This is a genomic window from Stenotrophomonas sp. NA06056, assembly GCF_013364355.1.
Lineage (GTDB): Bacteria > Pseudomonadota > Gammaproteobacteria > Xanthomonadales > Xanthomonadaceae > Stenotrophomonas.
Window position 1 is genome coordinate 340349 of sequence record NZ_CP054931.1, and the last position, 112646, is coordinate 452994.

Genomic DNA, 112646 nt, shown 5'->3' on the forward strand with positions numbered 1-112646 from the left:
TCGGCGGCGGGATCGCCGCGTACAAGGCCCTGGAACTGGTCAGGCGCCTGCGCGATGCCGGTGCGCTGGTGCAGGTGGCGATGACGGCCGGTGCCCAGCAGTTCGTCACGCCGCTCAGCTTCCAGGCCCTTTCCGGCCAGCCGACCCGCACCACGTTGTGGGACAGCGCCGCCGAACAGGCCATGGGCCACATTGAACTGGCCCGCTGGGCCGATCGCATCGTGATCGCGCCGGGCACCGCCGATCTGCTGGCACGCCTGGCCCAGGGCCACGCCGATGACCTGGTCAGCACCCTGTGCCTGGCCAGCACCGCACCGCTGACCGTGTGCCCGGCGATGAACCATCGGATGTGGCTGCATCCGGCCACCCAGGCCAATATCGCCCTGCTGCGCCAGCGTGGCGCCCAGGTGATCGGTCCGGTCGATGGGCCGTTGGCCGAAGGCGAGTCCGGCCCTGGCCGTCTGGCCGAGCCGGGTGACATCGTTGCTGCCCTGGCTGCCAACGGCACTGCCGGCACCGTCGCTACGGCGCCGGAAACGCGCGCGCTGCAGGGTCTGCGCCTGCTGATCAGCGCTGGCCCGACGTATGAAGACATCGATCCGGTGCGCTATGTGGGCAACCGCAGCAGCGGCAAGATGGGGTACGCGCTGGCCGCCGCCGCGGCCGCGCTGGGGGCCCAGGTGGTGCTGGTCAGTGGCCCGGTGCAGCTGCCGACGCCGCCCGGCGTGCAGCGCATTGATGTGCGCTCTGCCGCGCAGATGCGCGACGCGGTACTGAATGCGTTGCCGGCCGACATCTATATCGGTGCTGCCGCCGTTTCCGACTACACCCCGCGCCAGGTCGCCGCGCAGAAGCTGAAGAAGACCGCCGACAGCCAGTCACTGGTGATCGAGCTGGTACGCACCCCGGACATCCTGGCCGAGGTTGCCGCGCAGACGCAGTCGTTGAAGCTGGTGGTCGGCTTTGCCGCCGAGACCCACGATGTGGAGAAATATGCGCGCGGCAAGCTGGTCGACAAGCGCCTGGATCTGGTGATCGCCAACCAGGTGGGCATCAGCGGCGGTGGTTTCGAAAGCGACAACAATGCCGCCACCGCCTTCTGGCAGGATGGCGAACAGGTATTCCCGGCTACTTCCAAGCGTGAGCTGGCCGAACAACTGCTGGCACTGATCGCACGGAGACTTCAGGCATGACCGAGGCAGGCAACACCCACGGATTTTCCCCGCAACCGTTGCAGGTCAAGCTGCTCGACCCGCGCTTCGGCGACAGCTGGCCGCTGCCGGCCTATGCCACCGAAGCCAGCGCCGGCATGGATCTGCGCGCAGCGCTGGAAACCGCGCTGACCCTGCAGCCGGGCGATACCGCACTGGTCCCCAGCGGCCTGGCCATTCATATCGCCGATCCGCACCTGTGTGCGGTGATCCTGCCGCGCTCGGGCCTGGGCCATCGGCATGGCATCGTACTGGGCAACGGCACCGGCCTGATCGACGCCGACTACCAGGGGCCGCTGCTGATCAGTGTCTGGAACCGTGGCCGCGAGGCCTTCACCATCGAGCCGGGCGATCGCATTGCCCAGCTGGTGGTGGTACCGATTGCCCGCGTCAGCCTGCAGGTGGTGGATACTTTCACCGACAGCGTGCGGGGAACGGGTGGATTCGGCCATACCGGGGTGCGTTGACAGGGGACATCGATGAGCGGCATCGGGGAAGCACAGCGGGGAAAGTCGTTGGGACGGAGCGCGCCATTGCTGGGCGTGCTGCTGGTACTGCTGGCCGGCTGGTTCGGCTGGAGCGCGGTGCAGCAGTGGCGACAGGCGGCCAGCGGGGAAGCGCTGGAACAGGCGCGCGACCAGGCCGTGCAAGGGCTGCAGCAGGCTGCCGCCGGCCAACTGCAGCAGCTGCAGCAGCACTTGAAGGGCGACCGCGTCCAGCAGGCGCTGCAGGCCGGTGATGCGGCCGGTGCCGCGCTGGCACTGCGGGAAAGCTGGACCGGCGTCGAGCAGGTGGACGTGCTGAGCGCTGACCTCGCCGCAGGCTATGCCGATGCGGCCACGTTTGGATATGCACGCCTGGCCCTGCTGGAATCGGCGCTGGCAGATGGCAAGCCAACCCTGCGGGTGATCCGCGATGGCGGAGGCAACCGCCTGGGTCTGGCCGCGCCGGTAGAGTTGGCCGGCGTCGGACCGGCGGTGGTCTATGTCCGCCAGCCGCTGCTGCGCTTGACCGCGCCGCTGGATCAGGTGCAGGCCCCCGGCAATGGCTTCCTGGCGCTGCGCCAGGGAGCGCACAACATCGTGGCGCAGGGGGACAGCGGCCTGTCCGAGAGCGCCGAGGCAATGGCGCGCCCGGTGGCCGGAACCCCGCTGCGACTGACCGCCGCGGTGCCCAACGTGGAACCCGGCCCGTTGGGGCTGGGAGCCCTCGCCAGCGCGATTGTCGCCCTGTTGCTGGCCTTCATCGCGGTACTGCTGGTGGTAGGCCGTGGCCGACTGCCGAAGTCACTGCCATTGCCCATCCGGCGCAGCGCAGTGGCCGACGCCGATCACGGCCCGACCCTGCGTGAAAGCCTGCAGATGGTTCCGCCGACGGTGCCCAACGAGGCGCTGTCCGACGTTGCGCCGCCTCCTCCGCCACCACCGGTTCCCGCCGAGGCGCTGGCTGCAGGCATCTTCCGCGCGTACGACATCCGCGGCGTGGTCGGCAGCGAGCTGACCGCGCGCACCGCCGCGCTGATCGGGCAGGCAATCGGCACCGTCGCCCTCGAGCAGGGCCTGCGCGAGGTGGTGATCGGCCGCGATGGCCGCCTGTCGGGTCCTGAGTTGTCGGCCGGTCTGGCCGAAGGCCTGCGGCGTGCCGGCTGTGCGGTGATCGATATCGGCCTGGCGCCGACTCCGGTGGTGTATTTCGCCGCCTTCCATCTGCGCACCGGCACCTGCGTCGCGGTCACCGGCAGCCACAATCCGCCGGACTACAACGGTTTCAAGATCGTCATCGGCGGTGAGACCCTGTCTGGTGATGCGATCACCGACCTGTACCAGCGCATTGTCGAAGGCCGTCTGGTCCAGGCTGCGGAGCCGGGCGACTACCAGCAGCGCGAGGTCAGCGCCGACTACATCCAGCGTATTGCCGATGATGTGCAGCTGGACCGCCCGTTGAAGGTGGTTGCCGATGCAGGCAACGGCGTGGCGGGTGCCTTCGCGCCGCAGCTGCTGGAAGCGATCGGCGCCGAAGTGATTCCGTTGTACTGCGATGTCGACGGCACTTTCCCCAACCATCACCCCGATCCCAGCGAACCGGCCAACCTGGAAGACCTGGTGCAGACGGTCAAGCGCTTTGGCGCCGACCTCGGCGTGGCGTTCGATGGTGATGGCGATCGCCTCGGCGTGGTGACCGGCGAAGGCAAGATCATCTACGCCGACCGCCTGCTGATGCTGTTCGCCGCCGACGTACTGATGCGCAACCCGGGCGCGATGGTGATCTACGACGTGAAGTGCACCGGCACGTTGTCCGATCATGTGCTGCGCAATGGGGGCAGTCCGTTGATGTGGAAGACCGGGCATTCGCTGATGAAGGCGAAGATGCGCGAGACCGACGCCGAACTGGCGGGCGAGATGAGCGGCCACTTCTTCTTCAAGGAGCGCTGGTTCGGCTTCGACGATGGCCTGTATGCCGCTGCGCGCCTGCTGGAAATCCTGGCCCAGCGCGAAGAAGCGCCGGACGACGTGCTGGCCGAACTGCCGGAAATGGTGGCGACGCCGGAGTTGAAGGTGCCGGTGGCCGAAGGAACCCCGCATGCGCTGGTGGCGATGCTGGCGGCCGCTGCGCAGTCGCCGGACAACCCGTATGTCGGCGGTCGCCTGTCGACCATCGACGGCCTGCGGGTGGACTTCGCCGACGGCTGGGGCCTGGTGCGCGCCTCCAACACCACGCCGGTGCTGGTGCTGCGTTTCGAAGGCAACGACGAGGCCGCACTGGAGCGCATCCAGGCACTCTTCCGCAGCCAGCTGCAACCGGTGCTGGGCGACACCCCGCTGGGGTTCTGAGGTGGCGCCGGGCTGCGCCCGGCACCCGCCGAATCCACGTCAACGTCAAATTCAACCGCTGGCTTCCTGCGGGATGGCGGGGTGGGTCCGGTTGCGGGGGACGCTGCAAGTACGTCCATGTAAGCTCGGTCGCCGCATCCATGCGGCTCACGCCCCCGCAACCGGACCCACCCCGCCTTCGAGAGATCTCCGCGGTCTGTCGGAATGGCATGGCCTGCTCTTGGGGGTGTCGACCTTGGTCGACACGTAGATCCACGCCATGCGTGGATGTTTTTCGATCAATTGTCGAAATATTCGATTCCGATGGAGATTCATCCACGCATGGCGTGGATCTACTGGCCACCGGGAAACCGTCGAAGGCGGGGCACTGTGGGTGTGCGGGGTGTGAGCCGCATGGATGCGGCGACCAAGCCCCCATGGACGGGTTCACGGCGGCCCCGCACACCCACAGTGCCTCGCCATCCCGCAGGAAGCCGCTTTGGCTGTTGCCGTTGCTCCGGCTGTTGCTTGAAAGCCTCTGCGGGTGCAGGGCGCAGCCCTGCCGACCTTACTTCGCCCAGCCTTCGATCTCGCCGTGCGCGAACGGTCCGAGCTTGGCCTTCACCATCCGTCCCTGTGCATCGAACAGCACGCTGTAGGGCAGCAGGCCCTGTGCGTTGCCCAACTGCACGCTGGCGTCGCGTGGGCCTGGGGTATCGAGCACGATCGGGTAGTTCACCGGCACCCGCTGCAGGAAATCGCCCACACGGTCAGGCGTATCCAGCGCCAGGCCCAACACCTGTATGCCGCGCGCGCCCTGGCCCTCGGCAAAGCGGGCCAACTCGGGCATTTCCTCCACGCACGGGCCGCACCAGCTGGCCCACACATTGACCAGCAATGGTCGGTCCTTGAAGCGTTCGCGGAGATCCAGCGCGTTGCCTTCAGCATCGGGCAGGACCAACGCGGGCAGCGGATCACCGCGGCGCAGGATCGGCAGCGCCTGCGGCGATACCGCAACAGGCGCTGCGGTATCCGCCGCCGGTGACGGTGCCAGTCGATTGCCGGCCCACAGGCCTAGTCCGGCAGCCAGCACCGCTGTCCACAGCAGTGCTGGCCGTTGCCACTTCATCGGGCGGTGCGCAGCAATGCTTCTTCCACCAGCGCCTGGGTCAGCAGGGTGGGCAGCACTGTCGGCGGTGCGCCCGGCCCATAGACCACGTACAGCGGCACGCCCACGGCCTTGTGCTCATCCAGGAACGCGGTGATCTGCGGGTCCACATTGGTGTAGTCGCCACGCATGTACACCGCGTTGGTGCGCTTGAGCAGTTCCTTGAACTCCGGGCGGGACAGCACCGCGCGCTCGTTGGCCTTGCAGCTCACGCACCAGTCGGCGGTCATGTTGACGAATACCACGCGGTTGTCGGCGCGCAGGCGGTCCAGCATCTGCGGTGAATACTCCACCACGTTCTCGCTGCTCGCCTGTGCGGCACGTGCCGGCGGTGCCAGCTGGGTCACGGCCCACACCGGCACCAGCGCCGCGATCACCAGCAGCACGCCCAGCAGCCCGGCCGCGCGCTGGCTGCGCCAGCGGCTGCGCTCGAACAACCATAGGCCACCGGTGAGCAGCAGCAGGCCGCCCAGCGCCAGCGCCATGCCATCCACGCCACGCTGCTTGCCCAGCACCCACAGCAGCCACAACGCGGCGGCGTACATCGGGAAGGCCAGCACGTGCTTCAGCGTTTCCATCCACGGTCCGGGCTTGGGCAGGCGACGGGCCAGTGCCGGCACGAAACCGATCAGCAGGAACGGCAGGGCCAGGCCCAGGCCGAGGAACAGGAACACCAGCATCGCCGCCACCGGCGGTGCCACGAAGGCATAGGCCACGGCCGGGCCGAAGAACGGCCCCACGCAGGCGCTGCCGACCACGCAGGCCAGCACGCCGGTGAAGAAGTCGCCGGCCGGGCCGCTGCGCCGCGCCAGCGACTGGCCGAAGTTGCCGATGCCGCCGCCCATGGTGAACACGCCGGACAGGCTCAGGCCCACTGCGAACATGATGTAGGCCAGCGCCGCGACCACGCCGGGATGCTGCAGCTGGAAACCGATGCCGACCGCGTTGCCGAGCACGCGCAGGCCGACCATCAGTGCGCCGATCACGGCGAAGGCGACCAGCACGCCCAGCGTGTACCACATGGCATGGCTGCGGGCGCGCTCGGGGCTTTCACCGCTCTGCGCCAGGCTCAGCACCTTCAACGACAGGATCGGCAGCACGCAGGGCATCAGGTTCAACACCAGGCCGCCGGCCAGCGCCAGCAGCAGTACCCACAACAGCGAGCTGTCGGTTTTCGGCACGCGGCTGGGGGCCTTGGTACGCAGTGCATTGTCCTGCTGCGCGTCGGCGGCGAAGGCATCGGCACCCACTGCCGCTTCGGCGGTGGGTGCCGGCGTATTGTTGGGCACGGTCGGCAGCAGGCGCAGCGGCGCGCCGTTGGCACCTTCGCGGGTGCTGGCGGAAGTGCTGGCTGGTGTTACCGGTGCATCGGTGGTGGCGGTCTGGCCGGCGGCGGTCAGCGTGCCGGCCGGAATCGACAGCTTCACCCGGCGGGTCATCGGCGGGTAGCAGATGCCATCGGTCTGGCAGCCCTGGAAGGTCACCACCAGCGTGCTGTCGACCGCCTCGGTGCGGGTACGGCGCAGCGGCAGAGGTACTTCCACCTGGTTGAAGTACACCGACACATCGCCGAAGTGTTCATCGCGGTGCGACTGCGCAGCGGGCCAGCGCGGCTTGTCGGCCAGTACGCCGGCACTGCCTTCCAGCTTCAGCGACGTACGGTCGCGGTAGAGGTAGTAGCCCGGGGCGGGGCTGAAGCGCAGCAGCAGGGTATTGCCGTCGCTGGCGATGGCATCAAAGCCGAAGGCCTGTTCCGACGGCAGCGGCAGGGCCTGGCTGTTGCTGGTGCCCGGCAGGCGCAGACCACCGCCACTGCCGGCACCGGCCAGCGGGTTGTTGAACGCGCTGGTGCCGGTGACGCGTGCGGTCGGCAGCGCGGCAGGCGCACCGCCCGCGCCAGGCAGGGTCACCTGCACCACGCGCTTCTGCGGCGGGTAGCACACGCCGGCATCGGCGCAGCCCTGGTAACGCACTTCCAGGCTGATGGTGCCGGCGGCATCGGTGGGCGCACCGGGCAGAGTAGCCTGCAGGCGCTCGCGGTAGGTCTCCACCTCGCCGAAGAAATCGTCGTGGTGCTTCTTGCCTGCGGGCATCTGCAGCGCCGCGGCATTGAAAGCAGGATCGGCCTTCACCGTGGTGCGGTGGCGATACAGGTAATAGCCCGGGGCGATCTTGAACTGCAGCTGGATCTGCCCACGCTCGGGCGCACTGGCAGTCAGCGCGAACGCCTGGTCCACCGGCAGCAGATCTTTCTCATCCAGCGCGAAGGCCGGCAATGAAAGCCACAACAGGGCGCACAAGGCGGCGCCACGCGCAAACAGAGTCTTCAATCAGTGTCCTCCCGGGTCTGTGCCCGGATCCAGTCCAGATACGCCGGCAGGCCGGCCCGGGTTTCGACCGCGATGCACTCCGGGAGTTCATACGGATGCAGTTCGACGATCCGGGCGATGGCTTCATCGACACGGCTTGCGGTGGTTTTCACCAGCAGCTGCAGTTCGGCGTCGGTGGTCACCTCGCCCTGCCAGCGGTACGTCGACTGTGCGCCGTCCAGGCGGGTCACGCATGCAGCCAGATGCTCAGCGACCAGCGCGTGCGCGATGCGCTCGGCACTGGCCCGGTCCGGGCAGGTGGTCAACAGCAGCAGGACGGGATCGACGGTCGACATGACCGTCGAGTATAGGGCCCCTGTCCGACCGGGTCAGGATCGGACAGGGGAAATACAACTTTCTTCAAACGGTGTCAGTTGGCCAGCTGGCAGGTGGCCGGCTTGGCCGAGGTGAACAGGCCCGGGGTGGCCCACTCGGGGTGGTCGATGAACGGGTTGCGGTTGCCCTGGAAGCTGTAGATCACGTCATTGCGGGCACGTTCTGCAGCGCTCGGCGGATCAGCAAGGTGCCAGTCGATCAGGGTCGACAGCAGGCCCATGTAGGCCGGCGAACTGCTGGTCTTGACGATCTTGCTGCGGTCGTCGGTCAGTTCCAGGTCCGGTTCGGACTGGCCGGTGGCCGCATCCTTGCCCCCTTCATAGCGGATGGCCATGTACATCACCGCGCGTGCCATGTCGCCCTTGCGTGCACCCCACACTTCGAAGGTGCCGGCGTTGCCATCCGGCGTGCGCACCCAGTTCGAATTGCCCGGATAGCCACCGCTGCCACCGCCCTGGCCGTTGTTGGCCTCGGTGGCACGCTCGCCGCAGTTGGCGTCGCATTTGCCGAACGGCTTGTTGCCGCGGTCGGCATTCCACTGTGCGTCGGTCAGGTACAGCATGTGGGTATCGGTGTAGGGCGCATACGGCAGGCCCTTGTCGCCGGTGGTGCTGGCAAAGCCCAGCGAATTGGGCCAGGTGTGCTCGCGGTTGTACTTCAGGCCGCTGCCACTGCCGGCACGGTCGGTCACCTTGGTGTAGCTGCGGTTGCGATAGGCATCGAGGATCTTGCCGGCGTTGTTCGGGTCTTCGTCGGCGATCTCCAGGATGGTCCAGGTGCTGGTGCCCGAACCGCTGTACGGGTACGCGGTGTGGCCCTTGATGGTGGCGTGCAACGAGCAGCGCAGCTGGCTGGGGCTGCTGGTGTTGACCTTCGAGTAATAGCCTGCGGGGCCGCCGGGATTGCCCGGGTCCGGATTGCCGGTGGTGGTGGCCACGGTGAAGGCGATGCGGCTGTCGGTCGCCGGGCGGGCACCCTGCGCATCGGTGATGCGTGCGGCACGGATGTCGAAGCGGCAGGCCTCACCGGCGACCAGTGCGGTGTTGGTCGACAGCTTCACGCTCTTGCCGCTGGCCGGCCAGGTCAGGGGAACGCTGCCGGAGGTGCCGCAGGTCAGTGCGAAGGCGCCGCTGGCGAGGTTGACCGTCTCGCTGAACACCACTTCCAGATCGGCTGCGGCCGGGAAGGTGCTGCTGCCCTGTGCCGGCGTGGTGGTGGACACCGACGGTGGCGTGTTCGGGCCCGGGGTGCCGCCGCCGCTGAAGGTCTGGTTGTTGTTGCAGCTGCCGAACGTCTGCTTGGCCGATTCGGCCCAGGTGAAGTGCGCGTACTGGCTGCCGCTGCCGGTCAGCTGCAGCGAAGTGCCTGCGGCAGTGCTGTTGGTTTCGGCAACTGGAATGTTCTGGCTGGTCATGCCGGCGGCGGGGCCACCGGAGGCGGTGATCGCGCCCTCGTAGCTGAGGAACTGCACCACCTTGCCGCTGGCGTCGACCAGGGCGATGCCGTCGTTGGGGCCGTTCTGCAGGCCGTTGGTGGGGTAGGTGACCACGGCCAGGGTGGCGCTGCCGCAGCTGGCCGCGGTTCCAGCCGGTACCGCGTTGTTGGCGTAGACCGTGGCGGCCGACGGATTGCTGCCGTTGTAGAGGTACAGGCGGTAGCCGGACAGATCCTCGCCGGCAGTGGCGACCACTTCGATGGCTTCGCCGACGTCACCGGCAGCGGTGCTGTCGTCGTAGTGCAGTTCGTTGATGAAGACTTCGGCTTGGGCCGGCGCGGCAGCCAGTGCCAGCAGGCAGGCGGCGGCGAGCGGGGACAGCAATCGCATCGACTACTCCTTGTGATTGGGAATGCCGGGCCACCCTAAAGCCGATCTGGTGACACTTTGTCGTAAATGAACGCCAGATATCTGACAGTGAGACGCCCATCACCAAAATACCGGATCCACGGACATGGAGCTGTCGCGGCGCGTCGATAAAAATTTGCTGGCCGGGCCTTGAAAGGTCTCCGGAGGTCTCCATCTCTGTCGTGCTCCCGACCTGTCGGGCTTTTTCACGCGCGTTGCTGGCAGTCACCTGGTGTGAGTGCTAACATCGCCGGACTTTTTCAGACCAATCAATAACTTAAGAGGTCCCACATGAGCATCAAGCCGCTGCACGACCGCGTTGTGGTCAAGCCGATCGAAGCCGACGAAGTTTCCGCCGGTGGCATCCTGATCCCGGACTCCGCCAAGGAAAAGTCCACCAAGGGTGAAGTCGTGGCCGTGGGCCCGGGCAAGCCGCTGGACAACGGCAGCGTGCGCGCGCCGTCGCTGAAGGTCGGTGACAAGGTCATCTACGGCCAGTACGCCGGCAGCTCGTACAAGAGCGAAGGCGTCGAATACAAGGTCCTGCGCGAAGACGACGTGCTCGCCGTCATCGGCTGAGCGTCGGCGCGACCTGCTTCATCCCCTGATTCCAAACACCCAGCTGCCGGGCATGGCCCGGCGCTATCAATGAGGTAACTGCAATGGCTGCCAAGGATATTCGTTTCGGTGAAGACGCCCGTTCGCGCATGGTGCGCGGCGTCAACGTTCTCGCCAATGCCGTCAAGGCCACCCTGGGCCCGAAGGGCCGCAACGTCGTGCTCGAGAAGAGCTTCGGCGCCCCGACCATCACCAAGGACGGCGTGTCCGTCGCCAAGGAAATCGAACTGGCTGACAAGTTCGAGAACATGGGCGCACAGATGGTGAAGGAAGTCGCGTCGCGTACCAACGACGACGCTGGCGACGGCACCACCACCGCCACCGTGCTGGCCCAGGCCCTGATCCGCGAAGGCGCCAAGGCTGTTGCCGCCGGCATGAACCCGATGGACCTCAAGCGCGGTATCGACAAGGCCGTCGTGGCCGCCGTCGCCGAGCTGAAGAACATCTCCAAGCCGACCGCTGACGACAAGGCCATTGCCCAGGTCGGCACGATCTCGGCCAACTCGGACGAGTCGATCGGCCAGATCATTGCCAACGCGATGAAGGAAGTCGGCAAGGAAGGCGTGATCACCGTTGAAGAAGGCTCGGGCCTGGACAACGAGCTGGACGTGGTCAAGGGCATGCAGTTCGACCGCGGCTACCTGTCCCCGTACTTCATCAACAACCAGCAGTCGCAGACCGCTGACCTGGATGACCCGTACATCCTGCTGCACGACAAGAAGATCTCCAACGTGCGTGACCTGCTGCCGGTGCTGGAAGGCGTCGCCAAGGCCGGCAAGCCGCTGCTGATCGTGGCCGAGGAAGTCGAAGGCGAAGCGCTGGCGACCCTGGTGGTCAACACCATCCGCGGCATCGTCAAGGTCGTGGCCGTCAAGGCCCCGGGCTTCGGCGACCGTCGCAAGGCGATGCTGGAAGACATGGCCGTGCTGACCGGCGGCACCGTGATCTCCGAGGAAGTCGGCCTGTCGCTGGAAAAGGCCACCATCAAGGACCTGGGCCGCGCCAAGAAGGTGCAGGTTTCCAAGGAAAACACCACCATCATCGATGGCGTGGGTGACAAGGCTGCGGTCGATTCGCGCGTTGCACAGATCAAGACCCAGATCGAAGACACCTCCTCGGATTACGATCGCGAGAAGCTGCAGGAGCGCGTGGCCAAGCTGGCCGGTGGCGTTGCAGTGATCAAGGTCGGTGCTTCGACCGAAATCGAAATGAAGGAAAAGAAGGATCGCGTCGACGACGCCCTGCACGCGACCCGTGCGGCCGTTGAAGAAGGCGTGGTTCCGGGCGGCGGCGTTGCCCTGGTCCGTGCGGTCTCCGCGCTGGCTGGCCTGAAGGGTGCCAACGAAGACCAGAACCACGGCATCCAGATCGCCCTGCGTGCGATGGAAGCTCCGCTGCGCGAAATCGTCGCCAACGCCGGCGAAGAGCCGTCGGTCATCGTCAACAAGGTCAAGGAAGGCACCGGCAGCTTCGGCTACAACGCCGCCACCGGCGAGTTCGGCGACATGCTGCAGTTCGGCATCCTGGACCCGACCAAGGTGACCCGTTCGGCGCTGCAGAACGCAGCCTCGATCGCTGGCCTGATGATCACCACCGAAGCCATGGTTGCCGAAGCTCCGAAGAAGGACGAGCCGGCCATGGGCGGCGCCGGTGGCATGGGCGGCATGGGTGGCATGGGCGGCATGGACTTCTAAGGTCCGCTGCACCGGTAGCGGCCGACCCTGGTCGGCACGCTTCCCTGCTGCAATGAAAAACCCCGCCGGAAGGCGGGGTTTTTTTGTGGGCTGCATCCACGTATGGCGTGGATCCATGCGGGCAACGCGGGATTGCCCGCCGCTACGCTGCCCGTGCTGTCGGCAGGGCGTCCTGCAGCCACGCCAGGAACGCCGCCACCACCGGTCTGTCGCGGCCCTCGCTGCCTGACCGGGTCACCGCGTAGTAGGCGAAGGACTGCGGCCATGGCTGCTGCAGGACCACCTGCAGGCGACCGCTGGCCACTTCTTCGGCCACGTGGATGTCACGCACCAGCGCGATGCCCTGGCCGGCTGCCGCTGCACGTATCAACAACAGATCGTCATCGAAGGCGGGGCCGCGCTGCAGGCGCGCATCCTGCTGCAGTCCCAAGGCCTGGAACCACAACCGCCAGTCACTGCGTTCGCTGTCCTGCAACAGCGGCAACTGCAGGCAGTGCTCCACGCGTGTGATCGGTGGCACGGTTGCCAGCAGCGCCGGGCTTGCGACCGGCAGCAACGCCGGCGCCAACAGGTGCTCCGCATGCAGCCCCGGATACTGGCCCAGGCCGTGCCGGATCGCGATGTCCACACCATCACGGCGCAGGTCCACCAGCGTAGGGCTGGCGTCCAACTGCACGTCGATTCCTGGATGCCGCGCGCTGAAATCGGCCAGTCGCGGCGCCAGCCAGTGGACGGCGAAACTGGGCGCGGCGCTGATCCGCAACGATGATCTGCCTTGCCAGGCTTCCAGTGCATGCAGGCTGCTGGCGATCTGATCGAAGGCTTCGCGCAGTTGCGGATAGACGCGGTTTCCGGCCGCGCTGAGCACCACGCCATGGCGGGTTCGATCGAACAGGCTGACGCCGAGGCGTTCCTGCAACTGCTTCAGTTGCTGGCTCACGGCACCGGGTGTCACGCCCATCACCTCGGCGGCCGCTGTCAGGCTGCCGTGGCGGCTGGTTTCAACGAAGGCCCGCAGGGCCAGCAAGGGCAGTACCGCACCCATTTCCATTCTCCCGTGACGATGCTGGCGAGCCGTCGGCATGCCCATCGGCCAGCGCAGGGCACAGCATATCGGCCGGGTCGATGGCTGTCGCGCCGGCACGCGCAATGTTGAGCTGCGCTCAACTGCAACCGCAGCAGACATCGTTTCCCACCGGCGTGCCCGGTTCCTAGACTGGCTGCACGGTCGCTGCAGCGCCTTTCCCCACATTGCTCCGCCCTGCCCATGCTGTGGGCGGGCAGCGCGTGTGCATCTGATTTCTGCTTCCAGGATGCCTTCGTGACCGAACCTTCGCTGCACCTGCATACCGACAGCTCACCCAACGGCTACAAGGCCACCATTGCGTTGGAAGAGCTGGGACTGCCGTACCGCCTGCACCACGTGCGCATCGAGCAGGGTGAACATCGCCATCCTGATTTCCTGCGGCTCAATCCACACGGTCGCATTCCGGTCCTCGAAGACCGCGCCAAAGGCATCGTGCTGTTCGAATCGGCGGCGATCCTGCTGTACCTGGCCGAGCAGGGCAACGCATTGCTGCCACAGGCACCCGCCGCGCGCTGGGACGCCGTCACCTGGCTGATGTTCCATGCGTCCAGCGTCGGTCCCATCTTCGGCCAGCGTGTGCATTTCGAACACTTCGCGCAGGAGCGTTACCTGCCGGCGATTGAGCGCTACCGGCATCTCTCCGAAGACATCTTCGCGATCCTCGATGCACGTTTGGCCGCGCGTCCCTGGCTGGCCGGCGATGACTACTCGATCGCCGACATCGCCCACTTCGGTTGGCTGCATGTGCTCCGCGTGATCGACATCGACTTTTCGCGCCATCGCTATCTTTCCGCATGGTACGAGCGCGTGGCCGGAAGGCCCGCTGTCCAGCGCGGTGTGCTGCTGCCTGAGCCGGCGACCGGACCCTGAGGAGATCGATGCAATGACAGCTTCCGTTCCGATCCACGGCGCTTCTGCAGCAGCGTTCGCCGGCCATGCCGGTTATCAGCGCATGTTCCGCGCCGATGCACTGACCCTGGGCATCTTCCTGCCGCTGCGTTTCTACCAGGGCGACATGGCGGTTCTGCAGGGGCAGACCGCACTGGTGCAAGCTATCGATCGCCATGACTTTGCTGCGGTCTGGGTGCGTGATGTTCCGCTGTTCGATCCCCAGTTCGGTGATGCCGGACAGGTGTTCGATCCGTTCACGTATCTCGCATGGCTGGCCGCGCGCACCCATCGCGTCGCGCTGGCGACAGGCAGCGTGGTGATGCCTCTGCGGCATCCCATCGACCTGGCCAAGGCTGCCGCGTCGATCGATCAGTTGTCCGCAGGGCGGCTGGTGATGGGCATTGCCTCGGGCGACCGTCCGCTTGAGTTTCCCGCCTATGGCCTCGACCACGCCCAACGCGGTGAGCGGTTCGCAGATGCCGTGGTGGCCTTCCGGCAATGGTTGCAGCCGGCCGACGGAACGCTGGCCAGCCATCCCTGGGCCGCACAGGGCGTGCAGTTGTTGCCGCCGCCGGTCAGCGGTCGTGTTCCGCTGATCGTCACGGGTAGCGCCCGCCAGCCGCTGGAATGGATTGGCCAGTACGCTGACGGCTGGTTGACTTATCCCGATTCGACCCATGACTCGCCGGGGCCACAGCGGCTGGCGGCGAAGATCCGCGCATGGCGCGCGCAGATTCCCGACGGCGGTTTCCGTCCGCACATGACCAATGAATGGCTGGATCTGGTGGATGATCCGGACCATCCACGCGTGCCGCTGCAGGGAGGCTATGCGCTGCGAACCGGGCGCAAGGGGCTGATCGCGCTGCTGGAAGCCTGGCAGCGCGCCGGGGTCAACCACGCTGCGCTCGGCATCCAGTTCTCGCAGCGCCCAACTGCAGATGTACTTCAGGAACTGGCCGAAGAGGTACTGCCGTTGTTTCCGTCGCATCCTGGCCCGCCTTCGCGGGTGATGGAATGGTAGCGATGAAGATCCGCAGCCACTGAGCCGCGGGCTCTGGGAGTGGTCGCGACAGGCTTGCAGTCTTTGCCTCATCCAGCCATGATTAGGTGCCTAATCATGGCTGGATGAGTGATGCTTGAGTTGAAACACCAAGCCCTCGTAGAGGAGGCGCAGCGCCGTGGCCACGCCGATGTCGCGCCGCTGCGCCTGTGCTTCCAGTTGCTCGCCTTGTCCAGCGCGATCGACCGTGACTGTGCTGCACGGTTGGCGCCGCATGGCCTCAGCGAAGGCCGCTTCGTCGTGCTGTTCCTGCTGCACGGTGCCGGCGGCGTGTTGCCGCCACACGAGCTGGCCGAGCGCGCTGGCGTCACCCGCGCCACCATCAGCGGGTTGCTTGATGGCCTGCAGCGCGACGGCCTGTTGCAGCGACGCAGCGATGCCGAGGATGGCCGCCGTCTGCAGATCGTGCTGACGGCGCGCGGCAAGCGCCTGGCCGGTGACCTGTTCGACCAGCACACACAATGGATCGGCGGACTGTTCAATGGCCTTGATTCCAGCGAACAGGCGCAGCTGTCGCTGCTGCTCGAGAAAGTCTGGCGATACACCGACGCAGGCGAGGAAACAGGCGCGTGAGCACTACCATCGCCACGGCACGTATGCAGGCACTCAATGCTGGCGACGTAGCCAGCACGCATCTGGCCGAGTGCCTTGCGGTGGACTTCGCTACGTTGCTGCGGGCGGTGGCACCTGCATTGCCAGCGGCTTCGATACAGCGCATGCACGAAGCCGCAGGCAAGGGCATCACCCAACGCATGGCCTTGACCGCAGCGCTGCTGCGCAAGGCAGGGCAGGGCGACGTGCAGCACTGGCGGGCGTATCCCTCCGACACCGTGCGGGGATGGGCGTGCTATCTGATCGGCAGTGACACGCACGCGACATTGGCTGACAAGCTGCAGGCGATGCGTCCACTGGCCGATGATCCGCACTTCGGTGTGCGCGAATGGGCGTGGTTGGCGCTGCGCAGTGATATCGTCGCCGCGCCGCTGGAAGCGCTCGCGCTGCTGCATCCCTGGACGCAGCAGCGTTCGCCGTATCTGCGCCGCTTCGCCTGTGAGGCGCTGCGTCCCCGCGGTGTCTGGGCCACGCACATCGCGCTGTTCAAACAGCACCCCGAACACGTGCTGCCCTTGCTGGAAGTGCTCGCCGATGATCCCGAGCGCTACGTGCAGGACTCGCTGGGCAATTGGCTGAACGACGCTGGCAAGAGCCAGCCCGATTGGGTGCGAGCCGTATGCACACGCTGGCGGTCAACCCATGACAGCGTCGCCAACACGTACATCCGCAAGCGTGCGCTGCGCTCGCTGTAATGCCGCACCGTTCACCCGTTCCCCGCCGATGCCGGCCGATCGCCGGCAACTCCATCACCCTCAAGGAAGACCCCATGTCCCACCTCCTCATCGAGCTGTACACAGCGACGCCGGCCTGGAAAGCACTCTCTGCCGAACAGCGGAATGCCTTCTTCATCCGCATCGGCGCCGGCATGCAGCAACTCGACCCTGCATGCGTCGCACCGTTGGCGATGGGCCGCGTGGCCAGCGAGGTGCCACATGCCAGCGCCGAGCAGTACTACGCGGTCTGGCAGTGCGCCAGCGGTGCAGATGCCGATGCTTTGGTGGCGGCTATCAGTGCCACCGGCTGGCATGACTACTTCGCCACCACCAATGCGGTGGGCGCCGTGGATGCGATGGCCCAGCACCTGGCGGACCTCGCAGCGCTGTAATGCGGCCAGCGGTGGCACATGCGCGTGTCATCCATTCCGGGTAAAGATGGCGCTCGGCCGAATCCATCCGCAGGGAAGTCGAGCATGCAGAGCAAGATCCAGGTGACGCTGTACGGAGCGCTGGGCAGCAGTCCTGCGCTGCAGGTACCCGGTCTGGAAGGGCCCGTGGTCGCCATCCAGGAAGCCACTCTGCGGCAGCTGGTGTCCGATCTGTATACGGCCCGGTCCATGCTCAACCCCGAACAGCTGGTTGAGGCCAGGCAGGAACTGGACCGGGTCGTGGAGCGCTGGGTCGACATCCACGAGACGTTGCTGCTGGACGTGGAAGTGCATGGCGGCCGATAGTCCGCTGAACCGCGCCCGCAGTTGCGGATGAAACAGTTGGCACCTGCCAAAACCCTGTGTTATCAATACATCCCATGAACGCAGCCCACGCCAGCTTTTATTGGTATTACTTTCCGAAGCCCCCGGCGGAGGAAGGATTGCGCTCACCCTGAAGAAAGCTTCAGACGCATTCCCGAAAGCCGCCAGCGAACCTGGCGGCTTTTTTCATGTCGCCACGCTGCGGACCCCCAACGTTCCGTAGAGACCCCCCACCATGCCCCCGCACACCGACGACCTGCGTATCCGCACCATCGAACCGCTGACACCGCCTGCCCAGCTGCTGGCGATGCTGCCCTGCGATGACGAAGCCTCCGACACCGTCAGCGCCTCGCGCGCGGCCCTGCACCAGATCCTGCACGGCCGCGACGACCGTCTGGCGGTGGTGGTTGGCCCGTGCTCGATCCACGACCCGAAAGCCGCCATCGAGTACGCGCAGCGCCTGAAGCCGTTGCGCGATGCGCTGGCCGGCGAGCTGGAAATCGTCATGCGCGTGTACTTCGAGAAGCCGCGCACCACGGTGGGCTGGAAGGGCCTGATCAACGATCCGGACCTGGATGGCAGCTTCAGGATCGACAAGGGCCTGCGCATCGCCCGTGGCCTGCTGCGCGACATCAACAAGCTGGGCCTGCCGGCCGGTGTCGAGTTCCTCGATGTGATCTCGCCGCAGTACATCGCTGATCTGGTCGCCTGGGGCGCGATCGGCGCACGTACCACCGAAAGCCAGGTGCATCGCGAGCTGGCCTCGGGGCTGTCGTGCCCCGTCGGCTTCAAGAACGGCACCGACGGCAACGTCAAGATCGCCGCCGATGCGGTGGGCGCAGCCTCGAACCCGCATCACTTCCTGTCGGTCACCAAGCAGGGCGGCACCGCCATTGTCTCCACTACCGGTAATCCGGACTGTCATGTGATCCTGCGTGGTGGCAAGCAGCCGAACTACGATGCGGCCAGCGTGGCCGAGGCCTGCCAGGCGCTGGCCAAGGCCAAGCTGCCGACGCGCCTGATGATCGATGCCAGCCACGCCAACAGCCTGAAGAACCACGAAAACCAGCCCAAGGTGATCGAAGACATCGCCACCCAGCTGGAAGACGGCGAGCAGCGCATCGTCGGTGTGATGGTCGAAAGCCATCTGGTCGGTGGCCGCCAGGAACTGGTGGAAGGCCAGCCGCTGGTCTACGGCCAGAGCATCACCGATGGCTGCATTGACTGGGACACCACCGTGACGGTGCTGGAGCGGCTGGCGGCTGCCGTGCGCGCCCGCCGCGAAGTGAAGGTGTCCGAGGCCGCCTGAGCGCGGCACGTGTGTGGATGGCGGCCAGCGCCTGCGGGGGTGCGGCCGCGATCAGGGCCGGTCGGAGTTGGAGACCGGCCCGTCTGCACCGGCGATGCGCCTGGCGCTGCGTATGTACGACAGCGCCAGGTACATCGCCGGGGTGGTGTGAACAGTAGATCCACGCCACGCGTGGATGATCTGCCCGACTCCGTTCACTGCTTCGCCCGCAGCCTCGCCAACGCCAGATACATCGCGGGTGTCGTGTACAACGTCAACCACTGGCTGACCAGCAACCCGCCGACAATCGCGATACCCAACGGCTGCCGCATTTCCCAACCTTCGCCGTTGGCCAGCATCAGCGGCAACGTGCCCAGCAGTGCCGCCAGCGAGGTCATCAGGATCGGGCGCAGGCGCAGTCGTGCCGCTTCCATCACCGCATCCTGCGCACTCAGCCCGCGGCGTTCACCGGCGAGAGCGAAGTCGACCAGCAGGATGGTGTTCTTCATCACCACGCCCACCAGCAGGAACAGGCCCAACAACGCGATCAGGTTCAGTTCGTTGCCGAACAGCCACAGCGCCAGCAGCGCGCCGATACCGGCCGACGGCAGCGTGGACAGGATCACCAGCGGCTGCAGGAAGCTCTCGTAGAGGATGCCCAGCACCAAGTACACCGCCAGCGTCGCACCCAGCACCAGCCACAACTGGCGCGACCGCAGCTGCTCCAGGCCGCCGGCCTCGCCGGACAGCTTGGCCTGCACCGAACGCGGCAGCATCAGCTTGGCCATCGCCGCATCAATGGCCTGCGTGGCCTGCTCCAGCCCCACACCCGGTGCCAGCGCGAACTCGATCCAGATCGAGGCGAACTGCTCGCTGTGGTACACGCGGTCCGGCGCCATGCCGTAGCGCCAGCTGGCGATGCTCGACAGTGGAATGCGCTGGCCGCTGCCGTCGATCACCTGCAGCCGTGCCAAGGTGCCTGGGTCCTGGGTGTGCTTCGGGTCCAGCTCCATCACCACCCGGTACTGGTTGAGGCTGTCGTACAGGGTGGCGACCTGGCGCTGGCTGAAAGAGTTGTTGAGCATATTGGCCACGGTGCGCAGGTCCACACCGTGGCGCGCAGCGGCCTCGCGGTCGATGTCCAGCATCACCTGGCGCATGCCGGCTTCACCCTGCGCTTCCACGTCCACCAGTTCCGGCAGGCCGCGCAGTGCAGCAGCGACCTTCGGTGCCCATTGGCGCAATGGGGCGCTGTCGCCCGACAGCAACTGGAACTCGTACTTGCCGCTGCTGCCGGCGCCTTCCAGGCGGATATCCTGGTCCACCCACAGATAGAGGTTGCCACCAGGCAACTTGGGCAGTCGTGCGCGCAGGCGGTCGATCACCTGCTGGCTGGAGACGCCACGCTCGGCCAGCGGCTTCATCTTGATCATGATGAAGGCGTTGTTGACCCCGTTGCTGCCTCCGATATACCCGATGATGTCCTCGATGGCCGGGTCGGACAGCAGCAGTCTGCGGTAGGCATCGATCTTCGGCTGCATCGCCTGGAAAGACAGGCCGTCATCGCCACGCGCGAAGCCGCGCAGCTGTGCGGTGTCCTGCTGCGGCACGATGCCCTTGGGCACCTGCTGGAACAGCCAGGCATTGAGTGCGATCACTGCCACGAAGGCCAGCAAGGGCCAGCGCAGGTGCCGCAGGCTGGCCTGCAGGGTGCGCAGATAGGCGCCACGCACGCGCTCGAACAGCGCGTTGCTGCCACGCTGCCAGCGCGACGGTTGTTGCGCGTCATCGACGAACAGGCGCGCACACAGCATCGGCACCAGGCTGAGTGCCACCAGCACCGACACCGTCATCGCCGCCACCAGAGTCAGCGAGAATTCGCGGAACAGGCGCTCGACGAAATCGTCGAGGAACAGGATCGAGATGAACACCACCGCCAGCGCCAGGTTCATCGACAGCAGGGTGGCACCCACTTCCGAGGCGCCGCGTACTGCCGCTTGCCAACGGTCTGCACCCAGCTCGCGATGGCGCGCGATGTTTTCCAGCACCACGATGGCGTCGTCCACCACCAGCACCGCCGCCACGATCAGGGCCATCAGAGAGAGTGTATTGAGCGAAAAGTCCATCAGTGCGATCAGCGCCAGCGTGCCGAACAGCACCACCGGAATCGCCACGCTGGGTACCAGTGCGGCACGCCAGTGCCCGAGGAAACCGAGCACCACCAGCACTACCAGCGCGATCGCCAGCAGCAGGGTCACTTCTGCTTCGTGCAGGGTGGCGCGGATCACCGGCGAGCGGTCCATCACCAGCTGCATGTCCACCGTGCTCGGCAGCAGGGCGTGCAGTTGCGGCAGCTGCGCCTGGATCGCATCGACGGTGGCGATGATGTTGGCACCGGGCTGGCGGCTGACGATCAGCAGCACGGCCGGGCGTTCGTTGTGGAAGCCACTGGCATAGCGGTCTTCCACGCCATCGGCGACGGCGGCGACATCGCCCAGCCGCAGCAGGCGGCCATCACTGGCCTTCAGCGCCAGCTGGCGATACTGCGCGGCCTGGCGCAGCTGCAGTGGCGCTTCCAGTTGCCAGTGCTGCTGCGCGCCGGCAACGGCACCCAGCGGTCGCACCGCGTTGGCGCGACTGATCGCTTGCGCCACGTCTTCCAGTGCCAGGCCCGCATGATTGAGGGCATTGGGGTCCAGCGACACGCGGACTGCCGGCAGCGCGCTGCCGCCTACCTGCACTTCGCCCACGCCCGGCACCTGCGACAGCTTCTGCGCCAGCACGGTCGAACCGAGGTCGTACAGCTGGCCTGGCGAGAGCGTATCGGAGGTCAATGCCAGTGCCAGGATCGGCGCCTGCGACGGGTTGACCTTGCGGTACTGCGGCATGCCGGGCATGCCGCTGGGCAGCTGGCCACGGGCGAGGTTGATCGCCGCCTGCACTTCTCGCGCGGCCTCGTCGATATCGCGGCCGAGCACGAACTTCAGTTCGATCTGGGTTTGCCCCTGGGTGCTGGCCGAATCAATGCGCGAGATGCCGGGCAGGCTGCCCAGTGCACGCTCCAGCGGCGTGGCGACGGTGGCCGCCATCGATTCGGGCGAGGCGCCGGGCAGGCTGGCACTGACTTCAATGGCGGGGTAATCGACCTGCGGCAACGGCGCCACCGGCAACAATCGCAATGCCAGCAGGCCAGCCAACACCAGTGCCACGGCCAGCAGGATCGTGGCCACCGGGCGCTGCACGCAGGCCTGTGCCAGGCGCGCGACAGGGGTCATGCGCTGGCCTCGTCAGCCGTTGCAGGTGCCGCCGCGCGGCCACGCTGCAGACGGTCGAAGGCCAGGTAGATCACCGGCGTGGTGAACAGGGTCAATACCTGGCTGACCAGCAGGCCACCCACCATCACCCAGCCCAGCGGCTGCCGCAGTTCGGCGCCCGAGCCACTGGCCAGCATCAGCGGTACCGCGCCGAACAACGCAGCCAGGGTGGTCATCAGGATCGGCCGGAAGCGCAGCAGCGCCGCCTGGTGGATCGCCTCACGCGGGCGCATGCCGCGCGTGCGCTGCGCGTCCAGCGCGAAGTCGATCATCATGATTGCGTTCTTCTTCACCAGGCCGATGAGCAGCACGATGCCGATCACCGCGATCAGGTCCAGGCTGCGTCCGCTCACCCACAGCGCGGCCAAGGCACCTACGGTCGCCGAGGGCAGGGTGGACAGGATGGTGATGGGATGGATGAAGCTCTCGTAGAGCACGCCCAGCACGATGTACATCACCACCACCGCGGCCAGGATCAGCCACAGCGTGCTCGACAGCGAGCTGCTGAAGGCCGCCGCCGCACCCTGCAGGCGCAATTCGATGCTCTGCGGCAATGCCACCTGTACCTGTGCGGCATGCACCGCATCCACCGCTTCGCCCAGCGACGCGCCGGGCGCAAGGTTGAACGACAGCGTGGCCGCCGGGAACTGGCCGACATGGTTGCGCAACAGCGCCGTCGGTCCCTGCTCGACGCGCGCCACCGCGCCCAGCGGCACGGTCTGGCCGTTGCTGCTGCGCACGCGCAGGCCGGTGATCGCCTCCGGCCCCGGTTGCCGCGCCGGATCGGCCTCCAGCACCACCCGGTACTGGCTGGCCTGGGTGAAGATGGTGGAGATCTGCCGTTGCCCGTAGGCGTCGTACAGTGCGTCGGCCACCGCTTCCACACTCACTCCCAGGCGTGCGGCCGCATCGCGGTCGATGCTCACCTTGGCCTGTCGGCCCTGCATCTGCAGGTCGCTGGCCACATCGCGCAGCGCTGGCGACTGGCGAAGCACGTGCAGCAGCTTCGGTGTCCAGGTCTCCAGCGTCTGCAGGTCGGGCGTGGTCAGGGTGAACTGGTACTGGTTGCGGCTGATGCGGTCTTCGATGCCCAGCTCCTGCACGGGTTGCAGGTACAGGGTGATGCCGGGAATCCTGGCCACGCGCTGCTGCAGCCGCGCCATCACTACATCGGCGCTCTCCCGCTCGCCGTGGGGCTTCAGTTCGATCAGCAGGCGGCCTGTGTTGAGGGCGGCATTGTTGCCGTCCACACCGATGTAGGAGGACAGGCTGGCCACGGCCGGGTCCTGTTCGATGGCTGTGGCCAGGGCAAGCTGGCGCTCGCGCATGGCCTGGAACGAAATCGCCTGCGGGGCTTCGCTGATGCCCTGCACCAGGCCGGCATCCTGCACCGGGAAGAAGCCCTTGGGCACGGCGAAATACAGCGCTACGGTCAGTGCGAGGGTGGCGACCGTCGCCAGCAGCATCAGCGGCTGGCGCTGCAGCACCCAGCGCAGCTGGCGGTCGTAGACGGCAATGATGCGGTCGAAGACGTCCGGTGAAGCGGCCTGCTTCGCATGCGGCTTCAGGAAGCGCGCGCACAACATCGGCGTCAAGGTCAGCGACACCAGCAGCGAAATGCCGATGGCCACCGCCAGCGTCACCGCGAACTCATGGAACAGCGCACCCACCAGGTCGGCCATGAACAGCAACGGGATCAGCACCGCGATCAACGAGACCGTCAGCGAGACCAGGGTGAAGCCAATCTCGCTGGCACCCTTCAGCGCCGCCTCGCGCGGGCTTTCACCGTCTTCCAGGTGGCGGGCGATGTTTTCCAGCATCACGATCGCATCGTCCACCACGAAGCCGGTGGCAATGGTCAGCGCCATCAGCGTGAGGTTGTTGAGCGAATAGCCGGCCAGCAGCATCACCGCGAAGGTGCCGACCAGCGACAGCGGCACCGCGATGCTGGGAATCAACGTGGCCGGCAGGTTGCGCAGGAACACCCAGGTCACCAGCACCACCAGCGCGATGGCCAGCACCAGCTCCTTCTGTACGCCGCGCACGGACGCACGGATCGATTCGGTGCGGTCGCTGAGCACGCTCATCTGCACGCCGGCCGGCAGCGTGGCCTGCAGCTGCGGCAGCAACGCACGCACCTGTTCGACCACGGCGATGACGTTCGCACCGGGTTGGCGCTGGATGTTCACCAGCACTGCCGGGGTGGTGCCGCTCCATGCGGCCAACTGGCGGTTCTCGGCACCATCGGTGATGGTGGCCACATCGCCCAGCCGCAGCGGTGCACCGTCGCGCCAGGCCAGCACCAGTGCGCGGTACTCGGCCACGCTGCGCATCTGGTCGTTGGCATCGAGCATCACCGCGCGGATCGGGCCATCGAAGCTGCCCTTGGGCAGGTTGACGTTGGCCGCAGCGATCGCGGTGCGGATATGGTCCATGCCCAGGTTGTTGGCGGCCAGTGCGCCCGGATTGACCTGGATGCGCACGGCAGGGCGCTGGCCACCGGCCAGGCTGACCAGACCGACACCCGGAAGCTGTGCCAGCCGCTGGGCGATGCGGGTGTCGACCAGATCATGCACCTGTGGCAGCGACAGACCCTGCGAGGTCACCGCCAGGGTCAGGATCGGCGTGTCGGCCGGATTGACCTTGCGGTACACCGGCGGCACCGGCAGGTCGCCGGGCAGGAAGCTGCCGGCTGCGTTGATCGCCGCCTGCACGTCCTGTTCGGCAACGCCCAGCGACACCTCCAGGCCGAACTGCAGGGTGATCACCGAGGCGCCACCGGAACTGGTGGACGACAGCTGTTTCAGGCCGGGAATCTGCCCGAGCTGGCGTTCCAGCGGCGCAGTGATGGTGCGCGTAGTCAGCTCCGGGCTGGCGCCGGGGTACAGCGTGGTGATCTGGATGATCGGGTAGTCGACCTGCGGCAGCGCCGCCACCGGCAGCAGGCGATAGGCCAGTATCCCGGACAGCAGCAGCGCCACCATCAGCAGCGTGGTGGCGACCGGGCGCAGGATGAAGGCACGCGAGAGGTTCATGCGCCGGCCTTGGTCGATGCCTCCTCGGTGATGATCTCCACCGCGGTGCCGTCTTCCAGCCCGTCGATGCCTTCGATCACCACCTTGTCACCGGCCACCAGGCCGGAGCGCACCGCAACGCGACCGTCATCCGCCGGGCCGAGCACCACCGTGCGCCGTTGTGCCTTGTTGTCCTTGTCGATGATGTGCACGTAGTTGCCCTGGCTGCCGAACTGCACGGCGGCATCGGGAACCAGCAGTGCGGGATGCTCACCCAGCTGCAGGCGCACATTGACGAACTGGTTGGGGAACAGCGCCTGATCGGCGTTGTCGAACTGCGCGCGCAGCTTCAGCGTGCCGGTGGCGGTATCGATGCGGTTGTCGACGCTGGACAGGATGCCGCTGGCAAGCTGCCGGCGTTCTTCGCGGTCCCAGCTTTCCACCGCCAGCGCCGGCTGCGCCTGCACCGCGTCGAGCAGGGCGGGAAGCTCCGGTTCGGGGACGGTGAACAGCACGCTGATCGGCGCCGTCTGCGCCAGCGTGACCAGGCCCTCGGTATCGCTAGCGTGCACCAGGTTGCCGACGTCCAGCCGACGCAGGCCGACACGGCCGCTGACCGGGGCGACGATGCGCGTGTACTGCAGCTGCAGCCGCGCTTCGTCCACCGACGCCTGGTCGCTGAGGCGACGTCCCTGCAGCTGGCGCACCTTGCTCTGCTGGTCGCTCAGTTCCTGGGCCGACACGAAGTGCTGGCGCTGCAGTTCACCGAAGCGCTGCAACTGGCGCTCGGCATTCTCCAGCTCGGCCAGGTTCTGCTGTTGCGTACCCAGTGTCTGCGCAAGCTTCACCTGGTAGGGGCGGGGATCGATCTGTGCCAGCAGGTCACCTGCCTTGACCTGCTGGCCCTCCTGGAAATGCAGGCGCATCAGTTCGCCGTCCACGCGGCTGCGCACCACCACGCTGTGCAGCGGGGTGACCGTGCCGACCGCCTTGATCCGCAGCACCAGCGGTTCTGCGCTGGCGCGGGCGATGCGTACCGGCACGGCCTTGCCGGCGCCGGCCTGTTCGCCATCGCCCGTTTCGGCATGCGGCCACAGCCACCACGCCAGGCCAGCGACAAGGGCAAGACCGGCCACGACCAGCAGCGGACGGGCACGGCGGAAGCGGGAGTTTTCGGCGACAGACATGGGGCATCCTGCGCCCTGCGTGCACGCAGGGTCATGCGGGCCCGTCGACACCACGAAGGGTCACGGGCAGCGGGGGAGGGGGTTGTCTGGCGGGGCCGCAGGCGCGGCGTGGCTGGATGCCGTCGCGCGTGCGACGGGGCGCCAATGGTAGCGGTTTACGCGGGCCGTCGCCGCGTGACCTTGGTCATGCAACGCAGCCGGAAATGCCGGCTGAAGGCCGGCATCACCGTCAAACGATCAATGCACTTCGTCGTGGTACACGAATTTCGGCATTTCCCAGCGGTAATGGATCGCCAGCAGGCGCACGGCGAACCCACCACCCAGGCAGCACAGGATCGCCGTGGCATCGGCTACGCCCCAGTGCAACAACAGCAGATACACCGCACCGGTCAGCAGCGAGATGATCGCGTACAGCTCCTTCTGGAAGATCAGTGGCACCTCGTTGCAGAGGATATCGCGCAGCACGCCGCCGAAGGCGCCGGTGAGCATGCCGGCGATCAGCACGATCGGCAGTGCATGGCCGGCTTCGCGCGCGATCGAGCAGCCGATCAGGGTGAAGGCAATCAGGCCCAGCCCGTCCAGCACCAGGAAGGTGCGGCGGAAATGGTGCATCCAACGCGCCACCCAGGTGGCAATCAGTGCCGCGCACACGGTGAAGCCCAGGTATTCGGGATGCTTCACCCAGCCCAGCGGGTAGTGGCCGAGCAGGATGTCGCGCAGCGAGCCGCCACCGAGGGCGGTGACGCAGGCGATCATGACCACGCCGAACAGGTCCATGCGGCGGCGGCCTGCAGACAGGGCGCCGGTCATGGCTTCGGCGGAAATGGCGATCAGGTAGATGATGGACAGCAGCATGGGCAGGCTCCGGGCGCGGTGGGGCCGGCCATGCGCGACCACCGCCACTGCCTGCGCAATGACGGGATGACGATGACCGGTGCCGCTCCCGCTGTCCTTTTGCCTGAGAGTTCAGCGGCGTGAGCCGCGTGCCCCTTCGGCGGATCGTCCCGGGCATGCCCGGTGACCTCTCTCCAGCTCGGCGAGTCGAATGCATGGTTGGTGGGATTCCAGCCCACCGGCCTGAGCGATCATGGGAGCCTGCGCCTTCGGCGGGCGCCAGCGTGGCGCCTCTCTCCTGCATTCGGCCGCCAGTATATCCGCTGCAGTGCAGCACGGCATAATCCGACCATGGTTTCGCCTTCCCGCCCCTGGTTCCTGTACCTGCTCGAATGCCGCGACGGCAGCTATTACGCCGGCATCAGCACCGACGTGCAGGCCCGTTTTGCCGCCCACCAGGCCGGCAAAGGCGCGCGCTACACCCGATCGCGGCCGCCCCTGCGGGTCCTGGCGGTACGCGAGTACCCGGACAGGGCAGCGGCCTCACGCGCCGAATGGGAGCTCAAGCAGCAGCCGCGCGAACGCAAGCTGGACTGGCTGCAGGCGCCGGATTCCGGCCTTCTGTAGAGCCGAGCCCACGCTCGGCTGCTGTTCCTGCTGCCCGATGGTGAAACCGAGCATGGGCTCGGCGCCACAGTAGATCCACGCCATGCGTGGATGGGGTGCACCCGGCCATGCCATGATCGCCCAGCCCTCAGCGCTGGAGACCCGGATGTCCACCGTTGCCCTGTTGTTCGCGCTTTCTGCAGCAGCCAGCCCCACTGCCGACGCCACCACGATCGCAGCCATCGAAGCCACCTGCCACGACTACGTCGACGGACAGCTGGAGGCCGACCCGCAGCGCGTCGCCCGTTCCCTGCACCCGGACCTGGCCAAGCGCGCGGTACTCGGCGATACACCCGACGAACGACTGGGATTGCGCCGCATGTCGAAGGAGGAGCTGGTCTCGCTGACAAAGCAGGGCGCACTGAAGACCCCAAAGGATCAATGGGACCGTCGCTGCACGGTGCTGGACGTGACCGGCAACGCCGCCTCGGTGCGGTTGGAAACGCCGTGGTTCGTGGACTATTTCCACATGGGGCGCTTCGAGCAGCGCTGGGTCATCGTCAACGCGCTGTGGTATCCGAAGCCGAAGGCGAAATGAGCAATGCGCGCCGCCGGTAAAGCGTGGCTTTCGGTCGTCGTGCTGGTAGCCGGTATCGCGCTGCTGCCTGGCCTTCTGTACCTGCTCGGACTGGCGCTGGTGGAAGGCTGGCCGAAGCCGGCTGATCGCGCGCCCAGTGGTGTGGCTGCGTGCAGCAGTGAACCGCGAACAGGATTTCAGCCGATGAATCCCTGGAGTTTCGCCGCGCAGTTCTTCGATCCTGGAGCGCTGAAGAAGGCGACTGATATCGAGCGCGAAGCGTTCTGGGTTGCACGCCGCCACCTGATGCGGCAGCCACGGCACGACATGCTGCGCTGGCACCTGAGCAGCACCTCGTTGACGATCTGGATCACCCGGCACTGGAGTGCGGCGCAGATTGGCGATACCGCAAGGAAGGAAGATTTCTGCCGCGCATGGTCGAAACGGCGTGTGCCCGGCGGCCCGATGAACCGGTAGATCCACGCCATGCGTGGATGATGTTGACGGAGTCAGAGCCCTTTCCTGCGGAAAGGGATCCGACCCCGTTGCATGCAGCCCTAGCGCTTCGGCCGCCGGTCTTCGCGGTCATCGCCAAAAATGATCCGCGCGCTGCGCTGGTAGCTCCAGTACGCCACCGCCCAGTTCAACAGCACCACGAGGCGGTTGCGGAAACCGATCAGGAAGAACACGTGCGCGGCCAGCCAGAACCACCAGGCCAGCACACCGGACAGCTGCAGCTTGCCCAGGTGCACGATCGCGGCCATGCGGCCGATGGTGGCCAGGTTGCCGAAGTCGGCGTACTTGAAAGGCCCCGGCGCGGGCTTGTCGTGCAGGCGTGCGCGGAGGGTTTCGGCCACATACTTGCCCATCTGCTTGGCGGCCGGTGCCACGCCCGGAACCGGCTTGCCGTTGGCCTGGCTCAGTGCGGCCAGGTCGCCTGCCACGAACAGTTCGGGATGGCCGGGCAGGGTAAGGTCGGGCTGCACCTGCACGCGTCCTGCGCGGTCCAGTGTCACGTGCAATGTGCGCGCCAGCGGTGAAGCGGCCACGCCGGCGGCCCAGACCACGGTGCGCGCGGGCACGAACTGGTCGCCCAGTTTGAAGCCCTGTCCATCGATGTGGCTGACCGGTGTGCCGGTCATCACTTCCACGCCCAGCTTCTCCAGCTGCCGGCGTGCTTTCAGCGAAAGCACTTCGGGGAAGGTCGACAACACGCGCGGACCGGCCTCGACCAACCGTACCTTGGCGCTGGCCGGATCGATGTGGCGGAATTCATTGCGCAGCGTATGCCGCGCGATTTCGGCCAGGGTGCCAGCCAGCTCGACGCCGGTCGGGCCACCACCCACCACGGCGAAGCTCAGCCATGCCGCCTTTTTTGCCGGGTCCGGCTCGGCCTCGGCGCGTTCGAACGCCAGCAGCAGCTTCCGGCGCAGGGCGATGGCATCGTCCAGGGTCTTCAGGCCAGGCGCATCGTCGGCCCATTCGTCGTGGCCGAAGTAGGCGTGGGTGGCGCCTGTGGCCAGCAGCAGGCTGTCGTAGTCCAGCGTGCTGCCATCGGCCATGCGCACCTGCCGGGCTTCCTTGTCGATGGCCACCACTTCGCCCAAGCGCACCTCTACATTGCGCTGGTGGCCGAGAATGTGGCGCAGCGGTGCGGCGATATCCGGCGCGGACAGGCCCGCAGTGGCCACCTGGTACAGCAGCGGCTGGAACAGGTGGTGGTTGCGGCGGTCGACCAGGGTGATGCGTATGCGTTCGCGGGCCAGCGCACGGGTGGCCCAAAGACCGGCAAAACCGCCGCCGACAACGACCAGGTGGGGGACGCGATCACGACTCATCGACTCACTCCAGGAGGGGCATGGGGGAAGTGCCTGGCATCTTCGCATGGCCGGTCCTTGTCACGTCAGCGTGCATCGGGATCGGCGATACTCGGGTTCAGGCAACTGCCCGTGAGGAGTCCATGAGCGAACCGGAAAAGCGCATCGCCCTGTTGATCGACGCCGACAACGCGCCGGCCTCGAAGATCGACGAGGTCCTGGCCGAAGTCGCCCGTTATGGTGTGGCCAACGTGCGCCGTGCCTACGGCAACTGGAAGAGCCCACGGCTGAAAGGCTGGGAGGCGGTGTTGCACGAATACGCGATCCGGCCGATCCAGCAGTTCGCCTACAGCAAGGGCAAGAACGCGTCGGACATGGCGATGGTGATCGACGCAATGGATCTGCTGTACGCGCGCAACCTCGATGGTTTTGCGATCGTGTCCAGCGATGCCGATTTCACCCCGATGGTGATGCGCCTGCTGACCGATGGCGTGAAGGTCTATGGCTTCGGCGAAAAGAAAACGCCGGAACCCTTCGTCAACGCGTGCTCGAAGTTCACCTATCTCGAAGCGTTGGGGCAGACCCACGCCAGCGTGCAGGATGTCGAGCAGGCATCGAGCGAACCCTCATCGAACGAACAGACGCCCAGCGAACAGGCGAGCAGCGACGATGCGCGCCCGCGCAAGAGCGGCGCGGAGATGCGCAGCGACACGCGCCTGGTGAAGATGCTGCGCCGTGCGGTGTCTTCGGCTGAAGGCGAGGATGGCTGGTCGCACCTGGGCCCGGTCGGCAGCCAGATCGGCAACCAGGCCTCGTTCGATCCGCGCAACTATGGTTACGGAAAACTCAGCGATCTGCTGGCCGCGATCGGTCTGTTCGAGCTGAAAAAGGATGGAAAGTCGTCCTACGTGCGCGCGCTGCCGAAGAAGAACCGGTGATGCGCGGCCATGCCCGGCCGATGCCCAATGCGGTCACTTCGCACGCACACACCCGCACCAATCAGGCGTATCGTTGCCGCTCGCATTGCCAGCAAGGAAAACACGCATGTTGAAGATCTGGGGCCGCCGTAATTCCAGCAACGTCCGCAAGGTGCTGTGGTGTGCCGAGGAAATCGGCCTGCCATACGAGTCAATCGAAGTGGGTGGCAGCCACGGCGGCACGCAGTCGCCGGAGTACGTGGCGATGAACCCGAACGGGCTGGTGCCGGTGATCGAGGACCACGGCCTGCCGCTGTGGGAGTCGAACACCATCGTGCGCTACCTCAGTGCGCGCTATTCGCTGGGCACGCTGTACGCGGAAGACGCGATGGAGCGTGCGCAGGCCGAGAAGTGGATGGACTGGAGCACCTCGCGGATGGCGCCGCTGTACTCCGAACTGATCTGGGGCATCATGCGCACCGCGCCGGCCGACCGCGATGAGGCACGCATCAATGCGGCGATCGTGCGTGCCGGTGATTTCCTGGCGCTGCCCAACGCGACCCTGGCCACGCAACCGTGGTTGTCAGGCGAGAAATTCGCCATGGGTGACATCGCACTGGGCTCATTGATCTACGCGTGGTTCGAGCTGCCGATCCAGCGCCCGGACCTGCCGCACCTGGCCGAGTGGTATGCACGACTGCGCGAACGCCCGGCGTACCAGCGCGGCGTGATGTCCCCGATGACGTAACGGTGGATCGAATGTTGAACCTGTAGTGCCGAGCCATGCTCGGCAGCGTTCTGCCAGATCAATACAGGTCGGTCGGATCCACATCCAGCGACCAGCGCACCTTGCGTGCTTCCGGCAGCGCGTACAACTGCGGTACCAGCTGTGCCAGCACCCCGTGCAGCGGTGGCCGCTGCGCCGCCGACAACAGCAGCTGCGTGCGCTGGTAGCCGGCACGCCTCGGCATCGGTGCCGGCATCGGCCCATAGGCCTCCACCATGTTCTGTTCGCCCAGCAGTTTCCGCGCTGCCAGCAGGAATGCATTGGCATGCTCGACCTGCTGCGCTTCGGCGCGCATCAGCGCCAGGTGCGCGAACGGTGGAAAGCCCGCCGCCTCGCGCTGGTTCAATTCGGCCTGCGCGAACGGGTGGTAACCACCGTTCACCAACGTCTCCAGCAGCGGATGACCCGGATGATGGGTCTGCAACCACACCTCGCCCGGATCGCGCGCGCGACCGGCGCGCCCTGCTACCTGGATCAACTGCTGCGCCAGTTTTTCGCTGGCGCGGAAATCGGCCGAAAACAGGCCTTCGTCGATGCCCACCACCACTACCAGGGTCAGCTTGGGCAGGTCGTGGCCCTTGGCCAGGATCTGCGTGCCGACCAGGATGCCGGGCTCGTTGCCCAGCTTGGCCAGCTGCTGCTCCAGCGCATCGCGGCGAGCGGTGGTACCGCGGTCGATGCGCACCACCGGGAAATCGGCAAAGGCACTGACCAGGTGTTCTTCCAGGCGCTCGGTGCCAATGCCCTGTGGCTGCAGCGCCAGGCTGCCGCAGGCGGGGCAGGCCAGCGGTGCCGGCTGCCGTGCACCACAGTGATGGCATTGCAGGCGACGGCCACCGCCATGCACGGTCATCGGTGCATCGCAGCGGTTGCAGGGCGCGGTCCAGCCGCAGTCGTGGCACAGCAGCACCGGCGCATAGCCGCGCCGGTTCTTGAACACCAGCACCTGCTGGCCACGCTGCAGGTGTTCGCCGATGCCGGCCAGCACGTCGGCGGAAAGGCCATCGCGCAGCGGACGCTTGCGAACGTCGAGGATGCGCACGCGCGGCGGCCGGGCATCACCGGCGCGCTGCTTCAGGCGCAGGTGCACATAGCGGCCGCCATAGGCGTTGTGCAGGGTTTCCAATGAGGGCGTGGCGCTGCCCAGCAGCACCGGAATGCCCTGCGCCTTGGCCCGCACCAAGGCGAAATCGCGCGCGTGGTAGCGGATGCCATCCTGCTGCTTGTAGCTGCCGTCATGCTCTTCGTCGACGATCAGCAGGCCGGGCTGCGGCAGCGGGATGAACACCGCCGAACGCGTACCGACGATCACCCGTGCTTCGCCGCGCGAGGCCGCAGCCCAGACCCGCGCGCGTTCGTTGTCGGTCAGCCCTGAGTGCAACGCGTATACGGCAATGCCGAGCCGGCCGCGGAAGCGCGCCAGCGTCTGCGGGGTCAGGCCGATCTCGGGCACCAGCACCAGCGCCTGCTTGCCCTGTGCCAGGCAATGGATGATCGCCTGCAGGTAGACCTCGGTTTTGCCGCTGCCGGTCACCCCGTCCAGCAGGAATGCCTGGAAGCTTTTGGCAGCGGTGATCGCGGCCACGGCATCGGCCTGCTCCGCATTGAGCGTGGGACCGGGCAGGGGCTGAGCGTGCTGCGGCGCCACGCTCAAGGCGATGCGCTCGGCCAGGTCGCGCTTGCCCAGGCTGCGTGCGGCCACCCGCCAGTCCTGCATGCGCGCGGACAGGACATCTTCGTCCACCACTGCGTCGGCCAGCAGCTCGGCCAGCTGCCGTGGACGGCTGCCGGCGCGCAGCGTATCGCGCTGGGCATGGCCCTCGGGTGTCAGCTGCCAGCCCCAGTGATGGGTGTCGGGCAGCGGTTCGCCATGCCGCAGCGGGCCCGGCAGGGCGGTGCTCAGTACCTCGCCCAGGGGCGCATGGGTATAGCGCGACAGCCATTGCAGGCTCTGCCACAGCTCGCCCTGCAGCAGGGGGGCCGTATCACACCAGGCCAGCGCCTGGCGCAGGCCCTGGCTGTCCTCGGCCTGCCCGTGGCCGGCCACCACGCCGATCAGTTCGCGGTTGCCGAACGGCACCTTCAGCCGGCAGCCGACGGCTACCGTCGGGCTCGTGCCCTGCGGTGGCAGGTAATCGAACAGGCGCGGCAGGGGGACGGGCAGGGCGACCTGCAGGGTCGGGACAGGGCCGGAATCGGGGGCGAGCATCGGGTCAGTGTAACGGCCCCTGCGAGGGCGTATGGCAGAGGCAGATGCGACTGGCATGCCCTTCGGCGAATCATAAATGTCACCTAAATATCGGTGTCTATTGGAGATTCAGTCTTATCCACATCTTCTGTGGATAAGTCTGTGCGTTAGCGGCTCGTGGCGCCGCATGAGGCCGATGGCGACGGCCTCACGCTTCGGTTGGTCAAAAAATAGCCACACTTTAAATTCAATGCAAATCAATAACTTAAGTGTGAAACATTGCTGAAACAGGGTGAATTCAGCCATTCACCAAGGAATCGCCCGGTTCCGGCGTGATGCTGTGCACAACCTGCAGCACGAAGTGCCGGGGACCGCAAGTCCTGCCGGGCAGTGATGGGCTGCCGCTATCATGCCGATAGACCTTTGGAGTGACCGATGACGGCTGTGCCCGCCCCTGTTTCCTCGACCGCGGCCGGCGCGCTGTCGGCATTTCTGCGTGGCGTCGAACGCCGCGCCTTGGTCGTGGCCGAACTGCAGTGCGGCGACCCCGCCCGCGCCGAACAGACGCTGGTGGCGGTGATGCGCGCCTTCGCCGCGGTCGCCAGCGACCTGCCGATGGCACAGTGGCCCGGCCGCTTCTGGACCCTGCTGGGCCAGCGCCAGGCGCTGCGTGAGACGACCGCCGGCCAGTGGCCGGCATCGCTGGCCGCGCTGGGCGGGATGGCACCCATGCCGCGACTGGCGCTGCTGCTACGGGTGGGGGGCAGTCTGGACGAGGGCATCGCCACCCGCGTTCTGGATGTCGACGAGGAGGGTTATCAACGCCTGTTGGCCGCGGCCTGCCCGCGCGATGCCGATGACCAGCCCGATGCGGCCGCATGGCGGACGCTGGCCGAGCAGGTGCAGCTGCGTATCCGCGACCTGCCGGCCAAGCGTCTGCAGCAGCTGCAGCAACCGTCGGCGCCAGCGGCCAACAACCAGGCGCCGGCGTCCAGCTGGCGTGCGCCGCCGCGTGACGAACGCGCGCCTGCCACCGGCAAGCGTCGCCGTCCCAATGCCAAGCCGCGCTGGCGTGGTCCGGTGATCCTGTTGATCACCGTGGCGGTGCTGCTGCTCGCTGCGCTCGGCTGGCGTCATTGGCAAGGCCGTGCGCTGACTGCCGATGGCCCGCTGCCCGAAGGCGTGGTGGGCGAGGCTGGACCGGTCACCGTCGAGCCGCTGCCAGCCAGCGATGTCCGCCCCACGGCGGGCAGCGATGCGCAGGCCAGCGACGATGCCGCGATGTTGGCCGACCGCGACTACCCGTTGCTGGCCGAGGCCGATATGCATGCCTGGAGTGCGGCCGGTGGCCCGTTGCCCGTGGACGAATCCCAACCCAAGCCGACTCGCCCGGAACCGGTCGGCGCAGCGCTGGAAACCTCTGCCGCCGATGAATAATCTCCTCTTCGCCGGCCTGCTGCTGGTCTTGCCGCTGTCGCTGGCCGCTGCGCCGCAAGCGTTGAACGTGCCGCTGCCCGCACCGTCGGCAACACCATCGGCGGCCGCGCCCACCGCAGCGGCGGCGTTCGCGCAGCTCGACCCTGCCCAGCAACGCCAGCGTCGCAGCGACTATGCCGCCTGGCGGGCCCTGCCAGAGGGGGAGCGCGAGCGCATCCGTCAGGCCGCCAGCCGCTTCGCCGCGTTGCCGCTCGACCAGCAGCAACGCCTGCGCACGCAGTTCCAGGCGCAGGACCAGGCCTTCCGCGAAGGCTGGCGGCTGGGCCCGCAACTGGGCGCCGAGTTCCCCAAGCTGCACGGCCTGTTCGGCTTCGTGCCGCCGCAACAGCGCGACGCGGTCCTTGCCGTGCTGCGCCAGCTGAGCCCTGCGCAGTTGGCACAGTTGGCCCTGGTCGCGCAGCGCACGCCGCCGCAGGAACGCGACAGCGTACGCAGTGCATTCCTCGCAGTCCCTACAGCCGAACGCGACACCTGGCTCAAGCGCCAGGCTGGCCAATAGACGAAAAGGGGACGGAGGGGATTAAGTCGTTTCTGGCCCGACTGTGCCGGATACGACTTAATCCCCTCCGTCCCCTTCATGGGGCAGTCATGGGAATGACCGCCCGGCGCGCGTAAGATGGCCGGCCGCAACCCGGTGCCTGTGCCCTTCGCGCGCAACCGTAGTTCGCGTCAAGCACCTTATGTCTACTGCAACCTCCACGCCGCGCTTCAGCAAAGAAGTGGGCGCCACCGGTCTGCTTGCCCTGCCGCTTGTGCTCGGGCACGTCTCCACCGGTCTGATCTCCTTCGTCGACAACGTGATTGCCGGCCACCATGCGACTTCCACCCTGGCCGCAGTGACCATCGGCACCGCACTGTTGTGGTTGCCGATGCTGATCCCGATCGGCACGCTGATCTCACTCACCGCTTCGGTGTCGCAGCTGCATGGCGCGGGACGCGAGCGCGAGATCGGCCCGCTGTTCCGGCAGGCGCTGTGGCTGGCGCTGGGCCTGGGCCTGATCATGTTCACCTTCCTCACCGTGGTGCCGCCGCTGCTGCCAGCCTTCGGCATCGCCCCGGATATCGTGCCCGGCGCAACGGCGTTCCTGCATGCGGTGCGCTGGGGTGGCCCTGCGCTGACCCTGTACTTCTGCATGCGCTACCTGAGCGAGGGCATGCACTGGACGCTGCCGACCATGCTGCTCGGTTTTGGCGGTCTGCTGGTGCTGGCGCCGATGGGCTACGTGCTGGCCAACGGCAAGCTCGGTTTCCCGGAAATGGGCGCCGAAGGCCTCGGCATCGCTTCGGCGGTGATGATGTGGCTGCAGGCGATCGCCTTCGCCACCTACCTGTGGTTCACCAAGCGCTTCGCACACCTGCAGTTGTTCTCGCACTTCGAGGGGCCGCGCTTTTCAGCGATCTGGGACCTGCTGCGCACCGGCTTGCCGATCGGCATCACCGTGCTGATGGAAGGCGGCCTGTTCATCGTCACCGCGTTGCTGATCGGTCGCCTGGGTGCCAATGAAGCGGCCGCGCACCAGATCGCGATCAACGTGGCGCAGTTGTGCTTCATGATCCCGATGGGCGTGGCCGAGGCGACCACCGTGCGGGTCGGCCATGCGGTCGGCCGTGGCGATGGCTTCGGCGTGCGCCGTGCGGCGTGGGCTGGTTACGCGATCATCATGGGTACGCAGACGTTGTCGGCGGCGGTGCTGCTGTTCGGTCACGATGCCATCGTCGGCGTCTACACCAACGACCTGGCCGTGGCCGGCCTGGCCTCGACCCTGCTGCTGTACGCGGCCACCTTCCAGTTCCCCGATGGCATCCAGGTGTTGTCGGCTGGCGCGTTGCGCGGACTGAAGGACACCCGCGTGCCGATGTTCATCGCCATGTTCGCCTATTGGGGCCTGGGCATGCCGCTGGGCGCCGGGCTCGGCCTGGGCCTGGGCATGGGCCCGCAGGGCATGTGGATCGGCCTGATCGTCGGCCTGACCGCCGCAGCCATCCTGATGGGCTGGCGCCTGAACCGCAGCAGCAAACGCCTGGGCCAGTCCACGCTGGCCTGACGTCCGCCCGGTCATGGGCAACCGTGACTGGCGATCCCCTGACTTGTGTCCGATGCCGCCTCACGCGGCACCGGCTATGCTGTTACCACGGCAAGAAGCCATCCGGAGTGCTCCATGAACCAACCCGTGCCGCCGCTGCCCCCGGCGAACCGCAATCCTGTCGCCAGCTTCTTCATCGGGCTGTGGGACGTGATGAATTTCACCCGCCGGTTGATCCTCAACCTGGTGTTCTTCGGTCTGTTGCTGTTGCTGCTGGTGATGTTCATCGTCGCTGCGGGCATGGGTGCAGGTGCCAGCAAGGCGCTGCAGGACCGCACCACCCTGGTGATCGCGCCGGAAGGCCGCCTGGTCGAGCAGTACAGCGCCGATCCGGTCAGCCGCGCGCTGGCCAAGGCCGTCGGTGACAACGGTGCCGAGGAAGTGCAGCTGCGCGATCTGATCCGGGTGATCGAGAGTGCGCGCGATGACAAGAAGATCGAGCGGGTAGTGCTGGAGCTGGACAAGCTGCAGCCGTCCGGTTTCGCCTCGCTGCGTGAAGTGTCCGCTGCGTTGCAGGACCTGCGCGCTTCGGGCAAGCAGCTGGTCGCCTTCAGCGAGAGCATGGGGCAGTCGCAGTACCTGCTGGCTGCACAGGCCGACGAGGTCTACCTGGACCCGATGGGGTCGGTGGTGCTGGAGGGCCTGGGTCGCTACCGCCAGTACTTCCGTACCGGCCTGCAGGACAAGCTGGGCGTGGACGTGCACCTGTTCAAGGTGGGCGAGTACAAATCGGCCGCCGAGCCGTATGTGCTTGACGCAGCGTCGCCGGCGTCCAAGGAAGCCGATCTGTTCTGGATGAACGATGTCTGGCAGCGCTACCTCGGCGATATCGCCAAGGCCCGCCGCCTGGATCCGGCACAGCTGGCGGCCGGCATCGACACCCTGCCTGAAGGCGTCGCCGCCGCTGGCGGTGACCTGGCCAAGTTCGCCCTGCAGCAGAAGCTGGTGACCGCGCTGAAGACCCGCGAGGAATTCGAGGATCTGATGATCGAGCGCGGTGTGGCCGACGAAGACGCCGACGGTGGCTTCCGCAATATCGATTTCGGCACCTACATGGCCCAGCTCGACGCGCGTCGCAACCCGGTTGATTCGCGTCCGCAGGTCGCGGTGGTGGTGGCCTCCGGTGAAATCAGCGGCGGCGATCTGCCGGCCGGCCGTATCGGTGGCGAATCGACCTCGGCGCTGCTGCGTGCAGCGCGCGACGATGACGACGTCAAGGCCGTGGTGCTGCGCGTGGATTCGCCTGGTGGCGAGGTCTACGCATCCGAGCAGATCCGTCGCGAAGTGGTGGCCCTGCAGGCCGCTGGCAAGCCGGTGGTGGTGTCCATGGGTGACCTGGCCGCGTCCGGTGGTTACTGGATCAGCATGAATGCCGATCGCATCTATGCCGACCCGTCGACCATCACTGGTTCGATCGGCATCTTCGGCATGATTCCGAACTTCAGCCGTGCGCTGGACAAGTTCGGCGTGCACACCGATGGCGTCGGCACCACCCGTTTCGCTGGCGCCTTCGATGTCACCCGGCCGATGGACCCGGCGGTGGGCCAGGTCATCCAGTCGGTGATCAACAAGGGTTATGCCGATTTCACCGGTCGCGTCGCCGAAGCCCGCAAGAAGCCGGTCGAGGCGATCGACGAAGTGGCCCGCGGGCGTGTCTGGAGCGGTGCGCAGGCGAAGGAGCGCGGTCTGGTCGATGCCTTCGGTGGCCTGAAGGATGCTGTGGCTGACGCCGCGGGTCGCGCCAAGCTGGGTGCGACCGAAAAGTACCGCGTGCGTTACATCGAGAAGGCGGCGACGCCGTTCGCGCAGTTCGTCAGCGGCTTCGCTGGCAGCCGAGCCGGCGCCTGGATGCTGGCCGATTCCGGCGTGGGCCGGATGATGCTGGCGCGCACGATGCCGGAGATCGATACGCAGTTGCGCTTTGTCGAGAACGCGGCCCGCGAGAAGGGCAACGGTGCACCGGTGAAGTCGCTGGCGTATTGCTTCTGCGGGTTCTGACGTCCATCCACGCATGGCGTGGATCTACCAGGAGTGCCCACGCGTGGCGTGGGCCTACCGGGGATGCCCACGCATGATGTGGATCTACTGAACGTACAACGCCCGGCCTTGGCCGGGCGTTGTTGCATGTGGGGATCTACTGCGCGTCGGCTTCTGCCTTGCGCTCGCGTTCGGTCGCGTCGTCCATCGTCTTCTGCACGCTCTTGGCGCGGTCCAGTGGTTGATTGATCGCCTTGGCCATGGCCTGTGGCTCTGGTGGTCGTTCGGGATTCGGCGGTGCGGGGCGCTGGCACCCGGCCAGCAGCGCGGCCGACATCACAATGGGAATCAGGAGGCGCATGGCAGCTTTCCACTAGGGGCGTGCGGCCAGTGTCGCATCCCGGGCAGCGGGCGGTCGTGAGCGCGTATCCTTGCCGCATCGAAACGCAGTGGGCGCGGCCCCGGAGGACATATGACCCAGCAACGGTGGCGCCTGGATGGGCAGACGGCCCTGATCACCGGTGCCAGCGCCGGTATCGGCCTGGCGGTCGCGCATGAACTGGCCGGTCTCGGCGCCGATCTGATGATCGTCGGCCGCGACCTGGACATGCTGGAGAGTGCCCGCGACGAACTGCTGGATGTGTATCCGCAGCACCAGGTGCACGCATTGGCTGCCGATGTGTCCGACGACGAGGACCGTCGGCAGATCCTGGACTGGGTCGAGGACCATGCCGATGGCCTGCACATCCTGGTCAACAATGCCGGCGGCAACATCACCAAGCCCGCTACCGAGTACTCCGAAGACGAGTGGCGTGGCATTTTCGAGACCAATCTGTTCTCGGCGTTCGAACTGTCGCGTTACGCGCATCCGTTGCTGGCGCGCCACGCGTCCTCGGCGATCGTCAACGTCGGCAGCGTGTCAGGCCTGACCCATGTGCGCAGTGGCGTGGTCTACGGCATGACCAAGGCGGCGATGCACCAGATGACCCGCAACCTCGCGGTGGAGTGGGCTGAAGATGGCATCCGGGTCAATGCGGTGGCGCCGTGGTATATCCGCACCCGCCGCACTTCCGGCCCGCTGTCCGATACGGATTACTACGAGGAAGTGATCGGACGCACGCCGATGCGGCGGATCGGTGAGCCGGAAGAGGTGGCCTCGGCCGTGGGTTTCCTGTGCCTGCCGGCCTCGAGCTATGTCACCGGCGAATGCATCGCGGTGGATGGCGGCTTCCTGCGCTACGGATTCTGATCGCAGCCGATCACCGCGGGCGAGGGATCCATGCCATGCGTGGATGCCTCACTCGGGCACCGGGCAATTGCTGGCTTCCAGCACGGCCTGCAGGCGCTCGCGTTCGCCGCGGGCCGCCTGCTGATTCTCCGATGCGGCGAACCGCTCGCGACCCCGAGCATCGCGGAAGCGCTGCTGCCAGCTGCCGCAGCGCTGTGCCTGCTCCACTTCAGTGCAGCGGTCGCGGACTACCTCGCAGCTGGCGGCGTTGACCGGCGTTGCCCCGCCCAGCCCCTGTACGTTCAGCAGTTCGCAGCGACCGGGTGCGGCCTCGTACTCGTGCAGGTAAGTACCGCCCTGCGTGTCAACGCATTGGAAGATCGCGGGCAACGGAGGTTTTGGAGGCGCGTCCTTGTCCGCTGCGCTGCCAACACCGTGAGGGTGCAGCATCGCACTGTCGAGGATGGTGTCTCCCTCCGCGTTGTCGGCCATCCGGGCTTCCATGATCGGACGTTCTTCACCGGCACGCGGACTCGCCGACGTGACAGTGGTCATGCTGGGCGTTGCGGTGGGGGATGACGTGGGCAGGGCGCTGGGACCGGGCGGAGGAGCCTCCGGCGCGGCAGCGACGGGCGCCGTCCGTGCCGGATCAGCCACCCGTTGCACGCGCTGCGTGCTGCCCTCTGGGCAGGGCATGCGCTGGATGGTCTGCACGTCGCTGGCCGAGGTGCAGCGGTAGATCACCATGTCATCGGCCCACGTGTTGCCGGGCAACAGGCCGATGGCCAGCCAGATCAGTCTTCTCATGCGAGCAGCCTACAGCGGAGGCCCACACCCCGGTAGGTGCCAACCTCGGTTGGCACGGCTGTCTGCCAGCGCCCACCAAGGTGGGCGTCTACCAGAGCGAGGGGCACAGCCCCAGTGCAGGGCTCAGCCGCCGCAGTCCTGTGCCAGCCGTGCATCGATGCCGCGCTGCTCGTTGCTGATCGCGGTGCGCTCGCTCTGCAGCGCGCTGTTGTAACGCCGGTCCAGTTCCCAGCGACGATCACGTAGGCGTGCGCACACTTCCTGTGGGGGCAGGGCGTGACAGGTATCGCGGACCAGGACGTTGCCGGCCGGCACGTTGATACCGACGCCCACCGACGGTGGACGATAGACCGGCGGTCCCCCGCCGATGGGGGAGCCGATGGTGCTGCCGCTACCGGCCGAGCGCGGTCCTGGATGCGGTCCGGGTCGCCCGCCGCCCAGATGGCCATGCGGATACCAGACTGTGGTCCATAGCGGCACCCACCGCGGATTCCCTTCGTTGTTGTCGCTGGTGTATCGGTCGCCGTTTTCACTCACGCATTCGTACATCGGCTGCGGCGGCTGGATGTAGACATGGCGCACCTCGCGTTCGCGCATCGGCGGCGTTTGCGCCGGTACAGGCGGCGCGGTGTCGGTGCTGACCACCCGCGGCGGCGGGTCGCGCGGCCGTTGCAGGTCGCGCACCTCCTGGCGGCCGGCCGTGCAGGGCTTGTCCTGCAAGGCGACGGCGCCATTGCTGCCGATGCAGCGGTAGACCCGCACGTCATCAGCGGCAGGTGCCGGCAAGGGCAGCAGCAGGGCCAGGCACAGGACAGGGCGCAGCAGGGTCATGGGCGCAGCGTGCGCGATCAGCAACGCCGACGCAATCGACCTGTCAGGAGCGCAGTACGTTGCCACTGAGCCCGTCGCGTATCGGCGTGGGTTGGGCCAGCCCACCGGTCTGCCCATCAAGGATGCCGTCGAGCAGGCGCAGCAGGCGCGGGTCCAGCTCTTCGCGGCTGCGCGCGGGGGGCTCGCCGGCAAGGTTGGCGCTGGTGGAGACCAGAGGGCCCCCCCAGGCCTGGCACAGCGCTGCAACCAGGGGGTGGGCGCTGATGCGCACTGCGATGCCGCTGTGTTCGCCGGTGATCCAGCCAGGGGCGCGGGTGCCGGCGGGCAGGATCCAGGTGTTGGCGCCAGGCCAACTGGCAAGCACCGCGCGCTGGCGTGCGTCGGGCAGCGCCTGCAGGCGCACCCAACCCTGCAGCTGCGACAGCTCGGCAGCGACCAGGATCATGCCTTTCTCGATCGGGCGCTGCTTCAGCCGCAGCAGCATGTGCACCGCAGCCTCATGCGAAGGGTCGCAGCCCAGGCCCCAGACCGCTTCGGTCGGGTAGGCGATCACCCCGCCACTGCGGAGCGTGGCGACTGCGGTGTCCAGTGTGAGTTCTTTCATGGCGGCGACCGGGCCCGGCGTGGGCCTTCATTATCCCCCCGCTGCGTGCAGATGGGGTGGAACCTGCCATCCGGTGGGTGCGGACCGTTGGTCCGCACATCCAACCACATCATCCATGCATGGCGTGGATCTACTTGGCAGCCTTCTTGACGGCCTTCTTTGCCGGTGCCTTCTTGGCCACGGCCTTCTTCGCAGCCGCCTTCTTTGCCGGTGCTTTCTTGGCAGCAGCCTTCTTGGCCACGGCCTTCTTCGGCGCGGCTTCCTTCTTCACTGCCGCCTTCTTCGCGGGGACCTTCTTTGCGGCAGCCTTCTTGGCGCCGAAGCCCTTGCGTACCGGCTTGCCGGTTTCTTCCATCAACTGCTGCACTTCGGCCAGGGTCAACGATGCCGGCTCACGATCCTTGGGGATCTTGCCGTTCATCTTGCCGTCGCTGATGTACGGGCCGAAACGACCGTTCAGCACCTGGATGTCGCTGCCCTCGAACTCCTTGATGATCCGGTTGCGCGCGATTTCTTCCTTCTCTTCGATCAGGAACACGGCGCGGGCCAGGTCGATGGTGTACGGGTCGTCTTCCTTCTTCAGCGAGGCGTAGGTGCTGCCGCGCTTGGCGAACGGACCGAAGCGGCCGATGCCGACGCTGACGTCCTCGCCCTTGTCCTCGCCCAGCGCGCGCGGCATCAGGAACAGCTCCAGCGCGTCTTCCAGGGAAATGGTGTGCATCGACTGGCCCGGCCGCAGCGAAGCGAACTTGGGCTTGTCTTCGGCATCTTCAGCCGTGCTGCCGATGGCCGCGTAAGGCCCGAACCGGCCCAGGCGCACGCTGACCGGCTTGCCGGTCTTCGGGTCGGTGCCGAGCTCGCGTGCGCCACTGGCCTCGGCGCGGTCGACCGATTCCTTCTTGTCTTCGACCAGTTCCTTGAACGGTCCCCAGAAGCGCGACATCAGCGGAATCCACTCTTCCTCGCCGCGCGAGACGGCATCGAGCTCGTCCTCCAGCTTGGCGGTGAAGTCGTAGTCGACGTATTGGGTGAAGTGGCTGGACAGGAACTTGGATACCGCGCGGCCGACATCGGACGGACGGAAGCTGCGGCCTTCCATTTCCACGTACTTGCGGAACAGCAGGGTCTGGATGATCGAGGCGTAGGTCGAAGGACGGCCGATGCCATATTCTTCCAGCGCCTTGACCAGCGCCGCTTCGGTGAAGCGCGGCGGCGGCTGGGTGAAGTGCTGATCGGCCACGATGCGTTCCAGCGGCACGCGGTCGCCCGGCTTCATCGCCGGCAGCTTGCGGCCTTCGTCGTCATCCTCGGCGCTCTTGCTGTCCTTGCCTTCCTCGTACACGGCCAGGAAGCCGGGCACGACCACGGTGGTGCCGCTGGCGCGGAACACGTGTTCGCTGCCGGCCGACAGATCCACGCTGACCGTGTTGAGCGTGGCCGGAATCATCTGGCAGGCCACTGCACGCTTCCAGATCAGCTCGTACAGCTTGCGCTCGTCGTCGGTCAGGAACCGCGCGACCTGGGCCGGGGTACGCAGTGCCGAGGTCGGGCGCACCGCTTCGTGCGCTTCCTGGGCGTTCTTTGACTTGGTCTGGTAGGTGTTGGGCTGGTCGGGCAGCGAGGCGATGCCGTAGTCACGGGCGATCACGTCGCGGATCTCGGCCAGCGCGTCCTGCGACAGGTTCACCGAGTCGGTACGCATGTACGAGATCAGGCCGACCGTGCCTTCTTCGCCGCCGATGTCCATGCCTTCGTACAGCTTCTGCGCAACCTGCATGGTCTTGCGGGTAGTGAAACCGAGCTTGCGCGAGGCTTCCTGCTGCAGCGTGGAGGTGGTGAATGGCGGCGCGGGGCGACGCTTGCGCTCCTTGCTGGCCACGTCGGTGACATGCAGGGCGCCTTGTGCCGCTTGCTGGATGCGCAGGCGGGCAGCCTCGGCGGTGTCGCCGTCAGTGACGGTGAACTGCTCGAATTTCTGCCCGTCCAGCTTGACCAGCTTGGCATTGAAGTGCTGCGAGGGGTGCGCGCACTCGGCGGCGATCGACCAGTATTCGCGGGCGATGAAGGCTTCGATCTCTTCCTCGCGCTCGACGATCATGCGCAGCGCCGGGCTCTGCACGCGGCCTGCGGACAGGCCGCGCTGGACCTTGCGCCACAGCACCGGTGACAGGTTGAAGCCGACCAGGTAGTCCAGCGCGCGGCGCGCCTGCTGGGCGTCGACCAGGTCGCTGGCGATCTCGCGCGGTTGGTTGATGGCTTCCTTGATCGCGCGCGGGGTGATTTCGGTGAAGACCACGCGCTGCATCGGCTTGTCCTTGACCAGCCCGCGTTCCTTCAGGATCTCGGCGATATGCCAGCTGATCGCTTCACCCTCGCGATCCGGGTCGGTCGCCAGCAGGATGTCGTCGGCGCCCTTTGCGGCCTTGGCGATTGCATCGACATGCTTTTCGTTCTTCTCGATCACGTCGTAATGCATGGCGAACCCGTTCTCCGGGTCAACCGCGCCTTCCTTCGGGATCAGATCACGCACGTGCCCATACGAGGCCAGGACCGTGTAGTCCTTGCCGAGGTATTTGTTGATCGTCTTGGCTTTGGCCGGCGATTCAACGATGAGCAGGTGCTTGGGCATGGCAGCAGGGTCTGTGGGTAAGCCGCGGGGAAGGGCCGCTAGGGTGGAGCAAACGGCCGCATTAGTGAAGCGGCCACGGGCAAATCAATAAACTGAACGCCCGGTATTGTGCCGGGCGTTCAGGTTTCACCTTGTTAGAGGAATCACGCCCGACCTGCCGTTGTCAAGCAGGGAGGCGTGAGGATGGCCGTCTGCGACGGCGCATTGACCCTCGATCCACGATCAGGACGCCATGTTGGCGATGACGCCAACGGCGAGGATGATCGCGGCGAAACCGGCCAGCATCAGCAGGCCGCCCAGCACCAGGATCACGATGGTCACCGCGCCCAGTTCGCGGCGCTGCAGCTGCGGTTGGTCGGTGTAGGCCCAGCGGTCGACCACCACGGTGTCGCAGATGAGGTCATGCAGGCCCTGCTTGCGCTCGGTGAAGGCGGCCATCAAGTAGCCGATGCACAGGGTCAGGCCACTGAGGATGGTGGCGAAGTAGCGGCCGATGCTGCGGCCCAGGGTCAGGCGATCGCCGTTGCCACGCACGACCTTGATGCCAATGGCCATCTTGCCGAGGGTGGCGCCACCACGGGAGGCATGGAACCAGCCGTAGTAGGCGGCGGCGATGAACAGGCCGGCCAGACCACTGATCAGCTGGGTGACCACTTCCACTGCGGTTTCGCCGCTGCCAGTGGCCCCCATGCCGGCGCCAAGCACGAAGCCCAGCACGCCACCGACCACGCCGCTGGGAATCAGCAGAACGAAATAGTCGATCAGGTAAGCGGCAAAGCGCTTCCAGAAGCCGGCATAGACCACTTCGCCGCCCTGCACCGGCTGCCAATGGTCGCCGCCCACTGCGCCAGGCGCGTTGTACGGCGAGTTGCTGAGGGCGCCAGTGCCCGGCAGGGGGGCGGTACCGTTGTCGATCGCGGCATAGTCGTTGCGCAGGTCGAAGCCACCGGTGGCGGTGGAGGTACTGGCATCGGCCAGGGTCTGCAGGCCCAGTTCGTCCACCAGCTGTCGCAGCGGTGCCCACTGTCCCATGCCTTCGCGCCAGACCAGGGTGTCCAGGTTCAACTGGCCGCGCTGGAAGCGCTGGCGGATCTCGGTGATCTCCAACGGGCCCTGGCGTTGCTGTCCTTCGGCGTAGTACCACTCAGTCATTGCATGTCCCCTGTTGGGTCGTCCTTGGTGGGTTTGCCCGGTGCGCGGCTCAGCCGTGGCACTGCGTGGGCAGATACTTGTCGTCGCTTTCGCCGCTGCATTCCCAGCGTCCGCTGTCACGGTCGTACTCGAGCCACAGCAGGTCGCCATCCTGGCTCTTGCCCGGAACCGCCAGCGTCGCTTCGATGCCGCAGTGGCCATTGTTGAAGCGGCCGATATGCACGGCCGACAGGCCCTGGCCTGCGAATTCGTCCGCGGCCGGGAAACCGGCGTCGTTGGCGCCCGGGCAACGGCCCTGGTCATCGGCGAAATGCTGGACCTTGTCCTTCAGCGGCTGCAGCGCGGTGATCGCGCCGGCGACCTTGGCCTTGATGGTGTAGTCGGTATAGGCCGGCAGGGCGATGGCTGCCAGGATGGCCAGGATCGGCACCACCACCAACAATGCAACGCCGCCGATGATGGCGGTCAACGCGCAGCCGGACAGGCCCTTCTTCACCACCGGTGCAGCGTCCAGTGGCGTGGTCGCGTAGGGCGAGGCGGGTGGCAGGGTAGGCGGCAGCGGAGCAGCAGGAGGTGGCGGTGGCGCAGGGGGGACTGCATCGACAGCGGGCACGATCAGCCCCAGTTCGTCGACCACGTTGCGCAACGGCTGCCATTGCGGCAAGCCGTCGCGCCAGACCAGGGTGTCCAGGGTGATCTGGTTGCTACGGAACAGCTCGATCAACTGTTCCGAAGGCAACGGGCCTTGCTGGCGGTTGCCTTCGGCATGGAACCACTCACTCACGGGGACGCTCCTGAATGCGCACGGCCCCCAAGTGTACGGTCAGTGCAGGGGTTCTGGCTCGTCCACGAACATCTGCGTTTCCATCCAGGCGTAGGCCGCCTCGGCGCCGGGCTGGTTGAACAGCACCATCAGCACGACCCATTTCAGGTCGTCCAGGTCCAGTTCGTCCTGGTCCAGGGCCATTGCCCGGTCCAGCACCAGCTCGCGCTGGCCAGCATCAAGGATGCCGTGCTGTTCCAGGTACAGCAGGAAACCACGGCATTCCACGTCAAGCTTGTCCAGCTCCGGGCCGTGATAGATGCGAACGGGACCATCGACCCGGGCCTGGGCCGCGCTCGGGCGCTGCGCTGCCAGGGCATCGAGCCATTCGAATGCCTTGTTGATCTCAGTGGGGCTGAAACCGGCCTGGATCAGGCCATTCTGCAGTGAGTCGCGGTCACGGATCAGGTCCGCATCTTCGCTGAAATAGTGTTCAAACAGGTACAGCAGTACATCCAGGATGCTCTCTTTCATTGCCCCTCGGCCTGCGTCGCGCGACGCTGTGGAGGTGAAGAAACTAGGGACGTCGACAGTAGCGGCCGTGTACGCACACCACGATTCCCGCAAGTTCCATGGCCAGCAGCATGGAGGACACCTCCGACGCCGTCAATCCACACTGCGTGATCAGTGAATCCATACTGATTGGGTCGTGCGCCAGCGCCCGCCACAAGCGCTGGTAGTCAGCGTCGTTCGCCCAGCATGCCGGCAGATCCGCCGGCGCTGCCTGTTCAGTGGGGGTGGCCAGCCGGGTTTGCAAGCCCGGAAGCTGGTGACGCAATGCCGGAGCCAGCAGTTCCAGCACCTCTTCGGGACGTTCGACCAGGGCAACCCCTTGACGGATGAGCCGGTGGCAGCCGGCGGCGCGCGGATTGAGTACCGAACCGGGTATCGCGCAGACCTCGCGGCCCGCTTCGGCGGCCAGCCGAGCGGTGATCAGGGCGCCCGAGCGTTGTGCGGCCTCGACCACCACCGTGGCCAGGGCCAGCCCGGCCACCAGCCGGTTGCGTGCGGGGAAGTGGCCCGGCCGTGCGGGCGTGCCTGGCAGGTACTCGCTGAGCACCACACCTTCGGCGGCGATTCTGGCCTGCAGGCGGGCGTGGCTGCTGGGATAGGCGCGGTCCGGGCCGGTGCCGATCACCGCAAGGGTGCAACCGCCTGCTTCCAGCGCCGCCTGATGGGCGGCCGCGTCGATGCCTGCCGCCAACCCGCTGGCCACGGCCAGCCCGGCCTCTACGAAACAGGTGGCAAACCGTGCGGCGAGGGCGCGACCCGTAGGGGTGGGGGAACGACTGCCGACCAGGGCCACCGCAGGGCGCCAGGCGATGGCTGGATCCCCCTCGGCGAACAGCGCCAGGGGAGGATTGGGTGCATCGAGAAGGACAGGGGGAAAGGCCGGATCGTTGCAGGCCAGCAGGTGATGACCAGGCTGCTGCAGCCAGCGCTGAGCGCTCGCCAGGGTGCGGGTATCGGGACGCTCCAGCGCAGCGCATTGTTCCGGCGTGCAGCCGTGGGCGCGCCAGCCTGCAACGCCCAGCGCCAATGCCGCCTGCGCATTGCTGGCGTTCTGCAGCAGCGCGCGCCTGGGTGCCAGCGAGCCCCCCGCGATCAACAGGCGCAGCAGCGCCTCATGTCCGTGCTCAGTCATCCCCCGACTATCGGACCCATACGACAAAGGCGCCCTAGGGCGCCTTCGCGTAGTGCTGTCAGGGTATCCCGGAAGTTGCCGGTCGATACGGCCGACACTGCCCGCCGAGGCCGGGCAGGGCCCGGCGTTGGATCATTTCGCGTCCGGGTGCAGCGCGCTGTAGCCCACACGCACGGGCTTCACGCCCTGCATCACCAACGCATAGCTGACGTTGTCGAAGGTGCGGAAGACCATTGCGTGCGCGGCGTACTCGTCCGGCAGGGTGACCCGGCCGGCGCCCGTGCTGGTCGAGTCGTCCATGCGCGAAGACCCCGGGAACTTCATCCGGTGTGCCACATGGCTGCCATGGCGCCACAGCGAGAACACGGTGCCGTTGTCCACGCCCTGGGCGCGGCCAGCGGAAATCGCGATCACGTCGCGCGGGCCGCCGGTGCTGAACATGTCGGTGACTGCCAGTACGCGCACGTCCACGCCTTCCACGCCGGCGGCAGGTACATGCGGGAAGAACTGCAGGTCGTATGGCGTGGCCTCGACCGGCACCAGACGGTCGCCAGCACGCACTTCACGGCCACCGCTGGCGTTGTCCAGCACCAGAGTCGACGCTTCGGCCTTGCCGCCAGCCACCTTGGTGATGGTGCCGGTGCCGACCTGTGCCAGCTCATAGCCCAGTACACCGCGGCGGTGGTTGGGCGCGTTGAAGGCCTTCCAGAGGTTGCCGCTGCCCGGGGTGACATCGCCGTTGGCGGTCAGGTCCTCGGTCGGCTTGGGCTGGGCGTAGCGCACGGTCGGGCGGACCACGGCCCAGCGCTGCCCGGTCTGGGCGTCGGCCAGGCGCACATAGGCGGTCTGGCCGCTGGTGGCGCGCAGGCGGTTGTCTTCCAGGCCGACCACATAGGGCAGCTGTTCAATGCTGTCGACCACGCTGAGCTGCTTCAGGAACGGCTCGACCTGGGCCAGCGGCACGCCGGTCACCGGGGCTTCCTTGCGCGGGCCGGGCTGGGCCGTCACCCGGTCCAGGTAGGCCAGGCTGAGGACGTCACCGGGATAGATCAGGTGTGGATTGGCGACCTGCGGATTGGCCTGCCAGATCTCAGGCCACAGCCATGGTTTCTGCAGGAAACGTCCTGCGATATCCCACAGGGTGTCCCCTTTGCGGACCACATAGGTGTCCGGGTGCCCGCCATTCACTTCCACGGCGGTAGCATAGGCAGCCACGGTCAGCATCGCCGCGGCGACGACCGTACGAAAACGAAGCAACATAGGTGTGAAGCCCTGATTCCCCAACAGGTTCGCGCACTATAGTCCAGAAACCGGGGCGCAAGGCAAGCGTTGGAGCTAGAATCTGCGACGTATGCCGGCGTAACCCGGCCCCAACCCCGGAAACTGCCATGGCTTTACTCCCCATCCTTGAGTTCCCCGATCCGCGCCTGCGTACCAAGGCTGCGTTGATCGATGCCGCCGAAGTGACCACGCCGGCGTTCCAGGAGCTGCTCGACAACATGTTCGAGACCATGTACGACGCCCCGGGCATCGGCCTGGCGGCCAGCCAGGTGGACGTGCACCAGCGCTTCATGGTCATCGACGTGAGCGAAGAAAAGAACGAGCCGCGCGTCTTCATCAACCCGGAAATCGTCGCCAAGGACGGGGGCCAGGTGTACCAGGAAGGCTGCCTGTCGGTGCCTGGCATCTTTGCTGACGTGACCCGTGCCGACACCATCACCGTCAAGTTCCTGGACCGCCAGGGGCAGCCGCAGGAACTGACCACCGACGGCCTGCTGGCGGTCTGCGTGCAGCACGAGATGGACCATCTGGACGGCAAGCTGTTCATCGATTACCTGTCGCCGCTGAAGCGCGAGATGGTCCGCAAGAAGCTGGCCAAACAGCGCAAGCACGTGGCGTGATGGCTGATGTGGGCCGCCCTTCGGGGTGGCCTGCGCCTGCGCGTGACGCGCGGGCTGCATGGCGCCGGCCGACGGCGCCGTTTTTTTTCCTGCACGATTTCATCCTGCAAGTGGGGTTGCCATGAGGATTGTCTTTGCCGGTACGCCGGAATTCGCGGTGTCGTCGCTGCGCGCGGCCGCGCGTCATCACGAGGTGGTGGCTGTCTACACGCAGCCTGATCGCCCGGCTGGCCGTGGCCGTGGGCTGGCGCCTTCGCCGGTCAAGCTGGAAGCGGTCGCCCGCGGCATCCCCGTGTACCAGCCGGAAACGCTGAAGGACGAGGCAGCCCAGCAGCAACTGCGTGACCTGCAGCCGGACCTGATGGTGGTGGTGGCCTATGGCCTGATCCTGCCCAAGGCGGTGTTGACCATCCCGACCCATGGCTGCTGGAACGTGCATGGGTCGCTGCTGCCGCGCTGGCGCGGCGCCGCACCGATCCAGCGTGCCATCCAGGCCGGTGACGAGAAGACCGGCATCTGCCTGATGCAGATGGAAGCTGGCCTGGATACGGGCCCGGTGCTGCTGCACCAGGAGCTGGCCATTGCCACCACCGATACCGGTGGCCAGCTGCACGACAAGCTGGCCGAGCTCGGTGCACAGGTGCTGTCCGATGGACTGGGCCTGCTGCGCGCGGGCATCAAGCCGATTGCACGGCCACAGCCGGAGCAGGGCGTGACTTACGCGCACAAGCTGGACAAGGCCGAGGCAAAACTGGACTGGGCGCAGGACGCAGAAGCGCTGGCGCGGACAGTGCGCGCATTCAATCCGTGGCCGATTGCCGAGGCGCTGCTGGCCGGCGAGCGCGTGCGCATCCACGGCGCGGTGGCACTGGATGTGGCCCATGGCCAAGCGCCGGGCACGGTGCTGGCCGCTGGCCGCGAAGGCATCGACATCGCCTGCGGACAGGGCGCGCTGCGCCTGCGCGTGCTGCAGCGGGAAGGCGGCAAGGCGATCACCGCCGCCGACTATCTCAATGCCCGCCGTGACCTGCGCGTGGGGGTTTGACGGGTGAGCAAGGCGAACGATTTTTCCATTGCCAAGGCGGCGCCGGGCGCGGCCACCCGCATGCTCGCTGCGCGCGTGCTTGCGCAGGTGTTCACCCGCGGTCGTTCGCTCAAGGCGGAACTGGCCTGGGCCCTGCCCAAGCTGGCCGACACCCGCGACCGTGCGCTGCTTGAAGCACTGTGCTTTGCGGTGCTGCGTCGTCGCAGCACCTACGACGCTGCCCTGCAGGGATGGATGCAGAAGCCGCTGTCGGCACGCGATGCCGACCTGCGCACGCTGCTGATGGTGGGTTTTGCCCAGCTGGATGTGCTGGAACTACCTGCCCATGCGGCGCTGTCGGCCACGGTTGATGCTGCACGCGCACTGGGTCGTGAACGCCAAGCGGGCCTGGTCAACGCGATCCTGCGACGGGCCCAGCGCGAGGGTTTCCCCGAACAGCCGGCACGCGACGCATTTCCGGTCTGGCTGGCCGAGGCCGTTGAACGCGACTGGCCGGCACAGGCCGAGGCGATCTTCGCTGCCAGCCTGCAGCCGGCGCCGTTGTGGTTGCGTGCCAACCACCAGCAGGGCGGGCGCGACAAAGTCATGGCGGCCCTGGCCGAGGCCGGCATTGCCGCCGAAGCCAGCCCGTTGAGTGCCGATGCACTGCGATTGGCCGTGCCGGTTCCGGTGAACCAGTTGCCCGGCTTCGGCGAAGGCCTGCTGTCGGTGCAGGATCTGTCGGCGCAATGTGCCGCCGACGCGCTGGCGCCGCCGGCCGGCAGCCGCGTGCTCGACGCGTGTGCCGCCCCGGGTGGCAAGTCGGCGCATCTGCTGGAGCGTGACCCCAGCCTGCGATTGCTGGCGCTGGACATCGATGCCCGTCGCCTGGCGCGCGCCAAGGATACGTTCGCCCGCACCGGCGTGGGCGAAGGCGCCCAGGTGCTGGTGGCCGATGCCAGCGATCCGGGGGCATGGTGGGATGGCGTTCCATTCGACGCGATCCTGCTGGACGCACCCTGCTCGGCCACGGGCGTCATCCGCCGGCAGCCGGACGTGATGTTCCATCGCCGGGCGGAAGACATCGATGCGCTGGTCGGCATCCAGGCCCGGTTGCTGGAAGCCTGCTGGTCGATGCTGCGCCCCGGTGGTGTGCTGCTGTATGCCACCTGCTCGATCCTGCGCGCGGAAAATGTCGATCAGGTAAAGGGCTTCCTGAAGTGGCACGCGGATGCGGAAGCGGTCGCGCTGGGTGACGCATTTGGTCTGGATTGTGACGGTATCGCACGCCAGCGCTTGCCCGGTGAAAACGATGCTGACGGATTTTTCTACGCGCGTCTGCTAAAAAAGGCCTGACCCAACCGCTGTCCGAGCCCCCATGCTGAAAACCCGTGCATCACGCCAGACGTGGCTGTTCGTTGTGATGGCCCTGTTGGTGTTGGGTGCCGGCCTGGGACTCCGTGATCCCTGGCCCTCGGACGAACCGCGCTTCGCACTGGTCGCCAAGCAGATGGTGGACAGCGGCGACTGGCTGTTCCCGCACCGTGGGCTGGAGCTTTACTCGGACAAACCGCCGATGCTGATGTGGTGGCAGGCCACGCTGTACAGCGTGGTCGGCAACTGGCGTGTGGCGTTCCTGCTGCCCTCATTGATCGCCGCACTCGGTACGCTGTGGTGCGTGGTCGATCTGGGCCGGCGTCTGTGGACGCGCCAGGTTGGCCTGTACGCAGGCTGGGCCCTGCTGTTCGCCCTGCAGTTCACCTTCCAGTCGAAGAAGGCGCAGATCGACCCGCTGGTGGTGTTGTTCATCACCCTGGCCAACTACGGCCTGCTGCGCCACCTGCTGCTGGGGCCCGCTTGGCGCTGGTGGTGGCTGGGCTGGTTCTTTGCCGGCATCGGGGTGATCACCAAGGGCGTGGGCGTGATCGCGCTGCTGATGATCGTGCCCGCGGTGATCGGTTCGGCGCTGCACTGGCCACGGGTGCGGCTGCATGCACGCGACCTGCGCTTCTGGCTGGCGCCGTTGGCGTTCGTGCTGGCCATCGCGCTGTGGCTGGTGCCGATGGTGATGACCGCGCTGGCGACCCGCTCCGGCGAGTACCTGGCGTACATGAACGACATCCTGTTCCGGCAGACCGCCAAGCGCTATGCGCAATCGTGGGATCACCATCAGCCGTGGTGGTATTTCCTGGGCACCATGCCGTCGATGTGGATTCCCGCCTTCCTGGCGCTGCCATGGGCGATCCCTGCCTGGCGGCGCCGGCTGCAGCGCCGGGACGCGCGCTACCTGTTGCTGCTGGGCTGGTGGGCACTGATCGTGCTGTTCTTCTCTATCCCCAATGGCAAGCGTGACGTCTACATCCTGCCCGCGCTGCCGATGTTCTGCCTGGCGCTTGCGCCGTTGTTGCCGGGGCTGCTGCGCCGGCGGGACGTGCAGTGGCTGCTGGGCGCGTTCACCCTGCTGCTGTCGTTGGGTACCTTGGCTGCCGGGCTGGCGGCCCTGCTGGGCAAGCCCGGCTTTGAGGCACGGCTGATGCAGACGCGGGGCATCGGCAATGGCGAGATGAACGCCCTGGCCTGGGCGGCGATGGCGATGGGCGGCTGGGGTGTGGCCAGCCTGCTGTTGTTCGGCCGCGGCCGCCGCCAGCTGGCGCTGGTCTCGACCCTCACTGTCATATGGGTGCTGTACAGCCTGATCGGCTATCCGCTGCTGAATGATTCAAGTTCCGCCCGCGGCCTGATGCGGCACACCGGCCAGCGCATCGGCGCCGATGCCGAGCTGGGACTGGTGGCCTGGAAAGAGCAGAATCTGCTGATGGCCGACCGCCCCGCAGCAACCTTCGGTTTCAACGAGCCCTGGGATGCGCAGCTGGCCGCGGCGGTGGAATGGCAGCAGCTGGCGCCGCAGCGCCGCTGGTTGCTGGTCCACGAGGACGCGCTGCTGCCCTGCATCGACCGCAGCCGGGCCGAACTGGCCGGAATCGCCAACCGCCGCCGTTGGTGGCTGGTGCCTGCCGCTGCGGTGCAGGGCGAATGCGTGGCCAGCGCCGACGAGCGCGAACGCGAGCGGCGATTGCAGCGTGAGGAGTAACCACTCTGGCCTGCGCTTGTCCAGACTGCCCAAGCGGCGCCAAAGGCAGTAAAACGTCAGCGTGGGATCGGCCGTACCGGCGATCCCGTTCATTCCGCAGGATCGCAGCGAAACTCTTCGACGTGGCAGTGTCACAGCACAACCAGGAATCCACGGTCGGCGATCCGCTGGGCGTACCCGTTGGCGGTCGTCCGCGCGCTGCGCACTGGTTGGCGCAGATCGGCCTGTTCTGCATGCCAGCGCTGGTGCTGACCATTCCGATCAACCTGTTGCCCTACGCGCTGCTGCTGCTGGTCAGCACCGCAATGGTGCCCGGCCTGCTGTGGCAGGCGCGGCGGATGGACGTGCAGCCGATCAAGGTCCTCAGCTGGCTGATGCTGGCGGTGCTTGTGATGGCCATCGTGTCGGTCGTGCAGTTTGAACAGGGCCTGCGCGATGTCGACAATCGATCCCGCTTCCTGGTCATCCCGTGGATCGCATTGTGGGTGTGCGCGCTGCGCCCGGACATGCGCTGGTTGTGGCGCGGGGCGTTGGCCGGGCTGCTGGGCACTTTCCTGCTTTCGGCATTGCAGGTTTACCAGGGCGCGCCACGCGCGGAACTGTCCACCAACGCAATCGTTCTCGCCGACATCGTGATGATGCTGATGGTGCTGGTGGTGTTCTGCCGGCCGTCGCGGCGCTGGTCGCTGGTGATCGTCGGCATGGCTGCCGGGTGCGGAACCATCATCCTGACCGGAAGCCGAGGCGTGTTTGCGGCGCTGCTTGCGCTGCTGGTGGTGCTGGCACTGAGCCTGCGCTGGCGCACCGGGGCAGCGCGTCTTTCGGTGCTTGCCGGCATGCTGGCCATTGGCGCGACCCTGTTGCTGTCAGTGCCCGAGCTGCGCCACCAGGTGCGGTTGTCCGAACTGCACAGCGATGTGCAGCGCATGGAACAGGGTGACAGCGACTCTTCAGCCGGGGCCCGCGTCGAGCGCCTGCAGGTCGCATGGGAGACCTTCCTCGACCATCCGCTGACCGGGGTAGGCATCGGACACTTCGACACGGCCATGAAGCGGGTACCGGTCTGCCGCGAGAACCCGCAGGAAATCCGCTGCCACCTGCGCCATGCGCACAACGACCTGGCCGAATGGGCCGCTACCCAAGGCCTGCCGGGCGTGCTGCTGCTGTTGGCCGTATATGGCGTGCCACTGGGGGTGTTCGTGCGCCTGCACCGACGCAGTGGGCGTTCCACCTTCCGTGGCCCAGCCGCCGCCGGCGTGATGGTGGTGGTGTCCTACATCCTGTGCGGCCTGACCCAGTCGATGTTCGCGCACCAGATGACCGCCAGTTTCTACGTCACCATCGTCGGCCTGCTGACCGGCCTGTCGATCCTGGAAGGTGCGCGGCACCGGGCAGAGATCGCCCGGTAGCGTCGAGCACGGTCCGACGCCCTGCTCAGGGGGTGGGCGGATCGGAGACGGCCTGACCGTTGCCGAGCATCCACAGCATGATGGTCTTCTGCCGCACGTAGTTTGCGCGCACATAGGCGTACACCAGGCCATGCCAGCCGTCGCGGAAGCCGCCCCGGAACAGGAAGCCGCGCCAGAACCGCCAGGCAGGGGCCAGCACCAGCTTGCCGAGGGTGGCCCGCTTGCCGCGCGCGAACTCGTGCTCGGCCATCATCCGTGCATACTTTTCGGTCTTCGCCAGCTGCTGCTGCAGCGAACGGTAGGGGAAGTGGATGAGGTCCCCGCGCAGGGTGCCGACAGTGCCGTCGACGCTGGCCGCCTCATGGATCTCGCGCTTGCCGCGCCAGCCGCCGCGGCGGCGGTCGAACAGGCGCAGCACCCGGTCCGGATAGGCATTGCCGTGGCGCAGGAATCTGCCGAAGTACTCCGACAGGCGGGCGAAGCGGTAACCCGAATGACCTGCAAAGCCGCCGTCGCGGGCCTGCTCGATCGCGATGCGCAGTTCCGGGCTGATGCGCTCGTCGGCGTCCAGGCACAGCACCCAGTCATGCGTAGCCTGCTCGACGCAGAACGCCTTCTGGCTGCGGAAGCCATCGAACGGACGCTGCAGCACGCGGGCGCCGGCCGCCTCGGCGATGGCCACCGTGGCGTCGGTGGACAGGGAGTCCACCACCACGATCTCGTCGCAGAAGGCCAGCGAGGCCAGGCAGTCGCCGATGCGCCCGGCCTCGTTGAACGCGATAATGCAGGCCGAGATGCGAGGCCGTTCGATGGGAGCGGTCGTGGAGGACATGATGGCCGGGTACCTGTTGTTTGCGACGGAGCGCTATGCGCTGCCTATTCTCGCCCCGTTGGTGCAGGCCTTGCACGCTTCCGGTCAGGAAGTTGCGGCCTGGTTCGAAGATGGCGCGGCCGGCAGCCAGCTGTCCGGCGTGCCGAACATCGGTCTGAAGCAGGCCCTGGCGATGCGCCCGCGGGCGGTGTTCAGCGCGGCCAACTGGGTGCCGACCTTCCTTTCCGGGGCCAAGGTGCAGCTGTTCCATGGCTTCAACGTGGAAAAGCGCGACAGTGCGCGTGGCCACTTCCGGGTGCGCGGCATGTTCGACCTGTACTGCACGCAGGGTCCTGCCACCACTGCGCCGTTCCGCGAGATCGCGGCACTGCAGGGGCATTTCGCCGTGGCCGAAACCGGCTGGCCGAAGCTGGACCCGCTGTTCCGCGAGGATGGCGGTGACAGTACCGCGCTGCGCAGTGCGGCCGGTGGTCGCCCAGTGATCCTGTTCGGTTCAACCTTCACCGAGCGCTTGAGTGCGGCCCCGCACCTGCACGCGCAGATCGCCGCCGATATCGCCGCCGGGCAGCACTACTGGCTGCTGACCCTGCACCCCAAGTGCCCGGCGGAACTGTTTGAACGCTATCGCGCGCTGGCTGGCGTCAACGCGCGATTCATCGAACCGGAGCAGGTGATGGCCGCCCAGCGCGCTGCTGATGTGCTGGTGTCGGACACCTCATCGATCGTTTCCGAGTTCATCGTCCAGCACAAGCCGGTGGTGACCTTCCGCAACCGCGTGCCGAAGCCGCACATGATCGATTTCGATGATCCGCAGCAGCTGCCGGCGATGCTGCAGCGCGCGCTGCATCCGGACGCGGCGCTGCAGGCGGAGATCGTGCGCTACGCCGATGCCATCCACCCTTACCGCGATGGCCTGTCCAGTGAGCGGGTGATCGCCGCGACCGAGGATTTCCTGTCCGGCGAGATGGGCGCGCTGCGCCGCAAGCCGTTCGGCAGCTGGGTGCGTGACCTGCAGATCCGCAAGGACCTGGGCTATTGGGGGCCGTCGCAGCGTTGATGTGCGTCCTGTAGAGCCGAGCCCATGCTCGGCTCTACAGTAGATCCACGCCATGCGTGGATGGCGGTTCAATGATCGGCCGCGCTACCAGCGCAGCTTGCGCCGCGCCAGCGCCGTGGCCAGATCTTCCATCAACGCATGTGCACGCGCCTGCGGCAGGTAGCGCAGCGCCAGCGCCACATCGCCATGTGCGCCGGCGGTGTCCAGCTGCAGGCTGGCAGTACCCAACAGCTTGTCCAGCGGCGAGCGCTGCAGGCGCAGGCCCTGCACCTTGTCCAGCTCGGCCCAGCGCCACCAGCGTTTCCACCAGCCGCCGCGCACCGCCACGAACTGACCGTCCAGGTGCCACCCCATCCGAGCCATCTGCCGGTGCGCGATCAACAGGCTGACTGGCAGCCAGGCCAGCAGCGCCAACGCCGGCAGGCCCCAGCGCCAGTACAGCGCAGCGGTCAGCAGCGGCACCGTCAGCAAGGTGGACAACGACAGTCGCCACCATCCGCGTTGCGGTATCGGCTGCCACTGCTGCGGTGGCCATTGCAGTTGTGGCAGCAGGTGGCGCACCAGGCCGTCGCAGGTGCCTGCGCCAGCCAGAGGGGCCAGTTCACGCAGCGCGCGGTCGTCGTCGCGCGAGGGGCCACCTGCGGCGCTGTCGATGCGCAGCTGGCGCAACCCGAACCAACGCTGCAGCGTGCTTTCGCCCAGCGTCCACGCCTGGATGCGGCGGCGCGCGACGCTGCTGCGGGTACGGCTGAGCAGGCCGGTGGAGACGGTCAGCCGACGCTCGCGCTCGCTGAGGGTGAAGCCGTGGTAGCGCAGCAGCGTCAGCGTCACCGACAGCACCCGCAACAACAGCCAGCCCAGCAGCAGCGTTGCTGCCAACAGCACCAGCCCCCCGGTCACCCCGGCATGCAGATGGCTGACGTAACCGAAGGCCTCGCGCCCGCCGCGCTGGATGGCATCGTCCATCACCTGGCGCGGTACGGTCTGGAACAGCACGCCGAAGGCTGCGATTGCCAGCGCCCAGCCACGGTTGGAGAGCAAGCCCATGCGCAGCACATCCCGGCTCGACAGGCGCAGCAGTACCCGCTCGTCGTCGGAGGGCACGACACTGGCAGCTGCTGCTTCGCCCGGTATTGGCTGCGGTGCTTGTCCACGTTGGCGCACCAGTTGTTCCAGGGCCAATGCCTGGTCCAGCCGCAGCACGCGCATCTCCGCTTCCGGGCGCACGCCACCGGCCGATTCCAGGCGCAGTTCGGCAACCCCGAACAATCGATGCAACGGGTTCTGCCGCACTTCCACGTTGTGGATGCGGGCAAAGGGAATCTCACGCCGGTTGCGCGCCAGCAGGCCGCTGCGCACGGTGATCGCGTCGTTGCCGATGCGATAGCGGTAACTGAGGTACTGCAGTACCGAGACCAGCATCAGCGCGGCGATGGCGGTCAGCGGGATCAACTGTGCCCACATCGGGTCGCGGTCGCCGCGTTGGCCGAACACCAGCAACGCGACCAGCGGCAGCAGATAGTGGCGCAGCTGCATCAGCAGCACGAACAGCCACGACCACGGATGCAGGCGATGCTCTTCGCCACCGTTGGGCAGCGACGGCGGCAGGGGCGGCGGCAGGCTCACAGGGCGTCGGCGTCCTGGTCGAGCTGATGGGCCAGCGTGTCACGCAGGCGCTCGGCATCGGCTTCGTCCAGGCCGTTGACGGTGACCGCACTCAGGCGGGTGCCGGCGGTATGCACGATCAACGTGGCCAGGCCAGCACGCCGCTCCAGCGGCCCGCGACGCAGGTCCAGGTGCTGCACGCGCGAAATGGGGATGCGGGTCTCCAGCTGCCACATCAGGTCGCGGCGCAGGCCCAGGCCCTGTGCATCCAGCCGCCAGCGGGTGCGGGTCAGGCGGCGATGGCCGATCCAGCCACCGAAGGCGACGCCGACCAGCAGGCCCAGCGATGCAGCCCACAGGCCACCGGGAAGATCGAAGAACCACCAGACGGCCGCCAGCGGTGCGCCGGGGATGAACAGACCGCCGAAGGCGCCCTCCAGCGCCGCCAGCCGGGCGGCGCGCCGCGGCAGGGGTTGCCAGTGGTCGAGGGGCATTTCGGCGGCAGCAACAGGCAAGGGAAGTTCGGTCACGCGGATGTCCGTCGGGCAGCAGGGCGGGCAGGCGCGGTGATGACCGCACCGCGCAGACGTTAGCAGGTCGCCCGCGTCACTGGGCGGCCTGGATCAGCGCATCGACATCCAGCAGGTGGCCGGCGCGGTCGGCCTTGGTACGCAGGTAGTGCTCGTTCTCGGCAGTGATCTCGCCGGTGACCGGAATGCAGTCCAGCACTTCGATGCCGGCATTGCGCAGGCGCTGCGCCTTGGTCGGGTTGTTGCTGAGCAGCGCAACACGGGACACGCCCAGGCCGCGCAGCATCGCCACCGCGCTGCCATAGCGGCGCTCGTCGGCGCCGAAGCCCAGCTGCGCATCGGCGTCGATGGTATCCAGCCCGTCATGCTGGTAGCCGTAGGCGCGCATCTTGGCGGCGATACCGGTGCCGCGGCCTTCCTGGTCCAGGTACAGCAGCACGCCGCCGCCCAGCTCCTTCAATTTGCGCAGGCCGCGGCGCAGCTGGTCGCCGCAGTCGCACTTGAGCGAACCGAACAGGTCGCCGGTGAGGCAGGACGAATGCACACGCACCGGCACCACGGCGGACAGGTCCGGTTCGCCGACGATGATCGCCACCTGGTCGCGCTGGGCGACGCCGCCGCGGAACACCGCGAAGGTGGTCATGCCGACGTCGCGCAGCGGCACCGGAGAGCGCGCCACCAGTTCGTAATCATGTGCGGCATGTGCAGCGCCTTCGGCCAGATCGCACAGGCCGACGTCGGCGGCGGCGTCGAAGGTGCTGTCAGCCGGCTCAAGGCGCACGGCCACCATCGCCGGCAGCAGCAGGCCCAACCGGGCCAGTTCCACTGCGCCGGCATCGAAGGCGTCGCCGGCACTCCAGCCATCCGGCATCGGGCCCGGCTCGCGCAGGTAGCCCAGCGAGGGCAGGGCGTCGAACGCGACACCGGCCAGCGGCAGGCGCGCGCCCTCGGGTGCCTCCACGCCGAGCACGCGGGCGCGGGTGGCGGTCAGATAGAGGTAATGGCGTTCGCGCGCGGCGCTTGCGAAGGCGGCAAAGCTGCTGGCGGTGGCGCTGTCCAGCGCGATCACCGCCAGGCGCTGGCCCTGGCCATCGTGGAGCAGGACCGGACGACCGGCGCGCAGTTCGGCGACCGCGCGCTCACAGCGGATCGCGGCCGGATCACCGAACAGGGAGGAAGCAGACATGGCAGGACCGGGGGAGGCGGACATCGGTGTCTCTATGGGGGCGCCAGCGTCGTATTCAACGTGCTGCGGCGGTGTGTCGCAGGCTGGGTGGAGCGGCATTCAGTGCGGATGCTCCTCGGTCGCGTACGGGTCTTCCTCGCCGCTGCCCGGTGGCCGCAGCGTATAGCGCTTGTAGGTCCATTGGTACTGCGCCGGGTCGCGGCGGGCGATGCGTTCGATGCCTGCGTTGAGCGCCGTGGCGGCGACCTGCGGGTCCGGATCGGCCACGGCCGGGTCGGTCGGCTCGATGTGCAGGGCGAATTCCATGTCCGGGCCGATGCGCTCGCACCAGCCGTACAGCACCGTCGCGCCGGTGCGCTCGGCCAGCCGGTTGACCAGGGTCATGGTCAATGCCTGCACGCCGAAGAACGGCACGAACACGCCGTCGCCGGCCTTGGGCTGCTGGTCGGGCAGGATGCCGGTGGCGCCGCCGTCCTTGAGCACCTTGAACAGCTGGCGGACGGCCGGGCCCTCGGCGCGCACCTGCTGCACGTTGTGGCCGCCGCGCACGATCTGCAGGAAGGCATCGCTGGCCTCGTCTTCCGGCGGCTTGTAGACGATGGCGATCTGGCCGCGCGAGGCCAGCCACTGGTTCAGCAGCTCCCAGTTGCCGTAGTGCGGGGCGGCCACGATCACGCCCTTGCCGCTGGCCAGCGCCGCGTCGTACAGCGCCTCGCCGTGGCGCTCCTTCAGGTGCAGACGCAGGTTGTCAGCGGGCGTCCGGCTCCACAGGCGCAGGGTCTCGATGGCCTGCAGGGCGGTGGAGCGCAGCAGTTCGTGCTGCAGGCGTTCCCGCGCTGCGCCGTCCAGTTCGGGGTAGGCCAGCTCCAGGTTGCGGCGGGTGACGCGGCTCTCGCGGGCATCGAGGCGGACCCATGTCCAGGCCAGGGCGTGCGCGAACCCGCGCAGCAGCGGCCAGGGCAGGCGGGCGAGCAGGGTGGTGGCGCGGTAGACCAGCCGGGCTTTGCGGTGTGGATTCATCGGCCCCAGTTTAGCCAAGGGCGCTGCTATCGTGGCCGGCCCTTGCCTGGAAGCCCGCCGATGCTCGTCCTGATTCAACGTGTCAGCCAGGCCGCCGTGCACGTGGAAGGTGAGGCGGTAGGGCAGATCGGCCCCGGCCTGCTGGCCCTGGTGGGCATGGAACCGGGCGATACCGAAGCCCAGCTGCAGCGGATGGCCGAACGCGTGCTTGGCTACCGTGTGTTTGCAGATGAGGCCGGCAGAATGAACCGCTCGCTGCGTGATACCGGCGGCGGCCTGCTGCTGGTCAGCCAGTTCACCCTGGCCGCGGACACCCGCTCGGGCATGCGGCCGAGCTTCACCAGCGCGGCACCGCCGCAGGAGGCTGAACGCGGGTTCAATCGATTTGTCGGGATCTGTCGTGAAAATCACGCGCCCGGGGTGGAAACGGGCCGCTTTGGTGCCCATATGGTCGTCAGCCTGGTCAACGACGGTCCCGTGACCTTCCTCCTCAGGCCCTAGGCCACCGGGACCACCGCCCGGCAGGCCGGGCCCCGGGCTGGTATAATGCTACGTTCCCTATTTCCCCCTAGCCGGTGGCGCGAGCACTACATGGCCAACGAACGTCCTGCCCAATCCGAAATCAAGCAACTGATCAGCAAGGGCCTGGAACAGGGCTACCTGACCTATGCCGAAGTCAATGACCATCTGCCGGACGACATGGTCGACCCGGAACAGATCGAAGACATCATCGGCATGATCAACGGCATGGGCATTGATGTCCATGAAGTTGCTCCGGATGTGGAAACCCTGCTTCTCAACGACGGCAACACGGGCAACCGTGAGGTCGACGACACCGCAGCCGAAGAAGCTGCCGCCGCGCTGAGCGCGCTCGACACCGAAGGTGGCCGCACCACCGACCCGGTGCGCATGTACATGCGCGAAATGGGTACCGTCGAGCTGCTGACCCGCGAAGGCGAAATCGCCATTGCAAAGCGCATCGAAGAAGGCCTGTCCCAGGTCCAGGCCGCACTCGGCCAGTTCCCGGTGTCGGTCGAATCGCTGCTGACCGATTACGAAGCGCACAAGGAAGGCCGCAAGCGCCTTGCCGAAGTGATCGTCGGCTTCAACGACCTGTCCGAAGAAGTGCCGGCCCCGGCTGCTGCCGTGGCCGACGACGCGGACGACAGCGATGACGACGCCGACGAGGACGAAGACGATGTCGACGGCGGCGATGAAGAAGCCGCACCGACCGGTCCGGATCCGGAGGAAGTCGCTGCGCGCATGCAGGCGCTGGCTGATGCCCTCAACGCCTTCAAGAAGGCGGCTGCCAAGGGCGACAAGAAGAACCTGCTGAAGCTCCGCGAGGAGATGTCGGCCGTGTTCGTCACCCTGAAGCTGCCGCTGCCGCTGACCGACGTGCTGACCAAGCAGCTGCGCGACACCATGGGCAGCATCAAGGCCCACGAGCGCCGCGTGCTGAACCTGGCCACCGTCACTGCCCGCATGCCGCGCAAGGACTTCATCCGTTCCTGGGAAGGCAACCAGACCAACCTGGAATGGGTGGAAGATGCACTGAAGCGCAAGCAGAAGTGGTCTTCGGCACTGCGTGAGGTGAAGGACCAGATCGTGTCCGAGCAGCAGGCCACCATCGATATCGAGAAGGTCACCCTGCTGGACCTGGACGAGCTGAAGGAACTCAGCCGTGCCATGGCCTACGGCGAAGCCAAGGCGCGCAAGGCCAAGAAGGAAATGGTCGAGGCCAACCTGCGCCTGGTCATCTCGATTGCCAAGAAGTACACCAACCGCGGCCTGCAGTTCCTCGACCTGATCCAGGAAGGCAACATCGGCCTGATGAAGGCCGTGGACAAGTTCGAATACCGTCGCGGCTACAAGTTCTCCACGTATGCGACCTGGTGGATCCGCCAGGCCATCACCCGTTCGATCGCCGACCAGGCGCGCACCATCCGTATTCCGGTGCACATGATCGAAACGATCAACAAGTTGAACCGCATTTCCCGCCAGATGCTCCAGCAGTACGGCCGCGAGGCTACGCCGGAGGAACTGGCCAAGGAAATGGACATGCCGGAAGACAAGATCCGCAAGGTGATGAAGATCGCCAAGGAGCCGATCTCGATGGAAACCCCGATCGGCGACGACGAGGATTCCCATCTGGGCGACTTCATCGAGGACACCAACGTGGAGTCCCCGATCGAGAACACCACCAACATCAACTTGTCTGAAACCGTGCGCGACGTGCTGGCTGGCCTCACCCCGAGGGAAGCCAAGGTGCTGCGCATGCGCTTCGGCATCGACATGAACACCGACCACACCCTCGAGGAAGTCGGCAAGCAGTTCGACGTGACCCGCGAGCGTATTCGCCAGATTGAAGCGAAGGCCCTGCGCAAGCTGCGTCACCCGAGCCGTTCGGAGCAGCTGCGCAGCTTCCTGGATATCGATTGATCTCCAGCGAGTGCTGATGTGTTGAGAGAAACCCCGCTTCGGCGGGGTTTTTCTTTGGGCTGGTGGAGGGCGAGGGTGCTTTCTGTAGAGCCGAGCCCATGCTCGGCTGCTCTTCCACGATGAGGGAACCATGAGGGCGGTGGCGCTGTTCCAGGCGCATCTGCAGGAGATGGAGCGGTTGGCCGGGATAGCGAGAAGCGGTTGCAGCATGTCGCTCAGGTACTCGCTACTGCGGACTGAGTAGCCGACTCCGGCCGTGCTCAACTACACTGTGGCGCTGTGCAGGGCCTATAGCTCAACGGTTAGAGCAGGGGACTCATAATCCCTTGGTTCCAGGTTCGAATCCTGGTGGGCCCACCAACGAATCAGGCGCGTGGGATCATCCGCCTTGCCTTGCTCGTCAAGCCGGCGCCGTCCGGTGACCGCTCGGTGACCGTTTACTGTCTGTCAGGGGTCAGTTGAGCGGCATCACCGCACTGCTCGCCTGCGACTGCAGGCCCAATGCGTTGAGGGGCATGTGCCATCTACTGGATACCGGCGTATCGGTAAGACAGCAGCGATCTGACCAGGAACGTCACCTGGGTCGCCGAGCGCGCGTCCACGCGCATCACCGGCAGACGGAAGCCGGCGGTGAACAGTGATTCGCGGATGTCGGGAACCAGTACCTCCGGGTGCTCATCGACATGGGTGATGCCCACCGCCATGCTGGCATCGGGGGCAATGCGTGAGAATTCCTGGAGCAGTTCGATGGTGGAGCCGACAAGATCTGCATCGCGGGTGCTTGCCAGAACGATGATTCCCAGGGCGCCTTCACAGACCATCGGCCACATGAAGTCGAGGTAGCGCTGGCCAGGGACGCCATAGACGTGCAGAAGCTCGCCGTCATCCAGCTCGATCGAACTGTAATCAAGCGCAACCGTGGTATCGACCTTGTCACCGTAGCTGCCTTCGCTCAACGGCATCTCGGTACATATCGGCTCCACGTCGGAGATCGCACGCACCGCCGTGGTCTTGCCCGCGCCCATGCCGCCGACGAAGACCAGCTTGTTGGCCGCCACCGTCATGGTGTCACTCTGTTGAACAGGGTGAGGCCGAATCTGCGGGCTACCCATGAAAGGAACCGTGAGTCGATGCTGCTTCGTTCTCGCTGCGGATGGGTCATTGGGTGTTCCCGGTTCATGGCAAGGCCGCAGGCATGAGCGGCGGAGAAGAGGGACTGAACGACGTCATGTGGAATCTGGCACGCGCCCGCCAGAGCGTGTGCGGGCCAGGGGCGGGCATGCAGGCAGGCGATGGCCAGCAACCAGCTGTCGGGAACATCGTCAGCGCACAGGTCCGGCCACTGACGCAGCTGTAGCGGTACCTGCGGATCGTGCGCAGGCAGCAGTTCGGGGCGATAGCGCGCGATGCAGAAGTGAAGTGCTTCGAACGAACAGCGCTGGGGCAGCCGATAGGACTGCTCGTGCGCGAAGGTCGATGCATCGAGGGCCTGCGTCGACCACGATGAGTGGTCCAGTTGCATCACCACGCCGGCCAACGTCGCTGCTTTGGCCAGCGCGATGCTGCGTCTACCTGAATCCACCACCAGGGTCATCGCACCGCGGCGCAGCAGGTGGAAGTCCTGCGTGCGTGGAGCGTTCCGGGTCAGCTGCAGCAGCAAGGGAGGAGTGGATTGCTCATGCCGGGCTTCAGCAACCGCAAGCAGTAACGCCGAAAGCTGTCTGTTGATGTCGCGCACACTCGCGCCATGCGGTAGCTGCCCGGCAGCCCCGGTGGCGATGCGGCGCGCGATCATCAGGGTCGGAATGCCCTGTGCGTGTGCCTGCGCCAATGGCGTTGCGGGAGAGAGCTGATCTTCACCCACGACCAGAAGGTCGATGGGCTGTCCCTGCCACGGCTGCAACACGACGTCGATACGCTCGGCCAGCAACATCGAGCTGGCCAGTCGCAAGCGTGTCTGGTGCAGCAGGTCGAGGCCACAGATCGCGATCTGGAAGGTATGCAGTGGATTCTTCATGAGCCAACTGATGTGGACACTGCGGACCGTGCACGTTGCTGATCATCGCCGAAGTGGGCGATGTTCCCTGACGGCCCGCGCGGGTAAACGCCTGCGCGGGCACAGGATCGATCAGCTGAAGTCGAGGGTCTTCTCGAAGCCCTTCAGCTCGTGCCGCGACATTGCCAGGTTGGCCCGGCTTCGATCCAGCACCACATACAGGAACAGCATCGCGTTGCTGTCCAGGGGCCGGATCAGGTGGTACTGGCTGCTGAGGGTGATGAGGATGTCTTCGATGCTGTCGGACAGTCCTAGCTGCTCGGCAACACGGCGCTTGGCCCGCACCACCTCGGTGTTGCCGGCGGCCGCCAGTTCCAGATTGATGTTGCCGCCACCGGTCATCGCCAGCGCCATGCCGCTGTCACTGTCGACCAGGGCCGCGCCGACGAAGCCGGCGATTGAATTGAGACTTTCCAGGTTGAGCTTGGACATCGGACTCCTCTTGAATCACTGCAGAAGGACGGGCAGCCGGCCCGCACGGTGGAACTGGACCGGAACTGATCTAGTCGCCACGTTGGCGCAGCACGGACGCAAGACGCACAGCGCATTCGCGCGCCTGGAACAGCAGCACGGCCATGTTGAGTTCGTGGCTGGCAACCGCGGTCAGGGTCAGCGGCTTCGCCGATGGAATCCTGATCAGCACGACGTTGCCTTGGCGCGTGCAGATGGTTGCGTAGTCGGCCTCGCTCAAGGCGAGTTCACGCGAGACCGTCTCACCGAGCGTCAGGAATGAATTGGCCATTGCGGCAAGCCGGCGGCCATCCGTGCTGAGGTCCGAGTCCTCGGCGACGGCGCGACCATCGGCGGTCGATACCATCAGCAGGGCAAGGCCAGGGGCGCGCTCGCGCGCTTGGCGAAGGATCGACGCGATGCCCGGGAGGTCGTACGTCGGCGCCTCATTCGCGCTTTCACCGCTGGCGCTGCGTACGATCTTGTGGATGAAGGAGCGTTGCACGGAATGTCCCCTGGCACACGACGAAACATGAACCGATGTGAGCTGGCCATGCGATAACGCGATTGCATCATCGCAATTGCCGACGAACCCTGTGCGTCGATCCACTGCGGTTGAGCGTAGCGGTCACTGAGGAAGCGCAGCGCTGGAGCTGTTGGCGCGACCGACCCAGGGCGAGCGCGGAACAAGTGGTCTGCAAGGGCCAGTCAGCTACAGAATCCACTCGCTTATGCGCACTGCCCGATCGGCTGCGCAGAGAACACGTCGATGTACTCGGCAGGCACGCGCGCATCGATGCGCAGGATCCTGGCAGCACGTTCGTCGCGGCTGGCGTGCAGAAGATTGCCCTGCATCCAGGTAAGTCCCGCACGGGCAATCAGCGCGACATCCTCTTCGGATTCAACGCCTTCGGCAACGACATGAGGGGCCATGCCGCGTGCCAGGCCTGCCAAGTGGCCGTACAGCTCCTGCCCGGTCAGCCCCGAGGCCGCGACCCGCAATGACGTTGCGGAGAGCTTGATCACCGAGGGTTGCAGGACACGGCAGAAGGCCATGCGTACGAAGCCATCGCCAAAGTCGTCGATGGCGATGCGGCAGCCCAGCGAGGAGAGTCCGCGCAGCAGCTCCAGTGCATATTCGGGATTCTGCACCTGTGCGGTCTCGGTGACTTCCAGCGTCATCCGGCTTGCCACGCCAGGCATCGAACGCAGGCGGTCGAAGATCGACAGCCAGCCGAGATCGGGTACCAAGCTGAGCGCGGATACATTGCACGACAGGCGCGCATCGAGATCACGGGAAAGATGATTGATCGCTTCGGCAATCACCAAACGATCAACCACCTTGACGAAGCCGATCTTCTCGAACATGCCGATCGCCGAGCCAGCGCTTACCAACTGTCCGCCGACTTCCCAGCGCAGCAGGCACTCGTTGAACAGACCACGGTGGCGGTCGGCGCGGCTGACCACCGGTTCCTGCTGCAGTACCAGTTTTCCCTCGCGCAGCATGTGCACGAAATGCAGTGCCGCCGCCATTCCATTCTGGAACGAGGAGATTGCATGTGCGCCGGCAACAGGCGGCTGCAGAGAACGCGACAGGTCATGCAGCATCGGTGCGGCGCGCCCCTTCTGCAGCGCCACCTCCAGGCTGCCAAGAACGGCTCCCATCGACACGCAGAGCACGAAGTCGGCGTCACCGCAGCGACAGGTCTGCAGCCCGAGCTGGAACTCCAGCTGTTCCAGCCAGCGTGCACGCGAGCCTTCGAGCTGTGCTGCTGGCCATACCAGGAAATGACCGTCGCCGAGGTCGCGGAACTCGCCGCCCAGATGGGTGACAACGTGCGCGATGGCGCGGTCTGCGGCAACAGCAGCGGACTCGCCCCAGACGGCGCGCAGCGCGCCGTAGTTGTTGATCATCACCATCGCGCATGTGGATACGAGATCGCGGGCCGCGTATCCCATGCACAGATAGTTTATGTTCTTGCCGTACATAATCGTTCACCCTGGAATTGCGGGATTTCATCTGGACGCCGCCACGGGTTGGGGCATCGTTTGAGCGTGACCGGCCCGGGCCGACGTCGCTCTGGGGCGACAGAAGGGCGGCGCGTGAAGTCGCAACGGTACTGCTGATGGTCAGTATGCCGGCGGCCGTCCCGCAAGGAGTTTCAGAGGGTTGCGGAAGTGTTGCAGGTGATTGCTGCCACACAGGCAGGATGTGCGTTACACGCCCGGACAGCGCGACGTGTTGTCCGATGCCTGCATGGCGTTGGCAAAGAAAAAGGGCGGCCCGAAGGCCGCCCGAAGACCATCCCTGGTGGTGTTCGAGTCAGAAACGCAGCGACCACCGTGCACTGGCGCTGTGGTCACGGCTCTCGCTGCCAAACTGTCCGCTGTAACCCAGTTCCAACTGCTGGCGCGGGCTCAACCATGCCGACAGACCGAGCTCGGCCACCACCGAGCTGTCGGCAATCGGCGCGCTGGTGACGGCGAATGCGTTGCTGCCGCTGGCGAAGTACAGGTTGGCGGTCTGGTCGAGATCGCCAAAGGCACGGCGATAGCCCAGGGCACCGCGCAGGTGCAGCCAGCTGTCCTGCTGGAACGAGGCCTTCAGGCCCTTGTCGAAGCGCACGCCGGCGGTGGCCAGCGTGGTGCGGGCGTCGCCGATCTCGCCCTGCAGCGCGGCAACGCCGCCACGCTCATTGACGCGCTTGAGATCCACTTCCACGCGGGCCACCTGCAGGTAGGGCTCCAGGCCGGCCTCGCGCCCACCGAAACGGTAACCGGCTTCGAGGAACGCCTGGCGCGTACGCCCGTCATAGCGCGCGGTGAGCGTGTTGCTGAAACCTGAGAAGCCGACTTCGCGGGTGCTGCTCACCTCGTGCTGGCTCCAACCCAGACCACCGCGCAGGCCGAACGCGCCCCAGGCATGGCCGACGTAGGCACCGAGATGGCGGTTGTCGATCTTCGACCTGGCCCGGCGACCATCCTGCTGCTTGAGGTCGGTGCGGCCGGTACCGCCGAGCGCGCCAATCTGCCACCCATTGATCTGCCGATCGATGCCGATCAGCAGGCCGTTGCTGTTGGCGTCGGTGCGGGCGGCGTTGGTATCGCCATCAAGCTTGCCGTTGCCACCGATGGCCTGTACCCAGGCGCCGTAGGTATCAGCTTCGTCGGTACCGGGCGCGTGCTCGCCACGTCGCGACAATGCCGCATCGCGCAGGTAACGACTGCTCTCGACCAGCGCCAGCGGCGTGGCCGCGTGCAGTTCGCCACTGAGACCATCCAGCGCCGCGCCAAGCTGTTGTGGGAACAGCTGGGTCAGCGGTTTGGGCAGGCCCTGGTTGATCGCCAGCGCATCGGCCACGCCAGCGACCGCACGCTGGTTGGGAGTGTTGGCCGCACTGGCCAACGATTGGCCGCGGGTGACATCGATGCGGGCACTGTTGGCATCGTAGGCAACGCTGAACTTGAGGAACGGCGAGAACGCGCTGAAATCGGTCTGGGTGAAGCGCCCCTGCACGCCACCACCTGCACTCAACAGATTGAAGCGCTCGCCCAGGTAGTACACGCCCTGCGCCGGCAGCGCGGTCAGGTTGCCAGCCAGGCTGGCGCGGCCGCTGATGGCCAGTCGATCGCTGACACCCCCGGGGGTAAGCTCGGCGAGGTAGGTGCCGGTGCTGGTCTGCACGTAGTTGCCGCTGATGGTAAGCGTGCCGATCGAGTTGCCCGGGGCGATCATGCCGGACACGGTGGTGTCGCCCAGCCGGCCGACGCCCTGCAGCAGGCCCTTGGCACCGACGGTGGTGGTGCCGCCGGTCTGGGTACCATTGAAGGAGACGGTGCCGCCGTTGACCAGCAGGTTGCTGTTCTGCAGTACGCCGGTGGCGCTGACGTTGCTCACGCCGCCGCTGGTGCTCAGCGTGGTGGACACCAGCGTGCCATTGAGCAGGAGACCGCCGCCCTGCACATCGACGTCGGCGGTGAGGGTGTTCACGCCGTTCAACTCCAGCAGGCCTTCACGGATCACCGCGCCGTTGAACGTGTTGTTGCCGCTCAAGCGTAGCCAGCCGATGCCGCTCTTGGTCAGCTTGCCCGGGCCCCCGATGTCGTTGGTCCAGTTATCCCAGGCATCACCTTCCCAGACTTTCCGGCCACCGGCCTTCTGGTTCATCACGATGTCGGTGTCTACGCGGAGGGAGCCGTAGCCTTCAATGCCCTTCTTCAGGTCGAGCATGCCCCAGCCGTAGATGTCGTCAACCCCGGGCGTGCCAAGGTCGCGCGCGGTGGTCAGCAGGACGTCGCGTATCTGTGCGTTGTCCAGATAGGGAAAGCGTTCCATCAGGATGCCGAGCGCACCGGTGACGTGCGGGGCGGCCATTGAAGTGCCGCTCAGACTGTCGTAATCATAGGTCGGATTCTGACCTCGTACGTCCAGAATCAGGTTGCCATTTTCGTCGCGCAGTTCGGCATCGATGGCCGAGTCGGGCCCGTATACAGTGGAGTTGATGTTCGAGCCCGGTGCAGCCAGGCACCAGTTAGCGGCCAGGCCACAGCGCATCGAGCCGGTGCTGAGTTCCAGCGCGTCATTGACGTTGACCACGGCCAGCCAATAAGGCTCGATGTCGGCGATGGCGCGCGGCAGCGAGGCGTACATGCCTGCGATTGGTGCTTCTGCTGGCGAAGGGTTCGGCGCGTCGGTGTTGCCGGCGGCCCACACTTGGATCAACCCGCGCTGACGAGAACCTTCGGCGATTGCTGCAAGCCTAGTGGTGAAAACAGGGTGGGACAGGTACATGTCCAGGTCTTCAGCGGTTGTTGGCTCAGTCGCCAACCCCCAGCTGTGGTTGACGGCTCGCACACCCTGCTCATTCATCTGCGCATACAGCTGCGGGTAGATCGAATCGGCAGCCTGGATCGCCTCGAGTACCTTCTCGTCAAGATAGGCCGAGCTGCCGATCCGCACGACGGATAGCCACTTCAGTGAGTTGGAGAACAGGCGAGCGACCGACAGTTCGGAGCCGAATGCGACGCCGTGTGTGCCGTCGCCATTGCGATTGGCAGCGATGGTTCCGGCCACATGGGTGCCATGGATGTTGTAGCCGGCACCTTCAAAGTAGCCGTTGCGGTTCAACAGGCTCTCGTAGGCCGGATCGATCAACCGGTAGTCGACTGCCACCTGGTCTCCATCGCTTGCGAAGCACGCACCGGGACCTGTCAGCGCAGTCCGGTTGGTGCATAGGCTGCCGTCGGGAAGTACATCAGCCAGATGGATGCTTCGATGGTTCTTGCCCGCGAACTCCGGATGATCAAGACCGGTGCCTGAGTCGAATACGCCCAGGCGAATGCCTTTGCCACTCAGTCCGCGCGCGTAGGCGTACTCGGCATTGATCGCAGCCAGTCCCCAATCCGCGTTGAACTCGTCAGTGCGCCAGCTGGCTGGATCGCCCTGTGAGCCCATGATGTCCTGCCGGGAAGGATCAGGTGCCGTTGCCAGAGGTGCTGCGCTGCTATCGGTTCGCGATTGCGGCTGGGCCCACCTTGCCTGCAGTGCACGTTGATGCTTCCAGTCCTCCATGGGCTCGGCTGCGTTAGCCGGCAATACGGCGATCATCAGCAGTGCGCCGGCAACGGCGCTGGCCAGCTGCGACGGCGCATGGAGGGGGAAACGTTGGCCATGGGGTGATTGGCGCATGGGCTGGGCTCCTGGTTTGAGGGTTACGCTCACTGCCGGCCGACAGCGGCTGCTTCCATTGCCTGCACGCTGCAGGCTTTCAACGCCGGGTGCGGTGGATGTTCGAAGCGCCCAGCCACGCGCGCAGGTGGGTGATCAGACCTCGCCGGTCAAACACGATGTGGTTGATCGGATAGAACTGAGTGCGCACGCCAGCACGTTCGTAGGTGCCGCAGAGAGCGAACACGGCTTCGCCTGCTACTGCGCGGATCGGCCCCTGCAGGTGCAGGTGCACCTTGATCGGAGGCAAGGATGCGTAGAAGCAGCGGATCGCTTCCTGGCCGCGGATCGGCGGCATTCCCACCGGGTCTTCAAGGCAGGCCTGATCGGAAAACAGACCGACAACGGTTTCCGGGTCGGCGGCATTCACCGCCATCAGGTATCGATGAACGACATCATGCATGTAGTCGCTTGTGAGGTTCTTGGGCATGGCTCCTCTCTGTCAGCGTGGCACGGCCCGTAGCAGGGCCTGGCGTCCGCATCTGGGCTTTCGCGCGAGCCGGCCACGATCTCGGCCGGCAGCACCTCGTACAGCGGCCAGTCGTTCTGGCCGATGCGTCCGCTGGCGACATAGACGGCTTGGCGAGTGATGTAGCAGCCATCACGGATCTGCCGCCGGGAGGCCAGTACATCCTGGCCGTCGTAGGGCCCTCCCATCAGCACAATCTGTACGCGTCCCACCCGCTGTCCACACTCTCGCCACCGCAGCTACGGCGTGACTGTGGCTCGGAGTTGTTGCCCGGGCATTGCGCCAGCGGGTCGAAATGTTGCAGGGCGTTACGGGAAATGTGAGACCGGCGCCAATCTGCGCATCGTGCTGTCCGTGACGCACCCGACACGGGAATCGTGATCTTGGTCACGGAGAAAATTTCTGCCGTGCTGCAACAAATTTCAATCGGATGTTTGCCGGAGAGAGGTCAGCCGATTTCCCAACAACCATGCGGTTTTTGTCGGATCCGAATGTGCGTCCTTCATATGCGTGAAGGTCGTCATCTGTCACACCTGCAACAAATTGCAACACAAACTTTGATGCGCGTCGCATTTCGGCTGGCTAAGTTTTGTCCCCAAGTTGCATCGAACTACGAGAGAGCGGGGGCAGTCATGGCGTGTGCGGCAGCGGTGTTCAGGGGAATCTTGTTGGGCGTAACGCTGCTCGCTGCGGGCTCGGCCAGTGCCAACATGTCGGTCTATCCGATGTCGGTCGACATCGGCGCGCAGGGCGAGGCCGCGTCGACCATCCAGGTGTATTCGAAGTCGGAAGACACCCAGTTCGTGAAGGTCTCGGTGAAGCGCGTGCTGCAGCCGGGAACGGCGCAGGAGCACGAGGAAGAGGTCAACAACTGGGAGGGCATCGGCCTGGTGGTATCGCCGCCGAAGTTCGCCCTGCCTGCTGGTGGAAGCCGCGCCGTGCGCATTGTTGGCATGGCTGCACCGAAGAGCGAGGAAGTCTATCGCGTGTATTTCGAGCAGGTTCCACTGCCCAGCAGTGAATCGGCGGCCGAGGGCGCTGAGACTGCCAAGACCCACCTCAGTGTGAACCTGATCTGGGGCGTGCTGGTGCGCATGGTGCCAGCCAACCCGCAGGTGGCGCTCGAGCGTAGTGGCCCATCGCGGCTGCACAACAGTGGCAACATCCGCTTGGGCCTGTTGAAGGTCGGTCGCTGCAGCGGCAACGACGATGCCAGCTGCCAATGGCAGACGCTGGAAAAGAACATCTATCCAGGCATGGACCTGGAAGTGCCAGGGACACCCTCCGGGTCTCTCCTGCGCGTCAAGTATCAGGTGGACAGCACTCCCGATATCCAGAGCAAGGATCTGGCTGCGGTGCGCTGACCGCTTGAGCGGGGCAACCCGCACATCCCCACCGGTCACTGCCGGTAATCCAATCCAATCCAAGGAATCATCACGATGAAGCTGCTCAAGATTGCCGGCCTGACCGCCGCGCTGCTGGCCTCGACCTCGGCGTTTGCCGCCCAGAAGGACATCACCGTCGTCGCCGACGTCGATCCGAACATCGAACTGCTGCAGGCCGACGGCAGCGCGCTGCCGCAGGTGGTCCGCATGAACTACATCCCGGGTGCGGCAGCAAGCGCCACCCCGACCACGCCGCTGGGTGGCCTGCAGCCGGTCACCATCATGACCAAGATCTTCACCAATGACGTCAAGAAGGCCGTGCTGCTGCGCCTGGTGAACAGCCCGGTGCTGGCGCCGACCACCAACACGGCGGCCAAGTCGGTGCCGCTGAGCGTGTCCTACAACCTGAAGGACCTGACCACTACCGATACCACCCTGGCGGCGAAGGACATCTTCCCGACCAACGTCGCTGCCGGTGCTGCCAGCTCGCAGGCCATGCCGCTGACGATCCGCCAGACCACCCCGGGCGCACTGGATGCCAGCAGCTACTCCGGCGTGGTCAGCCTGGTGGTGACCCAGGGCACCTGATTGCAGGACCCATGGAGCGGCTGGGCCGCACTGCTGTAAACGGGGCGCGGGCTACAACCCGCGCCCCATCCAAGATGAGGCGACATTCCAGTGAACCCCCTGCTTCGACCCAACCGGCTGACATTGGCCTTGATTGCAGTGCTCGGCCTGCCAGGCACTGCATTGGCGGCGCCGTTGGCGGGTGGCGCACCGATGGTGCCACCGGGCTTCGAGGCGCTGCTGGAAGGGCAGCTGGAGCAGGTCGACGTGGTGTTGTACGGCCGCAGCCTGGGCACCCATGCGGCGACGGTCAGCCTGGATACGGTGCGCTTTGAAGAGCCGGACCTGCTGGCCACTGCGATCCTGGAAGCGGCGCCGACGGCCGATCTGCCGGTCCTGAGGGACGCGATGGTGGCGGCGCTTGCGGCAAAGCTGCCGCGCAATGGCAACCTGGCCTGCGGTGCCATCGTGGTGGAAGGCTGCGGTCATGTGGATACCGACCAGGCCGCGATCATCTATGACGAAAGCAGTGGCGCGGTGCAGCTGTTCCTGGCCCGCGACTGGGTGGCTCGGCTGGATGTGCCGACACAGCGCTTCGAGCAGGTGAACCGCGAGGCCGTGAACGCACTGGTGCACCGGCAATATGTCAACTTCTCGCTGGGCGATGAATACCGCAACGTTGCCGTGCAGGGCACGGGGGCGCTCGGTATCGGCCGCAGTGGCTTCGCTGCGGCGCAATGGTCGTACGCACGTGCCGCGAATCGCGAGGAAAGCCAGAGCGCCTTCCGCTTCGACAATCTGTACTACCGCCAGGACTTCAGGCAGACCTACTACGCCCAGGGCGGGCGCATGGATCAACGTGATCTTTCCAGTCCGCTGGGCGGCAACTTCGGCTTCTCGATGCTGCCGCTGCCACGCTTCGACGGCGTGCGCATCGGCAGTACCCAAGCCTACTACCGCCTGGATGACAGCGGCAACGCCACGCCGGTAACGCTGCTGCTGAGCCGCGATGCGCGCGTGGATGTACTGCGTGGCAACGAGCTGCTGGGCAGCCAGTACTTCTCGGCCGGCGTGCAGTCGGTGCACAGCGGGAGCTTTCCCAATGGCAGCTATCCGCTGACCCTGCGGATCTACGAAAACGGTGTGCTGACCCGTGAGGAGACGACGCCCTTCTCCAAAACCGGCAGCATGCTTGGCAATGATGGACTGCAGTGGTTTGTGCAGGGTGGCCGGGTGGCGATGGATGACTGGAGCCGGGGCCCGGGTGATGACTGGAACCGCCGAAGTGCGGTGCAGGCGGGTGCACGCCGGGGGCTGGGCGCGAACGTCTACCTGACCGCGGGTGCAGCGGCGCTGGGGGGCAAGCTGTATGGTGAAACCAAGCTGGAGTGGCAGCATGCCTTCCAGGCCGGTGTGCTCTCGGCCACGCTGTCCTACCTGGCCAGCAACGACGGATCGCGCGGTGATTCGCAGCTGATCAGCTTCAACAACGGCATTTCCTGGAACCTGTACCGTTACAGCATGCGTGGGCAGGTCTGCCGGGAAGCCGATGCGTTCCCCGGTGACGTCGGTTGCTACGACTCGATCAATGCATCGGTCTCCTTCATGCTGGGCAAGTGGTCGGTGCTGGCCGGCTACAACTACAACAGCGCCCGCAGCCGGCCGTTGTTCGAGCAACCGGTACTGAATCCTTTCGCCCCACCGGTACCAATGCTGCCAGGCAGCAGCCAGCTGCGACCGTCGGTGACCCGGGCGCTGCAGCTCGGGCTCAGCCGCAGCTTCACGGTGCGCGGTGCGAACATCGGTGCTCGTCTTGGTGCCTACCGCAACCAGAACGAGGGCAACCTCAGCCTGCGCGATACCGGTGTATATGCGGGCATCACTGTGTCCCACGCCTCGCAACCGCCGACGCCCGACGGGCGCTCCAGCTTCACCTCGGCCCAGGCCGACGTGCGCACCTCACGCGACAACGAGTCCGAGATGAGTTACTCGGCGTCCTACCGGCGCATCTGGCAGAACGGCAGCTACCGCGAACTTGGTGCGGGTTTCAGCGGCTATCGCGACGAGAGCTATTCCGGCAGCGTCACCGGACGCGTGGACAGCCGTTATGGCGATCTGGATGCAACGATTTACAGTGCGTACCGCCGGGGCAGCGACGGACAGAACACCAACGTTGCCGGCAACTATGCCTCGGCCTTTGCGATCGGAACGTCCGGCTTCTACTGGGGCGCGGACAGCGGCGGTGGCACGCCTGCCGGTGCGATCGCGGTGAAGGTGGCCGACAACGATGACGCCCTCGAAGAGCTGGCTGCACAGGTGAGCGCCGATGCAGTGCAGCCGTTCAAGCTTGGGTTTGGCCAGAGCGCTCTGGTGCCGATGGAAGGGTACCGGCGTAGTTTCGCGGAAGTCAGCGACGCGGTGTCCAATCATGCCTCGGCCAGTGTCAGCGTGGCCGCTGGTGGCGGTGCCGCCAACTATTTCCTGTCGCCGGGCAAGCTGGTGCTGAAGCAGGTGCAGTCGCAGGCCACCTTCACCTATGTGGGACGCGCGCTGGATGCACAGGGCAATGCGCTGGCGGGCGCCGTGGTGCTCAATGCCCTGGTGCCCAACCTCGATGAGCAGGGAGGCTTCGTCCTGGATGCTCCGGTGAAGCTGGATAGGTTGTACCTGCTGCACGAAGGGCGGGTGTTCGCCTGTGCGATGCAGGTGACCTCGCGACGCGATGTGGTGCAACTGGTGGGCCAGCTGCAATGCGCACCGGTAGCGGCATCCGCACTGCCAGCGCAGATCCGCAGCCTGCCGCGGGTGGTGCGCCTGCTCGATGTCCCCGGGCAGACCGCGGGCGTGAGCGGGGTGCGCGCTCCTTTGAAATGACGCGAGCGGCTTCGGCCGCCTTCCTCCACACACACGTGTCGATCTGAATGCCATGTTGATATCAATCGTGAAAACAGCTGCCGTGGTGGCTTGCCTCGCACTCGGCGTCGCGCCAGCGGTGCGTGCTGCGAGTCCGCCCACCAATCTCTCGGACAAGAACACAGAAGTGAAGTTGACCTTCGACCGTGCCAGCGCAGTGGGCAATCTGAATGTCTATTGGCGAGCGGTTGCTGCAGTCAAGCCCGGCTATTACACCAGTGCGCAGGGCGGCTACACACAGGTGCATTTCCTGTGCTTGAGTGAAACGGATTCCACGTCAGGGGCATGCCCCACCAGCTCGCAAGGATCGGGACGATATGGCAGCACGCCAATCACCTTGAAGTTCACCGAGAGACGCAGCCGGATCTCTGTGGATCTCATCGCAACAGGAACGATCACCCGGATCTTCTCGGAGACAGGCAATCCTGCGTGCGATAGTTTCGTCACGTCGACATCGTGGGCGCTCAATGGTGCGGGTGCCACCTACTGCGATGCGCCGGGGAGGCCGTACATCAATGGGACTTCCATCAATGTGGTGCTTCCTTCTGCCCAGCTGAAGAGAATTCCGACCGGCGGTGAATGGAGTGCGCAGCTGGTGCTCAACGGAAAGCCCTGGGCGTCGAGCCCGCCGACGGTGAAGTGGGTTGCGTATATCGATCTGACCGTTACCGACAAGGGAAACATCCAAGCCTTCCTGCCGCAGTTTCCCACCGGCAAGGCGCGCGTGGACCTGAATCTGCGCGCACAGCCGCTGCCCGCGGCCGGCAGCCGTGTGACCGGTCTGGCCACGATCGATCTGTGCCTGTACGACGGGTACAACTCCAACAGCTCGAGTTTCCAGCTCACCTTCAAGGACGCATTACCGCGCGGCGGACGCTTGCCTGAACAGTTCTCGGTGGTACGCAAGGCAGACCCCTTGAGTCCAGCGCCAGACCAGAACAATCCCAGTGACCGGATCGATTACACGGTGGAGATGTCCGGTCCCGCCCTGGGCAGTGGCAAGCCTGGCGTTCGGCCGTTGGTCAATGGCGAGACGTTCACCATGACCAGCATTGGCGACGCGAACATTCGCGCGGTGCGCATTCCACAGGTCATCACTCCGGTGGTCTGTACGCCGACGCCCCTGACGCTTACTGCTGTGCCGTTCAACCAGCTCGACAAGCGGGCCGGCCATTACGAGGGCACGCTCAGCGTTGTTTTCACGCCATCATCCGAATCGCTCTGAACGGCTTCGAGCACGCCTGCGAAGGGCGCCGTGCCAGCCGGCCGTGGCCTGCGGAGCCACGACCGCCGGTGGTGCGGCAGTCCAGTCGATGCTGTGTACCAGCTGCGGCATATGTGCCCCCCGTCGCGTCGCTTTGAAGCCTGCGGGCGGGTCTGAGCTCGAGGCTGACGAGCGGCATCCTCCGCATCTTGACAGGTCGCCCGGCCAGGAATATCTAAAAGTGAGTTTCGTCGCATCGAAGGGAAGGCCCATGTCCGCCGTCGTCCTGCCCCGGGTACTGCTGGTCGAGGATGATCCTGACATGCGCAGCATGCTGCGTCGCTACCTTGGGGAGCGGGGTTTCGCGGTGCAGGCGATCGCCGACCCCGCGCAGCTGGACCGCCTGCTGAGCCGCACGCCCTATGACCTGTTGCTGCTGGACCTGAACCTGCCTGGCGAGGATGGTCTGTCGGTTTGCCGAAGGCTGCGTGTCAGTGGACAGACCATTCCGATCCTGATGCTGACCGCGCGTGGTGAAGCTACCGACCGCATTGTCGGCCTGGAGATGGGCGCGGACGATTACCTGGGCAAGCCGTTCGAGCCACGCGAGCTGATAGCGCGCATCAATGCACTGCTGCGGCGGCAGCAGATGATCCATGCCGAAACCACATGGGCGGTGGAGGAGAACCTCCGCTTTGGGCCGTTCCGGGTCAGCCTGTCGCGCATGGAGTTGTCGCGTGATGGCGAGATCGTGCCGTTGACCAGCACCGAGTTCCAGCTGCTGCGCATTTTCCTTGCACACCCGCGCCGGCCGCTGAGCCGCGACCATCTGCTGGACCGGCTGAAGGGAGCCGGGACCGAGACCACCGATCGCAGCATCGACGTGCAGGTGTCGCGCCTGCGCCGCAAGCTGGAGGACGATTCCCGTTCGCCGCTCTACCTGCGAACTGTTTGGGGTGTGGGCTATCTGTTCATTCCGGACGGCCAACATGAGTGAGGTTGCCTCGCGCCGCTGGCGCTTCCCCTGGCCGCGTTCGCTGATGTGGCAGAACCTGCTCCTGCTGGTGGGGCTGGCAGTCGTCATCCATGCGTGCGTGCTGGGCGTGCACCTGCTGTTGTTGCGGGTCAGCGTGATACACACTGTCAGCGTGGTCAGCAACCAGCTGAAGATGATCGACGGCAGCCTGTCGATGATCGACCCCGGGCGACGGAGCGAGGCGATTGCGTTTCTGGCACGTCATGACCTGGTGGCCATCGAAGGAGCGCCGCCGCCGGCCAGTGATCAGCCCATTGGTCCCCGACCCTATGCAGAGCTCGCCGGCTCGACCATCCAGCGCAGTCTGGAGCCAGACATCCGCTTTCAATGGACCCATCCAGCACCGGGTAAAGGGCCTGTGTACTGGGTGCAATTGAACGTGGCAGGTAAGGAAACCTGGTTCAGGTCGTCTTTCAGGACGTCGTCCAACGGCCAGGACCCGAGACTGGTTTCGATCCTGCTGGTGCTGGGCCTGAGTGCGTTGGCCACGGTGGTGGCGTTTTTCATCCAGCGCCGCATCAATCGACCGCTGCGCGACATCGGCGCAGCAACGCGCACGATCCGCGAAGGCGGGGGGCAGGCGCACCTGCCGCAGTACGCAACCAGCGAGTTGAGCGGGTTGGCCGAGCAGTTCAACGCCATGGTCGACAGCCTCCGTCAGGCAGAAGCGACCCGCGCGATGATGCTCGCGGGGATCTCCCACGACATCCGGACCCCGCTGGCGCGGCTGCGCCTGGCGCTGGCACTGCAGGGCGGCGAAAGCGAGGCGATGGCCGCACGTTGCATCAGCCAGGTGGATGCGATCATTGGCCAGTTCCTCGACTTTGGTCATGCAGGCAACGGCGAGCCGCCGATGGAGTGTGATCTCAACGTACTGGTGCAGCAGACCGCCGCCGAGTTCGAGGCGGAAGGCCATCCATTCGCGTTGCAGCTACGGCCGCTGCCGCTTCTGGTACTGCGACCCATTGCCATGCAGCGTGTCATCCAGAACCTGATGGACAACGCGCTGAAGTACGCGGGCAAGGGACTGCAGGTGAGTACCTGGATGGAGGACGGTGACGTGCACCTTGCCGTGGCCGATCGCGGGGCTGGCCTGGCCGCCGCTGAACGCACGCGTGTGCGGCAGGCCTTCGTACGTGGTGCCGACAGCGCTGGCGCTGGCGGGCTGGGGCTTGGCCTGGCCATCGTGGAGCGGCTGCTGCAACTGCATGGCGGCCGCCTGCAGCTGCTGGGCCGGGACGGCGGCGGGGTGGAAGCACGGGTCACGTTGCCTGGGGTGGCGCCGGGCAAGGGCGGTTGATTTCCTGCACGGTCCGGCAATGTATCGATCAGGTATCAGGGCCGACAAGGCTGCAATACATCGGCGCGCGATAGTGGCCTCCACTTCGCGATGGAGCGATCGTGTCCGCGCCGCAGTTGGTCAACGGCCACGGGCTCGCTTTCCGACGTAAGGGCCTGCGTGTAGAAGGAGTCTCCATGTCCGCAGCTGCACTACCCAGCGTACTGCTGGTCGACAACGACACCGGCATGAGGGCCATGCTGCGGCGCTATCTCGGCGAGCGTGGCCTGAACGTCCAGGCCATCGCCAACGTGTTGCAGCTGGAGCGCCAGTTGACCCGGACACCCTATGACATCCTGCTGCTGGACCAGGATCTGCCCGGTGATGGGGGCTTGGCGCTGTGCCGGCGGCTGCGCGCGGATGGACTGACGCTGCCAATCATCATGTTGAACACCCGCGACGATGCCGCCGACCGCATCATCGGGCTGGAAATGGGGGCTGACGACTGCATGGGCAGAGCGCTGCAGCCGCGCGAGCTGGTGGCACGCATCAATGCACTGCTGCGCCGGCGGCAGATGGTCCCTGTCAGCCATCTCGGAGGGGTGAACGACAACTGTTGCTTTGGTCCGTTCCGGGTCAGCCTGTCACGCATGGAACTGTCCCGCGATGGCGAGATCGTGCCGCTGACCGCCACCGAGTTCCAGTTGCTGAGGATCTTCCTGTCGCATCCGCGTCGACCGTTGAGCCGGGATCAGTTGCTCGACCGCCTGAAAGGCGCGGGCACCGAAGCCAGTGACCGCTGCATCGACGTGCAGGTGTCGCGGCTGCGCAGGAAACTCGAGCGTGGCGATCGACTGCAAGGCTATCTGCGGACCGTGTGGGGCGTGGGCTATCTGTTCATGCCTGACGGCCCGTGTGGTGTTGGCTGAAGCGCCGACGCGCAACAGCCTGCAACAATTCCGCGCTGGCACGCCACACTTTTTCAACAGCCCGGGCCTACGCTGTAATCGACGCTCGCGCTTCCGCACACAGGGAGTGGAGGGCGCGCCGCATCTCCCCGGCAAGGCGGCATCGAAATCCCCGCGTCCCCAGCGCCGGTGCCGTCTTGCCATCTCTCCTTCAACGATGGATGCCGGCTTCGGGTTGCAGCGAGTGTGATTCATGTCATTCAACGACCGCCGGGGGCGGGATGGGAACGTGCGGAAGAATCTCTCTGATGCGAAGTGGAAGAAGTTGAAGTCGCGTTTGCCGGGCGGGTTGGCGGCGCGTGCACAACGCAATGAGGCGAGCTACCGCGGCTTCGTCGAGGACGTGCTGTGGGTAGTCGAGCACAACGTGGTCTGGCATGCACTGCGGCCGGGGACGGGGGGCTGGCATACGACCTATGTCCGTTTCCTGCGTTGGAGCGACAAAGGGATCTGGGAACAGGTCGCCGACATCCTCGGTCCACACCATCCCCTGGCAACTGCGTTGATCCAGCGGGTGGGCGAGCATCGCGAGTTCCGCGAGCGCAGCGCCAATCCGATGGGGCAGGTTCCGCAATCTCGAAAGGCCAGCTTCCGCTGACCACCACAGGGGCACTGCATGGGTACGCGCAAGGGGCACCGGCAGGATCGACACAGTGGAGCAGCGCCGGGCAACGAGGAACTGTCCGCGCGCCGACGCCTGCAGCGGATGCGGTCGAACACCGCCGGACGTCCGCCACAGGGCGTTGCCAGTGCATCGGCGTCATCATCCAGGATTCATTGCGATACCTTGCTCGCGCTGCGCGTATCGGCGCTGGCCCGGAACTTTCCCGCACTTGGCACCCAGCTGCGGCTGGCGCTTTATCTTGATCGCGGCGCGCTGCTGCTGGTCATGGTTGCGGTGCTCGATGCCTACCTGGCAGAGAGTATGGGCCCTGCGCAATCGCGCGAGCGTCGGGATCTGCAGCCGCTGTTGGCGTATCTGCAGGGACTGCTGGCCGAACCGTTGAACATGGCTGAGGTGTCCCGTCGCTGCGACTGAGCCGCGCTCGTCAATGCAGGCCAAGCGAACAAAAATGGCGCCGGGGTGCGTACACCCGGCGCTGTGGCGGCTACCGCTCAGTCGTCCGTTGACGCCTGCAGGCAGATACGCTCGGCCCCGGTGGTGATGTCGACCTGGGCGCCGGCCATCGCATCGGCCCCCAGGATCAGCGCCGGCCGGCTCTCCAGGCCCAGTGCCTTGAACACCGGAAGATCGCTGATGCGCACCTCCATGGCGGCATGCTGCCAAGGGCCACTGGCCATTGCAGGCAAGTCATGGAGCCAGGTGGGATGTGCCTGCCCCCCCAATCCGGCCGTACCCTTCTCGCGGACTTTCACGCGGGGGTCGCTGCCATCGGTGCGGATCCCCAGTGCGGACGCGGCGGCGGCATTGAGCACGGTCTGCGCTGCACCGGTATCCACCACGGCGATGGCATCCAGCTTCTCGTTGCCGAGATGGACGGTGATGAAGCCGAAGCCCTTCATCGCCGGCCCCCGGTCTGGCAATGCGTTAGCCTGGCAATGTGCACCGCCGGGCAGGGTTGCCGGTGACCACAGCTGCAGCGTGCCGGCGGCGAAATCCCAACGGGTATCCCAGCGACGGGTGAGGTCGTTGCCGATGATGCCGTCGATCGCCGGGTCGTCTTCGCGGGACAGTCTGCTGAGGTCGGTCTGCACTGCCGTCGTCTGCAGCTGCAGGCTGCCCAGCTGCCATGTGGAGGCACGTACCCGGCGCAGCTGGGCGCTGCGGGCGCTGGCGCCCTGCGCTACCGACACGGCGCCTGCGCTGTCCTCCAGCTTGTAGCGGCGGGCGATCCGATCATCGACCAGGGTGGCCCCGGCCGCACTGTCCACCACGAACCGCAGCGGCTCGACGCGTCCATCCAGGTTCACGGCGATGGTGGGATGGTTGCCCTGCATCCACATCGGCAGGGTGTGAGCGGGAGCTGCGGCGGCCAGGGCAGGAGCGGTGAGGGCGAGCAGGGGCAGCAGGATGGGGCGCATGCCAGTTGTCCGGTTTGAGGGTGGCGCCATTTGCGCGTACCGAGGTACCGCGATGATGTCCGGATTGATACCGTACCGATACATTCCGGATCGATACTGTGCGCATGAATCTTTCTGCCCGGATCATCGTTGTCGATGACGACGCCAGCGTCCGCGATGCCATCGCCGAGTGCCTTGAACTGCACGGGTACCGGGTACGCATGGCGGCCAACGCGGCGGCGCTGGATACGCTGCTGCAGGTCGAGCGCCCGGATCTGATCGTCCTCGACTGGATGATGCCCGGCGAGGATGGGCTGTCGGTCTGCCGACGCCTGCAGGCGCGCGCCATTCCGATCCTGATGCTGTCGGCGATGGGGAGTCCGGCCGATCGCGTGATCGGTCTGGAAATGGGCGCCGATGACTATCTGGGCAAGCCCTTTGACCCGCGCGAGCTGCTGGCGCGGGTGCGCGCGCTGCTGCGGCGGCAGCACAAACTGCGGGAGCAGGCGGTTGCCGAGCTGCGTTTCAGCGGATGGCGCCTGTTCCCCGAACAGCGTCAGCTGCTGGCACCCGATGGCAGTGAAGTGGCGTTGAGCCGCGGTGAGTTCGTGTTGCTGCAGGCATTGGCCGAGCACGCCGGACGGGTGCTTGATCGGGAGCGGTTGATGCAACTGATGCACGGTGAGCAGAGCGACAGTGTTGACCGTGCCATCGATCTGGCGGTCAGCCGCCTGCGACGTAAGCTGGAACAGGCTGCGGCAGGTGGCGAGAGCCTGATCCTGACATTGCGCGGCGAGGGGTATCGCTTCGGTTGCACGGTGCAACGCCTATGACACGGCGTTGGTCCACTGATCGCTGGATCGCCATGCTGGCGCTGGCGAGCCTGTTGCTGGCTACCCTGGTCAGTGTGGCGGTGGTGGGATGGCTGCCGCGACCGGCCGCACCGCAGATGCGGCTGGGGCAGGCCGTGCAGGTGCTGCGCGGCGAGATCACGGCCGACAGCGCCGGTCTGCGCCTGCAACTGCAGAGCGGACCGCCGGCCGGCGACAATAGCCCGTGGCTGCTGGCGCTGGCCGCGCAGCAGCTGGGGGTGCCCGCGTCACGCGTGAGATTGGCCTGGAGTGGCCCGGCGAGGGTGCCCGACGTGCAGGTCATCGAGGGTCAGACACTGCTCAATGCCGCGCAGCGCAGTCGGGTCCTGCAGGCGCAGGGCCAGCTGCTGGGAGCAATGCAGCTGCCGCCGTTCGAACTGGCAATGCAGCAGGACGATGGGCGCTGGCAGGTCGTCAGCAGTGACCACAGCGATCTGGCGGCATGGCGGCGACAGGTACTGCTGGCGCTGCTGGCCGGCACGGTCTTGCTGGCACCATTGGCGGCCTGGGCCGCGATCCGCCTGGGGCGCCCGCTGCGCCGACTGGCCGATGCCAGTGCAGAGGGCGACCTGCGTTCGATGACGCCGCTTCCCGAGGAGGGGCCGCGCGAAGTGCAGATGCTGGCGGTGGCGATCAATGCCAGCCGCACGCGGTTGCGTGACCAGGCGCAGGAAATGACCCGCATGCTGGCAGCGGTGGCGCATGACCTGCGAACGCCGCTGACCGGCCTGCGCCTGCGCGCGGAATTCGCCCCCCCCGAGCCGGCCCGGCGCATGGTGGCCGACATCGAGCGGATGAACGCGATGATCCAGCAGGTGCTCGATTATGCGCGTGGTGAACTGGAGCCCCCGGCACTGCAGCCGCTGGACCTGGCGGAGGTTCTGGACGACTGCGTGCAGTCGGCGCGCCTGCGCGGTGTGGCGATCCACGCCGAGCTTCCCACGACGCTGCCTTGGGAGGTCGATGCTCTGTTGCTGCGGCGCGCACTGGACAACCTCATCGACAATGCTGCCCGTTATGCCGGACCGGTGGAGTTGCAGGCACGTGTTTCCGGTGAAGAGCTGATGCTGGAGGTGGCCGACCGCGGGCCGGGCATTCCGCAGGCGGATCGTGCGCGTTTGCTGCAGCCCTTCCAGCGCGCCGAGACCTCGCGCAGTCGCACCACCGGTGGCGCCGGCCTGGGGCTGGCGGTGGCGGCAATCGCAGCACGCCATCATGGCGGTGAACTGCTGCTGCTGGACCGCGAAGGCGGTGGACTGCTGGCGCGCATGTCGCTGCGGCGACACAGAGGCCATGAACGATGAGCGCAGGCCAGGTACGCCCACGCATGGCGTGGAACTACTGCGTCTGGAACACCGCCAGCTGCGCTGCGAACGCGCGCTGGTAGGCGGGACGCGCGGTCGCGCGGTCGACGTAGGCAGCAAGGTTCGGATACTCACCCACGATGCCGCTGCTCTGCAGCCGCAGCAGTACCGACACCATCAACAGGTCGCCGGCGCTGAAGTCCCCGTCCAGCCACGGTGCATCGCCCAGTCGCGCCGACAGCTCACCCAGCCGCCTGCGCACGCGCTCGTCCAGCATCACCAGCCGCTGCGCATACCAGGGTTGCTCGCGTTCCAGCACCCACGCCATGGAGCGTTCGACGATTGGCGGCTCCACGGTGTTCAGTGCGGCGAACATCCAGGTGATCGCCCGCATGCGCGCGCTCGCATCGGCGGGCAGCAACCCGGGGTGCTGTTCGGCCAGGTGCAGGACGATTGCGCCTGACTCAAACAGCACAAGTTCGCCATCTTCGTAGGTGGGAATCTGGCCGAAGGGATGCCGCGCCAAGTGTGCCGGCTGCTTCATCTCCTCGAAGGAGAGCAGATGGATGTCGTACGCCACGCCCAGCTCCTCCAGCGCCCAGCGCACGCGCATGTCGCGGGCCAGGCCCTGGCCACGGTCCGGGGAGTGCTTGAATGCAGTCAGGATCGGCGTCATCGGGATCTCCAATGGTAATGACTGACCGCGCTGGCCTGCCTTCCTTCGATCGACGTGTGAGGAACCCTGGAATCGACACCGCTGCCCTCCGGGCGCGCAAGCCATGGCCGGCAGGATGAACGGTTCACGTCGGACGGTTCGCATGGGACGCGTGGTGACGCGATACTGCTCTTCTGCACACCCATGGGGAAGTACGTGAGCACGTCCAGACTGCCGCGGATCGTTGGGTTCGACGTGCCGCGGCTTCACCCGCAGGTCGATGCAGCTGCCGATGAGGCGATCACAGCGCTTCTGGACCAAGCACCTGATGAACAGTGGACTGATCGTTTCCTGCAGCAATGCGCGACGCTGGCGTCGCAGCTCTCATTGGCGGAAGTGAAGGTGGAGGGCACCCGCATCGCCTTCCACGGCTCCATCGCCGATGCGCGTGCCCTGGCCGACGCCGTCATTGCGCTGGTGAACGGCTTGAACGATCAGCTGATGCAGGAAGGCAACCTGCTCGCGGGCGAGGAGTGACCTTCGCGCAGGACGCTTCAGCCTGCCTGCGGAAGCAATGCCGGGCCGGACAGGCGGGCCCAGCAGCCCATCGCCATTTCCGCCGAGCCCGGGTGGCCACGCAGGCTGGCGCGCAGTGCGAGCCGTGATTGCAGATCGGTGAGCCACGCCGTGCGCGTGCCGTGTGGGTTGCGGACGTAGATGTCGCACGCCAGGCGGATGACCGGTGCGACCTCGTGGCGGAAGTTGATGGCGGGCAGATCGCCCGTCTGGAAGGCGGCCTGCCAGTGCTGCAGCTCGCGTTCGACGTCAACGAAGTCCTTGTTGGTGATGCGTTCCATGAGACTTCTCCTGTTGGAACGCCAACGTATACCCCAGCGTGTCAGTGCTCCGTGTGCACCAACCGCTGTTCATGGCGGCTGTTCATTATTCGCGCCATCCGATGCAGCTGCGTAACCGGTCGACGCACACAGTGGCGCTGCAGCAGATTGCTGCGGTGGAGCAAGACATGAACAACAACACGCAAGGCCAGACCGACCGCAACAACGCCTCGACCGATACCAGGCAGGCTGCCCAGCAAGGGCAGACCGATGGCAACGAACTGGGCGGCGACCAGAAGCAGGATGGCAAGCCGGGCCAGCAGCAACAGCAGCAGGAAGACCAGCCGAGCGGCCCGCAGAAGTCCGGGCAGGAACAGAAGAGCGAGCCGGGCCGTGACGCCCGTCGCTGAGCAGTAAGCGAAGAAGAGGCCGCGCGTTGCGCGGCTTTCCTCTGTCCAACGTTCTGGAAGAGCGCTGATGCCATCCCATGCCCGTGCGGTAAGCCTGATGACGAAGATCATGTACCAGTGCCGACCGGCGAAGACGACGACGATGGCAAGATGTCGCGCCTGCCAGGCCCCCAGTCCGGGCGGCATGGAGTGCGCCCGTTGCCTGACCGAGGAACTCGGCAGCGTTATCGGCAACCGCGGCGCTGCTGCGCGGTGGCTGGATTCGTTCCTGAAAGTGCAGCAGGACGAGGCATTCGTCTTCGTCTGCGCGAAACGGATCGAGGAGAACGCACTGGCCGGTCGCAGTCTGGAGTGACATTGCGCAGGCGTATGCTCCAATTCCGATGGGAGCGAGCGCCATGTCTTTTCCGCGACCTTGCGTCCTGAACCCGCTCCGCCGCCGCATTGAAGGTGCGCAATGGCCAACCTGACCTATCATCCGCCGCTGGGCGTGCGCTGGCTGACATTCCGCCTGCGCAACGGCCAGTCCATCGGCCCGGAGAAGCTGCGGGCCGTGTGGTCCGATGCTGCGGAAACCAACAACTGTTCGGTCCGCCGCGAGCATGTAGAGGGTGCCGGTTTCGTCTATGCGCTGTACGCACCCAGCGGGCTGTGCGTTCCGCGTCGCGCGGAACTGCGCATGCGGCTGTTGCTGGAAGAAGCGGGCTACGCGTTCTCGATGGGCGTGCTTACCGGCAGCCATCCTGCCTACGGTTGAGTGCAGGGTGATCTGATCGGCCCGGAGGTTGCTAGACTGCGCGCCCCGCGCGTCGCCGCAATCACGGAAGATCCCCATGCCCAAGCTGTCTGCCCTTGCTGTTCTCATGGCCCTCGCTGTCTGCGCCCCAACTGCACACGCCGACGAACAGGACAGCGCCTCGACCATCGCGTTCAAGTCCATCAGCCCGGTGGTGAACGCGCTGATCAACGCCGATGACGCGCAGGAACTGATGGACAAGGCCGAGGACGACGAGCTGACCGTGTTGCAGTCGCTTGCCCTGTATCTGGCTGCCGCACGCGAGGATTCCCAGCTGCCACAGGCGTCGTACCACGCTGCGGCGCTGTTTGCCCGGCGCGGTGATGATGCATTGGCCCAGCGCTACCTGGAGGAAGCCGATGAACGCGGCATGTGGTTCGCTCCGGTGCTGGCCGAGGACGAGGACTTCAAGGATCTTCGCCAGACCGAATTCTTCAAGCGTGCCCTGGCCAACACGCAGGCCCGCTATGAAAAGGTGGCTGCCGGACGCGTGGGCGCCACGTCGGTGCTGCAGCCTTCCCGCAACGTGTCGATGCCGGCGTGCGCGCCGGTGCTGGTCTGGCTGCACGGATACGGCATCAATGGCGAGCTGGACGACAGCGACCAGCCCCTGGCCGATGCAGGGGTCGTACTGTTGGGCGTCAACGGTACGCAGATGCGCGAGTCGCTGGACAGCTTCGCTTGGACCGGCCCGTATGAGGGCACGCACACGGTCGTGCAGCAGGGCCTGGATGAACTTGCCGCCGGGCAGTGCATTGATCGCAAGCACGTGTATCTGATGGGCTTCTCGCAGGGCGCCCAGCATGCAGGCGCACTACTGGCGCAGCATCCGTCGGACTATGCCGGTGCGCTGCTGGTGTCCCCTGGTGGCTGGCGCCAGCCGGTGCCTACCGAAAGCGCCGCACGCGGCAAGCGCGTGTTCGTCATCAATGGTGAGCAGGAAGGGCCGGCCAACCAGAAGATGAGTGCCGACTTCCGCGCGTTGTTCGGCCAGGACAACCTGCTGAAGTCACGCACCCACGGCGGCGGGCACAGTTATCCGCAGGATTGGCAGACCACCTTCCCGCAGGCGATCCGCTGGTTGATGGGCAAGGACGGCTGAGGCCGGGATTCAGATGCAGTGAAGACACCGCGTCTCCCGCGTGAGCCGGTGGGGTTGCGTTGGGCAGCATGATTACCGCATCAATCGGTGCTCACCTGCGAACCACGCGCGTTCGGCCAGTCTGGTGTGGCAGGCAACGGATACCACTGTTGTCCTTTCCCCAACAAGGAGACTACACATGAGCACCCAGTCCACCATCGAGCATCGCCTCAACGACCTGATCGAGATCGCACGTGATGGCAAGTCCTTCTACGAGGAAGCCGCAACCAAGGTGAAGGATGCCGAGCTGTCGGCGTTGTTCGTCCGCATTGCCGGGGTGAAGGGCCGCATCGTGTCTTCGCTGAGCAGCTCGGTGGTGGCCACCGGCGGCAAGCCGGCCGAGCACGGCACCATGGTCGGTTCCATGCAGCAGTTCTACGGCAAGGTGCGCGCTGCCTTCGGTGATACCAACTATGGCTACGTGGCCGAGCTTGAAGAGTCCGAAGATCGCCTGCTGGGCGCGTTCAAGGACGTGCTGAAGGACAACGACCTGCCGCCGGCGGTGCGCCAGGAAGTGACCCAGTGGCTGCCGGAAGTGCAGGAATGCCACTCGGTGATGCGCGCGCGCAAGCATGCGATGAAGGCCGCCTGATCGCATCTGGCGGTCATCCCCCACACCGCTACGACCAGGGCAGCCTCGTGCTGCCCTGGTCGTTTCTGTTTCTGCTTCCTTCATCTGCCGTCAGGCGTGCTTCCTGAGCAGGGCAACGGCCAGGCTGGCCAGCGTCGCTGCCGCAGCGGACGTCCACAGGGACGCGGCAAAGCCCTGGCTGTAGATCGCCCGTGCGAGATCAACCGGGGTTTCACCGGTCAGCGCGCCGGTGGCGATGCTGTCGGCCAGGCGCACGACGTTGCCTGCGGCAACACCTGTTGAAAGTCCGGCGCGGATGCCGACGGTCAAGGCGCTGGAGAGAACCGTGAATCCGAGCAGGATGCCGACGAAGCGTGTTGTTGCACTGATGCCCGAGGCCATGCCTGCGCGGTCACGAGGTGCCGAACCGATGATGGCCTTGGATGTCTCGCCGTTGAGAATGCCGCCGCCTGCGCCGATGATGACCATCGCCACCAGCGCCACCGCCGGCATGTGGTGCCACGCGCCGATTCCGGCCAGCGCATTGCCGGCGGCCGTGATGGACAGGCCGATGGCCAGCACGGTCTCACTCGAGAAGCGCCTGCCCAGGCGCCTGCCAACGCCCGGGAACAGCAGCATCGCTGCGGCGAACGGCAGCATGCCTGCACCCGTGGCCAGGGCACTCAGGCCGACGCCGTTCTGCAGGTACTGCGGCAGCATCGAGGCCATCACCTGCGCGCTGACCGCGTAGCCGATCATTGCGATGAGTGCACCGACGAAACGCGGGCTTGCAAGCAGCCGCAGGTCGACCATCGGATGCCGACGCTTGAGTTCGATGCAGGCAAACAACGCGCCCATCGCGATGCCCAGGCCCAGACCAGCAAGCGCCACCACTGATGTCCATCCCTGCGCGAGCCCTTCCACGAGGAAGAACACGATGCCGAAGATCGCCATGCTGAAGGTGATGATGCCGGGTGCATCGAGCGGGCGTACCACCGTGTCGGCGGAATCAGGCACCCAGCGGATCGCACCGTAGGCCAGGAAGGCGAGGAAGGGCAGGATCGCGATGAACACCGAGCGCCATCCCCACAACGAGGACAACAGTCCGCCGATCAGTGGCGAGAGCACCATCATCATGCCCATCGCTGTGCCCCAGAAGGCCCAGGCATCGTCGCGCTGCTTGCCCTCGTGGAACGCGTGGCCGATGACCGACAACGAGGGTGCCAGCAGGAAGGCGGCACCCATGCCCTGGAACGCACGAGCCACATACAGCGCACTGGCCGTGGGTGCCAGCGCGCAGGTCAGCGATGAGAGGGCGAACAAGGTGATGCCGATCAACAGCACGCGCTGGCGACCATGTCGATCGGCGATGGCACCGGCGGGAAGAAGCAGCGAGGTGAAGGACAGGATGTAGCAGCTGATTACCCACTCGATGTCAGCGAAGTCGGCCTGCAGATCGCGCGCGATGGTCGGGAGCGCGACGGCCACGGCATTGGTTTCCAGCACAGTCATCGTGCAGCCGAGCGAGGCGACGATCAGGATCCAGTTGGGCCGCCTGTGGCGGGGAGGGGAAAGGGGCACCGGCGACTCGGCTGGGGGAGGAATACCCATTCAAACAACTTCGACCGTTTGTTTCATTGCCGGTGTTCTTCAAGTACGTTAGGAAAAATCTAACGATCACGCGAGCATGGACCGTCGGCATCTGCAGTACTACGTCGCATTGGCCGAGGAGCTGCATTTCGGACGTGCCGCGCTGCGTTTGGGCATCGCGACGCCGACGCTGAGCGTGCAGATCCAGGAGATCGAGCGTCGCCTGGGCGCACGCCTGTTCGACCGCAGCCGACGCGAGGTGACGTTGACCTCGGCCGGCACTCTCTTCCTGGCCGAAGCGCGCAACGTACTGCAGCAGTTCGAGCAGGCAGAGGCCATAGGCCGCCGTGCAGGTCGCGGCGAGATCGGCAGGATCGAGATCGGCTACGTGGGTTCGGCGGTCTATGCCGGTGCGCTGCAGGAGCAGTTGCAGCAGTTCCGCAGTGCCTCGCCCGATGTGGATCTGCAGGTCGGCGAGTGGCCGATGGCCGAACTGCCGGATCTGCTGCTGGACGGTCGCGTCGATGTGGCGTTCTGCCGGCTTCCGATGGAGGTCCCCGATGCGCTTGGTTCGCACATCCTCGTCGAAGACCGGTTCTGCGTAGCATTGCCGGCATCGCATGCACTGGCCCGCGCAGCGTTGCCGGTGCAGCCGGCGCAGTTGGCGAAGGAGGCGTTCATCATGCCGGAGCAGCCCGCAGGTGCTCTGGAGGTCGCGCGCCGTGGTGCGTTCGTGCCGGACATCCGTTCCCGTCCCGGCCATCTTGCCGCCGTACTGGCGCAGGTCGCGGTGGGCGATGGGGCGCTGGCCATCGTGCCGTCGGTCCTGCAGCAGACGCTGCTGCTGCCGGGCGTGGTGTATCTGCCGATCGCCGGGCCTGTCATCGCCTCGACCATTGCGGCGCTGTACCGTGAGCAGGAAACGTCGCCGGTGGTTCGCCGGCTCATCGAGCAGGTGCGTTGCACGCCCGCCCGGCGCATCGACATGCCGCCGTCGCGACGGTAGCGACGCCCCCGCTTTCACTTCCTCTCCCGCGCACGCGGGTAGGGTGATGTGGCCTGGAATCACCAGGCCTATCAGGGAGTGATATCAATGCGAGCCATCAGGAAAGTGATCGCTGCTGCAGTGTTTGCACTTGCGTGTACCGGTTCGGTGGCGGTGGCCGGTCCGGTCCAACCGTGCGACCTGCCATGCTGGAAGGCCTACCAGGCCTGCGTTGCCAGTGGCAGTGATGCCATGGAGTGCCAGTTCGAATACGATCGCTGTGTCATGGACAGGTGCGGCGCGGTCTGAGGCCTGCATACCGTTCGCAATGAAGGGGCCCGATCCATGGGCCTCTTTTCACCTGGCCGCAGCACGCGGTCAGCGGTCGTGATCGTCTGGAGCCGCTACATGGCTGTAAAACGCGTCGTCGCCAATATCGCCAGTACCGATCCTGCACAGGCGGCCGCGTTCTACGGCGACATCCTCGGCATGGACATCGTGATGGACCACGGCTGGATCGTCACCTACGGCGGGCAGGGCACTGCGCTGGCACAGCTCAGCATTGCCAGCGAAGGTGGATCGGGTACGCCGGTGCCGGATCTTTCGATCGAGGTGGATGATCTGGAGGGCGTACTTGAGCGCCTGCGACATGCGAACATCGCTCTTGAATACGGCCCAGCTGAAGAGCCATGGGGCGTGCGTCGCTTCTACGTGCGCGACCCGTTCGGGCGCCTGTTGAACATTCTCGCCCACGCCTAGCCAGCGCGCACCCGACTCAGCGGCGCTTCTTCGCAGGTACCGCCGCCACGCCGACCATGCGCAGGCAATCGGCGACCACCGCAGCGATGAACGCCTCGGGTGACTGTTCGGGGGCGGCGATCAGATCGTCCGTGGCGCCATGCACGCCGGCGTAGATCAGCGAGGCGGTGACCCGTGGCGCGGGCAACGACCACAGCCCTGCCTCGACACCGCTTTCGAGGATTGCCGACAACTGCTGCTGGATGGCGTTGCGGTCTGCGTTGCCGCGTTCGTGGTGATGATGGTTGGCGTAGACCACGTCATGCAGCGCATGCGTGCGCGCATAGATACGGATATTGGCCTCGATCCAGGCGCGCAGACGGGCCTCGCCGGCGGTGGCCGGATGCTGCTCGACTGCCAGTTCCACTTCAGCCAGGAAGCGTTCGGTATAGCGCTTGGCCAGCGCCTGCAGGATTTCGCCCTTGGACGCGAAGTACGTATAGAACGTTCCCTTGGCGACATCGGCTGCAGCCACGATGTCACTGATGGTGGTCGCTTCCACGCCGCGCGACAGGAACAGCGCCTCGGCAGCGTCCATCAACTCCTCCAGGCGGATCTCAGCGGGCTTGGTGCGGGACTTGGCTGACGCGTGCGGCGGAATCATCGGCGGCGATCCGGACTGGAAGAGGGTGGGCGCCATTCTAAGGCGCGGACAGCATTGACTGACCGCCAGTCATTGACTGACGGTCAGTCAATGGATAGTGTATGCGTCGATGTTCCTTCTGGGTTTTCCGGCATGCAACGCTTTCGACGCCCAGCCCTGGTGCTGGCGGCCTATCTCGGTACCTTCCTGGCGTCGTTGGACATCAGCATCGTCAACGTCGCACTGCCGACACTGCAGACCGCACTGCGGACCGACATCGCCGGGCTGCAATGGGTCATCAATGCCTACGCGATCGCACTGTCGGCGTTCATGCTTTCGGCCGGTCCGCTGGGCGATCGACATGGGCAGCGGCGGGTGTGGCTGGCCAGTGTCGCCACCTTCATCGCCGGCTCGCTGGTGTGTGCCGGCGCCGGCAGTCTGCAGGTGCTGGTGATGGGACGTGCGATCCAGGGAGTGGCCGGTGCGCTGCTGATCCCCAGCGCCATGCCGATCCTCAGCCATGCCTTCCCCGATCCCCGGCAGCGGGCAAGGGTGATCGGCGGCTGGTCGGCCTTCAGTGCTCTGGCGCTGGTGCTGGGGCCGCTGCTGGGCGGCGTACTGGTGGAGCGGGCAGGATGGCCGAGCATCTTTCTGATCAACCTGCCACTGGGGTTGCTGGCGATCGCGCTTGGGGCCTGGGGCATTCCCGAGCGTCGGCACCCGCAGCATGCTGCGCTGGATCCGGCAGGACAACTGCTGAGCATCGTCGCGTTGGCGGCGCTGAGCTATGGACTGATCGGCATCGGCGAGCATGGGGTGGCGGCGCCTCGGACCGTGCTGGCGCTGGCCGTGGCCGTTGCGGGCCTGATGGCCTTCGGCTGTGTGGAACGACGGGTCGCGCGCCCGCTGCTGCCGCTGGACCTGTTGGCGGATCATCGCTTCCGCCTGCTCAACGTCGCGTCCTTCGTACTGGGCTTCAGCGCCTACGCCAGCCTGTTCTTCCTGTCGCTGTTCTTCCAGCAGGTGCAGGGCGGCAACGCCGCCGCCGCGGGGCTGCAGCTGGTGCCACAGTTCCTGATGATGGGTGGGGTTTCGCTGCTGTTTGGCCGCATTGTCGGGCGGATTGGCTTGCCGGTAGCGCTGGTGACCGGCTACGCGCTGGCCGGTATTGCCCTGTGTGCAATGCCAGGCCTCGATGCCACCAGCACGCGCGCGCATGCAACGCTGCTTCTGTTGCTGCTGGGGGCCGGCATGGGGCTGGCGGTGCCCGCGACGGGCATGGCGGTGATGGGCCACGTGCCGCCGCAGCGCGCGGGTATCGCCTCGGCGACGATGAATGCACTACGCCAGGCGGGGATGAGCGTGGGCATCGCGCTGCTGGGCAGCGTGATGAGCCAGCGCGCTGTACAGCACCTCATTGTCGCTGCCCATGCCGCCGGCCAACCGCAGGTGGCGCTGCAAGCGCGTCGGCTCATCCTTGAACCTGCGATGGCGTCCAGTTCACCGCATGTGCTGGGCTACTACCGCGCGGCCATGGCCAGCGGGTTCGCCTGGGCGATGGCGCTGGCCGGTGCGCTGGCGGTGCTGACAGCCTTTGCCCTGCATCGCCGGTACATGGCGCAGTGACCGCAACAACTCATCCTTGCTGACCGGTGCCGGATTTGCCGGGCGTGTCCTGCTGTTGCTGGCGGGCACTGGCATGCCGTGCATGGCCACCCTCACGACCGATCGCGGCCATGTGCTGGCGATCCTGGCTGATCGCTTCACCGCCCTTGCGCCCCGCCACCCGGGCCTCGGCCGGGCTGAACTGGTGCGCGTTGCCGGATGCGTGGGCTGCCCGCCCTCCTTTCGACGCGATTGCGCGCTGTTTGTCTTCGTCCATCGAGGCAAAGCCTCGAAGGCTGCTGCCACTGCGTGAGTTGGTCATTACCGGTCTCCGGGTGTGGACATGCGTCGCTGCCATCAGTGTCGGTCCCTTGTGGCATGGAGCAGGCTAAAGACAGGTCGAGGTGGGCTGTACGAGGCTCACATGTCCTGCGCACGCGTTTGACGACCGGTTACCGCACGCGGGTCCGGGATCCACATCCGATCATCGCGGCGGCGGCACCCTGCCATGATCGAGTCCACGCCGTCGGCCAGATGCGGATGGCATGCAGAATGTCATCGGTTCCTATCGCCGATGCCATCGGGCTTGCCTAGAATCGGGATATCCCGGTAGATCCCGGGCGCTGTCGAGTGAATGGATTCAATGAAGATTCTGCTGACCGGAAGTTCCGGGCGGATAGGGCGCGCGATCTTCGGTGCGCTGGCCGGTGCCAATGAGGTGGTGGGGCTGGACCGCAGCCCTTTTGCCACCACGCGCGTCATTGCCGATGTCACCGATCGCCGGGCGCTGGAGCGCGCTGTGCAGGGCGTCGATGCCGTGATCCACACTGCGGCACTGCACGCCCCCCACGTGGGCCTGGTACCCGACGCGGTGTTCCAGCAGATCAACGTGGACGCGACCGCGAACCTGCTGCTGCTGGCGCGCGAGGCCGGCGTGCAGCGCTTCGTGCTGACCAGTACCACGGCGTTGTATGGCCATGCCGTGGTGTCCGGTGGCTGCCGTTGGATCGACGAGGACACCGAGCCGCTGCCCCGCACGATCTACCACCGCACCAAGCTGCAGGCTGAGGCGGCCGCCGAAGCAGCGGCCAGCGCAACGTTCACCGTGCGCGTGCTGCGGATGGCGCGCTGCTTCCCCGAGCCGCCTGACCGCATGGCGATGTTCCGCCTGCACCGCGGCATCGATGCGCGCGACGTGGCCAGCGCGCATGCCGCGCTGCTCCACGATGAAGGCGCGCCCTTCCAGCGCTACCTCGCGTGCGCACCGACGCCCTTCCGGCGCGAGGACTGCCTGCAGCTGGCCGCCGATCCGCGCCAGGTGCTGGCGCGCCGCGCGCCGCAGTTGCTGGCCGAGTTCGAGCGTCGTGGCTGGCCGCTGCCGCTCAGCATCGACCGGGTCTATGACAGCAGCCGGATGCGCGCAGCGCTGGGCTGGCAGCCGCGCTTCGGTCCGGAGGACGTTCTGCAGCAGTACGCCGCAGGCAGTATCGAGGTGCTGCCCCGTGCGGAGTGGATCCGCGACCGGGTTGCCGAGTAGTACAGGCCGGCGTCGACGGCCGCAGCTGAGCAGGTTCAGGTTTGCGCGCGCGCCGAGCCTCAACCTCGGCCGGCAATGGCCGCTAAACCGGTGCGCGCCTTCCCGCGCCGGGTTCCGATCCGGCGGGGCTGGCGGCCCGCGCGATGGATTGCGCATCTGCGCGGTGCCCTGGTGGCACCGGTCGACCTGAACTGCCTGCGGATCCTCCCATGTCTTCTTCCCGTTCCGTCGCTGCCCGCCGCCCCGGCAGCATCGCCCACAAGCTGATGCTGGGCACCGCGGTGATCGCGTTGCTGTGCTTCGGCGCGACCGCGTTCCTGATCTATCACCAGGCCAGTTCGGCGCTGGTGTCGTCCTCGCGCCAGACCATGGCCAGCGAAGCCCGTGCCGAGGCGCGCCAGGTGGCTGCCGACCTGGGCACGGCCTTCGCCAGCAACGATGCGATGGTGGAAACCGTGCTAGCCCAGCGTGCGCGCGGCGATGCACCCGATCGCGCCAGCCTGGCCAATGTCATTGGCGAGCAGCTGCACGCGCACCCGGAATGGCTGGGCAAGAGCACCATGTGGGAAGCCAACGCTTTCGACGGCAAGGATGCGGAGTTCGTCAACAGCGAAGCGCACGATGCCACCGGCCGCTACATGAGCTATTGGGCCTGGCAGGACGGCAAGCCGCAGCAGTCGACGATGACCGACTACACCGAGACGCCCAGCGGCTCGGGCAACTGGTACATGGTGCCCAGCCGCGACAAGCAGCCGCTGGTCAGCGAGCCCTACGCCTACGATATCGGTGGCAAGCAGGTGCTGATGAGCACGCTGAGCACCCCGATTGTCGAGAACGGCACCTTCCTTGGTGTCTTCACCGTCGACTTCTCGCTGGACGCGCTGCAGAAGCACCTGGCCACGCTGACGCCGATGGGCGCCGGACGCGTCGAACTGCTTTCACCGAAGGGCGTAGTGCTGGCCTCGGCCGATGCTGCCGAGATCGGCAAGCCGCGTACCGATGCCGCCACCCTCGGGATGCTGGCGCAGATCGCCGCTGACAAGACGTACGAAGCGTTCGAGCCCGATGCTGCCGGCAACGTGCGCCTGTACGTGCCGTTGCAGGTGGGGGACGCGCCGCAGCGTTTCGCGCTGGGTGTGGTGGTGCCGCATGCGGTGATCGTCGCGCAGGCCCGCGAGCTGCTGTGGATCATCCTGCTGGTGGGGGTGGTGGCCGCGCTGGTGCTCAGTGGCGGTGTCTACGTGCTGCTGCAGCGGCTGGCCGTGCGCCCGCTGGCGCAGGCGGTGCGTATCGCCGGCGACGTGGCTGCGGGCAAGCTGGATACCGCCATGCCGGCGCGGGGCAACGATGAAGTGGGCCGTCTGCTGGACGCGATGCAGGGCATGCGCGGTCAGCTGCAGGCGGTGATGGCCGCACAGGCGGAGATGGCGCGCCGCCATGATGCCGGTGAAATCAGCTATCGCATGGATGCCTCGGTGTTCCCCGGCGAGTACGGCCGCATGGTGGCCGACAGCAACCAGCTGGTCGCCGACAGCAACACCGTCACCCAGCGCCTGGTCGAAGTGATGCAGCGCTATGCGGTGGGCGACCTGAGCATGGACATGGAAGCACTGCCAGGCGAAAAGGCGGTGTTCACCGCTGCCATGGCAACCACCAAGTCCAACCTGGCGGCGATCAACGAGCAGATCCAGCAGTTGGCCGCCGCAGCAGCGGCCGGCGATTTCGCGGTGCGCGGCGATGCCCAGCGCTTCGAGCATGACTTCCGCCGCATGGTGGAAACCCTCAACACCATGATGCAGGTCAGCGACCACAACCTGGCCGCGCTGTCGACGTTGCTGCGCGCCATCGCCGCCGGTGACCTGAGCACGCGGATGGAAGGTGACTTCCACGGGGTGTTCGCGGTGATGCGCGATGATGCCAACAGCACCGTGCAGCAGTTGACCCAGATCGTCGGCCAGATCCAGCAGTCTGCTGCCAGCATCCGTCTGGCCGCAGGCGAGATCGCTTCCGGCAACAGCGACCTGTCGCGCCGTACCGAACAGCAGGCCGCCAACCTCGAAGAAACCGCCGCGTCCATGGAGGAACTCACCTCCACCGTGCGCCAGAACGCCGATCACGCGCTGCAGGCCAACAAGCTGGCGGCCTCGGCCGCGGGCGTTGCCAGCGAAGGCGGGCAGGTGGTCAGCCAGGTGGTGCAGACCATGGAGCAGATCGAGACCTCGTCGCAGCGCATCGCCGAGATCATCTCGGTGATCGACGGCATCGCCTTCCAGACCAACATCCTGGCCTTGAATGCAGCGGTGGAAGCCGCGCGCGCGGGCGAACAGGGGCGTGGCTTCGCGGTGGTTGCCAGCGAAGTGCGCGCGCTGGCGCAGCGCTCGGCGGGCGCGGCCAAGGAGATCAAGGAGCTGATCGATGCCTCGGTCGGCCATGTCGGCGCCGGTGCGCAGCTGGTGCATGGCGCTGGCCGCACGATGCAGGAAATCGTCGGCCAGGTCGGCCGTGTCAACGAGATCATGGCCGAGATCTCGGCGGCCTCGCGCGAACAGTCGGCCGGTATCGAGCAGGTCAACCAGACCGTGGTGCAGATGGACGAGACCACCCAGCAGAATGCTGCGCTGGTTGAAGAAGCCACGGCGGCGGCACGGGCGATGGAAGAACAGGCCGAGCAGCTGGCGGTGGCGGTGTCACGCTTCCGCCTGCAGGCTGACACCCGCTCGACTGCCACGTTGCGCGCTGCCTGACTGGGGCCGTGAACGAAGACGCCCGGCCAAGGCCGGGCGTCGATGTGCTGCTGTGCTGCCGAGCGCTGGGGCTTAGAACATGCCTTCGAAGGGGTTCCAGCTGGTGTTGCCCTTCACCTGTTCCAGGTAGTAGCTGTAGTTGGTGCTCGACGCCACCAGGAAGTTCATTGCGATGAACAGTGCACGGGCCACGATGTCCGGCAGCACCAGGCTGACCGCGACCAGCACGATGTTGATGCCGATCACCACCAGCGCCTTGCGCCACATGCCCAGGATGAACAGATAGATCGCGCCGAAGAAGAAGGCGAAGAAGTTCAGGTTGATCTTCAGGCGGTCGCCGAAGGACAGCGCCTTCCAGGCCTGCTTGAAGCCGGGCTCCTTGGGGGCGCCGTGCTGCTGGAAGAAGTTGAAGCGGAACTGCCATTTCGGACTGAAGCGGGTCAGGTCGACGGTATTCATGTAAGTAGGGACGTCCCTGTTAGGAAAACGTTTTCATGATAAGTGGGTCGCATTCAGCAAACCAGCGTGGAGCGTCAAAAATGTGACGTTCCTGCGGCAATGTGCTTGCGTCCCGGTGCCGCACCGTCACCCACCCGCCTTGTTTTTAGGATAGGGTGCGCAGTTCCGCTGCCACCCCCGCTGTTACGGGTAGCAGCGGTATGTCCATGGAGGTTGCATGACCACACCTGCTACACCGGAAAACGCACCCGGACCGGTGCTTCTGCCGACACCCGAAGTGGTGCAGGCACAACAACTGCTCGCCCGCCAGCAACTGGCGGTGGCGATGGACCGTGCTCGCATCGCGGCAAGCCGCGACGCGGCGCCGGCCGTGCTGGAAAACGACTGATACCGGGAATCCCGCCACGATCGCGCTGGCCTGCTGCCAGCGCGATCGCAGTGCGCATCAGAAGCGCGCGGTCATGCTGAAGAAGTAGCTGCGGCCGGCGACGAAGTAGTCGGTGGAGCCGTCGGCGTACAGCTTCTTGTCGGCCAGGTTGCTGACGCCGCCACGCAGGGTCAGCACCTCGTTGACGTTCCAGGCAGCGGTCAGGTCATACAGCGTGTAGGCCTTCAGGAAGGTATTGACCACGCCGGTCTGCTTGCCGGTGTACTGCGCCGACAGGCTGCTGGAGAACACCGCGTTCGGCGTCCAGTCCAGCGACGAATAGCCGGAGAATTCCGGCGTGTCGATCAGGTTGCGGCCGGTGGTCAGGTTCTTGGCTTCCTTCATCCAGGTTGCCGAGGTGCGCCACCGCCAATGATCGCCGAAGCGGAAGTTGAGGTTGCCTTCCATGCCGCTGGTGCGCGCGCGCTGCACGTTCTGCATGCGCGTCCACCAGTAGCCGTTGAAGAAGCCCAGCGCTTCATACTCGATCTTGTTCTTGAAGTCGGTATGGAAGTAGGTCAGGCCGGCATCGACCAGGTCATTGTCGAAGCTGACGCCGATCTCGCGGTTGGTGCTGGTTTCCGGGTCCAGGTTCGGATTGCCGGCCATGTAGCAACCGCCGCGGGTATAGCCCAGCGGGATCAGCGAGGTGCAGCCGCGGCCACCGGACTGGGTCGCCGCGCTGGGCGAATTCTCGGTCAGGCTCGGCGCGCGGAAGCCCTTGGAGACACCGCCACGGATCGTCCACTGCTCGCTGGGGTGCCAGACCAGGTAGGCACGTGGGCTGACGTGGCTGCCGAACTGCTCATGGTGGTCCAGGCGTGCGCCCAGGGTCAGGGCCAGGGTGCGGTGCAGCTTCAGCTCGTCTTCGACGAACAGCGCCCAGGTGTCCACTTCCAGGGTGGAGCCGACCACCGGGTTGCCGGCGTAGTCGATCGGCGCCTGGCCGATGGTGTCGGTGTTGGTCAGCTCCTGCCGCTTCCATTGGCCGCCCACCGCGAACTGGTGGTCCACGCCAAGGGTGAAGGGCGTGCTCAGGCTGCCTTCGATGATCGTATCGGTTGCCTCGGAGCGGCCGGTGGCGCCGATGTCGTTCTTGTACTCGGTCCAGTACGCGCTGAGCTTGGAGGTACCAAAATCCCACTTGCCGTCGTGGTTCAATGCCAGCGAACTGCGCTTGAGCTCACTGGCGCCCCATGCGCCCTCGTCCTGCTTCTCCAGCGCCTGGGCGATGAAGGCCTGCTGCACGCCGTGGCCCGCTTCCAGCGACACTTCCTGTGCTTCGCTCAGCGTCCACTGCAGCAGTGCGTCGACATTGCGGTCCTTCTCGCCGGCGTAGGCGTTGCCATACACACCGCCGTTGGAGCGGTCCGAATCGCGACGCATGCTGTTGGCGCCGATGCGCAGGCCGAAGCGCTCACCCAGCGGGCCGGAGAAGGTCGCGCCGATCTGCTGGGTGTCGCCACGGTCGCCATCCTGCGGCCGGGTGTAGCTGTGGGTGGCGCTGCCGTTCCAGTTGTCACCGATGCGCTTGGTGATGATGTTGATCACCCCGCCCATCGCATCCGAGCCATACAGCGAGGACATCGGGCCGCGCACCACTTCGATGCGCTCGATCTGGTCCGGAGAAATCCAGTTCAGGTCCTGGCGGCCCAGGTCGGGGCGATAGTTGGTCGAGGCCGAGCTGCCCATGCGCTTGCCGTCCACCAGCACCAGCGTGTAGTTGGACGGCATGCCGCGCAGCTTGATCTTGGACTGCTCACCGGCGGCGCTGAGCCCACCGGTCACGCCCGGGATACGGCTGAGCAGGGTGGCCAGATCGTGCACCGGCTGGCGTTCGATGTCTTCGCGGCTGATCACGCTGATGCTGGCCGGGGCATCCTTGATCCATTGCTGGTTGCCCGAGGCGGTGACCACCACGGTATCCAGGTCCTTGGTCGAGGCATCGGCGCTGGCTTCAGCGGCGGCGAGGGCAGGCAGGGTCAGCAGGCAGGCGGTGGCCAGAGCGCTGGCCAGACGGGTGCGCGACGGGCGCGCGGAACGAAGAGGAGACATGACGGCTTCCAAGGGGAGGAGAGACCCGGTGGAAGCAGCAGGCGCACGCAGACAGCAGGCAGCCACCCCTTCCCTGGGTCGTTGGGCGCGCGGAGGGTCCGGCGCAGCTGGGTGGGTCCGGTGCGCGGCGCGCAGTGACCTGCCTGGTTAACGGAATGATAACCGTTCTCGTTTGTTACGATCCAGTACTTTCAGGGATGAATCGACATTCCAGGGCGCGGTGGCGCGGTTCGCCTGCTGATTGCTGAATGGGGATATTTCCCGGCGTAGGCCTTCGCACCCGGCTTACATTCGGAGCCATAGACTGAGCCGCATTTTTCGATTCCGCCCCGTTGGAGATCGTGTGGGTTCCGGTAGTGACAGACATCGACTGCGCGGCATGACGCCGTGGCAGACAGGACAAGTGCGGACGCCGGGAATGCGTGCCAGGAACCTTGGTGCATGCAGCCCGGCCGGGACGGCCGGTCCTGCGGCCTGCAGGGAGTAGGCGGCCATGGGGAGTGAAACCATCGACGCGGAACCGGTCACGGCCGGTCCCGACGCGGGCTGGGCCCTGCTGCCGGCCGAATCACCGCTGGTGATGCCAGAACAGACATTGCGCGAAGGCGCGTTGAAAGTCCGGCGCCATCGCACCTCGCCGCGCATGATCGGGCTGCGCCGCCTGTACATCCTCGGCGGTACGGTGGCGATGACCGCCGTGGCGACGCGGATGATGTGGCGGGTGCTGTCCGGTAACGGCATCAGCGTGCTCGAGGCCTGCCTGCTGGTGCTGTTCGTCGGCCTGTTCGCCTGGATCGCGCTGTCCTTCGCCAGTGCGGTGGCTGGGTTCCTGACGGCCGTGTTCGACCGTGGCTACCGCCTGGGCATCGATCCGGACAAGCCGCTGCCGACCGTGCACAGCCGCACCGCGCTGCTGATGCCCACCTACAACGAAGACCCGCGCCGGCTGCTGGCCGGCCTGCGCGCGATCTACGAATCGGTGGCGGCCACCGGCCAGCTGCAGCGTTTCGACTTCTTCGTGCTCAGTGATACCCGCCGCGAGGACATCGCGCGTGCAGAGGAGCAGGTGTTCGCCGAACTGCGCGAGTTGGTGCCCGATGGTCAGGCGCGACTGTTCTATCGCCGCCGTGGCGACAACAGCGCGCGCAAGGCCGGCAACATCGCCGACTGGGTACGCCGCTTCGGCGGTGCCTACCCGCAGATGCTGATCCTGGATGCCGACAGTCTGATGACCGGCGACAGCATCGTGCGCCTGGTGGCCGGCATGGAGCACAACGCCGACGTCGGCCTGATCCAGACCCTGCCGTCGGTCATTGGCGGCCGCACCCTGTTCTCGCGCATGCAGCAGTTTGGCGGGCGCGTGTACGGTCCGGTGATCGCCCGTGGCGTGGCCTGGTGGCACGGTGCCGAAAGCAATTACTGGGGGCACAACGCGATCATCCGCACCCGTGCCTTCGCCGACCACGCTGGCCTGCCGGAGCTGCCGGGACGCAAGCCGTTCGGCGGCCACGTGCTCAGCCATGATTTCGTGGAAGCCGCGTTGATGCGCCGTGGAGGCTGGGCTGCGCACATGGTGCCCTACCTGGGTGGCAGCTATGAAGAAGGTCCGCCGACGCTGACCGACCTGCTGGTGCGCGATCGCCGCTGGTGCCAGGGCAACCTGCAACACGGCAAGGTGGTGGGCAGCCGTGGCCTGCACTGGATCAGCCGCGTGCACATGCTGATCGGCATCGGTCATTACTTCACCGCACCGATGTGGGCCATGCTGATGCTGATCGGCATCGCCATCCCGCTGTTCCAGGAAGGCATTGATTTCAATGCGCTGCTGCACCTGTCGCCCAGCGTGTACTGGCGCGCGCAGGATGAAGAACAGGTGGTGCGCCTGTTCGCCGCCACCATGGCGGTGCTGCTGATGCCCAAGGTGCTGGGTTACCTGGCAATGCTGCTCGACCCGGTCGAGCGCCGTGGCTGCGGTGGCGCGATCCGGGCGTTCCTGTCGATGCTGGTGGAAACCGTGCTGGCCGCGCTGATGGCGCCGGTGGTGATGTACGTGCAGTCGCGCGGCGTGGCCGAAGTGCTGTCCGGCCGTGACTCGGGCTGGGACGCACAGCAGCGCGACGACGGTGGCATTTCCTGGATGGCGCTGCTGCGCGGTTACGGCGGCCTGGGCGTGTTTGGTGCCTTCATGGGCGTGCTGGCGTGGGCGGTGTCGCCGTCGTTGGCCGCCTGGATGGCGCCGGTGGTGATCGGCATGGTGCTGGCGGTGCCGGTGGTGGCATTGACCTCGCTGCGCGGACCGGGTGCCTTCCTGCATCGCCTTGGTCTGCTCGACATCCCTGAAGAGAACATCCCGCCGCCGGTGCTGGTGCGCGCCGCACAGCTGCGCCGGGAAGCGGCCGAGCAACCGCCGCTGTACTGATCGCACCGCGCCAACGGCATAATGCGGCTCGAACGTACAGGAGCCGCAACATGCTGCAAACGGTGGAACAGGAAACCGGCGCCTCGCCGCAGTGGTCGGTGATCTGGCTGCACGGCCTGGGGGCCGACGGCCATGATTTCGCGCCGATCGTGCCCGAGCTGGTGCGTCCGCACTGGCCGGCGCTGCGCTTCGTGTTCCCGCACGCACCGGTGCGGCCGATCACGATCAACAACGGCGTACCGATGCGCGGCTGGTACGACATCGTCGGCATGGACTTCCGCTCGCGCGCCGATATGACCGGCGTGCAGGAGTCGGTAGCGCAGCTGGATGCCCTGATCGCCCGTGAGATCGAACGCGGTGTCGCCGCCGATCACATCTTCCTGGCTGGCTTTTCGCAGGGTGGAGCGGTGATCCTCAGTGCCGCGCTGGCGCGTACTGCACCGTTGGCTGGCCTGATTGCGCTGTCGACCTACCTGCCGGATGCCGAAAGCGCGTCCCGCGTCGATGGCGCGGTGGACGTGCCGGTGTTCATGGCCCACGGCAGCAGCGACCCGGTGATTCCGCAGGCAGTGGCTGCGCACAGCGCCGAGAAGCTGCGCACGCTGGGGCTGCACGTGCAGTGGCACAGCTACCCGATGGCCCACCAGGTCTGCGCCGAGGAAATCGACGCGTTGGGCGACTGGTTGCAGGCACGCTTGGGCGCCGTCTGAGCCATGGTCGCGAGCCCCGCCGCCCCGTGGATGCCGGAACTGTGCCGCCTGCCGCGGCTGGCGGCGATGCTTGGCCTGGCCGAACTGGTGGTGGTGGTGCTGGCGCTGGCACCCGATGGCAGCCGCCATTGGACGATGGCTGAACTGGCCTCGGCCAGCGGTTTCGCGCTGTGGCTGGCACTGGCGGTCACCGCCAGCCTGTGCCTGCTGCGGCAGGCGTTGTCGAAGCTGCCGGAAATGCTGGGTGCCGTCGCAGCGGTCGGTCTGGCGGCGCTGATCGCCATCCTGTGCGCGGGTATCATCCATGCCCTGTATGCCGTGCTGGGGGACAACTTCGCGCACGGCATCGGCTTCTGGCGCTTCACCCTGGGTAGTGCGGCCACCACAGCGCTGATCACCGCGCTGGCACTGCGCTACTTCTATGTCAGTGATCGCTGGGCGGCGCAGGTACAGGCCAATGCCCGTGCGCAGGCGGACGCCCTGCAGGCACGCATCCGCCCGCACTTCCTGTTCAACAGCATGAACCTGATCGCCAGCCTGCTGCATCGGGACCCGGCGGTGGCCGAGCGTGCCGTGCTCGACCTGTCCGATCTGTTCCGCGCCGCACTGGGCGCGGGCGAGGGCGATTCGACGCTGCGCGATGAGTGCGAGCTGGCCGAGCGCTACCTGTCGATTGAATCACTGCGCCTGGGCGACCGCCTGCGGGTGCACTGGCAGCGCGACGAACCGCTGCCCTGGGAGCTGCCGATGCCACGGCTGGTGCTGCAGCCCTTGGTGGAAAACGCGGTGCTGCATGGCATCTCGCGCCTGCCCGAGGGCGGCACCATCGAGCTGCATCTGGCCTGCGTGGGCAGCGAGTTGCAGATCCGTGTGCGCAATCCTGCCCCGGATCCGCAGGTGCCCGGTCTGGCCCTGGCGCAGGGCGCGGGCCATGCCCAGCACAGCATCGGCCATCGCCTGACCTGGCGCTTTGGCCGTGCCGCGCGGATGACGGCTGGCTGGAGCGAGGGCTACTATGCCTGCCAGGTGACAGTGCCGATCCAGTGAGGGGACGATCGTGAGGGTAGTCATCGCCGATGACGAACCGCTGGCGCGCGAGCGCCTGCGCAGCCTGCTGGCCGCGCAGGAAGGGGTGGACGTGGTTGCCGAGGCCGGCAACGGCGAGCAGGCCCTGCACGCCTGCGCCGAACTGCAACCGGATCTGGTCCTGCTGGATATCGCCATGCCCGGGCTGGATGGCCTGGAAGCGGCCCGCCACCTGGCCAGCTTCGAGCCACGCCCGGCGGTGGTGTTCTGCACGGCCTACGACGCGCATGCACTGTCGGCCTTCGAAGCGGCAGCCATCGATTACCTGATGAAGCCGGTGCGTGCCGAGCGGTTGGCGGCGGCGATCGCACGCGCACGCACGTTCCTGGCCGGCCGCGACGGCCAGCCGCAGGACCACCGCGGGCAGCAGGCCCGCAGCATGCTGTGCGCGCGCCTGCGCGGCAGCCTGCGCCTGATTCCGCTGGACGACATCCATTACCTGCAGGCCGAAGAGAAGTACGTGGTGGTGCATCACGCACGCGGAGAAGACCTGATCGAGGAGTCGCTGAAGTCGCTGGAAGAAGAGTTCGCCAGCCGCTTCATCCGCATCCATCGCAACTGCCTGGTGGCACGCCATGAGCTGGTGGAGCTGCGTCGTGGCACGGGCGGCCAGGTGCAGGCGATGCTGCGGCATGGCAAGCAGCCGCTGGAAGTGAGTCGGCGCTGCGTGGCGACGCTGAAGCAGGAATTGCGGCATCTGTGAGGTTTCCGCGCGGCCTGCGGCCGCGACTGCTTGCGAGCAACAGCAACAGCAACAGCAACAGCGGGTTGGTCGGCTCTGTATTGCTGCGCGCATGGCGCAACGGTGTGGACATGCAGGGGACGCCGTGAACCCATCCATGGGGGCTTGGTCGCCGCATCCATGCGGCTTACACCCCTGCATGTCCACACCGTTCCGCCTTCGACAGATTTCAGCGTCGGACAGCAAAGGCATTGGTGTTATCGGAGGGGTAGAGAAATGTAGAGCCGAGCCACGCTCGGCTCCGAGCGAAGCGACCCGCTTCTGCTCTTTTCTTTTGATCTTCCGTGGCTGACGCACACGGAAACTGTCAGAGGCCGGGCGGGGTGGGTGCGCGGGGGTGTCCGCGGCATGGATGCCGCGGCCAAGCCCCCAGGGATGGGTTTACGGCGTCCCCCGCGCACCCACCCCGCCCGGCCAAGCACAGCAGTTGCTTGCACGACCACACCAGCCACGAGGGGCTCCGCCGTTGGCCGTATCCAGCCGATAGGCGCGATAATGCCCGGATGGAAACCGTCCGCATCGCCACCCGCAAGAGCCCGCTCGCCCTCTGGCAGAGCGAACACGTCGCCGACCGCCTGCGCCAGGCACATCCCGATCTGCATGTGGAACTGGTGCCGATGAGCACCCGCGGCGATGAAGTGCTGGATCGCTCGCTGGCGGCCATCGGCGGCAAGGGCCTGTTCCTGAAGGAACTGGAACTGGCCATGCTGCGCGGTGAGGCGGACTGCGCGGTGCATTCGCTGAAGGACGTACCGATGGAGCTGGACGAACCCTTCGCGCTGCCGGCGATGCTCACCCGCCACGACCCGGCAGATGGCTTCGTCTCCAATCTGTATGCCTCGCTGGATGCGCTGCCGATCGGTGCGCGCGTCGGTACCTCGTCACTGCGTCGCCAGGCCCAGCTGCGCGCGCTGCGCCCGGACCTGGAACTGCTGGACCTGCGCGGCAACGTCAATACCCGCTTGGCCAAGCTCGACAACGGTGGCTACGACGCCATCGTGCTGGCGGTGGCTGGTCTTGAGCGTTTGGGCCTCGGGGGCCGTATTGTCGCCCGCCTGCAGCCGCCACAGTGGTTGCCGGCGCCGGCGCAGGGTGCGGTGGCGGTGGAGTGCGATGGCGGCAACGCCGCGCTGATGGCGCTGTTCGCAGGCCTGGATGACGCCGCCACGCGTGCCTGCGTGGAGGCGGAGCGGGCGATGAACCGCGCGCTGCACGGCAGCTGCCACGTGCCGGTGGCGGCGATCGCGCAGTGGCAGGGACAGGATCTGCATCTGCAGGGCCTGGTCGGCAGCGCCAGTGACGGCCGCGCGGTGCGTGCCGACGCCGTGGGTCCGGCCAGCGACCCGGAAGCGCTGGGCCAGCGCGTGGCGAAGATGCTGCTGGATGCGGGTGCCGGTGAGCTGTTGAACGTCTGAGCCCTGGCGAGGTAGTGCCGGCCGCTGGCCGGCAACCTCATCATCCCGATTGAATGCAGTTGCCGGCCAGCGGCCGGCACTACCGGAAAAGAGAAACGGGCGCCTTGGCGCCCGTTCTGCTTATTTGAACTTGTAGACCACGTTCATCGTGGTCAGCGTATCGGTCTTGCGCTTGTCCTCGGCGACGTCGCTGTTGTAACGCGCCTGCCAGCCTGCCTTCAGCGCAAGGTGCTCGTTCATGCTCACCGAGACGCCGAAATCGTTCTGGCCGAAGGTGTTGTACGAACCCGATTCGACCAGCAGGGTGTTGATCAGGTCGGTGTTGTCGGTCAGCGAGTACTTCAGGTCGAACAGGCCACGACCGATCATGCCGGTACGGGTGCGGTCGTCCTCGGTGCTGTGGGTGCGGCGCACACCCGGGCCGATCTGCGCGTCGAACGAGAAGCGCTCGGTGTTCCACAGCCGGGTGCCATAACCCAGACCGAACGAGCTCTGCCGGTCATAGGTGGCGAAGTCGTCGCGTTCGGTACGTACCGTCGCGGTCAGCTGGCGGTGCTCGCCCAGCTGCAACGCGCTGCCGGCGCTGCCGGTGTAGCGGTTGGCGGTGGTGTTGTTGCGGCGGGTGGTGGTGCCGTCGTCGTTGGTCTCGGTTACCTTGGAGCTGGAGCGCAGGCCGAACAGGTCCATGCTGTGCACCCAGTCGCCGTCGGTGTAGCGCAGGCGCAGACGGCCGTTGAAACTCTCGGTGCTGCTGTTGCCGCGTGCCGACGCGAAGCCGAGCTCGCCGCCACTGCCACTCCACGGCGAGGACATCGCCGCCAGTTCGGAGGCATCCTGTGCGTACGCGAGCGGCGCGCACAGCAGCAGGGGGATCAGCAGGGACACGCGCAGGGACATCGGGGCTTCTCCGAAGCGGTTGACAGCCGGTGATGATACTGGAAGCGTGATGACCGTCTGAATCGCCCGCCCCGCCTGCTTCAGCAGAGGTTGCCGGTGAGCCCCATTCAGGGCAGATCGATCTGCAGCGCCGGATCGTTGAAGCGCGAGTAGCGCAGCCGCAGCTGGAAGGGTTTGCCGTTGTTGTGGCCACTGCGCACGATCTGCCGCGGCAAGCCCTGCGCATCCACCCAGTACTCCAGGCGTTCGCCGGCCGTGGCGCCACGCAGGCGGTAATGGCGCGTGCTGACCCCATCCAGCGCCTGCTCGCCCAGATCTTCGGCCTGCAGGGCCTGTGCGGGGATATCGGCAGGCAGCGGGCTGCGCCATTGCTCCAGCAGGCCCGGCGGGGTCGGTACCTGGCGGATCGCATCGTCGGCCTGCAGGAACATGGTGTCGCCGATGATCACCTGCGGCCCGGCAGGGGTCTGGACCCGGAAGCGATCCGGGGCAACGAAATCCATTGCGGTACGCACCGGCTGCTGCGCGCCCAGCACCTCCAGCTCGGCATGGAAGCTGCGCAGGGCGGCAAACCGCTGGCTGACCGACAGCACCGCCTGTGCCGGATCGGCAGCGGGGACGGGCGTTGCAGCAGCGGTGGGCGCCGGTGCGCGGTCGCAGGCGGCCAGCAGCAGGCAGGCCAGCAGGGGCAGGACAGACAACCGGTGCATCAGGCGCTCCGCAGGGCAGGGGGCGCCCACGATAGCCCAATCGTCCGCCACAACGCCCGAGACTCGGACATAATCAGGGGCATGGACCGATACGAACGCATCACCGCCCTGCATCGTCTGCTCAAGTCCGCACGCTATCCGGTGACGGT

103 protein-coding genes, 1 tRNA gene and 2 riboswitches (2 of these 106 running past the window's edge) are annotated in these 112646 nt (G+C 66.3%); of the genes, 61 read left to right on the forward strand and 43 right to left on the reverse strand.

What is annotated here, in order from left to right; all coding sequences use genetic code 11:
* The 3 genes in view from coaBC to HUT07_RS01525 are tightly spaced (at most 12 nt apart) and all read left to right on the forward strand, a layout consistent with a single transcriptional unit that may run on beyond the window.
* On the forward strand, positions 1-1193 hold the 3' portion of the coding sequence (gene coaBC / locus HUT07_RS01515; RefSeq protein ID WP_176019423.1) for a bifunctional phosphopantothenoylcysteine decarboxylase/phosphopantothenate--cysteine ligase CoaBC. 70 nt of this gene lie to the left of the window's left edge; the window shows 1193 of its 1263 coding nt (coding positions 71-1263); the start codon falls outside the window, past its left edge; it ends in the stop codon at positions 1191-1193.
* Positions 1190-1678 (forward strand): dUTP diphosphatase, encoded by a 489-nt coding sequence (gene dut, locus HUT07_RS01520; protein WP_176019424.1) that lies wholly within the window; start codon positions 1190-1192, stop codon positions 1676-1678. The genes coaBC and dut overlap by 4 nt, the downstream gene beginning before the upstream one ends.
* Positions 1679-1690: 12 nt before the next feature.
* Positions 1691-4042 carry a phosphomannomutase/phosphoglucomutase gene (locus HUT07_RS01525; protein ID WP_176019425.1) on the forward strand — a complete coding sequence of 784 codons (2352 nt, stop codon included), beginning with the start codon at positions 1691-1693 and terminating at the stop codon, positions 4040-4042.
* A gap of 547 nt (positions 4043-4589) precedes the next feature.
* Here the strand turns inward: HUT07_RS01525 and HUT07_RS01530 are convergent.
* From HUT07_RS01530 to HUT07_RS01545, 4 genes are all read right to left on the reverse strand, one after another.
* Positions 4590-5150, reverse strand: a complete 561-nt coding sequence (locus tag HUT07_RS01530) for a TlpA disulfide reductase family protein (protein WP_176019426.1) — start codon at positions 5148-5150, stop codon at positions 4590-4592.
* Positions 5147-7519, reverse strand: coding sequence for a protein-disulfide reductase DsbD domain-containing protein (locus HUT07_RS01535; protein WP_176019427.1), 2373 nt, complete (start codon positions 7517-7519; stop codon positions 5147-5149). The genes HUT07_RS01530 and HUT07_RS01535 overlap by 4 nt, the downstream gene beginning before the upstream one ends.
* Positions 7516-7854 (reverse strand): divalent-cation tolerance protein CutA, encoded by a 339-nt coding sequence (gene cutA / locus HUT07_RS01540; RefSeq protein ID WP_025878647.1) that lies wholly within the window; start codon positions 7852-7854, stop codon positions 7516-7518. The genes HUT07_RS01535 and cutA overlap by 4 nt, the downstream gene beginning before the upstream one ends.
* Positions 7855-7928: 74 nt before the next feature.
* A complete protein-coding gene (locus HUT07_RS01545) occupies positions 7929-9719 on the reverse strand; it encodes an endonuclease (protein WP_176019428.1) in 1791 nt (596 codons plus the stop codon).
* 309 nt (positions 9720-10028) lie between these two features.
* Between HUT07_RS01545 and HUT07_RS01550 the strand changes: the two genes are divergently transcribed.
* Positions 10029-10316: a co-chaperone GroES gene (locus tag HUT07_RS01550; RefSeq protein ID WP_176019429.1), complete on the forward strand. Its 288-nt coding sequence runs from the start codon at positions 10029-10031 to the stop codon at positions 10314-10316.
* Positions 10317-10399: 83 nt separating this feature from the next.
* A complete protein-coding gene (gene groL, locus HUT07_RS01555) occupies positions 10400-12049 on the forward strand; it encodes a chaperonin GroEL (RefSeq protein WP_154354847.1) in 1650 nt (549 codons plus the stop codon).
* A gap of 142 nt (positions 12050-12191) precedes the next feature.
* Here groL and HUT07_RS01560 read toward each other — a convergent pair whose 3' ends face one another.
* Entirely contained in the window at positions 12192-13094 is a 903-nt protein-coding gene (locus tag HUT07_RS01560) for a LysR substrate-binding domain-containing protein (protein WP_176019430.1), read from the reverse strand.
* Between the two features lie 276 nt (positions 13095-13370).
* On the opposite strand from HUT07_RS01560, the gene HUT07_RS01565 reads away from it, so the two are divergent.
* The 7 genes from HUT07_RS01565 to HUT07_RS01595 all read left to right on the forward strand — a co-directional run bounded on the left by HUT07_RS01565 (position 13371) and on the right by HUT07_RS01595 (position 18479).
* Positions 13371-14006: a glutathione S-transferase family protein gene (locus tag HUT07_RS01565; RefSeq protein ID WP_217706632.1), complete on the forward strand. Its 636-nt coding sequence runs from the start codon at positions 13371-13373 to the stop codon at positions 14004-14006.
* 13 nt (positions 14007-14019) lie between these two features.
* Complete coding sequence (locus HUT07_RS01570; RefSeq protein WP_176019432.1) at positions 14020-15048, forward strand: LLM class oxidoreductase; 1029 nt, start codon at positions 14020-14022, stop codon at positions 15046-15048.
* A gap of 111 nt (positions 15049-15159) precedes the next feature.
* Positions 15160-15660, forward strand: coding sequence for a MarR family transcriptional regulator (locus HUT07_RS01575; RefSeq protein WP_176019433.1), 501 nt, complete (start codon positions 15160-15162; stop codon positions 15658-15660).
* Entirely contained in the window at positions 15657-16394 is a 738-nt protein-coding gene (locus HUT07_RS01580; RefSeq protein WP_176019434.1) for a DNA alkylation repair protein, read from the forward strand. The genes HUT07_RS01575 and HUT07_RS01580 overlap by 4 nt, the downstream gene beginning before the upstream one ends.
* A gap of 74 nt (positions 16395-16468) precedes the next feature.
* Positions 16469-16807, forward strand: a complete 339-nt coding sequence (locus tag HUT07_RS01585) for a DUF6616 family protein (protein ID WP_176019435.1) — start codon at positions 16469-16471, stop codon at positions 16805-16807.
* Positions 16808-16891: 84 nt separating this feature from the next.
* Positions 16892-17152, forward strand: a complete 261-nt coding sequence (locus tag HUT07_RS01590) for a hypothetical protein (protein ID WP_176019436.1) — start codon at positions 16892-16894, stop codon at positions 17150-17152.
* Positions 17153-17405: 253 nt separating this feature from the next.
* On the forward strand, positions 17406-18479 hold the full coding sequence (locus HUT07_RS01595; RefSeq protein ID WP_176019437.1) for a 3-deoxy-7-phosphoheptulonate synthase: 1074 nt from the start codon (positions 17406-17408) through the stop codon (positions 18477-18479).
* 194 nt (positions 18480-18673) lie between these two features.
* Here HUT07_RS01595 and HUT07_RS01600 read toward each other — a convergent pair whose 3' ends face one another.
* The 4 genes from HUT07_RS01600 to HUT07_RS01615 form a co-directional block, all read right to left on the reverse strand.
* Positions 18674-21733, reverse strand: coding sequence for an efflux RND transporter permease subunit (locus HUT07_RS01600; protein ID WP_176019438.1), 3060 nt, complete (start codon positions 21731-21733; stop codon positions 18674-18676).
* On the reverse strand, positions 21730-24807 hold the full coding sequence (locus tag HUT07_RS01605) for a multidrug efflux RND transporter permease subunit (protein ID WP_176019439.1): 3078 nt from the start codon (positions 24805-24807) through the stop codon (positions 21730-21732). The genes HUT07_RS01600 and HUT07_RS01605 overlap by 4 nt, the downstream gene beginning before the upstream one ends.
* Complete coding sequence (locus tag HUT07_RS01610; RefSeq protein WP_176019440.1) at positions 24804-25973, reverse strand: MdtA/MuxA family multidrug efflux RND transporter periplasmic adaptor subunit; 1170 nt, start codon at positions 25971-25973, stop codon at positions 24804-24806. Before HUT07_RS01610 ends, HUT07_RS01605 begins: the two co-directional genes overlap by 4 nt.
* A gap of 237 nt (positions 25974-26210) precedes the next feature.
* Complete coding sequence (locus tag HUT07_RS01615; protein WP_032952083.1) at positions 26211-26828, reverse strand: trimeric intracellular cation channel family protein; 618 nt, start codon at positions 26826-26828, stop codon at positions 26211-26213.
* Positions 26829-26911: 83 nt separating this feature from the next.
* Positions 26912-27015: riboswitch (glycine riboswitch) on the reverse strand.
* A gap of 13 nt (positions 27016-27028) precedes the next feature.
* Positions 27029-27118: riboswitch (glycine riboswitch) on the reverse strand.
* 40 nt (positions 27119-27158) lie between these two features.
* On the opposite strand from HUT07_RS01615, the gene HUT07_RS01620 reads away from it, so the two are divergent.
* The 3 genes from HUT07_RS01620 (at position 27159) to HUT07_RS01630 (ending at position 28467) form a co-directional block, all read left to right on the forward strand.
* Positions 27159-27434 carry a GIY-YIG nuclease family protein gene (locus tag HUT07_RS01620; protein ID WP_176019441.1) on the forward strand — a complete coding sequence of 92 codons (276 nt, stop codon included), beginning with the start codon at positions 27159-27161 and terminating at the stop codon, positions 27432-27434.
* Positions 27435-27579: 145 nt separating this feature from the next.
* Positions 27580-28011, forward strand: a complete 432-nt coding sequence (locus HUT07_RS01625) for a nuclear transport factor 2 family protein (protein WP_176019442.1) — start codon at positions 27580-27582, stop codon at positions 28009-28011.
* Positions 28012-28014: 3 nt separating this feature from the next.
* A complete protein-coding gene (locus HUT07_RS01630) occupies positions 28015-28467 on the forward strand; it encodes a hypothetical protein (RefSeq protein WP_176019443.1) in 453 nt (150 codons plus the stop codon).
* An 80-nt stretch (positions 28468-28547) separates the two neighbouring features.
* On the opposite strand, the gene HUT07_RS01635 is transcribed toward HUT07_RS01630, so the two are convergent.
* Positions 28548-29828, reverse strand: coding sequence for an NAD(P)/FAD-dependent oxidoreductase (locus HUT07_RS01635; RefSeq protein ID WP_176019444.1), 1281 nt, complete (start codon positions 29826-29828; stop codon positions 28548-28550).
* 122 nt (positions 29829-29950) lie between these two features.
* Between HUT07_RS01635 and HUT07_RS01640 the strand changes: the two genes are divergently transcribed.
* Both HUT07_RS01640 and HUT07_RS01645 read left to right on the forward strand, forming a co-directional pair.
* Complete coding sequence (locus HUT07_RS01640) at positions 29951-30745, forward strand: NYN domain-containing protein (protein ID WP_176019445.1); 795 nt, start codon at positions 29951-29953, stop codon at positions 30743-30745.
* Between the two features lie 106 nt (positions 30746-30851).
* Positions 30852-31472, forward strand: coding sequence for a glutathione S-transferase (locus tag HUT07_RS01645; protein ID WP_100462250.1), 621 nt, complete (start codon positions 30852-30854; stop codon positions 31470-31472).
* Positions 31473-31530: 58 nt separating this feature from the next.
* On the opposite strand, the gene HUT07_RS01650 is transcribed toward HUT07_RS01645, so the two are convergent.
* Positions 31531-33720, reverse strand: coding sequence for a primosomal protein N' (locus tag HUT07_RS01650; RefSeq protein ID WP_176019446.1), 2190 nt, complete (start codon positions 33718-33720; stop codon positions 31531-31533).
* Between the two features lie 414 nt (positions 33721-34134).
* Here HUT07_RS01650 and HUT07_RS01655 point away from each other — a divergent pair, with 414 nt between their 5' ends.
* The 4 genes from HUT07_RS01655 (at position 34135) to sppA (ending at position 39278) form a co-directional block, all read left to right on the forward strand.
* Positions 34135-35136: a hypothetical protein gene (locus HUT07_RS01655; protein ID WP_176019447.1), complete on the forward strand. Its 1002-nt coding sequence runs from the start codon at positions 34135-34137 to the stop codon at positions 35134-35136.
* Positions 35129-35695 (forward strand): DUF3106 domain-containing protein, encoded by a 567-nt coding sequence (locus HUT07_RS01660; RefSeq protein WP_176019448.1) that lies wholly within the window; start codon positions 35129-35131, stop codon positions 35693-35695. Before HUT07_RS01655 ends, HUT07_RS01660 begins: the two co-directional genes overlap by 8 nt.
* Positions 35696-35876: 181 nt before the next feature.
* A complete protein-coding gene (locus tag HUT07_RS01665; RefSeq protein WP_176019449.1) occupies positions 35877-37241 on the forward strand; it encodes an MATE family efflux transporter in 1365 nt (454 codons plus the stop codon).
* Between the two features lie 114 nt (positions 37242-37355).
* Positions 37356-39278, forward strand: a complete 1923-nt coding sequence (gene sppA / locus HUT07_RS01670) for a signal peptide peptidase SppA (protein ID WP_176019450.1) — start codon at positions 37356-37358, stop codon at positions 39276-39278.
* Between the two features lie 136 nt (positions 39279-39414).
* Here the strand turns inward: sppA and HUT07_RS01675 are convergent, their stop codons facing one another.
* Positions 39415-39618 carry a hypothetical protein gene (locus HUT07_RS01675; protein WP_176019451.1) on the reverse strand — a complete coding sequence of 68 codons (204 nt, stop codon included), beginning with the start codon at positions 39616-39618 and terminating at the stop codon, positions 39415-39417.
* 111 nt (positions 39619-39729) lie between these two features.
* Between HUT07_RS01675 and HUT07_RS01680 the strand changes: the two genes are divergently transcribed.
* The gene (locus HUT07_RS01680; protein ID WP_176019452.1) at positions 39730-40506 is read left to right on the forward strand and encodes an SDR family oxidoreductase; all 777 of its coding nucleotides are present in this window, start codon (positions 39730-39732) and stop codon (positions 40504-40506) included.
* A 48-nt stretch (positions 40507-40554) separates the two neighbouring features.
* Here the strand turns inward: HUT07_RS01680 and HUT07_RS01685 are convergent, their stop codons facing one another.
* The 9 genes from HUT07_RS01685 to HUT07_RS01725 form a co-directional block, all read right to left on the reverse strand.
* Complete coding sequence (locus HUT07_RS01685; RefSeq protein ID WP_176019453.1) at positions 40555-41292, reverse strand: hypothetical protein; 738 nt, start codon at positions 41290-41292, stop codon at positions 40555-40557.
* A 123-nt stretch (positions 41293-41415) separates the two neighbouring features.
* A complete protein-coding gene (locus HUT07_RS01690) occupies positions 41416-42123 on the reverse strand; it encodes a DUF4124 domain-containing protein (protein ID WP_176019454.1) in 708 nt (235 codons plus the stop codon).
* 43 nt (positions 42124-42166) lie between these two features.
* Positions 42167-42727 (reverse strand): Sua5/YciO/YrdC/YwlC family protein, encoded by a 561-nt coding sequence (locus HUT07_RS01695; RefSeq protein ID WP_176019455.1) that lies wholly within the window; start codon positions 42725-42727, stop codon positions 42167-42169.
* A gap of 130 nt (positions 42728-42857) precedes the next feature.
* Complete coding sequence (locus HUT07_RS01700) at positions 42858-45356, reverse strand: DNA topoisomerase I (RefSeq protein WP_176019456.1); 2499 nt, start codon at positions 45354-45356, stop codon at positions 42858-42860.
* A gap of 222 nt (positions 45357-45578) precedes the next feature.
* Positions 45579-46508, reverse strand: coding sequence for an RDD family protein (locus HUT07_RS01705; RefSeq protein ID WP_176019457.1), 930 nt, complete (start codon positions 46506-46508; stop codon positions 45579-45581).
* A gap of 49 nt (positions 46509-46557) precedes the next feature.
* Positions 46558-47292, reverse strand: coding sequence for a GYF domain-containing protein (locus HUT07_RS01710; protein WP_176019458.1), 735 nt, complete (start codon positions 47290-47292; stop codon positions 46558-46560).
* 39 nt (positions 47293-47331) lie between these two features.
* Positions 47332-47805, reverse strand: coding sequence for a DUF494 family protein (locus HUT07_RS01715; protein ID WP_025879062.1), 474 nt, complete (start codon positions 47803-47805; stop codon positions 47332-47334).
* Positions 47806-47848: 43 nt separating this feature from the next.
* A complete protein-coding gene (gene dprA / locus HUT07_RS01720; RefSeq protein WP_176019459.1) occupies positions 47849-48976 on the reverse strand; it encodes a DNA-processing protein DprA in 1128 nt (375 codons plus the stop codon).
* Between the two features lie 132 nt (positions 48977-49108).
* Positions 49109-50236: a LysM peptidoglycan-binding domain-containing protein gene (locus HUT07_RS01725; RefSeq protein WP_176019460.1), complete on the reverse strand. Its 1128-nt coding sequence runs from the start codon at positions 50234-50236 to the stop codon at positions 49109-49111.
* Positions 50237-50364: 128 nt separating this feature from the next.
* Between HUT07_RS01725 and def the strand changes: the two genes are divergently transcribed.
* The 5 genes from def to HUT07_RS01750 all read left to right on the forward strand — a co-directional run bounded on the left by def (position 50365) and on the right by HUT07_RS01750 (position 56401).
* Positions 50365-50877 carry a peptide deformylase gene (gene def / locus HUT07_RS01730; protein WP_025879059.1) on the forward strand — a complete coding sequence of 171 codons (513 nt, stop codon included), beginning with the start codon at positions 50365-50367 and terminating at the stop codon, positions 50875-50877.
* 121 nt (positions 50878-50998) lie between these two features.
* A complete protein-coding gene (fmt, locus tag HUT07_RS01735) occupies positions 50999-51922 on the forward strand; it encodes a methionyl-tRNA formyltransferase (RefSeq protein WP_176019461.1) in 924 nt (307 codons plus the stop codon).
* Positions 51923-51925: 3 nt separating this feature from the next.
* A complete protein-coding gene (rsmB, locus tag HUT07_RS01740; protein WP_176019462.1) occupies positions 51926-53257 on the forward strand; it encodes a 16S rRNA (cytosine(967)-C(5))-methyltransferase RsmB in 1332 nt (443 codons plus the stop codon).
* 22 nt (positions 53258-53279) lie between these two features.
* Complete coding sequence (locus tag HUT07_RS01745; RefSeq protein ID WP_176019463.1) at positions 53280-54992, forward strand: glycosyltransferase family 39 protein; 1713 nt, start codon at positions 53280-53282, stop codon at positions 54990-54992.
* Positions 54993-55114: 122 nt separating this feature from the next.
* On the forward strand, positions 55115-56401 hold the full coding sequence (locus tag HUT07_RS01750) for an O-antigen ligase (protein ID WP_176019464.1): 1287 nt from the start codon (positions 55115-55117) through the stop codon (positions 56399-56401).
* 25 nt (positions 56402-56426) lie between these two features.
* On the opposite strand, the gene HUT07_RS01755 is transcribed toward HUT07_RS01750, so the two are convergent.
* Positions 56427-57233: a glycosyltransferase family 2 protein gene (locus tag HUT07_RS01755; protein WP_176019465.1), complete on the reverse strand. Its 807-nt coding sequence runs from the start codon at positions 57231-57233 to the stop codon at positions 56427-56429.
* On the opposite strand from HUT07_RS01755, the gene HUT07_RS01760 reads away from it, so the two are divergent.
* Positions 57232-58290 carry a CDP-glycerol glycerophosphotransferase family protein gene (locus HUT07_RS01760; protein ID WP_176019466.1) on the forward strand — a complete coding sequence of 353 codons (1059 nt, stop codon included), beginning with the start codon at positions 57232-57234 and terminating at the stop codon, positions 58288-58290. The genes HUT07_RS01755 and HUT07_RS01760 overlap by 2 nt on opposite strands.
* Before the next feature lie 84 nt (positions 58291-58374).
* Here the strand turns inward: HUT07_RS01760 and HUT07_RS01765 are convergent, their stop codons facing one another.
* The 4 genes from HUT07_RS01765 to HUT07_RS01780 all read right to left on the reverse strand — a co-directional run bounded on the left by HUT07_RS01765 (position 58375) and on the right by HUT07_RS01780 (position 62631).
* Positions 58375-59916, reverse strand: a complete 1542-nt coding sequence (locus HUT07_RS01765; protein WP_176019467.1) for a PH domain-containing protein — start codon at positions 59914-59916, stop codon at positions 58375-58377.
* Positions 59913-60389 (reverse strand): PH domain-containing protein, encoded by a 477-nt coding sequence (locus HUT07_RS01770; protein ID WP_176022456.1) that lies wholly within the window; start codon positions 60387-60389, stop codon positions 59913-59915. Before HUT07_RS01770 ends, HUT07_RS01765 begins: the two co-directional genes overlap by 4 nt.
* Before the next feature lie 112 nt (positions 60390-60501).
* On the reverse strand, positions 60502-61635 hold the full coding sequence (ribA, locus tag HUT07_RS01775; protein ID WP_176019468.1) for a GTP cyclohydrolase II RibA: 1134 nt from the start codon (positions 61633-61635) through the stop codon (positions 60502-60504).
* Positions 61636-61710: 75 nt separating this feature from the next.
* Positions 61711-62631 (reverse strand): lauroyl acyltransferase, encoded by a 921-nt coding sequence (locus tag HUT07_RS01780; protein WP_176019469.1) that lies wholly within the window; start codon positions 62629-62631, stop codon positions 61711-61713.
* Positions 62632-62691: 60 nt separating this feature from the next.
* Between HUT07_RS01780 and dtd the strand changes: the two genes are divergently transcribed.
* The 3 genes from dtd to HUT07_RS01795 all read left to right on the forward strand — a co-directional run bounded on the left by dtd (position 62692) and on the right by HUT07_RS01795 (position 65433).
* Complete coding sequence (gene dtd / locus HUT07_RS01785) at positions 62692-63132, forward strand: D-aminoacyl-tRNA deacylase (protein WP_176019470.1); 441 nt, start codon at positions 62692-62694, stop codon at positions 63130-63132.
* A gap of 90 nt (positions 63133-63222) precedes the next feature.
* A complete protein-coding gene (gene rpoD, locus HUT07_RS01790) occupies positions 63223-65073 on the forward strand; it encodes an RNA polymerase sigma factor RpoD (RefSeq protein WP_176019471.1) in 1851 nt (616 codons plus the stop codon).
* A gap of 284 nt (positions 65074-65357) precedes the next feature.
* Positions 65358-65433 (forward strand) — tRNA-Ile (locus HUT07_RS01795).
* 164 nt (positions 65434-65597) lie between these two features.
* Here the strand turns inward: HUT07_RS01795 and HUT07_RS01800 are convergent.
* The 7 genes from HUT07_RS01800 to HUT07_RS01830 form a co-directional block, all read right to left on the reverse strand.
* A complete protein-coding gene (locus HUT07_RS01800) occupies positions 65598-66137 on the reverse strand; it encodes a GTPase (protein ID WP_176019472.1) in 540 nt (179 codons plus the stop codon).
* Positions 66134-67090, reverse strand: coding sequence for a hypothetical protein (locus tag HUT07_RS01805; RefSeq protein ID WP_176019473.1), 957 nt, complete (start codon positions 67088-67090; stop codon positions 66134-66136). The genes HUT07_RS01800 and HUT07_RS01805 overlap by 4 nt, the downstream gene beginning before the upstream one ends.
* Before the next feature lie 111 nt (positions 67091-67201).
* Positions 67202-67561, reverse strand: coding sequence for a roadblock/LC7 domain-containing protein (locus HUT07_RS01810; protein ID WP_176019474.1), 360 nt, complete (start codon positions 67559-67561; stop codon positions 67202-67204).
* Between the two features lie 70 nt (positions 67562-67631).
* The gene (locus HUT07_RS01815) at positions 67632-68084 is read right to left on the reverse strand and encodes a roadblock/LC7 domain-containing protein (RefSeq protein WP_176019475.1); all 453 of its coding nucleotides are present in this window, start codon (positions 68082-68084) and stop codon (positions 67632-67634) included.
* A 224-nt stretch (positions 68085-68308) separates the two neighbouring features.
* Positions 68309-69493, reverse strand: a complete 1185-nt coding sequence (locus HUT07_RS01820) for an EAL domain-containing protein (RefSeq protein ID WP_176019476.1) — start codon at positions 69491-69493, stop codon at positions 68309-68311.
* Between the two features lie 409 nt (positions 69494-69902).
* On the reverse strand, positions 69903-73268 hold the full coding sequence (locus tag HUT07_RS01825; RefSeq protein WP_176019477.1) for an autotransporter serine protease: 3366 nt from the start codon (positions 73266-73268) through the stop codon (positions 69903-69905).
* 79 nt (positions 73269-73347) lie between these two features.
* Complete coding sequence (locus tag HUT07_RS01830; protein ID WP_176019478.1) at positions 73348-73737, reverse strand: nuclear transport factor 2 family protein; 390 nt, start codon at positions 73735-73737, stop codon at positions 73348-73350.
* 707 nt (positions 73738-74444) lie between these two features.
* On the opposite strand from HUT07_RS01830, the gene HUT07_RS01835 reads away from it, so the two are divergent.
* From HUT07_RS01835 to HUT07_RS01875, 9 genes are all read left to right on the forward strand, one after another.
* Positions 74445-75140 (forward strand): fimbria/pilus periplasmic chaperone, encoded by a 696-nt coding sequence (locus HUT07_RS01835; RefSeq protein WP_176019479.1) that lies wholly within the window; start codon positions 74445-74447, stop codon positions 75138-75140.
* Between the two features lie 75 nt (positions 75141-75215).
* Positions 75216-75749, forward strand: a complete 534-nt coding sequence (locus HUT07_RS01840) for a CS1 type fimbrial major subunit (RefSeq protein WP_176019480.1) — start codon at positions 75216-75218, stop codon at positions 75747-75749.
* Between the two features lie 90 nt (positions 75750-75839).
* Positions 75840-78602, forward strand: a complete 2763-nt coding sequence (locus tag HUT07_RS01845; RefSeq protein WP_176019481.1) for a TcfC E-set like domain-containing protein — start codon at positions 75840-75842, stop codon at positions 78600-78602.
* 52 nt (positions 78603-78654) lie between these two features.
* Complete coding sequence (locus HUT07_RS01850; protein ID WP_176019482.1) at positions 78655-79866, forward strand: CfaE/CblD family pilus tip adhesin; 1212 nt, start codon at positions 78655-78657, stop codon at positions 79864-79866.
* 250 nt (positions 79867-80116) lie between these two features.
* Positions 80117-80842 (forward strand): response regulator, encoded by a 726-nt coding sequence (locus HUT07_RS01855; RefSeq protein ID WP_176019483.1) that lies wholly within the window; start codon positions 80117-80119, stop codon positions 80840-80842.
* Entirely contained in the window at positions 80835-82181 is a 1347-nt protein-coding gene (locus HUT07_RS01860) for an ATP-binding protein (RefSeq protein ID WP_176019484.1), read from the forward strand. The genes HUT07_RS01855 and HUT07_RS01860 overlap by 8 nt, the downstream gene beginning before the upstream one ends.
* A gap of 176 nt (positions 82182-82357) precedes the next feature.
* Positions 82358-83089, forward strand: coding sequence for a winged helix-turn-helix domain-containing protein (locus tag HUT07_RS01865; RefSeq protein WP_176019485.1), 732 nt, complete (start codon positions 82358-82360; stop codon positions 83087-83089).
* 268 nt (positions 83090-83357) lie between these two features.
* Complete coding sequence (locus HUT07_RS01870) at positions 83358-83726, forward strand: transposase (RefSeq protein ID WP_176019486.1); 369 nt, start codon at positions 83358-83360, stop codon at positions 83724-83726.
* A 189-nt stretch (positions 83727-83915) separates the two neighbouring features.
* A complete protein-coding gene (locus tag HUT07_RS01875; protein ID WP_176019487.1) occupies positions 83916-84167 on the forward strand; it encodes a hypothetical protein in 252 nt (83 codons plus the stop codon).
* 77 nt (positions 84168-84244) lie between these two features.
* Here the strand turns inward: HUT07_RS01875 and HUT07_RS01880 are convergent, their stop codons facing one another.
* Positions 84245-85171 (reverse strand): pepsin/retropepsin-like aspartic protease family protein, encoded by a 927-nt coding sequence (locus tag HUT07_RS01880; RefSeq protein ID WP_176019488.1) that lies wholly within the window; start codon positions 85169-85171, stop codon positions 84245-84247.
* A 104-nt stretch (positions 85172-85275) separates the two neighbouring features.
* Between HUT07_RS01880 and HUT07_RS01885 the strand changes: the two genes are divergently transcribed.
* Positions 85276-85983: a response regulator gene (locus HUT07_RS01885; protein ID WP_176019489.1), complete on the forward strand. Its 708-nt coding sequence runs from the start codon at positions 85276-85278 to the stop codon at positions 85981-85983.
* A 32-nt stretch (positions 85984-86015) separates the two neighbouring features.
* Complete coding sequence (locus tag HUT07_RS01890; RefSeq protein WP_176022457.1) at positions 86016-87326, forward strand: ATP-binding protein; 1311 nt, start codon at positions 86016-86018, stop codon at positions 87324-87326.
* Positions 87327-87360: 34 nt separating this feature from the next.
* Here the strand turns inward: HUT07_RS01890 and HUT07_RS01895 are convergent, their stop codons facing one another.
* A complete protein-coding gene (locus HUT07_RS01895; RefSeq protein ID WP_176019490.1) occupies positions 87361-88002 on the reverse strand; it encodes a glutathione S-transferase family protein in 642 nt (213 codons plus the stop codon).
* Positions 88003-88185: 183 nt separating this feature from the next.
* On the opposite strand from HUT07_RS01895, the gene HUT07_RS01900 reads away from it, so the two are divergent.
* A complete protein-coding gene (locus HUT07_RS01900) occupies positions 88186-88518 on the forward strand; it encodes a hypothetical protein (protein ID WP_176019491.1) in 333 nt (110 codons plus the stop codon).
* Positions 88519-88535: 17 nt separating this feature from the next.
* Here HUT07_RS01900 and HUT07_RS01905 read toward each other — a convergent pair whose 3' ends face one another.
* Positions 88536-88838 carry a hypothetical protein gene (locus HUT07_RS01905; RefSeq protein ID WP_176019492.1) on the reverse strand — a complete coding sequence of 101 codons (303 nt, stop codon included), beginning with the start codon at positions 88836-88838 and terminating at the stop codon, positions 88536-88538.
* 167 nt (positions 88839-89005) lie between these two features.
* Between HUT07_RS01905 and HUT07_RS01910 the strand changes: the two genes are divergently transcribed.
* From HUT07_RS01910 to HUT07_RS01930, 5 genes are all read left to right on the forward strand, one after another.
* Complete coding sequence (locus HUT07_RS01910) at positions 89006-89227, forward strand: hypothetical protein (RefSeq protein ID WP_176019493.1); 222 nt, start codon at positions 89006-89008, stop codon at positions 89225-89227.
* A 97-nt stretch (positions 89228-89324) separates the two neighbouring features.
* Entirely contained in the window at positions 89325-89582 is a 258-nt protein-coding gene (locus HUT07_RS01915; RefSeq protein ID WP_254898795.1) for a hypothetical protein, read from the forward strand.
* A gap of 102 nt (positions 89583-89684) precedes the next feature.
* Complete coding sequence (locus HUT07_RS01920) at positions 89685-89984, forward strand: hypothetical protein (RefSeq protein WP_025879032.1); 300 nt, start codon at positions 89685-89687, stop codon at positions 89982-89984.
* 76 nt (positions 89985-90060) lie between these two features.
* The gene (locus HUT07_RS01925; protein WP_176019495.1) at positions 90061-91125 is read left to right on the forward strand and encodes a hypothetical protein; all 1065 of its coding nucleotides are present in this window, start codon (positions 90061-90063) and stop codon (positions 91123-91125) included.
* A 178-nt stretch (positions 91126-91303) separates the two neighbouring features.
* On the forward strand, positions 91304-91756 hold the full coding sequence (locus tag HUT07_RS01930; protein WP_176019496.1) for a PA2169 family four-helix-bundle protein: 453 nt from the start codon (positions 91304-91306) through the stop codon (positions 91754-91756).
* Positions 91757-91846: 90 nt separating this feature from the next.
* Here HUT07_RS01930 and HUT07_RS01935 read toward each other — a convergent pair whose 3' ends face one another.
* Complete coding sequence (locus tag HUT07_RS01935; protein ID WP_254898796.1) at positions 91847-93346, reverse strand: MFS transporter; 1500 nt, start codon at positions 93344-93346, stop codon at positions 91847-91849.
* A 76-nt stretch (positions 93347-93422) separates the two neighbouring features.
* Here HUT07_RS01935 and HUT07_RS01940 point away from each other — a divergent pair, with 76 nt between their 5' ends.
* From HUT07_RS01940 to HUT07_RS01945, 3 genes are all read left to right on the forward strand, one after another.
* Entirely contained in the window at positions 93423-94331 is a 909-nt protein-coding gene (locus HUT07_RS01940) for a LysR substrate-binding domain-containing protein (protein WP_176019497.1), read from the forward strand.
* An 87-nt stretch (positions 94332-94418) separates the two neighbouring features.
* On the forward strand, positions 94419-94619 hold the full coding sequence (locus tag HUT07_RS20505; protein WP_343203027.1) for a hypothetical protein: 201 nt from the start codon (positions 94419-94421) through the stop codon (positions 94617-94619).
* A gap of 99 nt (positions 94620-94718) precedes the next feature.
* On the forward strand, positions 94719-95069 hold the full coding sequence (locus tag HUT07_RS01945) for a VOC family protein (protein ID WP_176019498.1): 351 nt from the start codon (positions 94719-94721) through the stop codon (positions 95067-95069).
* A 16-nt stretch (positions 95070-95085) separates the two neighbouring features.
* Here HUT07_RS01945 and HUT07_RS01950 read toward each other — a convergent pair whose 3' ends face one another.
* Positions 95086-95712: a TetR/AcrR family transcriptional regulator gene (locus HUT07_RS01950; RefSeq protein WP_176019499.1), complete on the reverse strand. Its 627-nt coding sequence runs from the start codon at positions 95710-95712 to the stop codon at positions 95086-95088.
* A 132-nt stretch (positions 95713-95844) separates the two neighbouring features.
* On the opposite strand from HUT07_RS01950, the gene HUT07_RS01955 reads away from it, so the two are divergent.
* Positions 95845-97317 carry a DHA2 family efflux MFS transporter permease subunit gene (locus tag HUT07_RS01955; protein WP_176019500.1) on the forward strand — a complete coding sequence of 491 codons (1473 nt, stop codon included), beginning with the start codon at positions 95845-95847 and terminating at the stop codon, positions 97315-97317.
* A gap of 10 nt (positions 97318-97327) precedes the next feature.
* Here the strand turns inward: HUT07_RS01955 and HUT07_RS01960 are convergent, their stop codons facing one another.
* Complete coding sequence (locus HUT07_RS01960) at positions 97328-97618, reverse strand: KGG domain-containing protein (RefSeq protein WP_176019501.1); 291 nt, start codon at positions 97616-97618, stop codon at positions 97328-97330.
* 321 nt (positions 97619-97939) lie between these two features.
* Between HUT07_RS01960 and HUT07_RS01965 the strand changes: the two genes are divergently transcribed.
* A complete protein-coding gene (locus HUT07_RS01965) occupies positions 97940-98833 on the forward strand; it encodes an NAD(P)-dependent oxidoreductase (RefSeq protein ID WP_176019502.1) in 894 nt (297 codons plus the stop codon).
* 209 nt (positions 98834-99042) lie between these two features.
* The gene (locus tag HUT07_RS20485; RefSeq protein ID WP_176019503.1) at positions 99043-101577 is read left to right on the forward strand and encodes a methyl-accepting chemotaxis protein; all 2535 of its coding nucleotides are present in this window, start codon (positions 99043-99045) and stop codon (positions 101575-101577) included.
* Between the two features lie 72 nt (positions 101578-101649).
* Here HUT07_RS20485 and HUT07_RS01975 read toward each other — a convergent pair whose 3' ends face one another.
* Positions 101650-102036, reverse strand: coding sequence for a DUF2628 domain-containing protein (locus HUT07_RS01975; protein ID WP_176019504.1), 387 nt, complete (start codon positions 102034-102036; stop codon positions 101650-101652).
* A gap of 217 nt (positions 102037-102253) precedes the next feature.
* On the opposite strand from HUT07_RS01975, the gene HUT07_RS01980 reads away from it, so the two are divergent.
* The gene (locus tag HUT07_RS01980; protein ID WP_162887695.1) at positions 102254-102424 is read left to right on the forward strand and encodes a hypothetical protein; all 171 of its coding nucleotides are present in this window, start codon (positions 102254-102256) and stop codon (positions 102422-102424) included.
* Positions 102425-102481: 57 nt separating this feature from the next.
* Here HUT07_RS01980 and HUT07_RS01985 read toward each other — a convergent pair whose 3' ends face one another.
* A complete protein-coding gene (locus tag HUT07_RS01985; RefSeq protein ID WP_176019505.1) occupies positions 102482-104518 on the reverse strand; it encodes a TonB-dependent receptor in 2037 nt (678 codons plus the stop codon).
* A 493-nt stretch (positions 104519-105011) separates the two neighbouring features.
* Between HUT07_RS01985 and mdoH the strand changes: the two genes are divergently transcribed.
* The 5 genes from mdoH to hemC all read left to right on the forward strand — a co-directional run bounded on the left by mdoH (position 105012) and on the right by hemC (position 110890).
* Positions 105012-106937 (forward strand): glucans biosynthesis glucosyltransferase MdoH, encoded by a 1926-nt coding sequence (mdoH, locus tag HUT07_RS01990; protein ID WP_176019506.1) that lies wholly within the window; start codon positions 105012-105014, stop codon positions 106935-106937.
* A gap of 50 nt (positions 106938-106987) precedes the next feature.
* Positions 106988-107647 (forward strand): alpha/beta hydrolase, encoded by a 660-nt coding sequence (locus HUT07_RS01995; protein ID WP_176019507.1) that lies wholly within the window; start codon positions 106988-106990, stop codon positions 107645-107647.
* Between the two features lie 30 nt (positions 107648-107677).
* On the forward strand, positions 107678-108694 hold the full coding sequence (locus HUT07_RS02000) for a sensor histidine kinase (protein WP_176022459.1): 1017 nt from the start codon (positions 107678-107680) through the stop codon (positions 108692-108694).
* A 10-nt stretch (positions 108695-108704) separates the two neighbouring features.
* Positions 108705-109436 (forward strand): LytTR family DNA-binding domain-containing protein, encoded by a 732-nt coding sequence (locus tag HUT07_RS02005; RefSeq protein WP_176019508.1) that lies wholly within the window; start codon positions 108705-108707, stop codon positions 109434-109436.
* Positions 109437-109978: 542 nt separating this feature from the next.
* On the forward strand, positions 109979-110890 hold the full coding sequence (gene hemC, locus HUT07_RS02010; RefSeq protein ID WP_176019509.1) for a hydroxymethylbilane synthase: 912 nt from the start codon (positions 109979-109981) through the stop codon (positions 110888-110890).
* Between the two features lie 120 nt (positions 110891-111010).
* Here the strand turns inward: hemC and HUT07_RS02015 are convergent, their stop codons facing one another.
* Positions 111011-111787 carry a DUF481 domain-containing protein gene (locus HUT07_RS02015; protein WP_176019510.1) on the reverse strand — a complete coding sequence of 259 codons (777 nt, stop codon included), beginning with the start codon at positions 111785-111787 and terminating at the stop codon, positions 111011-111013.
* A 107-nt stretch (positions 111788-111894) separates the two neighbouring features.
* Positions 111895-112497, reverse strand: a complete 603-nt coding sequence (locus tag HUT07_RS02020; protein ID WP_176019511.1) for a hypothetical protein — start codon at positions 112495-112497, stop codon at positions 111895-111897.
* A gap of 81 nt (positions 112498-112578) precedes the next feature.
* On the opposite strand from HUT07_RS02020, the gene HUT07_RS02025 reads away from it, so the two are divergent.
* A protein-coding gene (locus HUT07_RS02025; RefSeq protein ID WP_176019512.1) for a YafY family protein crosses the window boundary here: on the forward strand, positions 112579-112646 show its 5' end (the start). The gene runs 904 nt beyond the window's last position; the window shows 68 of its 972 coding nt (coding positions 1-68); the start codon lies at positions 112579-112581; the stop codon falls past the right edge of the window.

What these genes read in the sequence shown, in the direction of transcription:
- HUT07_RS01590 (WP_176019436.1), top strand. Translation starts at nt 16,892, where the DNA reads ATGCAGAGCAAGATCCAGGTGACGCTGTACGGAGCGCTGGGCAGCAGT.
- HUT07_RS01725 (WP_176019460.1), bottom strand. Translation starts at nt 50,236, where the DNA reads ATGTTGCTTCGTTTTCGTACGGTCGTCGCCGCGGCGATGCTGACCGTG.
- ribA (WP_176019468.1), bottom strand. Translation starts at nt 61,635, where the DNA reads ATGTCCGCCTCCCCCGGTCCTGCCATGTCTGCTTCCTCCCTGTTCGGT.
- HUT07_RS02020 (WP_176019511.1), bottom strand. Translation starts at nt 112,497, where the DNA reads ATGCACCGGTTGTCTGTCCTGCCCCTGCTGGCCTGCCTGCTGCTGGCC.
- HUT07_RS01640 (WP_176019445.1), top strand. Translation starts at nt 29,951, where the DNA reads ATGAGCGAACCGGAAAAGCGCATCGCCCTGTTGATCGACGCCGACAAC.
- HUT07_RS01975 (WP_176019504.1), bottom strand. Translation starts at nt 102,036, where the DNA reads ATGAATACCGTCGACCTGACCCGCTTCAGTCCGAAATGGCAGTTCCGC.
- HUT07_RS01770 (WP_176022456.1), bottom strand. Translation starts at nt 60,389, where the DNA reads ATGCCCCTCGACCACTGGCAACCCCTGCCGCGGCGCGCCGCCCGGCTG.
- HUT07_RS01780 (WP_176019469.1), bottom strand. Translation starts at nt 62,631, where the DNA reads ATGAATCCACACCGCAAAGCCCGGCTGGTCTACCGCGCCACCACCCTG.
- HUT07_RS02000 (WP_176022459.1), top strand. Translation starts at nt 107,678, where the DNA reads ATGCCGGAACTGTGCCGCCTGCCGCGGCTGGCGGCGATGCTTGGCCTG.
- groL (WP_154354847.1), top strand. Translation starts at nt 10,400, where the DNA reads ATGGCTGCCAAGGATATTCGTTTCGGTGAAGACGCCCGTTCGCGCATG.
- HUT07_RS20505 (WP_343203027.1), top strand. Translation starts at nt 94,419, where the DNA reads ATGCGAGCCATCAGGAAAGTGATCGCTGCTGCAGTGTTTGCACTTGCG.
- HUT07_RS01675 (WP_176019451.1), bottom strand. Translation starts at nt 39,618, where the DNA reads ATGCGCCTCCTGATTCCCATTGTGATGTCGGCCGCGCTGCTGGCCGGG.
- HUT07_RS01965 (WP_176019502.1), top strand. Translation starts at nt 97,940, where the DNA reads ATGAAGATTCTGCTGACCGGAAGTTCCGGGCGGATAGGGCGCGCGATC.
- HUT07_RS01820 (WP_176019476.1), bottom strand. Translation starts at nt 69,493, where the DNA reads ATGATCAACAACTACGGCGCGCTGCGCGCCGTCTGGGGCGAGTCCGCT.
- mdoH (WP_176019506.1), top strand. Translation starts at nt 105,012, where the DNA reads ATGGGGAGTGAAACCATCGACGCGGAACCGGTCACGGCCGGTCCCGAC.
- HUT07_RS01700 (WP_176019456.1), bottom strand. Translation starts at nt 45,356, where the DNA reads ATGCCCAAGCACCTGCTCATCGTTGAATCGCCGGCCAAAGCCAAGACG.
- dprA (WP_176019459.1), bottom strand. Translation starts at nt 48,976, where the DNA reads ATGACTGAGCACGGACATGAGGCGCTGCTGCGCCTGTTGATCGCGGGG.
- HUT07_RS01825 (WP_176019477.1), bottom strand. Translation starts at nt 73,268, where the DNA reads ATGCGCCAATCACCCCATGGCCAACGTTTCCCCCTCCATGCGCCGTCG.
- HUT07_RS01685 (WP_176019453.1), bottom strand. Translation starts at nt 41,292, where the DNA reads ATGAGAAGACTGATCTGGCTGGCCATCGGCCTGTTGCCCGGCAACACG.
- HUT07_RS20485 (WP_176019503.1), top strand. Translation starts at nt 99,043, where the DNA reads ATGTCTTCTTCCCGTTCCGTCGCTGCCCGCCGCCCCGGCAGCATCGCC.
- dtd (WP_176019470.1), top strand. Translation starts at nt 62,692, where the DNA reads ATGCTCGTCCTGATTCAACGTGTCAGCCAGGCCGCCGTGCACGTGGAA.
- HUT07_RS01905 (WP_176019492.1), bottom strand. Translation starts at nt 88,838, where the DNA reads ATGGAACGCATCACCAACAAGGACTTCGTTGACGTCGAACGCGAGCTG.
- HUT07_RS01830 (WP_176019478.1), bottom strand. Translation starts at nt 73,737, where the DNA reads ATGCCCAAGAACCTCACAAGCGACTACATGCATGATGTCGTTCATCGA.
- HUT07_RS01550 (WP_176019429.1), top strand. Translation starts at nt 10,029, where the DNA reads ATGAGCATCAAGCCGCTGCACGACCGCGTTGTGGTCAAGCCGATCGAA.
- HUT07_RS01925 (WP_176019495.1), top strand. Translation starts at nt 90,061, where the DNA reads ATGCCCAAGCTGTCTGCCCTTGCTGTTCTCATGGCCCTCGCTGTCTGC.
- HUT07_RS01615 (WP_032952083.1), bottom strand. Translation starts at nt 26,828, where the DNA reads ATGCTGCTGTCCATCATCTACCTGATCGCCATTTCCGCCGAAGCCATG.
- HUT07_RS01960 (WP_176019501.1), bottom strand. Translation starts at nt 97,618, where the DNA reads ATGACCAACTCACGCAGTGGCAGCAGCCTTCGAGGCTTTGCCTCGATG.
- HUT07_RS01530 (WP_176019426.1), bottom strand. Translation starts at nt 5,150, where the DNA reads ATGAAGTGGCAACGGCCAGCACTGCTGTGGACAGCGGTGCTGGCTGCC.
- HUT07_RS01630 (WP_176019443.1), top strand. Translation starts at nt 28,015, where the DNA reads ATGCGCGCCGCCGGTAAAGCGTGGCTTTCGGTCGTCGTGCTGGTAGCC.
- HUT07_RS01985 (WP_176019505.1), bottom strand. Translation starts at nt 104,518, where the DNA reads ATGTCTCCTCTTCGTTCCGCGCGCCCGTCGCGCACCCGTCTGGCCAGC.
- HUT07_RS01635 (WP_176019444.1), bottom strand. Translation starts at nt 29,828, where the DNA reads ATGAGTCGTGATCGCGTCCCCCACCTGGTCGTTGTCGGCGGCGGTTTT.
- HUT07_RS01935 (WP_254898796.1), bottom strand. Translation starts at nt 93,346, where the DNA reads ATGGGTATTCCTCCCCCAGCCGAGTCGCCGGTGCCCCTTTCCCCTCCC.
- sppA (WP_176019450.1), top strand. Translation starts at nt 37,356, where the DNA reads ATGAACCAACCCGTGCCGCCGCTGCCCCCGGCGAACCGCAATCCTGTC.
- fmt (WP_176019461.1), top strand. Translation starts at nt 50,999, where the DNA reads ATGAGGATTGTCTTTGCCGGTACGCCGGAATTCGCGGTGTCGTCGCTG.
- HUT07_RS01600 (WP_176019438.1), bottom strand. Translation starts at nt 21,733, where the DNA reads ATGACCCCTGTCGCGCGCCTGGCACAGGCCTGCGTGCAGCGCCCGGTG.
- HUT07_RS01525 (WP_176019425.1), top strand. Translation starts at nt 1,691, where the DNA reads ATGAGCGGCATCGGGGAAGCACAGCGGGGAAAGTCGTTGGGACGGAGC.
- HUT07_RS01625 (WP_176019442.1), top strand. Translation starts at nt 27,580, where the DNA reads ATGTCCACCGTTGCCCTGTTGTTCGCGCTTTCTGCAGCAGCCAGCCCC.
- HUT07_RS01890 (WP_176022457.1), top strand. Translation starts at nt 86,016, where the DNA reads ATGCTGGCGCTGGCGAGCCTGTTGCTGGCTACCCTGGTCAGTGTGGCG.
- dut (WP_176019424.1), top strand. Translation starts at nt 1,190, where the DNA reads ATGACCGAGGCAGGCAACACCCACGGATTTTCCCCGCAACCGTTGCAG.
- HUT07_RS01585 (WP_176019435.1), top strand. Translation starts at nt 16,469, where the DNA reads ATGTCCCACCTCCTCATCGAGCTGTACACAGCGACGCCGGCCTGGAAA.
- def (WP_025879059.1), top strand. Translation starts at nt 50,365, where the DNA reads ATGGCTTTACTCCCCATCCTTGAGTTCCCCGATCCGCGCCTGCGTACC.
- cutA (WP_025878647.1), bottom strand. Translation starts at nt 7,854, where the DNA reads ATGTCGACCGTCGATCCCGTCCTGCTGCTGTTGACCACCTGCCCGGAC.
- rpoD (WP_176019471.1), top strand. Translation starts at nt 63,223, where the DNA reads ATGGCCAACGAACGTCCTGCCCAATCCGAAATCAAGCAACTGATCAGC.
- HUT07_RS01650 (WP_176019446.1), bottom strand. Translation starts at nt 33,720, where the DNA reads ATGCTCGCCCCCGATTCCGGCCCTGTCCCGACCCTGCAGGTCGCCCTG.
- HUT07_RS01665 (WP_176019449.1), top strand. Translation starts at nt 35,877, where the DNA reads ATGTCTACTGCAACCTCCACGCCGCGCTTCAGCAAAGAAGTGGGCGCC.
- HUT07_RS01605 (WP_176019439.1), bottom strand. Translation starts at nt 24,807, where the DNA reads ATGAACCTCTCGCGTGCCTTCATCCTGCGCCCGGTCGCCACCACGCTG.
- HUT07_RS01850 (WP_176019482.1), top strand. Translation starts at nt 78,655, where the DNA reads ATGTTGATATCAATCGTGAAAACAGCTGCCGTGGTGGCTTGCCTCGCA.
- HUT07_RS01915 (WP_254898795.1), top strand. Translation starts at nt 89,325, where the DNA reads ATGACGAAGATCATGTACCAGTGCCGACCGGCGAAGACGACGACGATG.
- HUT07_RS01900 (WP_176019491.1), top strand. Translation starts at nt 88,186, where the DNA reads ATGGGGAAGTACGTGAGCACGTCCAGACTGCCGCGGATCGTTGGGTTC.
- HUT07_RS01930 (WP_176019496.1), top strand. Translation starts at nt 91,304, where the DNA reads ATGAGCACCCAGTCCACCATCGAGCATCGCCTCAACGACCTGATCGAG.
- HUT07_RS01695 (WP_176019455.1), bottom strand. Translation starts at nt 42,727, where the DNA reads ATGAAAGAACTCACACTGGACACCGCAGTCGCCACGCTCCGCAGTGGC.
- HUT07_RS01660 (WP_176019448.1), top strand. Translation starts at nt 35,129, where the DNA reads ATGAATAATCTCCTCTTCGCCGGCCTGCTGCTGGTCTTGCCGCTGTCG.
- HUT07_RS01545 (WP_176019428.1), bottom strand. Translation starts at nt 9,719, where the DNA reads ATGCGATTGCTGTCCCCGCTCGCCGCCGCCTGCCTGCTGGCACTGGCT.
- HUT07_RS01860 (WP_176019484.1), top strand. Translation starts at nt 80,835, where the DNA reads ATGAGTGAGGTTGCCTCGCGCCGCTGGCGCTTCCCCTGGCCGCGTTCG.
- HUT07_RS01755 (WP_176019465.1), bottom strand. Translation starts at nt 57,233, where the DNA reads ATGTCCTCCACGACCGCTCCCATCGAACGGCCTCGCATCTCGGCCTGC.
- HUT07_RS01560 (WP_176019430.1), bottom strand. Translation starts at nt 13,094, where the DNA reads ATGGGTGCGGTACTGCCCTTGCTGGCCCTGCGGGCCTTCGTTGAAACC.
- HUT07_RS01595 (WP_176019437.1), top strand. Translation starts at nt 17,406, where the DNA reads ATGCCCCCGCACACCGACGACCTGCGTATCCGCACCATCGAACCGCTG.
- HUT07_RS01655 (WP_176019447.1), top strand. Translation starts at nt 34,135, where the DNA reads ATGACGGCTGTGCCCGCCCCTGTTTCCTCGACCGCGGCCGGCGCGCTG.
- HUT07_RS01880 (WP_176019488.1), bottom strand. Translation starts at nt 85,171, where the DNA reads ATGCGCCCCATCCTGCTGCCCCTGCTCGCCCTCACCGCTCCTGCCCTG.
- hemC (WP_176019509.1), top strand. Translation starts at nt 109,979, where the DNA reads ATGGAAACCGTCCGCATCGCCACCCGCAAGAGCCCGCTCGCCCTCTGG.
- HUT07_RS01865 (WP_176019485.1), top strand. Translation starts at nt 82,358, where the DNA reads ATGTCCGCAGCTGCACTACCCAGCGTACTGCTGGTCGACAACGACACC.
- HUT07_RS01885 (WP_176019489.1), top strand. Translation starts at nt 85,276, where the DNA reads ATGAATCTTTCTGCCCGGATCATCGTTGTCGATGACGACGCCAGCGTC.
- HUT07_RS01810 (WP_176019474.1), bottom strand. Translation starts at nt 67,561, where the DNA reads ATGTCCAAGCTCAACCTGGAAAGTCTCAATTCAATCGCCGGCTTCGTC.
- HUT07_RS01610 (WP_176019440.1), bottom strand. Translation starts at nt 25,973, where the DNA reads ATGTCTGTCGCCGAAAACTCCCGCTTCCGCCGTGCCCGTCCGCTGCTG.
- HUT07_RS01995 (WP_176019507.1), top strand. Translation starts at nt 106,988, where the DNA reads ATGCTGCAAACGGTGGAACAGGAAACCGGCGCCTCGCCGCAGTGGTCG.
- HUT07_RS01805 (WP_176019473.1), bottom strand. Translation starts at nt 67,090, where the DNA reads ATGAAGAATCCACTGCATACCTTCCAGATCGCGATCTGTGGCCTCGAC.
- HUT07_RS01980 (WP_162887695.1), top strand. Translation starts at nt 102,254, where the DNA reads ATGACCACACCTGCTACACCGGAAAACGCACCCGGACCGGTGCTTCTG.
- HUT07_RS01570 (WP_176019432.1), top strand. Translation starts at nt 14,020, where the DNA reads ATGACAGCTTCCGTTCCGATCCACGGCGCTTCTGCAGCAGCGTTCGCC.
- HUT07_RS01855 (WP_176019483.1), top strand. Translation starts at nt 80,117, where the DNA reads ATGTCCGCCGTCGTCCTGCCCCGGGTACTGCTGGTCGAGGATGATCCT.
- HUT07_RS02015 (WP_176019510.1), bottom strand. Translation starts at nt 111,787, where the DNA reads ATGTCCCTGCGCGTGTCCCTGCTGATCCCCCTGCTGCTGTGCGCGCCG.
- HUT07_RS01940 (WP_176019497.1), top strand. Translation starts at nt 93,423, where the DNA reads ATGGACCGTCGGCATCTGCAGTACTACGTCGCATTGGCCGAGGAGCTG.
- HUT07_RS01680 (WP_176019452.1), top strand. Translation starts at nt 39,730, where the DNA reads ATGACCCAGCAACGGTGGCGCCTGGATGGGCAGACGGCCCTGATCACC.
- HUT07_RS01690 (WP_176019454.1), bottom strand. Translation starts at nt 42,123, where the DNA reads ATGACCCTGCTGCGCCCTGTCCTGTGCCTGGCCCTGCTGCTGCCCTTG.
- HUT07_RS01715 (WP_025879062.1), bottom strand. Translation starts at nt 47,805, where the DNA reads ATGAAAGAGAGCATCCTGGATGTACTGCTGTACCTGTTTGAACACTAT.
- HUT07_RS01800 (WP_176019472.1), bottom strand. Translation starts at nt 66,137, where the DNA reads ATGACGGTGGCGGCCAACAAGCTGGTCTTCGTCGGCGGCATGGGCGCG.
- HUT07_RS01920 (WP_025879032.1), top strand. Translation starts at nt 89,685, where the DNA reads ATGGCCAACCTGACCTATCATCCGCCGCTGGGCGTGCGCTGGCTGACA.
- HUT07_RS01575 (WP_176019433.1), top strand. Translation starts at nt 15,160, where the DNA reads ATGCTTGAGTTGAAACACCAAGCCCTCGTAGAGGAGGCGCAGCGCCGT.
- HUT07_RS01645 (WP_100462250.1), top strand. Translation starts at nt 30,852, where the DNA reads ATGTTGAAGATCTGGGGCCGCCGTAATTCCAGCAACGTCCGCAAGGTG.
- HUT07_RS01945 (WP_176019498.1), top strand. Translation starts at nt 94,719, where the DNA reads ATGGCTGTAAAACGCGTCGTCGCCAATATCGCCAGTACCGATCCTGCA.
- HUT07_RS01910 (WP_176019493.1), top strand. Translation starts at nt 89,006, where the DNA reads ATGAACAACAACACGCAAGGCCAGACCGACCGCAACAACGCCTCGACC.
- HUT07_RS01705 (WP_176019457.1), bottom strand. Translation starts at nt 46,508, where the DNA reads ATGACTGAGTGGTACTACGCCGAAGGACAGCAACGCCAGGGCCCGTTG.
- HUT07_RS01760 (WP_176019466.1), top strand. Translation starts at nt 57,232, where the DNA reads ATGATGGCCGGGTACCTGTTGTTTGCGACGGAGCGCTATGCGCTGCCT.
- HUT07_RS01620 (WP_176019441.1), top strand. Translation starts at nt 27,159, where the DNA reads ATGGTTTCGCCTTCCCGCCCCTGGTTCCTGTACCTGCTCGAATGCCGC.
- HUT07_RS01840 (WP_176019480.1), top strand. Translation starts at nt 75,216, where the DNA reads ATGAAGCTGCTCAAGATTGCCGGCCTGACCGCCGCGCTGCTGGCCTCG.
- HUT07_RS01745 (WP_176019463.1), top strand. Translation starts at nt 53,280, where the DNA reads ATGCTGAAAACCCGTGCATCACGCCAGACGTGGCTGTTCGTTGTGATG.
- HUT07_RS01895 (WP_176019490.1), bottom strand. Translation starts at nt 88,002, where the DNA reads ATGACGCCGATCCTGACTGCATTCAAGCACTCCCCGGACCGTGGCCAG.
- HUT07_RS01950 (WP_176019499.1), bottom strand. Translation starts at nt 95,712, where the DNA reads ATGATTCCGCCGCACGCGTCAGCCAAGTCCCGCACCAAGCCCGCTGAG.
- HUT07_RS01955 (WP_176019500.1), top strand. Translation starts at nt 95,845, where the DNA reads ATGCAACGCTTTCGACGCCCAGCCCTGGTGCTGGCGGCCTATCTCGGT.